105 protein-coding genes, 1 tRNA gene and 1 pseudogene (2 of these 107 cut by a window edge) are annotated in these 112,351 nt (G+C 66.1%); 45 read left to right on the forward strand and 62 right to left on the reverse strand.

Going from position 1 to position 112,351, the window contains the following annotated elements:
* The 5 genes from ABZ720_RS08190 to ABZ720_RS08210 all read left to right on the forward strand — a co-directional run.
* Nucleotides 1–403, forward strand: the 3' portion of a protein-coding gene (locus tag ABZ720_RS08190; protein WP_366555026.1) for a helix-turn-helix domain-containing protein. 32 nt of this gene lie to the left of the window's left edge; only the last 403 of its 435 coding nucleotides appear in the window; its start codon lies beyond the left edge, outside the window; its stop codon occupies nt 401–403.
* A 191-nt stretch (nt 404–594) separates the two neighbouring features.
* Nucleotides 595–1,320, forward strand: coding sequence for a cell division ATP-binding protein FtsE (gene ftsE / locus ABZ720_RS08195; protein WP_366555027.1), 726 nt, complete (start codon nt 595–597; stop codon nt 1,318–1,320).
* A gap of 5 nt (nt 1,321–1,325) precedes the next feature.
* Entirely contained in the window at nt 1,326–2,231 is a 906-nt protein-coding gene (locus ABZ720_RS08200) for a cell division protein FtsX (protein WP_366555028.1), read from the forward strand.
* On the forward strand, nt 2,231–2,866 hold the full coding sequence (locus ABZ720_RS08205) for a YdcF family protein (RefSeq protein WP_366555029.1): 636 nt from the start codon (nt 2,231–2,233) through the stop codon (nt 2,864–2,866). The genes ABZ720_RS08200 and ABZ720_RS08205 overlap by 1 nt, the downstream gene beginning before the upstream one ends.
* Entirely contained in the window at nt 2,863–3,570 is a 708-nt protein-coding gene (locus tag ABZ720_RS08210; RefSeq protein WP_366555030.1) for a lysophospholipid acyltransferase family protein, read from the forward strand. Before ABZ720_RS08205 ends, ABZ720_RS08210 begins: the two co-directional genes overlap by 4 nt.
* A gap of 12 nt (nt 3,571–3,582) precedes the next feature.
* Here ABZ720_RS08210 and ABZ720_RS08215 read toward each other — a convergent pair whose 3' ends face one another.
* The gene (locus tag ABZ720_RS08215; RefSeq protein WP_366555031.1) at nt 3,583–4,050 is read right to left on the reverse strand and encodes a Dps family protein; all 468 of its coding nucleotides are present in this window, start codon (nt 4,048–4,050) and stop codon (nt 3,583–3,585) included.
* Between the two features lie 266 nt (nt 4,051–4,316).
* A complete protein-coding gene (locus ABZ720_RS08220; RefSeq protein WP_366555032.1) occupies nt 4,317–5,240 on the reverse strand; it encodes a methyltransferase domain-containing protein in 924 nt (307 codons plus the stop codon).
* A 53-nt stretch (nt 5,241–5,293) separates the two neighbouring features.
* On the opposite strand from ABZ720_RS08220, the gene ABZ720_RS08225 reads away from it, so the two are divergent.
* The 3 genes from ABZ720_RS08225 to ABZ720_RS08235 all read left to right on the forward strand — a co-directional run bounded on the left by ABZ720_RS08225 (nt 5,294) and on the right by ABZ720_RS08235 (nt 7,250).
* A complete protein-coding gene (locus tag ABZ720_RS08225; protein ID WP_366555033.1) occupies nt 5,294–6,061 on the forward strand; it encodes a ComF family protein in 768 nt (255 codons plus the stop codon).
* A gap of 92 nt (nt 6,062–6,153) precedes the next feature.
* Nucleotides 6,154–6,417, forward strand: a complete 264-nt coding sequence (grxC, locus tag ABZ720_RS08230; RefSeq protein ID WP_366555034.1) for a glutaredoxin 3 — start codon at nt 6,154–6,156, stop codon at nt 6,415–6,417.
* Nucleotides 6,414–7,250 carry a carbon-nitrogen hydrolase family protein gene (locus tag ABZ720_RS08235; protein ID WP_366555035.1) on the forward strand — a complete coding sequence of 279 codons (837 nt, stop codon included), beginning with the start codon at nt 6,414–6,416 and terminating at the stop codon, nt 7,248–7,250. Before grxC ends, ABZ720_RS08235 begins: the two co-directional genes overlap by 4 nt.
* A 28-nt stretch (nt 7,251–7,278) precedes the next feature.
* Here ABZ720_RS08235 and mtgA read toward each other — a convergent pair whose 3' ends face one another.
* A complete protein-coding gene (mtgA, locus tag ABZ720_RS08240; RefSeq protein ID WP_366555036.1) occupies nt 7,279–7,992 on the reverse strand; it encodes a monofunctional biosynthetic peptidoglycan transglycosylase in 714 nt (237 codons plus the stop codon).
* 90 nt (nt 7,993–8,082) lie between these two features.
* On the opposite strand from mtgA, the gene ABZ720_RS08245 reads away from it, so the two are divergent.
* The gene (locus tag ABZ720_RS08245; protein WP_366555037.1) at nt 8,083–9,060 is read left to right on the forward strand and encodes an aspartate carbamoyltransferase catalytic subunit; all 978 of its coding nucleotides are present in this window, start codon (nt 8,083–8,085) and stop codon (nt 9,058–9,060) included.
* Nucleotides 9,060–10,397 (forward strand): dihydroorotase, encoded by a 1,338-nt coding sequence (pyrC, locus tag ABZ720_RS08250; protein WP_438264087.1) that lies wholly within the window; start codon nt 9,060–9,062, stop codon nt 10,395–10,397. The genes ABZ720_RS08245 and pyrC overlap by 1 nt, the downstream gene beginning before the upstream one ends.
* Nucleotides 10,398–10,406: 9 nt before the next feature.
* On the opposite strand, the gene ABZ720_RS08255 is transcribed toward pyrC, so the two are convergent.
* The 5 genes from ABZ720_RS08255 to ABZ720_RS08275 all read right to left on the reverse strand — a co-directional run bounded on the left by ABZ720_RS08255 (nt 10,407) and on the right by ABZ720_RS08275 (nt 15,074).
* On the reverse strand, nt 10,407–11,459 hold the full coding sequence (locus ABZ720_RS08255; protein ID WP_366555039.1) for a tartrate dehydrogenase: 1,053 nt from the start codon (nt 11,457–11,459) through the stop codon (nt 10,407–10,409).
* A gap of 17 nt (nt 11,460–11,476) precedes the next feature.
* Entirely contained in the window at nt 11,477–11,932 is a 456-nt protein-coding gene (locus ABZ720_RS08260) for a tripartite tricarboxylate transporter TctB family protein (protein ID WP_366555040.1), read from the reverse strand.
* On the reverse strand, nt 11,929–13,470 hold the full coding sequence (locus ABZ720_RS08265; RefSeq protein ID WP_366555041.1) for a tripartite tricarboxylate transporter permease: 1,542 nt from the start codon (nt 13,468–13,470) through the stop codon (nt 11,929–11,931). Before ABZ720_RS08265 ends, ABZ720_RS08260 begins: the two co-directional genes overlap by 4 nt.
* 37 nt (nt 13,471–13,507) lie before the next feature.
* Nucleotides 13,508–14,398 (reverse strand): Bug family tripartite tricarboxylate transporter substrate binding protein, encoded by an 891-nt coding sequence (locus ABZ720_RS08270; RefSeq protein WP_366555042.1) that lies wholly within the window; start codon nt 14,396–14,398, stop codon nt 13,508–13,510.
* 292 nt (nt 14,399–14,690) lie between these two features.
* Complete coding sequence (locus ABZ720_RS08275) at nt 14,691–15,074, reverse strand: response regulator (protein ID WP_366555043.1); 384 nt, start codon at nt 15,072–15,074, stop codon at nt 14,691–14,693.
* 347 nt (nt 15,075–15,421) lie between these two features.
* On the opposite strand from ABZ720_RS08275, the gene ABZ720_RS08280 reads away from it, so the two are divergent.
* The 6 genes from ABZ720_RS08280 to glnT all read left to right on the forward strand — a co-directional run bounded on the left by ABZ720_RS08280 (nt 15,422) and on the right by glnT (nt 23,335).
* Nucleotides 15,422–17,881, forward strand: coding sequence for an ATP-binding protein (locus tag ABZ720_RS08280; RefSeq protein WP_366555044.1), 2,460 nt, complete (start codon nt 15,422–15,424; stop codon nt 17,879–17,881).
* A 266-nt stretch (nt 17,882–18,147) separates the two neighbouring features.
* Entirely contained in the window at nt 18,148–18,846 is a 699-nt protein-coding gene (locus tag ABZ720_RS08285; RefSeq protein WP_366555045.1) for a helix-turn-helix domain-containing protein, read from the forward strand.
* A gap of 119 nt (nt 18,847–18,965) precedes the next feature.
* A complete protein-coding gene (locus ABZ720_RS08290; RefSeq protein ID WP_366555046.1) occupies nt 18,966–19,847 on the forward strand; it encodes a class II glutamine amidotransferase in 882 nt (293 codons plus the stop codon).
* Nucleotides 19,848–20,537, forward strand: a complete 690-nt coding sequence (locus tag ABZ720_RS08295; RefSeq protein WP_366555047.1) for a GltB/FmdC/FwdC-like GXGXG domain-containing protein — start codon at nt 19,848–19,850, stop codon at nt 20,535–20,537. It begins immediately after the preceding gene.
* Entirely contained in the window at nt 20,537–21,868 is a 1,332-nt protein-coding gene (locus ABZ720_RS08300; protein ID WP_366555048.1) for an FMN-binding glutamate synthase family protein, read from the forward strand. Before ABZ720_RS08295 ends, ABZ720_RS08300 begins: the two co-directional genes overlap by 1 nt.
* Before the next feature lie 159 nt (nt 21,869–22,027).
* A complete protein-coding gene (gene glnT / locus ABZ720_RS08305) occupies nt 22,028–23,335 on the forward strand; it encodes a type III glutamate--ammonia ligase (RefSeq protein WP_366555049.1) in 1,308 nt (435 codons plus the stop codon).
* 73 nt (nt 23,336–23,408) lie between these two features.
* Here glnT and ABZ720_RS08310 read toward each other — a convergent pair whose 3' ends face one another.
* Nucleotides 23,409–23,762, reverse strand: coding sequence for a DUF488 domain-containing protein (locus ABZ720_RS08310; RefSeq protein ID WP_366555050.1), 354 nt, complete (start codon nt 23,760–23,762; stop codon nt 23,409–23,411).
* Nucleotides 23,731–24,177, reverse strand: coding sequence for an RrF2 family transcriptional regulator (locus ABZ720_RS08315; RefSeq protein WP_366555051.1), 447 nt, complete (start codon nt 24,175–24,177; stop codon nt 23,731–23,733). The genes ABZ720_RS08310 and ABZ720_RS08315 overlap by 32 nt, the downstream gene beginning before the upstream one ends.
* 77 nt (nt 24,178–24,254) lie before the next feature.
* Between ABZ720_RS08315 and ABZ720_RS08320 the strand changes: the two genes are divergently transcribed.
* From ABZ720_RS08320 to mtnA, 3 genes are all read left to right on the forward strand, one after another.
* Nucleotides 24,255–24,758 (forward strand): group III truncated hemoglobin, encoded by a 504-nt coding sequence (locus tag ABZ720_RS08320; RefSeq protein WP_366555052.1) that lies wholly within the window; start codon nt 24,255–24,257, stop codon nt 24,756–24,758.
* A 37-nt stretch (nt 24,759–24,795) separates the two neighbouring features.
* Nucleotides 24,796–25,485 carry a 5-formyltetrahydrofolate cyclo-ligase gene (locus tag ABZ720_RS08325; RefSeq protein WP_366555053.1) on the forward strand — a complete coding sequence of 230 codons (690 nt, stop codon included), beginning with the start codon at nt 24,796–24,798 and terminating at the stop codon, nt 25,483–25,485.
* 61 nt (nt 25,486–25,546) lie between these two features.
* Nucleotides 25,547–26,644, forward strand: a complete 1,098-nt coding sequence (mtnA, locus tag ABZ720_RS08330; RefSeq protein WP_366555054.1) for an S-methyl-5-thioribose-1-phosphate isomerase — start codon at nt 25,547–25,549, stop codon at nt 26,642–26,644.
* A 12-nt stretch (nt 26,645–26,656) separates the two neighbouring features.
* On the opposite strand, the gene ABZ720_RS08335 is transcribed toward mtnA, so the two are convergent.
* The 8 genes from ABZ720_RS08335 to bcsA all read right to left on the reverse strand — a co-directional run bounded on the left by ABZ720_RS08335 (nt 26,657) and on the right by bcsA (nt 38,538).
* Nucleotides 26,657–27,790, reverse strand: a complete 1,134-nt coding sequence (locus ABZ720_RS08335; protein WP_366555055.1) for an NADH:flavin oxidoreductase/NADH oxidase — start codon at nt 27,788–27,790, stop codon at nt 26,657–26,659.
* A gap of 114 nt (nt 27,791–27,904) precedes the next feature.
* Nucleotides 27,905–28,249: an AzlD domain-containing protein gene (locus ABZ720_RS08340; protein ID WP_366555056.1), complete on the reverse strand. Its 345-nt coding sequence runs from the start codon at nt 28,247–28,249 to the stop codon at nt 27,905–27,907.
* Nucleotides 28,246–28,977, reverse strand: a complete 732-nt coding sequence (locus ABZ720_RS08345; RefSeq protein ID WP_366555057.1) for an AzlC family ABC transporter permease — start codon at nt 28,975–28,977, stop codon at nt 28,246–28,248. Before ABZ720_RS08345 ends, ABZ720_RS08340 begins: the two co-directional genes overlap by 4 nt.
* Nucleotides 28,978–29,033: 56 nt before the next feature.
* A complete protein-coding gene (bcsN, locus tag ABZ720_RS08350) occupies nt 29,034–30,545 on the reverse strand; it encodes a cellulose biosynthesis protein BcsN (RefSeq protein ID WP_366555058.1) in 1,512 nt (503 codons plus the stop codon).
* Complete coding sequence (locus ABZ720_RS08355) at nt 30,542–32,560, reverse strand: coiled-coil domain-containing protein (RefSeq protein WP_366555059.1); 2,019 nt, start codon at nt 32,558–32,560, stop codon at nt 30,542–30,544. The genes bcsN and ABZ720_RS08355 overlap by 4 nt, the downstream gene beginning before the upstream one ends.
* Nucleotides 32,554–33,585 carry a family 8 glycosyl hydrolase gene (locus ABZ720_RS08360; RefSeq protein ID WP_366555060.1) on the reverse strand — a complete coding sequence of 344 codons (1,032 nt, stop codon included), beginning with the start codon at nt 33,583–33,585 and terminating at the stop codon, nt 32,554–32,556. The genes ABZ720_RS08355 and ABZ720_RS08360 overlap by 7 nt, the downstream gene beginning before the upstream one ends.
* Nucleotides 33,572–36,280 (reverse strand): cellulose biosynthesis cyclic di-GMP-binding regulatory protein BcsB, encoded by a 2,709-nt coding sequence (locus ABZ720_RS08365; RefSeq protein WP_366555061.1) that lies wholly within the window; start codon nt 36,278–36,280, stop codon nt 33,572–33,574. The genes ABZ720_RS08360 and ABZ720_RS08365 overlap by 14 nt, the downstream gene beginning before the upstream one ends.
* A gap of 20 nt (nt 36,281–36,300) precedes the next feature.
* On the reverse strand, nt 36,301–38,538 hold the full coding sequence (gene bcsA, locus ABZ720_RS08370; protein WP_366555062.1) for a UDP-forming cellulose synthase catalytic subunit: 2,238 nt from the start codon (nt 38,536–38,538) through the stop codon (nt 36,301–36,303).
* A gap of 468 nt (nt 38,539–39,006) precedes the next feature.
* On the opposite strand from bcsA, the gene ABZ720_RS08375 reads away from it, so the two are divergent.
* Nucleotides 39,007–41,106 (forward strand): diguanylate cyclase, encoded by a 2,100-nt coding sequence (locus ABZ720_RS08375; protein ID WP_366555063.1) that lies wholly within the window; start codon nt 39,007–39,009, stop codon nt 41,104–41,106.
* Here the strand turns inward: ABZ720_RS08375 and ABZ720_RS08380 are convergent.
* Nucleotides 41,055–41,345 (reverse strand): heme oxygenase-like domain-containing protein, encoded by a 291-nt coding sequence (locus ABZ720_RS08380; RefSeq protein WP_366555064.1) that lies wholly within the window; start codon nt 41,343–41,345, stop codon nt 41,055–41,057. The two genes, ABZ720_RS08375 and ABZ720_RS08380, sit on opposite strands and share 52 nt — an antisense overlap.
* 193 nt (nt 41,346–41,538) lie before the next feature.
* The gene (locus ABZ720_RS08385) at nt 41,539–42,498 is read right to left on the reverse strand and encodes a cation diffusion facilitator family transporter (protein ID WP_366555065.1); all 960 of its coding nucleotides are present in this window, start codon (nt 42,496–42,498) and stop codon (nt 41,539–41,541) included.
* Between the two features lie 117 nt (nt 42,499–42,615).
* Here ABZ720_RS08385 and ABZ720_RS08390 point away from each other — a divergent pair, with 117 nt between their 5' ends.
* Nucleotides 42,616–44,484, forward strand: a complete 1,869-nt coding sequence (locus ABZ720_RS08390; protein WP_366555066.1) for an ABCB family ABC transporter ATP-binding protein/permease — start codon at nt 42,616–42,618, stop codon at nt 44,482–44,484.
* Nucleotides 44,485–44,489: 5 nt separating this feature from the next.
* On the opposite strand, the gene ABZ720_RS08395 is transcribed toward ABZ720_RS08390, so the two are convergent.
* On the reverse strand, nt 44,490–44,663 hold the full coding sequence (locus tag ABZ720_RS08395) for a hypothetical protein (RefSeq protein WP_366555067.1): 174 nt from the start codon (nt 44,661–44,663) through the stop codon (nt 44,490–44,492).
* 176 nt (nt 44,664–44,839) lie between these two features.
* Between ABZ720_RS08395 and ABZ720_RS08400 the strand changes: the two genes are divergently transcribed.
* On the forward strand, nt 44,840–45,253 hold the full coding sequence (locus tag ABZ720_RS08400) for a CopD family protein (protein WP_366555068.1): 414 nt from the start codon (nt 44,840–44,842) through the stop codon (nt 45,251–45,253).
* A 14-nt stretch (nt 45,254–45,267) separates the two neighbouring features.
* Here ABZ720_RS08400 and ABZ720_RS08405 read toward each other — a convergent pair whose 3' ends face one another.
* On the reverse strand, nt 45,268–45,783 hold the full coding sequence (locus tag ABZ720_RS08405; protein ID WP_366555069.1) for a DUF2231 domain-containing protein: 516 nt from the start codon (nt 45,781–45,783) through the stop codon (nt 45,268–45,270).
* A gap of 48 nt (nt 45,784–45,831) precedes the next feature.
* On the opposite strand from ABZ720_RS08405, the gene coxB reads away from it, so the two are divergent.
* From coxB to ABZ720_RS08420, 3 genes are read left to right on the forward strand one after another with little or no spacing between them, the layout of a single operon-like run.
* A complete protein-coding gene (gene coxB / locus ABZ720_RS08410; RefSeq protein WP_366555070.1) occupies nt 45,832–46,746 on the forward strand; it encodes a cytochrome c oxidase subunit II in 915 nt (304 codons plus the stop codon).
* Nucleotides 46,743–49,250, forward strand: coding sequence for a cytochrome c oxidase subunit I (gene ctaD / locus ABZ720_RS08415; RefSeq protein ID WP_366555071.1), 2,508 nt, complete (start codon nt 46,743–46,745; stop codon nt 49,248–49,250). Before coxB ends, ctaD begins: the two co-directional genes overlap by 4 nt.
* Nucleotides 49,247–49,600 carry a hypothetical protein gene (locus ABZ720_RS08420; protein WP_366555072.1) on the forward strand — a complete coding sequence of 118 codons (354 nt, stop codon included), beginning with the start codon at nt 49,247–49,249 and terminating at the stop codon, nt 49,598–49,600. The genes ctaD and ABZ720_RS08420 overlap by 4 nt, the downstream gene beginning before the upstream one ends.
* Before the next feature lie 14 nt (nt 49,601–49,614).
* On the opposite strand, the gene ABZ720_RS08425 is transcribed toward ABZ720_RS08420, so the two are convergent.
* From ABZ720_RS08425 to ABZ720_RS08475, 11 genes and pseudogenes are all read right to left on the reverse strand, one after another.
* The gene (locus ABZ720_RS08425) at nt 49,615–50,391 is read right to left on the reverse strand and encodes a cytochrome c oxidase assembly protein (RefSeq protein ID WP_366555073.1); all 777 of its coding nucleotides are present in this window, start codon (nt 50,389–50,391) and stop codon (nt 49,615–49,617) included.
* 163 nt (nt 50,392–50,554) lie between these two features.
* Nucleotides 50,555–51,124 (reverse strand): NADPH-dependent FMN reductase, encoded by a 570-nt coding sequence (locus tag ABZ720_RS08430; RefSeq protein ID WP_366555074.1) that lies wholly within the window; start codon nt 51,122–51,124, stop codon nt 50,555–50,557.
* Nucleotides 51,125–51,343: 219 nt separating this feature from the next.
* Nucleotides 51,344–51,673: pseudogene (locus ABZ720_RS08435) on the reverse strand (oligopeptide/dipeptide ABC transporter ATP-binding protein); the annotation flags it as partial.
* A gap of 120 nt (nt 51,674–51,793) precedes the next feature.
* Nucleotides 51,794–52,648, reverse strand: a complete 855-nt coding sequence (locus tag ABZ720_RS08440; RefSeq protein ID WP_366555076.1) for a P1 family peptidase — start codon at nt 52,646–52,648, stop codon at nt 51,794–51,796.
* Between the two features lie 294 nt (nt 52,649–52,942).
* Nucleotides 52,943–53,018 (reverse strand) — tRNA-Lys (locus ABZ720_RS08445).
* A gap of 84 nt (nt 53,019–53,102) precedes the next feature.
* Entirely contained in the window at nt 53,103–54,245 is a 1,143-nt protein-coding gene (gene rodA, locus ABZ720_RS08450) for a rod shape-determining protein RodA (protein WP_366555169.1), read from the reverse strand.
* Between the two features lie 30 nt (nt 54,246–54,275).
* Complete coding sequence (gene mrdA, locus ABZ720_RS08455) at nt 54,276–56,171, reverse strand: penicillin-binding protein 2 (protein ID WP_366555077.1); 1,896 nt, start codon at nt 56,169–56,171, stop codon at nt 54,276–54,278.
* A gap of 26 nt (nt 56,172–56,197) precedes the next feature.
* On the reverse strand, nt 56,198–56,704 hold the full coding sequence (gene mreD, locus ABZ720_RS08460; protein WP_366555078.1) for a rod shape-determining protein MreD: 507 nt from the start codon (nt 56,702–56,704) through the stop codon (nt 56,198–56,200).
* 13 nt (nt 56,705–56,717) lie between these two features.
* On the reverse strand, nt 56,718–57,596 hold the full coding sequence (gene mreC / locus ABZ720_RS08465; RefSeq protein ID WP_366555079.1) for a rod shape-determining protein MreC: 879 nt from the start codon (nt 57,594–57,596) through the stop codon (nt 56,718–56,720).
* Between the two features lie 200 nt (nt 57,597–57,796).
* The gene (locus ABZ720_RS08470; RefSeq protein ID WP_275823720.1) at nt 57,797–58,837 is read right to left on the reverse strand and encodes a rod shape-determining protein; all 1,041 of its coding nucleotides are present in this window, start codon (nt 58,835–58,837) and stop codon (nt 57,797–57,799) included.
* Nucleotides 58,838–59,139: 302 nt separating this feature from the next.
* A complete protein-coding gene (locus ABZ720_RS08475; protein ID WP_366555080.1) occupies nt 59,140–60,090 on the reverse strand; it encodes a 3-hydroxyacyl-CoA dehydrogenase in 951 nt (316 codons plus the stop codon).
* Between the two features lie 176 nt (nt 60,091–60,266).
* On the opposite strand from ABZ720_RS08475, the gene ABZ720_RS08480 reads away from it, so the two are divergent.
* Nucleotides 60,267–63,857 (forward strand): ABC transporter ATP-binding protein, encoded by a 3,591-nt coding sequence (locus tag ABZ720_RS08480; protein WP_366555081.1) that lies wholly within the window; start codon nt 60,267–60,269, stop codon nt 63,855–63,857.
* Nucleotides 63,858–64,043: 186 nt separating this feature from the next.
* Here the strand turns inward: ABZ720_RS08480 and ABZ720_RS08485 are convergent, their stop codons facing one another.
* The 4 genes from ABZ720_RS08485 to ABZ720_RS08500 all read right to left on the reverse strand — a co-directional run bounded on the left by ABZ720_RS08485 (nt 64,044) and on the right by ABZ720_RS08500 (nt 68,066).
* Nucleotides 64,044–65,546 carry a tripartite tricarboxylate transporter permease gene (locus ABZ720_RS08485; protein WP_366555082.1) on the reverse strand — a complete coding sequence of 501 codons (1,503 nt, stop codon included), beginning with the start codon at nt 65,544–65,546 and terminating at the stop codon, nt 64,044–64,046.
* Nucleotides 65,547–65,561: 15 nt separating this feature from the next.
* Nucleotides 65,562–66,041, reverse strand: coding sequence for a tripartite tricarboxylate transporter TctB family protein (locus ABZ720_RS08490; RefSeq protein WP_366555083.1), 480 nt, complete (start codon nt 66,039–66,041; stop codon nt 65,562–65,564).
* A 55-nt stretch (nt 66,042–66,096) separates the two neighbouring features.
* Nucleotides 66,097–67,080 carry a Bug family tripartite tricarboxylate transporter substrate binding protein gene (locus tag ABZ720_RS08495; protein ID WP_366555084.1) on the reverse strand — a complete coding sequence of 328 codons (984 nt, stop codon included), beginning with the start codon at nt 67,078–67,080 and terminating at the stop codon, nt 66,097–66,099.
* A 233-nt stretch (nt 67,081–67,313) separates the two neighbouring features.
* Complete coding sequence (locus ABZ720_RS08500; protein WP_366555085.1) at nt 67,314–68,066, reverse strand: class I SAM-dependent methyltransferase; 753 nt, start codon at nt 68,064–68,066, stop codon at nt 67,314–67,316.
* Nucleotides 68,067–68,131: 65 nt separating this feature from the next.
* Here ABZ720_RS08500 and gloB point away from each other — a divergent pair, with 65 nt between their 5' ends.
* From gloB to ABZ720_RS08525, 5 genes are all read left to right on the forward strand, one after another.
* Complete coding sequence (gloB, locus tag ABZ720_RS08505) at nt 68,132–68,908, forward strand: hydroxyacylglutathione hydrolase (RefSeq protein WP_366555086.1); 777 nt, start codon at nt 68,132–68,134, stop codon at nt 68,906–68,908.
* Nucleotides 68,905–69,378, forward strand: a complete 474-nt coding sequence (locus ABZ720_RS08510) for a cupin domain-containing protein (RefSeq protein WP_366555087.1) — start codon at nt 68,905–68,907, stop codon at nt 69,376–69,378. The genes gloB and ABZ720_RS08510 overlap by 4 nt, the downstream gene beginning before the upstream one ends.
* Before the next feature lie 57 nt (nt 69,379–69,435).
* Complete coding sequence (locus tag ABZ720_RS08515; RefSeq protein ID WP_366555088.1) at nt 69,436–70,029, forward strand: SAM-dependent methyltransferase; 594 nt, start codon at nt 69,436–69,438, stop codon at nt 70,027–70,029.
* Between the two features lie 124 nt (nt 70,030–70,153).
* Nucleotides 70,154–71,140 carry a protein-methionine-sulfoxide reductase catalytic subunit MsrP gene (gene msrP / locus ABZ720_RS08520; RefSeq protein ID WP_366555089.1) on the forward strand — a complete coding sequence of 329 codons (987 nt, stop codon included), beginning with the start codon at nt 70,154–70,156 and terminating at the stop codon, nt 71,138–71,140.
* Between the two features lie 24 nt (nt 71,141–71,164).
* The gene (locus ABZ720_RS08525; protein WP_366555090.1) at nt 71,165–71,485 is read left to right on the forward strand and encodes an HlyU family transcriptional regulator; all 321 of its coding nucleotides are present in this window, start codon (nt 71,165–71,167) and stop codon (nt 71,483–71,485) included.
* Between the two features lie 42 nt (nt 71,486–71,527).
* Here the strand turns inward: ABZ720_RS08525 and ABZ720_RS08530 are convergent, their stop codons facing one another.
* Nucleotides 71,528–71,995: a RidA family protein gene (locus ABZ720_RS08530; protein WP_366555091.1), complete on the reverse strand. Its 468-nt coding sequence runs from the start codon at nt 71,993–71,995 to the stop codon at nt 71,528–71,530.
* A 363-nt stretch (nt 71,996–72,358) separates the two neighbouring features.
* On the opposite strand from ABZ720_RS08530, the gene ABZ720_RS08535 reads away from it, so the two are divergent.
* The gene (locus ABZ720_RS08535) at nt 72,359–72,835 is read left to right on the forward strand and encodes a hypothetical protein (protein ID WP_366555092.1); all 477 of its coding nucleotides are present in this window, start codon (nt 72,359–72,361) and stop codon (nt 72,833–72,835) included.
* A gap of 19 nt (nt 72,836–72,854) precedes the next feature.
* Complete coding sequence (gene mdoH / locus ABZ720_RS08540) at nt 72,855–74,831, forward strand: glucans biosynthesis glucosyltransferase MdoH (RefSeq protein ID WP_366555093.1); 1,977 nt, start codon at nt 72,855–72,857, stop codon at nt 74,829–74,831.
* Here mdoH and ABZ720_RS08545 read toward each other — a convergent pair.
* Nucleotides 74,822–75,514, reverse strand: coding sequence for an HAD family hydrolase (locus tag ABZ720_RS08545; RefSeq protein WP_366555094.1), 693 nt, complete (start codon nt 75,512–75,514; stop codon nt 74,822–74,824). The two genes, mdoH and ABZ720_RS08545, sit on opposite strands and share 10 nt — an antisense overlap.
* 7 nt (nt 75,515–75,521) lie before the next feature.
* Entirely contained in the window at nt 75,522–76,019 is a 498-nt protein-coding gene (locus ABZ720_RS08550; protein WP_366555095.1) for a DUF2244 domain-containing protein, read from the reverse strand.
* A gap of 118 nt (nt 76,020–76,137) precedes the next feature.
* On the opposite strand from ABZ720_RS08550, the gene nth reads away from it, so the two are divergent.
* On the forward strand, nt 76,138–76,773 hold the full coding sequence (gene nth, locus ABZ720_RS08555) for an endonuclease III (RefSeq protein WP_366555096.1): 636 nt from the start codon (nt 76,138–76,140) through the stop codon (nt 76,771–76,773).
* Between the two features lie 7 nt (nt 76,774–76,780).
* Here nth and ABZ720_RS08560 read toward each other — a convergent pair whose 3' ends face one another.
* A complete protein-coding gene (locus ABZ720_RS08560; protein WP_366555097.1) occupies nt 76,781–77,362 on the reverse strand; it encodes an HD domain-containing protein in 582 nt (193 codons plus the stop codon).
* A gap of 149 nt (nt 77,363–77,511) precedes the next feature.
* On the opposite strand from ABZ720_RS08560, the gene ABZ720_RS08565 reads away from it, so the two are divergent.
* Nucleotides 77,512–78,261 carry an MBL fold metallo-hydrolase gene (locus ABZ720_RS08565; RefSeq protein ID WP_366555098.1) on the forward strand — a complete coding sequence of 250 codons (750 nt, stop codon included), beginning with the start codon at nt 77,512–77,514 and terminating at the stop codon, nt 78,259–78,261.
* Here the strand turns inward: ABZ720_RS08565 and ABZ720_RS08570 are convergent.
* The 3 genes from ABZ720_RS08570 to ABZ720_RS08580 form a co-directional block, all read right to left on the reverse strand.
* Complete coding sequence (locus ABZ720_RS08570; protein WP_366555099.1) at nt 78,206–79,126, reverse strand: DMT family transporter; 921 nt, start codon at nt 79,124–79,126, stop codon at nt 78,206–78,208. The two genes, ABZ720_RS08565 and ABZ720_RS08570, sit on opposite strands and share 56 nt — an antisense overlap.
* Nucleotides 79,126–79,575, reverse strand: a complete 450-nt coding sequence (locus ABZ720_RS08575; RefSeq protein ID WP_366555100.1) for a GNAT family N-acetyltransferase — start codon at nt 79,573–79,575, stop codon at nt 79,126–79,128. The genes ABZ720_RS08570 and ABZ720_RS08575 overlap by 1 nt, the downstream gene beginning before the upstream one ends.
* A gap of 382 nt (nt 79,576–79,957) precedes the next feature.
* Entirely contained in the window at nt 79,958–80,584 is a 627-nt protein-coding gene (locus ABZ720_RS08580) for a cupin domain-containing protein (RefSeq protein WP_366555101.1), read from the reverse strand.
* A gap of 676 nt (nt 80,585–81,260) precedes the next feature.
* Between ABZ720_RS08580 and ABZ720_RS08585 the strand changes: the two genes are divergently transcribed.
* The 5 genes from ABZ720_RS08585 to ABZ720_RS08605 all read left to right on the forward strand — a co-directional run bounded on the left by ABZ720_RS08585 (nt 81,261) and on the right by ABZ720_RS08605 (nt 86,281).
* Nucleotides 81,261–82,268, forward strand: coding sequence for an NAD-dependent epimerase/dehydratase family protein (locus ABZ720_RS08585; RefSeq protein WP_366555102.1), 1,008 nt, complete (start codon nt 81,261–81,263; stop codon nt 82,266–82,268).
* An 86-nt stretch (nt 82,269–82,354) separates the two neighbouring features.
* Complete coding sequence (locus ABZ720_RS08590; protein WP_366555170.1) at nt 82,355–82,780, forward strand: TRAP transporter small permease; 426 nt, start codon at nt 82,355–82,357, stop codon at nt 82,778–82,780.
* Between the two features lie 19 nt (nt 82,781–82,799).
* The gene (locus ABZ720_RS08595; protein WP_366555103.1) at nt 82,800–84,110 is read left to right on the forward strand and encodes a TRAP transporter large permease; all 1,311 of its coding nucleotides are present in this window, start codon (nt 82,800–82,802) and stop codon (nt 84,108–84,110) included.
* Nucleotides 84,111–84,137: 27 nt separating this feature from the next.
* Nucleotides 84,138–85,127 carry an isopenicillin N synthase family dioxygenase gene (locus ABZ720_RS08600; protein ID WP_366555104.1) on the forward strand — a complete coding sequence of 330 codons (990 nt, stop codon included), beginning with the start codon at nt 84,138–84,140 and terminating at the stop codon, nt 85,125–85,127.
* A gap of 26 nt (nt 85,128–85,153) precedes the next feature.
* Nucleotides 85,154–86,281, forward strand: a complete 1,128-nt coding sequence (locus ABZ720_RS08605) for a C4-dicarboxylate TRAP transporter substrate-binding protein (RefSeq protein WP_366555105.1) — start codon at nt 85,154–85,156, stop codon at nt 86,279–86,281.
* A gap of 250 nt (nt 86,282–86,531) precedes the next feature.
* On the opposite strand, the gene ABZ720_RS08610 is transcribed toward ABZ720_RS08605, so the two are convergent.
* Nucleotides 86,532–87,539: a succinylglutamate desuccinylase/aspartoacylase family protein gene (locus ABZ720_RS08610; RefSeq protein ID WP_366555106.1), complete on the reverse strand. Its 1,008-nt coding sequence runs from the start codon at nt 87,537–87,539 to the stop codon at nt 86,532–86,534.
* A 13-nt stretch (nt 87,540–87,552) separates the two neighbouring features.
* On the reverse strand, nt 87,553–88,785 hold the full coding sequence (locus ABZ720_RS08615) for a threonine synthase (protein ID WP_366555107.1): 1,233 nt from the start codon (nt 88,783–88,785) through the stop codon (nt 87,553–87,555).
* Between the two features lie 126 nt (nt 88,786–88,911).
* Here ABZ720_RS08615 and ABZ720_RS08620 point away from each other — a divergent pair, with 126 nt between their 5' ends.
* Nucleotides 88,912–90,294, forward strand: coding sequence for an MBL fold metallo-hydrolase (locus tag ABZ720_RS08620; protein ID WP_366555108.1), 1,383 nt, complete (start codon nt 88,912–88,914; stop codon nt 90,292–90,294).
* On the opposite strand, the gene ABZ720_RS08625 is transcribed toward ABZ720_RS08620, so the two are convergent.
* From ABZ720_RS08625 to ABZ720_RS08640, 4 genes are all read right to left on the reverse strand, one after another.
* Nucleotides 90,239–91,189 carry a DMT family transporter gene (locus ABZ720_RS08625; RefSeq protein WP_366555109.1) on the reverse strand — a complete coding sequence of 317 codons (951 nt, stop codon included), beginning with the start codon at nt 91,187–91,189 and terminating at the stop codon, nt 90,239–90,241. The genes ABZ720_RS08620 and ABZ720_RS08625 overlap by 56 nt on opposite strands.
* The gene (gene dusA / locus ABZ720_RS08630; RefSeq protein WP_366555110.1) at nt 91,186–92,175 is read right to left on the reverse strand and encodes a tRNA dihydrouridine(20/20a) synthase DusA; all 990 of its coding nucleotides are present in this window, start codon (nt 92,173–92,175) and stop codon (nt 91,186–91,188) included. Before dusA ends, ABZ720_RS08625 begins: the two co-directional genes overlap by 4 nt.
* 290 nt (nt 92,176–92,465) lie before the next feature.
* Nucleotides 92,466–93,356 (reverse strand): alpha/beta fold hydrolase, encoded by an 891-nt coding sequence (locus ABZ720_RS08635; protein ID WP_366555111.1) that lies wholly within the window; start codon nt 93,354–93,356, stop codon nt 92,466–92,468.
* 81 nt (nt 93,357–93,437) lie between these two features.
* Nucleotides 93,438–94,283 carry a class I SAM-dependent methyltransferase gene (locus ABZ720_RS08640; protein WP_366555112.1) on the reverse strand — a complete coding sequence of 282 codons (846 nt, stop codon included), beginning with the start codon at nt 94,281–94,283 and terminating at the stop codon, nt 93,438–93,440.
* A gap of 139 nt (nt 94,284–94,422) precedes the next feature.
* Between ABZ720_RS08640 and ABZ720_RS08645 the strand changes: the two genes are divergently transcribed.
* Entirely contained in the window at nt 94,423–96,459 is a 2,037-nt protein-coding gene (locus tag ABZ720_RS08645) for a BTAD domain-containing putative transcriptional regulator (RefSeq protein WP_366555113.1), read from the forward strand.
* 77 nt (nt 96,460–96,536) lie between these two features.
* Here the strand turns inward: ABZ720_RS08645 and ABZ720_RS08650 are convergent, their stop codons facing one another.
* The 7 genes from ABZ720_RS08650 to glpD form a co-directional block, all read right to left on the reverse strand.
* A complete protein-coding gene (locus ABZ720_RS08650) occupies nt 96,537–97,328 on the reverse strand; it encodes an ABC transporter ATP-binding protein (RefSeq protein WP_275823752.1) in 792 nt (263 codons plus the stop codon).
* Nucleotides 97,329–97,330: 2 nt separating this feature from the next.
* Nucleotides 97,331–98,578 carry an ABC transporter substrate-binding protein gene (locus ABZ720_RS08655; RefSeq protein WP_366555114.1) on the reverse strand — a complete coding sequence of 416 codons (1,248 nt, stop codon included), beginning with the start codon at nt 98,576–98,578 and terminating at the stop codon, nt 97,331–97,333.
* Nucleotides 98,579–98,638: 60 nt separating this feature from the next.
* Nucleotides 98,639–99,712, reverse strand: a complete 1,074-nt coding sequence (locus tag ABZ720_RS08660; protein WP_366555115.1) for a branched-chain amino acid ABC transporter permease — start codon at nt 99,710–99,712, stop codon at nt 98,639–98,641.
* Nucleotides 99,713–99,715: 3 nt separating this feature from the next.
* Nucleotides 99,716–100,594, reverse strand: a complete 879-nt coding sequence (locus tag ABZ720_RS08665; protein WP_366555116.1) for a branched-chain amino acid ABC transporter permease — start codon at nt 100,592–100,594, stop codon at nt 99,716–99,718.
* A complete protein-coding gene (locus ABZ720_RS08670; RefSeq protein ID WP_366555117.1) occupies nt 100,594–102,549 on the reverse strand; it encodes an AMP-dependent synthetase/ligase in 1,956 nt (651 codons plus the stop codon). The genes ABZ720_RS08665 and ABZ720_RS08670 overlap by 1 nt, the downstream gene beginning before the upstream one ends.
* Nucleotides 102,539–103,327: an ABC transporter ATP-binding protein gene (locus ABZ720_RS08675; RefSeq protein ID WP_366555118.1), complete on the reverse strand. Its 789-nt coding sequence runs from the start codon at nt 103,325–103,327 to the stop codon at nt 102,539–102,541. Before ABZ720_RS08675 ends, ABZ720_RS08670 begins: the two co-directional genes overlap by 11 nt.
* 246 nt (nt 103,328–103,573) lie before the next feature.
* Nucleotides 103,574–105,118: a glycerol-3-phosphate dehydrogenase gene (glpD, locus tag ABZ720_RS08680; protein WP_366555119.1), complete on the reverse strand. Its 1,545-nt coding sequence runs from the start codon at nt 105,116–105,118 to the stop codon at nt 103,574–103,576.
* A 245-nt stretch (nt 105,119–105,363) separates the two neighbouring features.
* On the opposite strand from glpD, the gene glpK reads away from it, so the two are divergent.
* Entirely contained in the window at nt 105,364–106,848 is a 1,485-nt protein-coding gene (gene glpK / locus ABZ720_RS08685) for a glycerol kinase GlpK (RefSeq protein ID WP_366555120.1), read from the forward strand.
* A 38-nt stretch (nt 106,849–106,886) separates the two neighbouring features.
* Here the strand turns inward: glpK and ABZ720_RS08690 are convergent, their stop codons facing one another.
* The 5 genes from ABZ720_RS08690 to tsaE form a co-directional block, all read right to left on the reverse strand.
* Complete coding sequence (locus tag ABZ720_RS08690; protein ID WP_366555121.1) at nt 106,887–107,822, reverse strand: hydroxypyruvate isomerase family protein; 936 nt, start codon at nt 107,820–107,822, stop codon at nt 106,887–106,889.
* Nucleotides 107,770–107,979: a DUF3126 family protein gene (locus ABZ720_RS08695; protein WP_275823760.1), complete on the reverse strand. Its 210-nt coding sequence runs from the start codon at nt 107,977–107,979 to the stop codon at nt 107,770–107,772. The genes ABZ720_RS08690 and ABZ720_RS08695 overlap by 53 nt, the downstream gene beginning before the upstream one ends.
* A 194-nt stretch (nt 107,980–108,173) precedes the next feature.
* Entirely contained in the window at nt 108,174–108,914 is a 741-nt protein-coding gene (locus ABZ720_RS08700) for a nucleotidyltransferase family protein (protein WP_366555122.1), read from the reverse strand.
* Nucleotides 108,911–109,927, reverse strand: a complete 1,017-nt coding sequence (locus ABZ720_RS08705) for an aminoglycoside phosphotransferase family protein (RefSeq protein WP_366555123.1) — start codon at nt 109,925–109,927, stop codon at nt 108,911–108,913. Before ABZ720_RS08705 ends, ABZ720_RS08700 begins: the two co-directional genes overlap by 4 nt.
* Entirely contained in the window at nt 109,924–110,409 is a 486-nt protein-coding gene (gene tsaE / locus ABZ720_RS08710) for a tRNA (adenosine(37)-N6)-threonylcarbamoyltransferase complex ATPase subunit type 1 TsaE (protein ID WP_366555124.1), read from the reverse strand. Before tsaE ends, ABZ720_RS08705 begins: the two co-directional genes overlap by 4 nt.
* 185 nt (nt 110,410–110,594) lie before the next feature.
* Between tsaE and ABZ720_RS08715 the strand changes: the two genes are divergently transcribed.
* Together ABZ720_RS08715 and ABZ720_RS08720 are read left to right on the forward strand one after the other, a co-directional pair.
* Nucleotides 110,595–111,617: an NAD(P)/FAD-dependent oxidoreductase gene (locus ABZ720_RS08715; protein ID WP_366555125.1), complete on the forward strand. Its 1,023-nt coding sequence runs from the start codon at nt 110,595–110,597 to the stop codon at nt 111,615–111,617.
* 229 nt (nt 111,618–111,846) lie between these two features.
* Nucleotides 111,847–112,351: the 5' portion of an acyl-CoA dehydrogenase gene (locus ABZ720_RS08720; RefSeq protein ID WP_366555126.1), read on the forward strand. The gene runs 716 nt beyond the window's last position; only the first 505 of its 1,221 coding nucleotides appear in the window; the start codon lies at nt 111,847–111,849; the stop codon falls past the right edge of the window.

The raw sequence follows: 112,351 nt of genomic DNA on the forward strand, positions 1-112,351 counted from the left end.
CTTCGCAGCCTTGAACACTGCCTTCCAGGAAGAGGCCGAGACGCGCGGCTTGACCAAGGCGGAACTTGCGCGCCGCCTTGATATCAATCGCGCATTGGTCACTCGCCGCCTCGGTGGCCAGGGCAATATGACTTTCGAGACTCTGCATGACATGGCCTGGGCCATGGGGCGGCGCGTGGAGATATCTCTTCCCACGCGAAGCGGGGCCGGGCAAAGCACCACCGAGCAGGAGCCTCTACTTGACCAAGCTCCCGAGCATGCGGCCTGCAGCGACACGGCAGGCGTCGGCAGACTGGAAAACGAGTCCCACCAGAACGTCGGAAATTGGAGCGGGGTTGATGACTTGCCGTCGATGCCGAGCGCTCAACCGGAGCGGCGAAGGAAGCAGAACAAAGGAGGTTGAAGCTGAGACCTTCATTTCTGCTCACGCCCTCGCCAACGACACGCCTCCTGTCTTGATCATTCATCCCTCTCACGCCTCGCGGAGATCGCGCTTGCCAAGAGGGTGACACGCGCCCGCATGGGGCGCCTTTACCTCTTTTCGACCCCGTGCCATCTTGCGGCTTTCCGTCAACCAGCTGAGGATTCCGGCCCTTGGTTCGCTTCGAGGACGTCACCCTGCGCTATGGGCAGGGGCCTGAGATCCTCACGGGCCTGTCCCTGCATCTGGAGCCGGGGTCCTTTCACTGTCTGGTGGGGCCGAGCGGAGCCGGAAAATCCTCACTGCTCAAGCTGCTCTACCTGGGCCAGAAACCCAGCGCCGGGCGCATCTCGCTCTTCGGGCGCGATGTCTCGCGCCTCTCGCGCGATGGGCGGGCGCGGCTGCGGCGGCAGATCGGCGTGGTGTTCCAGGAGTTTCGCCTCATCAACCACCTCTCCGTCTTCGACAATGTGGCCTTGCCGCTGCGCCTGGCGGGTGAGCGGGAATCGAGCCTGCGCACGAAGGTCGAAGAGTTGCTGGCCTGGGTCGGCCTGGCCGATCACCTGAAGGCCGCACCGGAAACGCTCTCTGGCGGTCAGCAGCAGCGGGTGGCCATCGCCCGCGCCCTGGTTGGGCGCCCCAATCTGCTGGTCGCCGACGAGCCCACCGGCAGCGTGGACGACCGCATCGGCCAGCGGCTGATGCACCTCTTTCAGGAGCTCCACCGCAACGGCACCACCATCGTGCTCGCCACCCACAATCTCGCCATGGTGGAGCGGCTGGGCCATCCGGTGCTGCGACTGGAAGAGGGCCGCATTCCCCGCCACCTGCCCCACGACCATCTACCCGAGGAGCGCGATAGCCTTGAGCCGGTTCCCAGGGCGCCGCGGGGCCATTGACCGACATGAGCCGGAACGAACTCACCCAGCTCAGCCGGCGTGATCTGCCGCTTGCCGGGGACGCCTCGGCCCGCTTTCTGCCCTGGCTGATTGCCTTCATGGTCTTCCTTGCCGCCCTGGCCCTCGTGGGCGCCGACGCCTTGCGGCAGACGGCGGCGCGCTGGGACGGCGGGCTCTCGGGACAGATCACCGTACAGCTTCCGCCGCTGGTGCGTGAGGATGCCCCGACGGCAGCGAGCCGGGCCGAGCAGGCAGCGGCGCTCCTGCGTGATCTGCCGGCCGTGCGCAGCGCGGAGACGCTGGACCGTGCGGAAGCGGCCGCGCTGCTGGAACCCTGGCTGGGCGCGGCGGCGAACGATGCCGCCCTGCCGCTGCCGACCCTCATCACCGTGCGGCACAGCGGCGATCCGGCCCCGCTCGCAGCCGAAATGCGCCAACGCTTGCAGAACGAGTTTCCCGACGCCGAGGTGGACGATCATCAGGCCTGGATCGGGGGCCTGCTCAACCTCACGCGCGGGCTCGAGGTCCTGGCGCTTTTTCTGCTGCTGCTGGTGGGTGCGGCGGCCGTGGTGACGGTGGTCTTCGTCACCCGCACCGGCCTGGCGGTCCACCGGCCGGTCATCGAACTGCTGCATTTGATGGGCGCACGCGATGTGCAGATTGCCGGGCGATTCCAGACCCATGCGCTCTGGCTGGGTCTCAAGGGTGGTCTGCTCGGCGTGGCGGTGGCAGCACTCTGCTACGGGGCGCTGCGGTGGGCGGTTGCCCCCACCACGCTGGCGCTGCTGCCGGCCTTCGAGATCGGGCCGGCGCTGCTCGTGCTGCTCGCCTTGCTGCCGCTGCTGGCCGCCGGCATCGCCTGGCTGACCGCGCGCATCACCGTCTTGCGCACCCTCGGCCGGATGCCCTGATGCCGGCACGCCGCATCACGCGCCTGCTCATCGTCCTGGCCTGGCTTGTGCCCTTGCTGGTGCTGATTGGCTTGCTGTTCGGCCTGTTCCATTTCGCCGCACAGTTGCCCAGAGCCGCCCAGGCGCCCGAGCGCGCCACCGACGCCATCGTGGTGCTCACCGGTGGGGCGGGGCGGATCGACCGCGGCTTTGAGCTGCTGGCCGATGATCGGGCGGAGCGCTTGCTGATTTCCGGGGTCTATCGCGGCGTGGAGGTGGAGGAGTTGCTGGCGCTGGCCCAGCGCTCGCCGGAGGAGATGCGCTGCTGCATCGAACTCGGCTACGAGGCCGACAACACAATAGGCAATGCTCAGGAAACGGCGGTCTGGGTGGCCACGCACCAGATCCGCAGCCTGCGCCTGGTCACGGCGGCCTATCACATGCCGCGCGCGCGGCTCGAGCTGGCGCGCTACCTGCCGGGGGTCGAGATTCTGGAGGAGCCGGTGATGGCCGAAACCACGCGGCTGGATCACTGGTGGCGGCACAGGCCGACGGCCACCTTGATCACCATGGAGTATCTCAAGTATCTGGCGGCGAGCCTGCGCAGGTTGCCGGAAGACTTCAGCCACAGGCTCAGAGGAGAGGCGCCTGCGTGACCGCTCTGCGATCCCTATTGTTCAACCTATACTTTATGTTGCTCAGCGTGGCCCTGGGGATCGCCTACCTGCCGCTGCTCGCCCTGCCACCGCGTTACCTCTGGGCCGGAGGGCGGCTCTGGGTGCGGCTGCTCTATGGCGGCCTGCGAGTCATCTGCGGCCTCGATTATCGCATCGAGGGGCACCACCGACTGCCGCAGGGCGCGGCCGTCATCGCCTCAAAGCACCAGTCGGCCTGGGACACGCTGATCTTCATGCTGCTGCTGCCCGCACCGGCCATGGTGCTGAAGCGCGAACTGCTGCGCATCCCGCTTTTCGGCTGGTATCTGCGCCACCTGGACATGATCGCCGTTGACCGCACGCGCGGTGCCTCGGCGCTGCAGGGGCTGCTCCGACAGGCCAGGAAGAGCCTGGACGCCGGCAGGCAAGTCGTGATCTTTCCGGAGGGCACCCGCACCGCCCCCGGCCAGCGCCGCCGCTATCAACCGGGGATCGCGGCGCTCTATCGGGCGCTGGGCGAGCCGGTGATTCCGGTCGCGCTCAACTCCGGACACTACTGGGGCCGACGCGCCTTCAACAAGCGCGCCGGCACCATTCGTCTGAAGGTTCTGCCGGCGATCCCGCCCGGACAGGACCGGGCGGTCTTCATGCGGCAGCTGCAGGACGCGATCGATGGCGAAAGCGACGCCCTCGATCGCGATTGAGGAGTGGCCCGATTAGCCCAGGTGGGCGCGGAGCATCCAGGCCGCCTTCTCATGCACGCTCAGGCGTTGGGTGAGAAGGTCGAGCGAGGCCTCGTCATTGGCCGTTTCCGCCACCGGGAAGATCGAGCGGATGCTGCGGGCCGTGGTCTCGTTGTCGGCCAGCAGGGCCTCCACCATTTCCTTCCAGCTCGGCACGCCTTCAGCTTCCTGCAGGGAGGTCAGTTCGGCGAAGGCCTTGTAGCTGCCCGGCGCCGGCTGACCCAGGGTGCGGATGCGCTCGGCGATCTCGTCCACGGCCGCGGCCAGCTCGCCGTACTGCGTCTCGAAAAGATTGTGCAGCGACTGGAAGTTGGGGCCGGTCACGTTCCAGTGGAAGTTATGGGTCTTGAGGTAGAGCGTGTAACTGTCGGCCAGCACGCGGGAAAGCCCCGCTGCCACGGCCTTGCGATCTTCCTCAGACATTCCGGTGTTCAAAGCCATGATTAACCTCCTTCGCTTCGGTGAAGCACCAGCGAAACAGGAACCTCGCCGGCGCGCCTTGTTCTGAACCAGATATGGGGTTTGACGAAGGCAACACAAGCTCTTTTTAGAGTAATTCTAAATTAAGGTCGAACGCATCCCGATGCCACGGCAGTGGCTTGTTCGAGCGAAACTTGCACACAGCAAGCCACCCGTTATAGTAATATGGAAGGGTGTTTCTGCTGTTTTGGTTTGCGAAAATGCCAAGGGCACCAAGCCTCCAACGCTCAACGCTTCTCCGGCGGCACAACGGGCACGCCGCTGCCCTGCTCCGCACTGCCCAGGGCTTCGGCCAGGCGGGCGGCGGCGCTGCCGGGCCGCAGGGGCTTAGGCTGTTCAGCGTGCGGCGCCCAGCCCACGGCCCAGAGAAACTCGAAGGTGACCGGCAGCCGCCCGTCGCTCGTGCCGAAACGCTCCGCATAGATCTCGAAGGTCCGCGCCAGCACATCCCGCCGCAGGCCGCGGCGCGGCCGCTCGATCAGGGCATTGGCCGCCGCCATGCCCCGCAGCTCGCGCAGCAGCCTGATGGGATCGGCATAAGTGACGGTGAGGCTTTCCCGGTCCGCCACCGGCAGGGCAAAGCCGGCACGCTGCAACAGCCCCGCCAGGTCGCGCAGTTCGGCAAAGGCGGAGACACGCGGCGCCGCCCCGCCGCGCAGTTCGCTCTCCGCCAGGATCAGCGAGGCGCGCAGTTCATGGAGGCTGTCTCCACCCAGCATCACGCCCAGGAAAAGACCGTCGGGCTTCAAGACGCGGCGCAGCTGCAGCAGGGCGCCGGGCAGGTCGTTCACCCAGTGGAGGGACAGCAGGCTGATCGCCAGGTCGAAGCTCTCCGGCGCGAAGGGCAGGAACTCCTCGTCCGCTGCCAGGGCCGGCTGGCCATTGGCCGAGGCTTGCCGCGCCATGGCCGGCGAGAGGTCGCACTGCACCACCCGCTCGACACCCGTCTGTCCCAGCAGGCGCGGCGCCAGTGTGCCGCCGTGGCATCCCAGGTCGAGCGCCAGGGGAAAGCTGCGGCGCACCTCCTCCAGCCGCTCGAGCAGGCGCTCGGCCGCCTCGGCCACCAGGAAGTCATGGCCCTGCCAGCCGGGGGCGGCCCGGTCCCGGTTGCGGCGGACGGCCGCGCGATCAAAAACCAGCATCTCGCTCATACCCCCAGATATGAAGCAGCACCCGGCCGGGGAAAAGCCCGGATGTGCCCGGCATGAGCACGGCCACGACCCAGGGGGCCCTGCGGCTGTTGCGCCGTGCCGGACGCGGCCTCCTCGATGCCGTGCTGCCGCCGCGCTGTCTGAGTTGCGGCCTCGTGGTCACCGAGGTGCGCACGCTCTGCCCCGAGTGCTGGCAGGGGCTGACGCTGCTCGGCGACCCGCAGTGCGATGCCTGCGGCCTGCCCTTCCCGCACAGCCAGCCCGAAGGCAGCCTCTGCGGCGCCTGCCTGCGCCGGCCGTCGCCCTGGGAGAAGGCCCGGGCCGCCTTGGCCTATGACGATGCCAGCAAGGGCATGATCCTGCGCTTCAAGCATGCGGACTACACCGAGGCGGCCGAGACACTGGCCGGCTGGATGGCCCGAGCCGGAGACCCGTTGCTGCGCCGCGCCGAGCTGTTGGCGCCAGTGCCACTGCACCCGCGCCGCCTCTTCGACCGGCGCTACAACCAGTCGGCACTGCTGGCGCAAGCGCTGGGCCGGCGCAGCAACCGCGAGGTGGTGCCCGACCTGCTGCTGCGCCGGCGCAACACGCCCTCCCAGGGGCATCTCTCCCTGGCGCAGCGCCGGCGCAACGTGGCCGGCGCCTTTGCCGTGCATCCCCGCCATCGGGCACAGCTCGACGGCCGCCATGTGCTGTTGATCGATGATGTCTACACCACCGGGGCCACCCTGGGCGCCTGTACCCGGGCGCTCTATCGCGCCGATGCCCGGGCGGTCGACGTGCTCACGCTGGCCCGCGTGGTGCGCCCGGCGCGGGACTGAACTGCTCGGCACACACACCGCCGCCGGTTTCGCTGCGGCGCGGGCTTCCTATATGGTGACGGGACCTTTCTGAACGGAAACGACAGGACACCATGCCCAAGATCGAGATCTACACCACCTTCCTCTGCCCCTTCTGCAGCCGCGCCAAGAAGCTGCTCGACCGCAAGGGCGTCGCCTATGAAGAGATCGACGCCGGCAGCGCCAAGGTGCGCGCGGCCATGCGCGAGCGCGCCGGCGGTCGCAACTCCGTGCCGCAGATCTTCATCGGCGACCACCACGTCGGCGGCTGCGACGAGCTCTATTCTCTGGAGCAGATGGGTGATCTCGATCCGCTGTTGCAGGGAAGCGCGGCATGAGCGAGGCCTACACCGTCGGTCTGGTTCAGACCAACAGCAGCGACGTCCTCGCGGACAACATCGCCGCCGCTTCGCAGATGATCCGCGAGGCTGCCGGACAGGGCGCGGACTTCGTCCTCACTCCGGAGAACACCACGCTGATCACCCCCAGCCGCGAGGCCACCCTGGCCGCCGCGCTGCCGGAGGAGAGCCACCCTGCGGTCCCGGCATTCTCCGAACTGGCCAAGGATCTGGGGATCTGGCTGCTGATTGGTTCGCTGTCGGTCCGCCTCGGCCCCGACAAGGCGGCCAACCGCAGCATGCTCTTCGACCCCCAGGGGCAGGTCGCCGCGCGCTACGACAAGATCCACATGTTCGACGTCAACATCCCCGACGGTCAGAGCTACCGGGAGTCCGACACCTTCAGGCCGGGCGAGCAGGCGGTAGTCGCCGACCTGCCCTGGGGCCGCCTGGGTCTCACGATCTGCTACGACGTGCGCTTCGCCGCGCTTTACCGCAATCTCGCCAAGGCCGGGGCCTCTTTCATCTCGGTGCCGGCAGCCTTCACCGCCTTCACCGGCCAGGCGCACTGGCATGTGCTGCAGCGCGCCCGGGCGATCGAGACCGGTTGCTTCGTCTTCGCGCCGGCGCAGTGCGGCACCCATGTCGCCGACCGCCAGACCTACGGCCATTCCCTGGTCGTGGCTCCCTGGGGCGAGGTGCTGGCTGATGCCGGAGCGGAGCCTGGTGTGGTGACGGCACGCATCGACCCGGCTCTGGTGGCCGAGGCGCGGCGCATGGTGCCGGCCCTAACCCACGACCGCGCCTTCGAAGCGGTACCGGAGAGCGCCTGAAGGCACAGCCCAGCAACCAGCCGCCGCCTCAGCGCGCGCAATCCAGCAGCGGCCCCAGCTGCTGCACCCGGGTCTGCAGCGTGCCGGCGCGGCGAGAGATGTAGTCGCTCGGCCGCCCGGCCTCCCAGCGACGCGGATTGGGCAGCACGGCGGCCATCAGGGCGCCCTCCCGGCTTGAGAGGTCGGCCGCTGCCTTGCCGAAGTGGGCCTGCGCGCCGGCCTGAGCGCCGTATACCCCCGGGCCCCACTCGGCGACGTTGAGATAGAGTTCCAGGATCCGCTGCTTCGAGAGCAGGGTTTCCAGGTAGAGGGTGAAATAGGCCTCGACGCCTTTGCGCAGGAAGCCGCCGCCGGGCCAGAGGAAGAGATTCTTCGCCAGTTGCTGCGACAAGGTGCTGGCGCCGCGCGAGCGGCCGCCCGACTGACGCTCGGCCCAGGCCTCGCGCAGCGACGCGAAGTCGAACCCGCCGTGGCTGCAGAAGTGATTGTCCTCGCCGGCGATCACGGCAAAGCGCAGGTTGGGAGAGATCTCCTCCAGCGAGCGCCAGCGTTTTGTCAGCCCCTCCCCCTCGAAGAGCCTAAGGATCATCAAGGGCGTGCCCGGCGGCGGGACGAGGGAATAGGTCAGCGTCAGCAGCAACGGCAGGCCCAGCACCAGCACGGCCAGAATGAGCGCGGCCTTGCGGATGCGCCGGCCCTGCCGCTGATAGAAGCGGCGCAGTCGCCCCCTAATGCCCTTCACCCGTCCTGCCTCACGCCCACGCCGCCCCTTTTCACGCTTGCACCCTGGCGCCTTGCGCCCTTCGCGCCGCGGTGCCATAACCGCCCCTCGATGACAGCGGCACAGACCTCAGTCGGAAGCTCCGGCTTTCCGCACCGCCACCTGCTCGGCATCGAAGGCCTGAGCCGGAGCGAAATCGCCTTTCTTCTCGACCTCGCCGATCACTATGCCGCAGAGGACCCGCGCGCGCATCGGCCTTCCGCCTTACTGGCGGGACACACGGTCATCAACCTTTTCTTCGAGAATTCGACGCGTACCCGCACCTCCTTCGAGTTGGCGGCAAAACGCCTGGGCGCCGAGGTGATCAACATGTCGGTGGCCTCCTCCTCGATCAAGAAGGGGGAGACGCTGATCGACACCGCCATGACCCTGACCGCGATGCGGCCCGACCTGCTGGTGGTGCGCCATCCCGATTCCGGTGCGGTGTCACTGCTCAGCGAAAAGGTGGACTGCGCCGTCATCAATGCCGGTGACGGCAGCCACGAGCATCCGACCCAGGCGCTGCTGGATGCACTTTCCATCCGCCAGCGCCGGGGGCGTCTCGCCGGCCTGACCGTGGCGATCTGCGGCGACCTGCTGCACAGCCGGGTGGCGCGTTCCAACATCCACCTGCTCACCACAATGGGCGCGCGCGTAAGGGTGATCGGGCCGCCGACACTGCTGCCCTCGGGCATCGAGCGCTTCGGCGTCACCGCCTATCACGACATGCGCGCCGGGCTCGCCGATGTGGACATCGTCATGATGCTGCGGCTGCAAAACGAGCGCATGCAGGGCTCCTACGTGCCCTCCGTACGAGAGTATTTCCGCTTCTACGGCCTGGACCGGGAAAAGCTGGCCCTGGCCAAGCCCGATGCGCTGATTATGCACCCGGGGCCCATGAACCGCGGCGTGGAGATCGACAGCGAACTGGCCGACGACATCGACCGCTCGCTGATCCGCACCCAGGTGGCCATGGGCGTGGCGGTGCGCATGGCCTGCCTGCACGCGCTGCTGCGCGGCACGACGCCGCCGGAAGAAGGACGCGCCTGATGGTCCGGGAGACAGCGACTGCACCGGCGCGAAGCGCCCGAGTGGACCCAGCGCGAAGCGCGCGCGTGGCTTACGTGAACGCCCGCCTGCTCTGCCCGGAGAGCGGCCTCGATGCCTCGGGCGCGCTGCTGACCGAAGGCGGCCGCATCGCCGACCTGGGCCCGCAGCTCTTCAACGGTGGGATGCCCGAGGGCATTGCCACTGTCGAGTGCGGCGGCGCCTGCCTGGCACCGGGTCTTGTCGACATGCGCACGCAGCTGCGCGAGCCCGGCCAGGAGCACAAGGAGACCATCGCCAGCGCCAGCCGCGCGGCGGCGGCCGGCGGCATCACCTCAATGGTGGCCCTGCCCAACACCGACCCGCCGGTGGACGACGTGGCCGGCGTGGAGTTCGTGGCCCGCCGGGCGCGCGAGGAAAAACTGGTCAAGGTCTATACCTACGCCGCGCTCACCCGCCGTCTGGAGGGGCAGGAGATCACCGAGATCGGCCTGCTGCACGAATATGGCGCCCGCGGCTTCACCGACGGCGTGAAGCCCCTGGCCGACGCGCAGGTGCTGCGCCGCGCGCTCTCCTATGCCACTGCCTTCGACACGGTGATCCTGCAACTGCCGCAGGAGCCGGCGCTGAGCGGCGGGATGATGAACGGCGGCGAGCTGGCGACCCGGCTCGGGCTTTCCGGCATTCCGCCGCTGGCCGAAGTCATGCTGCTGGAGCGCGACTTGCGCCTGGTGGAGATGACCGGCGGTCGCTACCACGCATCCCTGATCTCCACGGCCGAAGCCGTCGAGGCCGTCCGCCGCGCCAAGGCCAAGGGCCTGGCCGTCACCTGCGATACGGCGCCGCACTACTTCACACTGAACGAGAATGCGGTGGGCGACTACCGCAGCTTTGCCAAGGTCATGCCGCCGCTGCGCAGCGAATCCGACCGGGAAGCGGTTGCCGCCGCGGTGGCCGACGGCACCATCGACGCCATCTGCTCCGACCACGCGCCCCAGGACCAGGACGCCAAGCGCCTGCCCTTCGCCCATGCGGAGTGGGGCATGGCCGGGCTGGAGACACTGCTGCCGCTGTCCCTGGCGCTGGTGCATCAGGGGCGGCTGTCGCTGCTCGAACTGCTGCGCCGCCTGACTGCCACGCCGGCGCGTATCCTTCAGGGCCGCGCGGCACTGACTCCCGGGGCACCGGCGGACCTGGTGCTCTTCGACCCGGAGCGCCCATGGGTGATCGACCCCGACCGCTTCCTGTCGAAATCGAAGAACGCGCCCTACGACCGCCATCCGGTGCAGGGGCAGGTACTGCGCAGCGTGGTCGACGGGCGCAGCATCTTTACGGCCTGAGGTCCGCCCCTACAGCTTGGCGAGCACCGCGTCGGTCACCACCGACATGGATGCCGTGCCGCCGAGATCGCGGGTCAGCGTCTTGCCCTCGGCGCAAACCGCCTCGATGGCGCCCATCAGCGCGGCGGCCGCCTTCGCCTCTCCCAGGAAGTCGAGCATCATCTGCGCGGTCCAGAGCGTGGCGATGGGGTTGGCAATGCCCTGGCCAGCGATGTCGGGGGCGGAGCCGTGCACCGGCTCGAACATCGAGGGGAATCGCTTTTCCGGGTTGAGGTTGGCCGAGGGCGCGATGCCGATGCCGCCGGCACAGGCCGGCCCCAGGTCCGAGAGGATATCGCCGAAGAGGTTGGAGCCCACCACCACGTCGAACCAGTCGGGATGCTGCACGAAGTGGGCGGTCAGGATGTCGATGTGGAACTGGCTGACCTCGACTTGCGGATAGTCCTTCGCCATGGCCGCCACCCGCTCGTCCCAGTAGGGCATGGTGTGGATGATGCCGTTGGACTTGGTGGCGGAGGCCAGCTTGCCGCGCCGCGCCTTGGCCGCCTCGAAAGCATAGCGCAGGATGCGGTCGACGCCGTGGCGGGTGAAGACGGACTGCTGCAGCACGGCCTCGCGCTCCGTGCCCTCGAAAACCCGCCCGCCGATGGTGGAGTACTCGCCCTCGGTGTTCTCGCGCACCACCAGGAAGTCGATCTCCTCCGGCTTGCGGTCGGCCAGCGGCGAGCGCACGCCGGGCAGCAGCTTGACCGGGCGCAGGTTGACGTACTGGTCGAACTCGCGGCGGATCGGCACCAGCAGACCCCAGAGCGAGACATGATCGGCCACGCCCGGCGCGCCTACGGCGCCCAGGAAGATGGCGTCGAAGCGGCTGAGCTGCTCGATGCCGTCTGGCGGCATCATCGCGCCGTGGTCCAGGTAGTGCTGGCAGGAATAGGGAAACTCGGCGAATTCCAGCGCGAAGCCGAAATCGCCGGCCAGCGCCTGCAGCACGCGCACGCCCTCGGGGATCACCTCCTGGCCGATCCCGTCACCGGGGATCAGCGCGATGCAATAACTCATCTTAGTCTCCGCCTGGATCAGAACAGCAGCCCGCGCGGGGGCCGAACATAGAGCAGCTTGTTGAACACGATATAGAAGAAGGCGACCTCCGCCACCACCACGCAGGCCCAGATGCCAGCGAGCTTCCAGGTTACCGGGCGCTGCACCGCTGCCAGGTAGCAGACCAGAAGGAAGAAGGCGATCGCGCTGGAGACGGCGAAGCCGAGAATGCCGATGCCCCACCACCAGGCGAAGAGGATCACGGTGGTGACGACCAGGCGCAGGCGGTTGCCCTCCTCGAAGAGCACCCGCATGTCCGGCTTCAGGGCCCCCTTGACCAGCAGCGCCACCGAGATCACGGCGGTCAGCAGCAGGATGGTTTCCGGAAAGACGGCGCTCAAGGTCGACAGGCGGCCCATGGAGAACCAGAAGCCTGCCGCGAAGACGAGGCCAAGGAAACCGGCCCAGAGATCGCTGTTGACCCTCAGGTTCATGCCTTGCCCTCGGCCTCCTGCTCTGCCCGGGCGCGGCGCCGCCGGCGCCAGGCCCCGAGCAGCGGTGCGCCAACGGCCAGCACCACGAGCAGCACGAGGATCTGCGACAGGGTGTTTTCCACCAGACGGAGCTGCGGCACGCTATAGGCCATGCCTCCCAGAACCGACTGCACGTAGCCCATCTCGGCGATGCCGCCCAGGATGAGGCCGAGGACGATGGGGGCCGAGCCGATGCCGATGTTGCGCAGCAGATAGCCGATTCCGCCCAGGCCGAGCATGATCAGCACGTCGACCATGGAGTTGCGCAGGGCATAGGTGCCGAGAATCGTCACCAGGGCGATGCTGGGCACCAGGAAGTAGTAGGGCGTGCCCACCACGATGCGATAGATCACTCGCCCGCCCAGCAGGCCGACCGGTAGCATCAGCAGCGCAGCCACCCCCATGGAGAGGATGAAGCCGTTGGTCAGCACGCCGCTGGTGCTGAAGAGCTCGAAGCCGGGGCGCAGGCCGTGCAGCATCATCACGCCGAGGATGATCGCATCCGGCGGGGCACCGGGAATGCCCAGGGTCAGCAGCGGCACCATGCTGCCCGCGACCATGACGTTGTTGCTGGTCTCCGAGGCGACCAGCCCCTCCACATTGCCGCGCCCGAAGGTTTCCGGCTGCTTCGAACTGCGCCGCGCGGCATCGTAGGACACCAGAGAGGCGATGGATCCGCCGGCGCCGGGAATGATGGCGATCACCTGCCCGATCACGGCCGAGCGGATGAGATTGACGGGCTTAGCGAGCACGGTACGGGCCGTGCGCAGGAAGATCGCCATGCCTTCGCGCGCACCGGTCTTCATGCCGGCGGCATCGATGGCGGCGCGGCCGCGGGTTGCCATCAACAGCAGTTCCGGCACCACGAAGAGCCCGATCAGCGCCACGATCAGTTCCACGCCGCCCTGCATGGCCGGGATGCCGAAGGTGAAGCGGCTTTCCCCGCCCACGGGCGAAACGCCGATGGTGCCGAGGATCATGCCGATGCAGCCGCCCAGCAGGCCCTTGAGCAACGAACCTTCGGAGAGGGCCGCGATCAGGGTGAGGCCCAGGATGGCCACCCAGAACATTTCGGCCGGGCCGAAGTAAAGCGCCATACGCGCCAGCGGCGGGGCCAGGAACAGTAAAGCTGTGACGCCCAGCAGGCCGCCGATCACCGAGGCAACCGTGGCCGCGCAGATTGCCTCATAGGCGCGGCCCTGCTTGGCCATGGGATAGCCGTCGAAGGTGGTGGCGATGGACGAGGGCGTTCCCGGCGTGTTGACCAGGATGGCGGCGAAGGACCCGCCATAGATCGTTCCCATGTAGACGGCGCCCAGGGCGACTAGGCCCTGCAGCGCGTCCATGGTGAAGGTGAAGGGAAGCAGGACCGCCAGCGCCATGGTGGCGGTCAGGCCGGGCATCGCGCCGACGAAGAGCCCCGCGGTCACGCCGATAAAGATGACCAGCAGCATATGCGGCTGCAGGATCGAAACCAGCGCCTCGAGAAACAGCTCCATCGTGCCTGCCCGGCCCCGTGTCTGGTCGTGATCCGGGCTAGTTGCCCATCTCCGCCTCGATCACGTCACCGTAGGCCTGGCGCATGGTTTCCACCAGATCGACGGCGTCTTCCCCGGTTTCGTGGGTCATGACGAAGCCAAGCGGCTCCTGCCTTTCGCGAATCGCCTCGTTGGCCTCGCCGAAGGCCTCCGCAAGTGTCTCGATGATCTCCGGCGGCGTGCCCTTGGGCGCTGCGACTCCGCGATAGGCACCGCCGACGATGTCGTAGCCCAGTTCACGGAAGGTTGGCACATCCGGCAGGGTCGAAACCCGCTCCTCGGCCGCGACGGCCAGCACGCGCACCTCATCGGGCATCTGCAGGCCAAGCACCGTATAGCTCATCAAGGCGGAGACATGGTTGCCCAGCAGTGCCGAGGGCAGCGGGCCGGTGCCGGTGAAGGGGATATAGGTCAGGTCGACCTCGGCTTCGTTCTCCAGCCGCAGGGTTTCCAGGTGATTGGCGCTGAAGGTGCCGCTGCCGCCCAAGGTCACCACCTGGGGGTTCTCCTGCGCGTAGCTCACCAGATCCTCCAGCGTCTCGAATGGGCTGTCCTTGGAGACGAGCAGGGCGCTGGGCGTGAAGTGGAACCAGGTCACGATGTCCCAGTCGAAGGTGTCATAGCCGGCATCGTCGCGCAGGATCGGCTGGGCCACGATGTGCGGCAGGTTGACACCGATGAGCGTATAGCCGTCCGGCTCGGCACTGCGCTGAAAGTCGCTCCAGGCCACCGCCCCGCCCCCGCCTGGACGATGGGTGACGACCACATCGACCCCGAGGCTCTCTTCGAGATGCGGTTCCTGGAAACGGGCGGTAACATCGGATTCGCCGCCGGGGTTGAAGGAAATCACATAGGTGATGGGCTCTTCCGGATACTCTGCCTGGGCCATCGCACTGCTCGTCGCCAGTGCAAGAGCGAACGCACAGCTACCCACAGCCAAAGCCGTCGCGGTGGTCTTCATCTTTTGTTCCTCCCGGTTGAGTGCAGCCGCTTGCTGCGGCCTTGTGCGATTTGTTCTTCGGCGCGCGGGCGCGTTCGCCGGTTGTGCGCCGGAGCCTGAAACCCTTGTACAGGAGCTTGCACGCTGTCAACGGGATTATGGTGCGGCGCCGCCATGCCTTGGCCGACACGCCTCGCTCGACCATCACCAGTGGCATTCGACCGCTGCGGCGTCAGTTTCCTCACGCTTCCAGCGCCGCATCCACCAGAGTAAGGAGTTGGCTCTGGGTGAATGGCTTTCTCAGGACGAAGGCGGCGCCGAATTTCTGCGCCATTGCCAGGTAGTCAACTTCAACCGATCGTCCGCCGAAGCTGGCCGACCCGCCGGTGATCGCGATTACCGGCGTGCTGTCGCCGGCGCGACGCTGAGCGATGAGGAACTCCAACCCTTCGAACTCCGGCATCACGATGTCACAGATGACGAGGGCAAAGGGCTGTCGCGCCAGCAGTTCCAGGCCCAGACGGCCGTGCGGCGCCAATGTCACCTTGTGCATAGCGCGCTCGAGCTGGCGCGCCAGAGTGATACGCACCTGCTCTTCGTCGTCGATCACGAGGATATCAGCCACGATCCCTCCCCGCCAAACCGGCCCGTTCGGCACCGGCTCCCGCTCATCCAGGCGCAGCCTCCAATAGACGGCTGTTCTATGGAAAGACTGGCACAGTGCGCCAAAGACGCACAAGTTTGCCGACAGAGTTCATGCCGACAGGCCGAAAGTTCTCGATGCACTGCGCCAGCGTCATGCGCTTTCCGCCGGAAAGGCTCGGCCGTTCCTGCCTCTCTCGCAAACGCAATGGTTCAGATTGAACGCGATCGGGTCTACCTTACTGCGACAGGAAGAAGGTGGGATCCCGGCGCGCCGCAAAGCAGCGCAGACATACAGAGGGACTCACCGCGACAGCGGGGGCGCTCGGAATGTACGATGAGAATGGCGCGTTGTTCGAGTCCTTTCCCTGGACCGACACGTCGCTGGGACGCCCCGAAAGCTGGCCACCGGAGATGCTGGGCATCGTGCGCATGGCACTGCACTCCGCGTTTCCGATCTGCACCGGCTGGGGCCCCGACTTCCTGCAGATCTACAACAGAGCCTACAATCCGATTTACGGGGACAAGCACCCCGCTGCCTTTGGTGCACCGGCGCGGGAGAGCTGGACGGAGATCTGGGAGTTCCTGGGCAGCGCCCTGAACGAGGTCTATCGAAGCGGCGAGCCCCTCTGGTTTCAGAACACCCTGCTGCCACTGGCAAAGCACGGCCGGCCGGAGGAGTGCTATTTCGACTTTTCCTATAGCGCGATCCACGGTGCGGCGGGGGACATCCTGGGCGTCACCTCCGTGGCGGTCCAGAAGACCGATGAGGTGATCTTCCGGCGCCATCAGTCGATTCAGGACCTGTCGCCGGCCGAGGGCGCCGGGCCTGACGAACTGTCGCAGTGCCTGCGCACGATTCTCGAGGGCAACGAGATGGATGCCGCGGGGGCCGTGCTCTATTCTGCCGATGCCTACACCGGCGCGCCGGACGGGGAACTCTGGACCCTGCGGATCGAGGGGGAACGGGCGCAGGCGCTGCGCCCCGCCGTCGCCGCCGCCGGCGGTAGCGACCTGTCGACACTCAGCCTGTATGGCTTTTCAACTGCAGCTTCCGCCGAATGGGGCCGGCAGGCCTGCGTCGTGCCCTTGCGCGGCCAGGGCCAGAGACTGTTCGGCCTGCTCCTGCTGATACCGCACCGGCTCGTATCCCTGGAGCGCAGCCACAAGCGCTTCGCGCAGGGCCTGGCCAACCGCTTCCACAGCCTGCTGGAGCGGATGGAGCTGCATCGCGAGGAACTGCGCCACGCCCATCGTGCGAAGGCCGAGCGCGACACGCTCTACCGCTTTCTCTTCGAGCACATGCACGACGCGGCCTTCTACTGCGCCACCAGCGGCGAGCCGCAGGATGACGAGATCATCCTTGAGGTGAACACCCGAGCTTGCGACCTGCTGGGATACAGTCGCGACGAACTGATCGGCATGAGCCGGGGCCAGCTCCACTTTCCCGACGATCCGGTCCTAACCGGTGCTCTGGAGCAGCGGGCAGCGGCGCGCAGCTTTCTCGGCCGACTGACCCTCCGGCGCAAGGATGGGCAGGCCGTGCCGGTCGAGGTCACCTCCGATCTGATCCCCCTGCCCGACGGCTCGCTGCGCTCGCTGTCGCTCCTGCGCGATAACTCCCTGCGCATCGCCGCCGAGGAGGAACGCTCAGAGCGACTGCGCCTGGAAGGCATCGCCACGCTCACCGGCGGGATCGCGCACGACTTCAACAACCTGCTCACCGTCATCCTGGGCAACAGCGACCTCCTGGTGTCCGACCTGCGCGACCACGGCAGCCGCAATCTGGCAGAGGGCATCGTCATGGCGGCGCAGCGGGCCGGTGACTTGACCAACCAGCTGCTTGCATACTCGCGCCGCCAGACGCTGGCGCTCCACCCCCTCGACCTGGCCGCCTTCGTCAACGAGGTTCTGCCGCTGCTGCGCTCGTCCCTGGGCGAGATCAACAGCCTGGAGTTGGAGCTGGCGACGGGGTTGCCGCCCTGCCTGGCCGACCCGACGCAGCTCACCACCGCGCTCTTGAACCTGGTGATCAACGCGCGCGACGCCATGCCCGAGGGCGGGCGCGTGACCGTGCAGACGGCGCTGAGGCCCAGCGAAAGTCTGCCGCCGCACATCGACCACCACCGTCTGCCACGAGGTCAGTATGTTGTGCTCAGCGTCACCGACACCGGCAGCGGCATCGCGCCGGAAATCCGCAATCGGCTGTTCGAACCCTACTTCACCACCAAGGGCGTAGGCGAAGGCTCCGGCCTCGGACTTCCGATGGTGCAGGGCTTCATGCGCCAACTGGGCGGCGACATCCGCGTCGGCGAAGCTTCCGGAGGCGGTACCCGCATCGATCTGGCCTTTCCACTCTTCCAGGGGGAGGGCACGGAAGCGACGGTCGCCATGCAGACCGGGGCCGCTATGGGCCAGACCGTGCTCTATGCCGAGGACAACAGCCTCGTGCGTGAGCAGACCGCCGCCATGCTGCAACGTCTCGGCTTCGACCCGGTGATCGCAAGCAATGGCCGCGAAGCGCTGGCGCTCTACCAGGAGGCCAGCGAGGTCGATCTGCTGCTCACCGATCTGGTGATGCCGGGCAAGATGAGCGGTCTGCAACTGGCCCAGGCACTGCGGCGCCTGCAGCCGGCCCTGCCTGTGGTGATCACCACAGGCCACGACCTCAGCCGCAGCCTGAACAGCGCGCCGATGCACGACATCAACCTGCTGCGCAAGCCCTACACCCTGGAGGCCCTGAGTACGACCCTGCTCTCGGCGCTCTCGCCAACGGCGCCGACAGACTGAAGTGCGCACTGGATCACCTTTTCTGCTAGGCTCCCAATTGGTTCGAGCCGGTTAGTAAATCCGGCCGGATCGCCTTAGACCGGATCGCCTCGCGAATCCGTTCTGAGACGGTCGGCTCTGAACGGGACAGGGAGCAGCATGCCCCCGTGCCTGACACACAATTGAACGCCTCTGGACTTGGGAGTGATTTGCGCTCCCCTTGCGCTGTGCGCCACACTATGACGGGAAGAGACAACAGGGGGTTCGCGTTGATTAAGGAGACAGGGATGCGGACACGAAAGGAAACTCACCGGGCCGCCAAACCGCCGCCAAGCAAGACGACACCGGACAAACCGGCGCCGCGCAACGGCGAGGAGCCGGATCTGACCACAGGCTCCAATGCGCCCCGCGCGCGCGAAGGCGGCCTGCAGGAAGCCATCGGCGTGCAGGTCCGCAGCCTGCGCAAGCAGCAGGAAATGACGGTCGTGGAACTGGCCGGCCAGGCGGGCCTGTCGGCCGGGATGCTGTCCAAGATCGAGAACGGCGGCATCTGCCCCTCCCTCAACACCCTGCAGGCCCTGGCGCACGCCTTGAACGTGCCCATCACCGCCTTCTTCGAGAAGTTCGAGGAGCGTCGAGACGCCTCCTATGTGCCGGCCGGCGCGGGCGTCACCATCGAGCGGCGCGGCAGCAAGGCCGGCCACCGCTATCAACTCCTCGGCCACTCCCTGGGCGGCGACATTGCGGTGGAGCCCTATCTGGTGACCCTGAGCGAGGGCGCCCAGCCGTACGGCAGCTTCCGGCACGAAGGTGTAGAGTTCATCCATCTGCTCGAAGGCCGCGTGCGCTATCGCCACGGCGACCGCCTGATCGAGATGGGCCCCGGCGACTCCCTCTTTTTCGATGCGGCCGCACCGCACGGGCCGGAAACCCTCGAGGAATTGCCGCTGCGCCTGCTGTCGATCATCATCTATCCGCGAAGTTGATCCCCCGGACATATCCGGCCGCTCTGCTCCGCGTTTCCTGACAGGAAAACAACTTTCTTATTATTGACAGGGCGGCCGGAGCCGCTAGGCTCGCAGGCCTCATCCTGGAGGACTGCGCCATGTGCGGTATTGTTGGACTTTATCTTAAAGATCAGCGCCTGGCGCCAGAGCTGGGTGCACATCTGGAAACCATGCTCATCAAGATGACGGACCGCGGCCCGGACAGCGCCGGTTTTGCGGTCTATGGCGACCCCATCGAGGGCATGGTCCGGCTCACGATTCGCAGCGATGCTGCCGAACCGGATTTCGAAAGCCTCAGCGCGCGCCTGGGCAGCGATGTGCGCATCACCGCCCACGGCAACCATGCCCTGGCCCTGGTGCCGGCGACCTCCCTGGAGCAGGTGCAGACCGTCATCGCCGCCGAACCGGATCTGGTGATCTCCAGCCGCGGCGAGCGTGTGGAGATGTACCGCGATGTCGGCCTGCCGGCCAGCGTAGCCAAGCGCTTCGGGCTCAGCCGGATGCAGGGGACGCACGGGATCGGCCACACCCGCATGGCCACGGAGTCCGCAGTCACCGTCGACGGCGCCCATCCCTTCTCCACCGGCAACGATCAATGTCTGGTGCACAACGGCTCGCTCTCAAACCACAACGACCTGCGCCGCCGCCTGCGCCGCGAGGGCATGGAGTTCCGCACGGAGAACGACTCGGAAGTGGCTGCGGCCTATCTGTCCTGGCGCATGAACCAGGGAGACAGCTTCGGTGACGCCCTGACGCACGCGCTGGACGACCTGGACGGCTTCTACACCTTCGTCGTTGGGACCGGCCGCGGCTTCGGCGTGCTGCGCGACCCGATTTCCTGCAAGCCCGCCGTGCTGGCGGAAACCGATGCCTGGGTGGCTTTCGGCTCGGAGTATCAGGTGCTGACCGACCTGCCGGGCATTGATAAGGCCCGTGTGTGGGAGCCCAAGCCCGCCACCCCCTACTTCTGGGAGCGCTGAATGCCAACCGTGGACCTCTCCGTTACCTCCCTGCGGGAATTGAACCAGGCGCTGCATGAGCAAGGCGACCCGGGCAACGACCGCCACTGGATCGTCAAGAATCCCAAGGGCCAGCACGCCCTGGCGGCGGGCGTCGATGCCGCCCTGGACATCGATATCGAGGGGCATGTCGGCTATTACTGCGCCGGCATGAACAAGCTGGCCAACATCACCGTCCACGGCAATGCCGGCTTCGGCGTGGCCGAGAACATGATGTCCGGCGTGGTGCACGTGAAGGGGGACGCCAGCCAGTCTGCCGGCGCGACGGGGCGTGGCGGTCTGCTGATCATCGACGGCAATGCCAGCGCGCGCTGCGGCATCTCCATGAAAGGCATCGATATCGTCGTGAAAGGCGACATCGGCCACATGAGCGCCTTCATGGGCCAGGCCGGCCGACTGGTCGTTTTCGGCGATGCGGGCGAGGCGCTGGGCGACTCCCTCTACGAGGCCCGCCTCTATGTCCGCGGCGCGGTCACCAGCCTGGGCGCCGACTGCATCGAGAAGCCCATGGAGGACAAGCACCGCGAGGAACTGGCCGCCCTGATCGACGCGGCCGGCGCGACCGGAGAGGTCGATATCGGCGAGTTCCGCCGCTATGGCTCGGCACGCAGCCTCTACAACTTCAAGGTCGACAATGTGAGCGCCTACTGATGACCACGGCCAAGACCCCGACGACCATCCCGCGCAAGTCGGCGACCTTCGACGACTACACGCTTTCCGAAATCCGCCGCGCAGCCGCCACCGGCCTCTACGACATCCGCGGCGCCGGCAGCAAGCGCAAGCTGCCCCACTTCGACGACCTGCTCTTCCTGGGCGCGAGCATTTCGCGCTATCCCCTGGAAGGCTACCGCGAGAAGTGTGGCACCGACGTGGTGCTGGGCACGCGCTTCGCCAAGAAACCGATCGAACTCAAGACGCCGGTAACCATCGCCGGCATGAGCTTCGGATCGCTCTCCGCCCAGGCGAAGGAAGCGCTCGGTCGCGGCGCCTCGGCAATGGGCACCAGCACCACCACCGGCGACGGCGGCATGACGCCTGAGGAACGCGGTCATTCCGATAAGCTGGTCTACCAGCTCCTGCCCTCGCGCTATGGCATGAACCCCGATGACTTGCGCAAGGCAGACGCCATCGAGGTGGTGGTGGGCCAGGGCGCCAAGCCGGGCGGCGGCGGCATGCTGCTGGGCCAGAAAATCTCCGAGCGCGTGGCGGAAATGCGCACCCTGCCCCAGGGCATCGATCAGCGCTCCGCCTGCCGCCATCCTGACTGGACCGGCCCGGACGACCTCGAGGTCAAGATCCTCGAACTGCGCGAGATAACCGATTGGGAAAAGCCGATCTACATCAAGATCGGCGCCACCCGGCCCTACTACGACACCTCCCTGGCGGTAAAGGCGGGAGCTGACGTGGTGGTGCTGGACGGCATGCAGGGCGGCACCGCCGCGACCCAGGAGGTCTTCATCGAGCATGTGGGAATCCCCCTGCTCGCAGCCATCCGCCCCGCGGTCCAGGCGTTGCAGGATCTGGGCATGCACCGTAAGGTCCAGCTCATCGTTTCTGGCGGCATCCGCAACGGTGCAGATGTTGCCAAGGCGCTGGCGCTGGGTGCCGATGCGGTTGCCATTGGCACGGCCGCTCTGGTGGCTCTGGGCGACAACGACCCGCAATGGGCCGAAGAGTATGCCGCTCTGGGCAGCGAGGCCGGGGCTTATGACGACTGGCACGAGGGCCGCGATCCCGCCGGTATCACCACCCAGGATCCGGAACTGGCTAAGCGTCTTGACCCGGTGGCGGCAGGCCGTCGCCTGCGCAACTATCTCGCGGTCCTGACGCTGGAAGCGCAGACCATCGCGCGGGCCTGCGGCAAGTCGCACCTGCACAACCTGGAGCCGGAGGACCTGGTGGCCACCACCATCGAGTCCGCCGCCATGGCCCGGGTGCCTCTGGCCGGGACCGGTTGGATCCCGGGCCAAGGCAACTTCTAAGGCTTCGGCTGCCTATGGGCGTGCTGCACCAGCCAGCCCGTGGCGCCGACGGCTATTGCCGGGTTCATGCCCGGCCTTTTACCGCCCTCTCCGGTTCTCATCGAGCCGGAGAGGGCGTTTCGGAATCGGAAGAACGTCGTTCAGAACAGGGACACGACAATGGCGAGTAAACTGGAACAGGCTGCAAAAGACCGAGGTATCAAGTACTTTCTCGTATCCTTCGCGGACCTCAAGGGTTCGATGCGGGCCAAGTTGGTTCCAGCGGCCGCGATCGCTGGAATGGAAGAGGATGGCGCCGGCTTCGCCGGCTTTGCGACATGGCTTGATATGTCGCCGGCCGACGGCGACATCCTGGCCGTGCCCGACCCCGACAGCCTGATCCAACTGCCCTGGCAACCGGAAGTCGGATGGGTTGCCGGCGACCTCTGGATGAATGGCGAACCGGTGGAGCAGGCGCCGCGTAACGTGCTCAAGCGCGTCATCGAAGCCGGAGGCAAGCGCAACGCCTATATGCGCAGCGGCGTGGAACTGGAGTTCTCGCTGATCACCCCCGACGGCTCGGCCCTGGCGGATACGGCGGATTGCGCCGCCAAGCCCTGCTACGATCCCCAGGCCCTGATGCGGCGCTTCGACCTCATCCGCGAGATGTGCGACGCCATGCAGGAACTGGGCTGGGAGCCCTACCAGAACGACCATGAGGACGCGAACGGCCAGTTCGAGATGAACTGGAGCTACGCCGACGTGCTGATCACCGCCGACCGCACCATGTTCTTCAAGTACATGGCAAAGACTCTGGCCGAGAAGTATGGTCTGCGCGCCACCTTCATGCCCAAGCCCTTCATCGACCTGACGGGCAACGGCTGCCACGCCCACATGTCGCTATGGGACCAGCGCGAAGGCGGCAACAACCTCTTCATGGGCGATGGTGAACTGGGCCTGTCACAGACCGCCTACCACTTCCTCGGCGGCCTGCTGCATTCGGCCCCGGCGCTCTGCGCGCTGACCAACCCGACGGTCAACTCCTACAAGCGCATCAACGCCCCGGTCACCGCCTCGGGCGCCACCTGGGCCCCCAATGCCGTGACCTATACCGGCAACAACCGCACCCACATGGTGCGCATCCCGGACTCGAACCGTCTGGAACTGCGCCTGCCCGACGGCGCCGCAAACCCCTACCTGATGCAGGCGGGCATGCTTGCATCCGGCCTTGACGGCCTGGAGAACAAGCGCGATCCGGGCAAGCGCCTGGACGTGAACATGTACACCGACGGCCACCTCTACAACGACGTGCCGAAACTGCCGCTCAACCTGCTCGACGCCCTGCGCGAACTGGAGGCCAACGAGGTCTTCCGCAAGCACATGGGCAACGACGTGATCGACGGCTTCCTCAAGCTGAAGATGGCCGAGTGGAACGACTACGCCCGTCACCTCACCGAGTGGGAGCGGCGCACGACCCTCGACTGCTGATCGCAGCCTTCATCGCGACCTGCCGAACGGCCTCTTCCCTCGCGGAAGGGGCCGTTCTGCGTTTTGCAGGCGTTCAGTCGAGGCATTCCAGCAGGTCGCACAGGACCCGGGCATGGTTGCGTTCGCGATCACGCGCAGCATAGAGCAGCGTGATCGGCCTCTGGCCGGCGCGGCGGTTCAGGGCGCGCAGGTCGTCGTCGCGCCCGCTCAGTTCACCGCGATAGGCCGCGACAAAGGCGTCCCATGCCTCGGGATTGCGGTGGAACCAGCGCCGCAGCTCGCTCGACGGCGCCAGGTCCTTGGCCCAGTGGTCCACCGCCGCCCGCTCCTTGCTCAGACCGCGCGGCCAGAGGCGATCCACGAGCACGCGCAAGCCGTCGTCATCGGCCGCTGGATCATAGACGCGCTTGATGTGAATCCGCGACATTCCCGCCTCCGCCCGGCGGCCAGGCACAATCGATCAAGGGCGTCTTGTCCAGTTCGCGCAGGAAGACCTCGCGCGCCTCGCTCAAGCGCCCGCGCAACAAGCATCCGGGGGTCAGAGTGCAGCCACCGCCGTCGTCCCGGAAGCACTCCACCAGCGGCGCATCGCCCTCCAGGCGCCGGATGACCGCCCCCAGGCTCACCCTATTTGCCCCCTCGGCCAGCCGGATGCCACCGCCCGCTCCCTTGCGGCTTTCCACCAGCCCGGCCTGGACCAGTTCTCCCACCACCTTGACCAGATGGTTGCGTGAGACGGCAAACTCGCGGGCCAGGGCCTCGGTGGTGAAGCGCGTTCCCGGCGCGCCGGCCAGGCGCATCAGCACCCGCAGGCCGTAGTCGGTGAAAGAAGTCAAGCGCATGGCTGCATCCGTAATCTCTTGGCACCCGTCAGCATGGCATGATAAATAGGTATTTGAAATACCGATTTGAGGATGCCATGACCGCCAGTCCCAGAACCACCAGTCCCGGCACACCCAGTCAGCGCCGAATCCAACTGACGGAAGAGATCATCGAGCGTACCGGCATCGACGATGCGATGATCGAGAGGCTCGTGCGCCGCTTCTATGAGCAGGTGCGCGGCGACCCGTTGCTCGGCCCCGTGTTCGAAGCGCGCATCGCGGACTGGGAGCATCATCTGCAACGGATGTTTGCCTTCTGGTCGTCGGTGGCCCTGATGACCGGGCGCTATCACGGACAGCCGATGCAGAAGCACGCCCCCCTGCCGGTTGACAGCCGACACTTCAATCGCTGGCTCGCCCTGTTCGAGCAGACGGCGGAGGAGGTCTGCCCTCCGGTGGCGGCAGCCCATTTCGTCGAGCGCGCACACCGCATCGCCGACAGCCTGGAACTGGGCGTTGCGGTGCAGAGCGGCCACTTTCTGAGCAAGGGCGAGCGCCTTCATCGCCCGGACCATGAGGTCGAACTCCCGCCCGCGGCCTAGCGCGACGCCACTTTCACCCGCATTTGGGAGCAGCAGCATGAGCGACCCGAACGATGAGACTCCGGCCGGCTATGCCTCGCCACCCTGCCTGATGCACGAAGTGGACCCGGCCTACAGCGGCCTCGCGAGCGCCGCCGACCCGCGCCAGAAGGCCGACGTGCAGCGCTGGCGCAAGGCGGAGCGCGACCGGCTGGTGAAGGCCCGGCTGGCTGCGCCCCTGGAACAGCGCAAGGCCTGGGGTGCGGCGATCGCCGAGCGGCTGGCCGACGCCATCGGCGATCCGTCCGGTCTGACGGTCAGCGCCTACTGGCCCTTCCGCGGCGAACCGGACCTGCGCGGCCTGCTGAAGCAGGTGATCGCCGGCGGCGGGCGCGCCGCGCTGCCGGTGGTCGTGGCCAAGGCGACGCCCCTGATCTTCCGCGCCTGGGAGCCTCGGGCCCCGCTGGAACGCGGCGTCTGGAGCATTCCCATCCCGGCCGAAGGCGCCGAGGAGGTCACGCCTGACGTCGTGATCTCGCCGGTGATCGGCTTCGACCCCGACTGCTATCGCCTGGGCTACGGCGGGGGCTTCTTCGACCGCACCCTTGCCGCCCTGCCCCAGCGCCCGCGCGTCTTCGGCGTCGGCTTCACCCTGGCGGCCATTCCCACCATCTACCCGCAGGGCCACGACATCCCGATGGACTGCGTGGTGACGGAAGAGGCCGTGGTGCACCCCCGAGAGACTTGAACGCAGCCTTCCTCGCGCCCACAACAGGTCCCTGAAGCAAGACAAGCGTGGGACTGAAGCGATGAAGGTGGACGGACGCCCCTACCGCACGATCTGGAGCGAGCGCGACGGCCGGGTGCAGGTCATCGACCAGACCCGCCTGCCGCATGCCTTCGAGGTACTCACGCTCGAGGATCTGGAGGCCGCCGCCCAGGCCATCGAACGCATGGTGGTGCGCGGTGCGCCCCTGATTGGCGCCACCGCCGCCTACGGGCTGGCACTGGGCCTGCGCCGGGACGCCAGCGATCAGGGCTTGGAGGCCGCCCATGCCCGGCTGCTGCGCACCCGCCCCACGGCCGTCAATCTCCGCTGGGCGCTGGACGCGCTGCGCAGCACGGTCGCGCCGCTGCCGGTGGAAGCGCGTGCGGAGGCCGCCTGGCAACAGGCTGCCGATCTGTGTGACGAAGACGTGGAACTCTGCCGGCGCATCGGCGAAGCCGGCCTGCCGCTGTTCCGTGCCGCCGCCGAAGCCAAGTCCAGCGGCGAGCCCTTGCGGGTACTGACCCACTGCAACGCCGGCTGGCTGGCGACGGTGGACTGGGGCACGGCCCTGGCGCCCATTTACATGGCCCATGACGCCGGCATTCCAGTGGAGGTCTGGGTGGACGAGACCCGGCCACGCAATCAGGGCGCCGCGCTGACCGCCTGGGAACTGGGCCGCCACGGTGTGCCGCACAAGGTGATCGCCGACAATGCGGGCGGCCACCTGATGCAGCAGGGGCTGGTGGATCTCTGCATCGTCGGCACCGACCGGACCACCGCCAATGGCGATGTCTGCAACAAGATCGGCACCTACCTGAAGGCGCTGGCCGCCAAGGCCAACGGTGTGCCCTTCTATGTCGCCCTGCCCTACCCCACCATCGACTGGCAGGTGGAGCGTGGCCGCGACATCCCCATCGAGGAGCGCAACGCCCGCGAGGTCACCCACATCTGGGGCCGCGACGAGGCGGGACGGATCTGCGAGGTGCAGGTCACACCCGACGGCAGCGCCGCCGCCAATCCCGCCTTCGACGTGACGCCGGCAGAGCTGGTCACCGCCTTCGTTACCGACCGGGGCGCCTGCCCCGCCAGCCGCGCCGGCCTCGCCGGGCTCTATCAGCGGGGCGAAGCGGCACAATAGTCGGGCTACTACTCAGCCCTTTATCAGCGCCCGCTGACGCCGCTCCAGCCACCAGCCGGCCTGCTGCGGCCAGCGCTGGAAGCCTTCGGGCGTATCGCCTTCCAGCTCTCCGATAGCCGAAAGCGCCCAGTTCGGGTGCGCCAGCGCCTGGCGGCCGATGGCGATGATATCCGCCTTGCCCTCGGCCAGGGCCGCCTCGGCCTGCTTGGCGTCCAGGATCAGGCCGACGGCCATGGTGGCGATATCCGCCTCACGCCGCACCGTTTCGGCAAAGGGAACCTGGAAACCGGGACCGCGCTTGACTCGCGCCGCAGTGGCGGAGCCGGCCAGACCACCGGAGGAGCAGTCGATCACATCGACGCCGATCTCCTTGAGGCGGCCGGCGAGCCAGACCGTGTCCTCCAACTGCCAGCCCCCCTCGATTCCATCGACGGAAGAAAGACGCACGAAGAGCGGCTTGCCCGCCGGCCAGGCCTTGCGCACCGCCTCGGCCACCTCGAGCGGAAAGCGCGCGCGGCCTTCGCGGTCGCCGCCATAGGCGTCCTCGCGCCGGTTGCTGATGGGTGAGAGGAAGGAGTGCAGCAGGTAGCCGTGCGCAGCGTGCAGTTCGATGACCTCGAAACCCGCCTCCTCGGCGCGCCCCACCGCGGCGATCCAGGCGGCGATCAGGCGCTCCATATCGGCGCGCTCCATCTCGCGCGGCACCAGCCAGCCCTCGTCCATGGGCAAGGCCGACGGCGCCATAGTCTCCCAAGTGCGCTCGCCTTGGGCGAAGTTGGACTCGTCCAGGGGGCCGTTGCCTTCCCAGGGCCGCTGCATGCTGGCCTTGCGGCCGGCATGACCGAGCTGGATCCCCGGCACCGTGCCATGGGCCTTCAGGAACTCGGTAATCCGGCGCAAACCGGGGATCTGCTCGTCCTGCCACAAGCCGAGACAGCCGTGGGTGATCCTCCCTTCCGGCACCACGGCCGTCGCTTCGGTAAAGACCAGACCGGCACCGCCAAGGCCGAAGCGCCCGAGATGAACGAAGTGATACTCACCGGCAAAGCCATCTCGCGCGGAATACTGGCACATGGGTGAAACAGCGACGCGGTTGGACAGCGTGACATCGCGCAGGCGAAGCGGCGAACCGAGCAGACAGGACATAGAACCTCCGGACCGTGAAAAACGGGCATTGCGGCCAGCAGCCGCGCGGCGAGTTTAGCCTTGTGGCCGGACCCTTTACCAGTGCAGGCCCGGCGGACACGCCAGCGCCACTGCTCAGAGCGACAGCGTATCGCTGATCACCTTGATCAGCATCAGACCGGCACCCCCGGCAATGACGCCCAGAAAGAGGTTCTTGCGCGTGAGCAGGAAGACGAGCAGCGCCAGCGCACTAGCCAGCAGGCGCTGCCAGAGCGCCGTTTCCTCCAGGAGGCCTGCGGGCAGGAAGACGATCCGTGCAATCAGCGCCGCCAGCGTCGCGTAGGCCACACAGGCAAGCCAGCGGAACACCGGCTGATCGGTGTCGAGCCGGCCCGAGACGAACACGCCGGCTCCGCGCCAGAAATAGGTTGCCAGGCCACAGGCCAGCACCAGACCCCAGAGCGACCAGTCGCCACTCACGAGCGGCGCTGCCGGGCTTCAAGCAGGACGAAGGCCAGTGTCCCACCCAGTACCCCGGCGAGGATCAGGCTCCACTGCGGCACCAGCAGGTGCAGCAAGGGCCCGGCCAGCGCGCCGCACAACAAGGCCGTCACGCCCAGGCGGCTGCGGGTCTCGCCGCTCAAGACCAGGAAGAAGTACATGGGGTTGAGGAAGACCAGCCCCAGGGTCACCAGTTCGGTGAAGAGGTAGGAGAGTTGATAGCCGACGACGGTCCCGACTGCACAGGCCAGCCAGAGCAGGACGGTGAATCCGAGGAAGTAGGGAAGACGCTCCACGCGGCGCATCTGCGGACAGCGCCGGATGGCCACGGCCCAGCCGGTCATGGCGACGAGGTGCCCGGCCAGGTAATAGTGCGGCTGGCGCCAGCGAGGATGACGCAGGCTGGGCAGCAGCGAGGCGGTCATGGGAAAGAAGCGCGCGGCGGTGAGCATCACCGCCAGGACCAACGCCGGCGCTGCGGTGCCGAGGTTGTAGAGTTCGATCATGGCGATCTGGCCGGGAAGGGCCCAGATCGCGAAGGTGGAAACAAGGCTGAGCAGCAGCGAGAAGTCGGCATCGCGGGCCAAGGCGCCGAAACCGACGTAACCTGCACCGAGCACCGCCGCAGGCGTGCCGCCGGCTTCGCGCATCCCCTGCAGCCAGGCGCGGCGCAGTGCCGAAGCCGTTCCCTCTCCTGAGTCGCTCATAAGCTTGCTGTGGCACAGTCGGGCCGATTGGTCCAGTCGACCAACCAGCCGTACGGTCACGCTCCCGGGCGCACCACCATGCAGTCGCCGCCCCGCCCCTTGAGGCTGCTGCAGGCCTGCCGTGCCTGCGGTTCCGCCAGGTCGGCAAGGCGGGCGCGGTAGAGGGTCTGGCCGTTTATCTGGACCTGCGGCACCGAGACATGTGCACCGGGCAAGGACAGCGCAGATGCAGCGGATGTGGCCGCGTCGCGGGCCATGGTTTCGCGGCTGTAGGCGCCGACCTGCACCGACCAGCTTCCGCCGCCGGATGTGGGCGCCGAACCGGATGTGGACGACCTTTCGGGAGCTTTCTGGGTCCGGGCCGCCGGCGCTGCCCCGCTCGCGCCGGACCCCGGCAAGGGAAAAGCCCCGGCATCCGTCTGGGACACCGAGGCCGTGGCTTGTGGGCGAGGTTGAGGCTCAGGCGCCCGGCTGCTGCTTTGTTGCGGCAGCGGGAAGGCGCCGCTCCGGGTCGCTGGCGCCCTGTCCTGGGGCAGGCTCTGCTCCTGGGCCCACGGGTAGAGCTGCCGTGGCTCCGCGGCCCGTGTCGGAACAACGCTCCTGCTTGGCGCGGATGGCGACGAGGCCGCGGCCGGTGACGGTGGTTCGCGCGGCGCCGCCGAACGGGGCAAGGGCATCACACCCTGACGCGGGGCGGACTGCTGGATACTGGGTTCAGGTGCCGAGCTAACCGGGGATGTGCTGACCCTGGGTGCCGACTGCGCCGGCGCCCGCCAGGCGGGTGTCGCGGCCGGCGCTGCGACACGAGGTGCCGTCCGGGGCGCAACCTGCGGCGCCTCGACACTGGGGGCCGGGACCGGGGCATAGGATGTACCCAGGTCGTTGTAGAAGGAGGACATTCCCGAATTGGGCACCGATCCGCCCCACAAGGGCAGAACGCCGGTGTCCATGCGCACGGCACCGTTCTCGAAGCCATAGAGCAGCGCCTCCGGGGGAACGTCGGAGCCGCCACAGCGCCGATACTCCATTTCCAGCGCTCTCATATAGGTCGGCAGGGTCCGGGTTGGATGCTCGAGTGTCTGCCAGGCGAAGACGCAGCTCTGGTCGCCATGGCGCGCAGTGGCATAGACATAACTGCCGTAGCGGTTGTTGCGCGGTGCTGCCTGGATCTCCGCCCGAATACCAGGAAACTCTTCCTGCAGCCGACGCTGGATCCGCGCCTGGGAATAGCGTGTTCGCGAGAGGCTGTGCCGCTTCATGGTGAACCAGTCCGCCGCATCTGTGGCCTTGGTGAAGAAGCGCAACGACAGGTAGTTGTCACCGGGCAGGTAGCTGTCGCTGGCCAGGCCCAGGCGCTGCTCCATCCCGTTGTCCCAGAGGCGCTGCGACACGCCGATCAGGGATCCTGCTTCCTCCGGCGGCAAGAGGAAGAGCGACTCCGTAATCTCTTCGCCGCTCCACTGATAGGGCGACAGGCGCTGCTCCAGCGTTTGCGGCGGCCCGGACTGGCAGGCTGCAAGCAGCAGCGCCAACAGAGCCAAGGCTAGGAGGGAAAAAGAACGGATCATTTCAGCTCACGTTCCTTGAGGAGCCGCAAGCCCAACTGCGTATCACGGGTGCTCATCTGCTGGTCCAGGCGCTTGAAGGTTGTGCGCGCCCTCTCGAACTGATTGGAATTCAGATAGGCCCAGCCCTGCAACTCCGCGAGATAGCGCGGCAGCGGCGCAACACGCTGATGCGCCTCCATCAGTCGCAAGGACTGCTGATAGTCGCCATTGTCGAAGGCCGCGGATGCCATGTTGGCCATGGCCTGGGAGAAGACCTCCTGCTTCTGCTCTGCGGTCATAGGCAAGGCGTGCATCTGCTGCATGGCCTCGTCCACCTGGCCACGCTGAAGCAGAGTGAGGAGATAGCCGTAGCTAGCCTGGGCATAGGCCTCCTCGTTGCGCGCCTCGGCCATCACCTGTTGGAAGGTGGCCATGGCTTCGGCGGTTCGATCCGCTTCCAGGAGACACCAGGCCCGGATGCCACGATCGCCGGCAGAGAGCGACTGCCCGCTGGTCTGCTGCAGGCAGCTTGCGATCTGGCCGCGCTGCAGGGCGGTGGCTGCGGGACTTGGCGCGCCCCCACCACCATCGCCCAGCATCTCGGCAATGCGCGAGGATCGGCCAGCCCACTCCGCCGCCAGCGCCTCGAACCCGGCCTGGTCGCCCAGTTGCTGCAGGCTCACCGCGAGACCGACGGCCGCATCCTCGCTTTCGCGCCAGTTGAGGGACTGCCGGAACCAGGCCTCCGCCGCATGGGGTTCCTCCAGTTCCATGGCAGCCCACCCCAGGGCCAGGGCCGTCGAGGCGTCGCGATTGCGCTCCGCATACTCGGCAAGCTTCGTGGCCACCTCCAGGTTGACCGGCTTGCCGTCTCCTCCGAGCCTTCCGGTCAGCAGGCCGATGTAGTTGCGGTAGATCGCCGGCGAGGAACTGGCATGGCGGGAGGCCAGCGCCTCGGCATCGCCGGTCCGCCCCAGGCGCATCAGGGCCAGCACCCGCCCTTCCACGGCATCGGTGCCGGCGCCCCAATCCTGGGCGGCCTGGAACCAGGTGTTCGCATCTGCCCACGAACGGCGTTCGGCATAGTACCAGCCGAGAGTCAGGGCGAGCTCCGCATCCTCCCCCTCGCGCGCTTCCCGGTGCAGACTCTGCAGCAGCTCCGGCGCCAGTTCCTCGCCGCCGGACAGCCGCTCGGCAAGACGGCCGCGGCGCAAATCCTCGCGCACACGCTCGGCTTCCTCGGTCTGGCCGAGACGGCTCTCCACCAGGGCGTCGAGCGCGACCAGACGCTCATCGTCCAGCAGTTTGTTGGCCTTCTGCAAGGTGGCCAGCAGCACGCTCTCGTCGTTGCAGGTGGAAAGGATGCCGCGATAGACCTCCGCACTCTGATTCGGGCGCTCAAGACGCACGAAGGCCTCAGCCACCGTCCAGGCGTTGTCGACGCGCTCGCAGCTGATCAATGCCGGCTCTTCGCGCGACAGTTCGATCACCCGGCCCCACTGCTCCGCCTGGGCGGCCGCACGCAGACGCTCCTGCGCTTCAGCCAGATCGAGCTGATCGAGCAGTTCTTCCGAGGGGGAATAGCCCGGGGAGGTCTGCTGCAACTCCGCGATACTCTCGCGCACCTCGGCGTAGCGGCCCTCGGCAAAAAGGTCCCACAGGGGAGACTCGTCGAAGCCGCCACCGGCATCGGGGTCGAAGAGGTCGTCAGGCGGCTGCCAGGTGGGATCGATTGAGCGCAGGCGGCGAATCTCCGCTTCCAGGCGCTCGAGATCGCGCATCCGCGCATAGTAACGCAGCGCCGTTTCGTCCAGCGCGTCGTCCTCTTCCGCCTGTGCCGCGTCACCCTCGCCCGAGCCGTCCGGTGGCTCGGCATCCTCTTCCGGCTCCGCTTCCTCCTGGACTTGCGGCGCCACTGTTTCCTCAGCCGGTCCCGGCTCTTCGCTCTGGGCAAGCAGCTGGCTCGGCTGCCCCAACATGAGAGGCAGCGCCAGAACGCCCATCGCGATCAACCATCGGCACCAGCGTCTCAGCATCCCGGGAACCCGCGGTCTCTGTACAGATTCGACAACAACAGGAGAGTCGCGGGGTAGTAAAAGCTTTCAGGTGAAAGACTCCGCTGCCCCACTCCCTGCTCTTGCCTTGCGCAGGCAAGCAACTGCCGCAATGCATCGTAGGCGGGATCGTCGTTGAATTCTACCTCAGACTCGCCAACCAAGGGCTGGACCACCGGGAAGGGGGCACCCGTGTCGCCCCAGGAAACCGCGTAAGCTTCCAGGACTTCGGCTTCATTCACGCCCGCCGCTAGCAGATAGAGTGGAACACGCAATGCGTTGTAGCCGGATTCCCAAGGCAATTCGTCGGGGGGAGAAAAGCTGCCGTCGGCCTCCACGGTGACCCAGTCCGGTATCAAGGGATAGGTGGCGATGAGGTCGCGCAGCAGCTGGCGGCCGCTGTCGATCAAAGTCTGCCAGACCGGATCAGGGTCGAGTTCCTGCATCTCCTCCAGGCTGGCGAAGAGCCAATAGGAGGGATTCACAACCAGGCCGTCTTCCTGCGCGAATCCTTCGCGCCCGGGTATCAGGAGCGTGTAGGGGCCCACCTCGCGCACCAGTTCGCTGCGGATCGCCAGCGCGAGTTGCTCCGCCTCCTCGCGATAGTCCTGCCGCTGCCAGCGCCGCGCCGCCAGCGAGAGGGCATGCGCGATCAGCAGGTCGCCATCGGAGGCATTGTTCACATCGGTAATCGGCGGCTCCGACTCAGGGTCATAGCGCCAGGCCACCAGTCCGTCATCGCGGATCAGGAGGTTGTTGCGCGTCCAGGTCCAGACCCGGGCAAAGACTCCAGGGCTGTCCAGCTCCGCCGCGAGCAGGAGGGTGTAGCCCTGGCTTTCGGAGTGGGAGATGCCGCCATTGCCGTCATCGACCACGCGCCCGTCCGCCGCCACATGACGCTCCTGGAACACCTCCCAGGAGCGTTGCAGCGAGTCGGTCGCATGGCTCGTAGCGGACAGACCCACCACCAGCACCACGGCACCCAGGAAAGCCTTAACCCAGATCACGACGGCGGCGATCCATCCGCAGCAGCATGTAGGTCACCGCGCTGAGCAGGAATACAATCATGCCCGTGCTCACCAGCAGGGCCAGCACGTTGCGCGACAGCCAGTTGCTGAGAATGAGGCGCAGATTGCCAAGCGACGTGGTCGGCGGCATCACCGTATAAGGCTGTCCCACTGCGCCCGTGCCTAGCGTTTGCGGCTGCGGTCCCCATACCGCCAAGTCTCCCTTCAAGCTCACCCAGTAGTCAGGCTGCACCAGTCGCTTGACGCCAGCAAGCAGAAGCCGGCTGTCGAGCGCGGTGATCAGTGTCACCGTCCGGCCGGGAGTGCTGTGGGCTTCGTACTGCATCATGACCGCGGTCACATCGCCGCTGCTTCCACTCAGGAACCGCTGGGCGGCCTGCTCGGCCTGCATGCCCTGGGCCAGTGCGGGAAGCAGGCTGACCAGGCGATGATACCAGCTCCGCTCCGACCCCTCCTGCTCGTGCGAGCCACGACGCCAGCTCTCGCGCGGCACGCTTTCCTCCGCTTCGTGGTCTTCTTCAAAACTCTGGGCGACAAAACGTTCCTGCGGCACGCCGCTGCGCATCGCCTCGATCCGCTGCAGAAGCGACTCGGTGGCGGTGGTGGCTGCGATCTCACGTTCGTCCGAAACCATTGGATCGATCGGACGATGGTAGCTCCAGGCTGTCACGATGTCCTGCTGGCGCAGGGGCGCATTGGCGAAAACCGTTGGCCGCAGGTTATTGGTCGGCCCCACGGCCAGGAGGTTGCGCGAGGACATGTCCGGGTAGCTGAAGGTGGGCCGCAAGCGCAGCCGGTCGTCCGCCTGTCGAGCCACGGCCGCCGCAACCACCAAGGCCGAGTTGATCGTCTGCAGGTCGCGCACCGCGATGTAGAGATCGCTCAGCACCGGCTGCCCATTGTTCACGTATGGAAAGCCCCGCTTCACGAAGAGGTCCAGGTCCGGCAGATGGCCGAGCCGGGCATAGCTGGGGAAGGTCAGCTCCGTATCCGGATGCAAGACAAAGCGCGGCGGTTGATCGATGTTGATGGTGCCGGGCGGACAGAAGCCCAGGTTGTCGGCATTGAGCGCCGGAAGGCTCACCTCGAACTCGATCTCGTTCACACCCGGCTTGAAGTTACGCAGCGGCAGATTGATGAGCCTGTCGTCCATCACCTCGCCCTGGGGATCGTTCAGGCCGATAAGGGCAGAGCCGGTTCCGTTCACGAAGATGTTGAGCGCGCTGTTCCGGTGCAGCCCCGGTGCGTAGGACGCGTTGAGTTTCAAGGTGACCGCGTCGTCATTGGCCGCGAAGAAGTCATCCGGGAGCAGAAGTTCCGCTTTGATCGAGCGGCGCAGTCCGCCCACCTCGGTCTCCGGGGTCCCGAGTTGGCCCAGAGTCACGGCCTCGCCACCCTGGATGGGTTCTCGCGGTGGCCCGGGGCGTTCCAGGGCCGGTGAGAGATCGGAGATCACGGCGTTCGAGCGCGCCGGCAACTCGAGTTCCTGCGAAACCCAGGCGGCAATCGCATCACTCACCTCTTCCCGATTCTGTCCGGAAAAGATGAGCACCGCGCTGCCGTCGCCGCGTCCCAGATTGTGCACGCCCACATAAGGCCCCGAGACAAAACTCATGATCTCGTGCGGGACCATTCCGCTCAATTCGTTGGCGGTGCCGAAAAGCGCCAGCATGCCACCCGGCAACGCATCGCGATCAAAGACCGGCAGCGCCGTCGCCGGGAGACCAGCACGCTCCAGACTCTCAAGCGACACAAGCTGAAAGTCCGGCAGGTCTCCCGGCACGCGCCGGGCTGCCCCCTGGACCAACTCGAGGGCGTCAGCAACCCATTCCTCGTCCGGGCTGTTGGAGGGTGCCAGCAGAGTGAGGCGGCGCGGCCCGTTGATACCCGAGGCCAGCGCGTAGTCGAAGCTCGCCAGGGAGGGGGGAGCCAGAGGCTGCGCCAGGCGCACCTCGATCCCGCTGGCCAGAGCGTCCACCGCGCTCCAGAGCTCGTAGATACCATTGATCGAACAGAGCACGCGGTGGTTCTGGCGCGCCCGAATGACGACCTCGTTGGGTCCGGGCCGGAACAGCCCCTCAGGCAGATCTGCCCGTATGTCCTGCGCTCCGGAAACGGCACGCGGCGCGAAACTGGCGACCAGGCGACCGTTGACGGCAACATCGAGGCGCGAGGCGGCGGGCAGAACCTCAATCGAGTTCAGATAGCGAATGAAAATGCGAGAGTCGGCGACCACTGCTTCCGCCGGCAGGGTGACCGTGAAGCGACGCTCGGCCTCCTGCTGCTCCAGCAACACCTCGCGATTGTCGTCGGGCAGGTTGCCCTCAAGTGGCAGGAAGCGCCAGGCGGCCCCGCGTTCCGCCTCCATGCGAGGATCGCCCCGCAGGACATAGGGGTCGCGCACGCTCGGTGCTTCACGCTCCGCGTTTGTCTGCACCTCCGGCTCCTGGTCGGCACCGCCCTGCCGCTGCTGTTGCGGCAAGACGCGAAGGTCCGCACCGGGGTCGCCGAGCGCACCAGAGGAGCCAGTTTGCCCGTCATCCATCTCGTTCGCATCGAGTGGCGGCAAGGGAATGAGGGTCTGCGCCTGCGCGTTCAACCCGGCGGCAGAAAACGCCAATGCGCAGAGACCTGCCAGCGCAACACCCAGAAAGGCCGAACGAAGCCGGATCATGCCCCGTTCCCCAAATCCGATCATCCCGCAGCCTCCATTGGATGGTGGGAGAAGCGGCTGTGACCGACATCCTTCTTGCTGACCTCGAGCACCGGATCGAAACCGCGCGGTGAAGGCGCGTCCTGCAGCTTCAGGAGGAAGCGAGCGACGTAGTAGATGGAGAGTGCAGAGCCCAGAAGGAAGCGCAGAACGCCAACCACCACACCCGGGGAACGCGCCCGGCGGCCTTCCAGAAACGCGACCCAGCGGTTGCTGCTGATGAAGATCAGTTCGGCGATCATCCGGAATTCCGAGCCGGTGGGCTCGACAAATTCGGCCCCGATGGCAATGCCTTCTTCCTCTACTCGGATGTTGCGGAGTTGTATGCGCAAGCGGTCTTTGGTCTCCTGGCCCGGTTTGACGAAGGACACCGTGAGCGGATGCGATTCCAGGTCCTCCTTGGAGGCAGCCCCGCGCGGCAGCAGTACCTTCACCCCCATGATGGAGGCGTCGACGATATAGGCCGGCAGGCGACGTTCTTCGCCGATCATCAGGGCAACCGGCTCCTCGATCTGGACCCGCGGCGCCCGCCTGACCTGCTTGCGCTCGCAGACGACGCGCAAGCCCTGGACGGCCAGGAGGAAGCCGAAGAGATTCCAGCCGCCGACCACGAGCACGATGTCTTGCGTGTCGGGATAAGCGAAGTAGCGCCACACCGTTGCAATCAGCCCAAGCGTGAGAAGGCCCGTGATGATGAAGAGCGGTTTGGCCTGCTGGGAAAGCTTGTTCTTGTCGACGGTCTCACCCTTCGCCGTCACGTTGAAGGAGGGCGCGGTCGGCTTGAGCATGACCGAGATCAGCGCCCGGGCCATGAACGTTGCCTGAATGAACTCGTAAAGCTCTGACAAGAGCGGCCAGCGCGTTCGGCCGAAGAGGTAGCTCGACGTCAGCAGCGTCACGCCGATGTAGAAGGTGGTGTAGGCCAGGAACTCCGCCGCGGTGGCGCGGTAAATCGCCAAGCCGAAGAAGAGATAGAACAACGGCATCAGGAAGAAAGTCAGCCGCGCGAAGCCGAAGAACCAGAAGAGATTGCTGGAGAGGTAGCCAAGACGCTGACCAATATCGAGACCGCGCCGGAACAGCGGGTTCTTGAGCAGGAAGATCTGGACCATCCCCTGACCCCAGCGAATGCGCTGGCTCATGAAGGAGCTGAAGGTCTCCGGCTGCAACCCCGCGATCATGGGCTTGTCGATGTAGATCGATTCCCAGCCCAGCGAGTGCAGGTCAATCGAGGTCTCACAGTCCTCCACGATGGTGCGGCCGGAGAAGCCGCCCACCTGCTCCAGGGCCTGGCGCCGCAAGACGGCTGCCGAGCCGCAGAAGAAACTGGCGCCCCAGCGATCGAGGCCGCGCTGAATCACGCCGTAGAACATTTCGTTCTCACCCGGCATGTAATCAAAGGTGTTGAGATTGCGCTCCAGCGGATCCGGGTTGATGAAGAAGTGCGGCGTCTGAACCAGGAACAGCTTCGGATTGGTTGCGAAGTGACCGACCGTGTTCTCCAGGAAGTCCTCTGTCGGCGCGTGGTCGGCATCGAGCACCGCGATAAACTCGCCGCGGGTCTTGGGCAGCGCGGCGTTCAGGTTGCCGGCCTTGGCATGCTCGTTGCGCTCGCGCGTCAGATAACGGACGCCCAGTTCCCTGCACATCTCCTCGAGCAACTGGCCACGCTTGACAGCGTCGGCCGAGGCGCGCCGCTTCTGGTCCGTGCCGCCATCATCGAGAAGGTAGATCGTCAGCAAATGCTTGGGGAAGCGCATCCGCGACGCAGCCGAGAGTGTGGCGGCGAGAATGTGCGGGTCTTCGTCATAGGTGGGGACAAAGACGTCCACAGTGGGCAGCTTGGAAGGGTCGTCGTCCAGGGTGGCCGTCGGCCGTCGCATCGGGTCTATGACGATGAAAAGGCTGATGAAGAACATCAGCATGGCGTAGACTTCGGCCCCGTAAAGCATAATACCGGGCACAAAAGCGTAGATGTCTTCCACCGGCGGAATCGTGTTCTGGCTGCGCCAGATCAGGTAGCGCAACACCATGAAACTGGAGACACCGCAGAAAAGCACGCGGAAGAAGCTGGTGCGTGGGAGCCGCCCAATCACGATCAGGGCGACGAACATGGTCATGCTAAGCGCGATCTGGGCATCGGCGCTCAGGGGCTGGCCAGCGAGGACCAGATGTACAAGGAGGATCAGGACCCAAAGGCCCAGAATGACGAGCATCATTTGCGCTTTCGAAGCTGCCCCACTTCTTGCATCCGCCATAAGCGGATGTTCGTTGTGACACTGTAAGGCAATGTAATGAGAAAAATAAAGATCAAATTGTACCTATCTGTGTCTGAAACGTTTTCTGTCTCTCGGAGCCTTGTGCGACCGACCGACGCAGGGCCGCGACCCCACCTAGCGGCACATTCAGAATGCAAGATTCGCGACCACATGGGTTACAGTAACATGCGATAGCTCACCACTATCTAACCACTCGCTGACGGGATCAAAACAAATTGCGTTGCAATGCGCTCCCGTCGACGCCGTATTCTCGCCAAATTTTTCTACCTGTACATACACTTCGACTAAAAGATGTGGCGTATCGACGATCAAGGTTTACAATGTCTAAGAAAGAAGGCTGTCGGCTTGTAATGCCTCCCCATGAGCCACCTGCGCGTGCAGTCCAAACTATGACACAAGGAACATCCAGTGGCTGACCCGCTTTCAGATAGGTTGGATGAGGCCTGTTCGCGAGAACCAATTCACCGGCCGGACGCAATACAGCCATACGGTTTACTCACGCTGGTCGATCGAAAAAGCGATCGGATCGAGCTGGTTGCAGGCGATTTCAAAGGTTTGCTTGGACAAGCACTATCGGGCGCGGGAGTCACGCTGGCCGACCTTGCCGGTGAGACCCTGGAAAGCCTGATCGAGAGCAGCGGCGAGCCCCTCTCCCATATACCGGTTTTCTTGACCACGCTGGACGACGGCCCGCGGGGCCCCCTGGTCCTGCTGGCGCACAGCCTGGATGCCGGTGCACGCGTCGTCGTCGAATTCATTCCCGACAAGCACCGAGGCGATGATCCCGACGGCCGCGAGCACAGCACCCCGCGCATGTTGTCCCGTCTGCGCAGTACCATTGAGCGCATCGCTTCTGCGGAAAGTCTCGAACAGGCTTTCGAATCGACCACCCAGGCGATCAGTCGAATCACCGGCTATGACCGCATTCTGCTCTATCGCTTCCTCGAGGATGGTACGGGAACGGTGGTGGCGGAATCGAAGGCGGCCGAACTGAGCACCTATCTGAACCATCGCTACCCGGCTTCCGAGATACCCAGACAGGCGCGCGAACTGTATAGAACCAGCAGTTTCCGCCTCATTCCCGACGTCAACTACAGGCCTGCCCCGCTGCGCGCCCTGAGCGGGGATGACAGGCCATCACTCGACATGAGCCATTCCCTGCTGCGCAGCGTTGCACCGGTCCACTTGCAGTATCTGCGCAATATGGGCGTCGGTGCCTCCATGTCGCTGTCGCTATTGGTGGACGGCGAACTCTGGGGCTTGATCGCCTGCCACAACAGCACGGCGCGGGTCATCCCCTACGAGACCCAGGAGGAATGCCGCCACATCGCGGAACTGCTCAGCCGGCAAATCGAGTCTCGGCAACGCGAAGCGGAGTTCGCCAGGAAGGCGCAGATGGATGCCGCCAGCAACGACCTGCTCCGCAGCATCGTGGCCATGGATCAGGATGAGTATGCATTGCTGGGCCGCGGCGCCGAACTCCTGGACGTCGTCCCCGCCCACGGCGTGGCCGTGACTTATCAGGACAAGGTTGCAGCCTACGGAACCAGTCCTGGTGAAGCCGCCGTGCTGCATCTGCGCGACGCCCTTGCCGCCAAACTGGGAGATGAGGGCTTCTATGCCACCGACTGCCTGACAAGCGATCTACCTGCGGCACGCGCCTATGCGCCCCGGGCCGGCGGCGTGCTGGCCATTCGCCTCTCGGTCAACACACGGTCGCAGATCTTCTGGTTTCTGGCGGAGCAGATCGAGGAGATCAGCTGGGCCGGCAATCCGCATGAGACCGACTTTCTCGACGAGAAAACTGGCAAACTGAATCTGCGCGCCTCCTTTGCCGTCTGGCGGGAGACGGTGCGCGACCGTTCTCGCCCATGGCTGGCCGCCGAACTCGCCGCCGCCCGCTCCTTTCAGGAGAGCGCCGCCTTCGTTTTCCAGTCGCGGTACGTTGCCGACCTGAATGAATCCCTGCGCCTGGCCAATCAGGAGCTTGCTGACCTGGCCTCGACGGACGGCCTGACTGGCCTCGCCAACCGGCGGATCTTCCAGGAGCGCCTGCGTTCGGAATGGGCGCGGGCCCTGCGGGAAGAAGCACCGCTCTCCCTGGTCATGCTCGATATCGACTACTTCAAGCGCTACAACGATCACTATGGCCACCCGGCCGGTGACCAGTGCCTGGCGACCGTCGCCCAGGCGATCGACGGCATCGCCAAGCGACCGGCTGATCTGGCTGCACGCACCGGCGGCGAGGAGTTCGCAGTGATCCTGCCCGCCACCGACCTCCAAGGGGCCGAGGCGATAGCAGAGCAACTGCGTCAGCGGATCACTGGCCTGCAACTGCCCCACAGCCTGAACCCGGAAGGCGTCGTAACCGTCAGCCTGGGTGTTGCCACGACTCGGCCGCACAGCAGCGATGCAGAAACCCGGCATCGCCTGGTGCTGGCAGCGGACGTCGCGCTCTATGACGCGAAGAACTCGGGCCGCAACCGCGTCTGCGTCAACGAACTGTAGCACGGTGTCCCCGGCTCCGGCAGCCGGGGGTACCATCCTACTGCCAGCAGAAGCCCCACCAGCACCCGACCGCTGAGGCGCGAGCCTTCCAAAACATAGAGCAGGCCCCAGCAGCCGGCCTCGTCCAGCCGCCGCCGCCGACGTTGCACGGCGGCCGGCCAAACCACGGGAAGGTCGGCGGCAAGATCGGCCAGGTCGCGCCGCAACAAGCCCGCGCGCGGGCGCCAGGAAAAGGTCACGGCTGGCTGCTGCAGCAGCGTCGCCTCCAGGGATGGAACGGCCTGGGCATGGGAGCGCAGGAACGCTACGTAACCCTGCCGCTGCGACAGGTCGAAGGCGGAAAAGGCCGCCTCGGCATCGGCGTGTGCATCCGCCTACGCGCCCTGAGTGCGGCATGCACACTCAAGCCGCTTGGCATCACCGGCTCCAACTCTATCTCACCTCTCCACTCGGAGCTGCACGCAGCACGATCACGGGATCGACGCCGGGGATCTCTTCCATCATCTGCTGACTCATGCGCTCCGCCAATGCGGAGGCTTCGGCCAGTGGGCGCTTGCCATCAAGAAAGAGTTCCATTTCCACATGCAGAGTTTCACCGGCCCGTCGTGTCCGAATGCGCCCGAGCTGCTCGAAACCCTCGATGTTGCGAGCCAGAACCCGGTTGATGGCATGCTGGGCTACCTCCGGCAGGGATCGATCGAGCAGATCCGGCAGGGCATCGCGCAACATGGCCACAGCCGTTCCCACCATGATGACGATCACGCAGAGCGTCCCAATCTGCTCGGCCAAGCGTGCCACGTGCGGATCGGATGTGATCATCGCCACTGCCACGGCGATCACCACGAAGATCGAGGCCGCGGTCTTCACCCAGCGGGCATGGTATTGCGCGCGCACGATGATCGAGCCGCCATCGCGACTGGCTCGATACAGGGAATAGAGTTGCACCCCATTCAGCAGCACATTGAGGAAAACCAGCACCACAGCCGACGTCGCCAGAAAGGGGCTCGGCCGGTGCTGGGGCGCAAGGCCGGAAATGCGCCAGAGCAGCAGTCCCGCCGCCAACAGCAGCAGGCAGGCGATCAGGATGGTGATGGCCTGTTCGAGCTTGCCGGAACCGTATTCGTACCGCCCAAGCTTTCCACGGTGGATCCGGCGCAGGGTGATCAGCGAGACGATGCCCACGATCGTCAAGAGGCTGCCACGCAGGCTTTCGGCGATGATCGGCCAGGACATGGCCATGAAGCCGACGATGAAATAGGGAATGAGAATGAGGAAATCGAGGCCGACGGCCAAAGCCACAGCCCACTCCCGTCGCCGCTCCACCCGCCCTGTCATGGCGCCATCGCCTTCTTGCTGGCTTGCTCTTCTCTCAGCCGGGAAGTTGCGCCCCATTCGAGAACTGCCCCCCAGATCATCTACACCCTATTGGCTTGTTCAACCAGACGCTTGATGTAATTTCGATACCACTGGAATTATTGAATTTCGCCGCACAAACCTCATCTCCTAGGCATGCCCAGCCAGCACCCTGACCCCCCTCCCCCGGCCGATCGCAGTCACTGGCAGACCCTGAAGGACCTGCTTCCGGAGCTCTGGCCCGACGACGAGCGCGCCTTGCGCGGCCGCGTGGTCGCGGCCATCGTCTGCCTCGTCCTGGCCAAGGTCGCGATCGTGCTGGTGCCGCTGCTGTACAAGCAGGCGGTCGATGGGCTCACTGCCTACACCGAGGCGGATGTCGATCTGCGCTCCGAACTGCTGCTGCCGCTGTGGGTCATCCTGGCCTATGGCGCAGGACGCGTCCTCTCCCTCACCTTCCAGGAACTGCGCGACTTCTTCTTCGCCCGCGTCGGCCAGCGGGCTGTGCGTCGCGCGGGCCTGCGCACCTTCCAGCACTTGCACGCCCTGTCGCTGCGCTTCCATCTCGAGCGCCAGACCGGCGGCCTGTCGCGGGTGATCGAGCGCGGCACCAAGGCCATCGAGACGCTGCTGAACTTCGCGCTCTTCTCGATCCTGCCGACCTTCGTCGAGCTGGGCCTGACCAGCGCCATTCTCTGGTGGCTCTATGGCTGGGAGGTGGCCGCGATCACCTTCGTCACCGTGGGCATCTATATCGTCTACACCTATCGGGTGACCGAGTGGCGGCTGCGGCTGCGCCGGGCCATGAACGAGAGCGACCAGCGGGCCAACACGCGCGCCATCGACGCCCTGCTGAACTACGAGACAGTAAAGTACTTCACCGCCGAGAGCCGCGAGTCCGCCCGGCTGGAAGAGGGCTTGCGCGCCTATGAGCGGGCCGCCACCGCCTCCAAGACCAGTCTCTCGCTGCTGAATATCGGCCAGGCGATCATCATCGGCTTCGGCGTCACCGGCCTGATGCTGGTGGCCGCGGTGCGGGTACAGGCCGGCACCATGACGGTGGGCGACTTCGTCGCGGTCAACGCCTACATGATGCAGTTGGCGCAGCCGCTCAACTTCATCGGCTTCGTCTATCGCGAGATCAAGCAGGCGCTGGTGGACATGGAAACCATGTACACCCTGCTGCGTGTGGAGCAGGAGATCACCGATCCGCCCGGCGCCCCGGCCCTCAAGGTAAGCGGTGGCCGGGTTGCCTTCGAGTCCGTGGGCTTCAGCTACAGCCCCGACCGACCGATCCTGAAGGGAGTGTCCTTCGCCATCGAGCCGGGACAGACCGTGGCGGTGGTGGGCTCAAGCGGCGCGGGCAAGTCGACCCTCTCGCGCCTGCTCTTCCGCTTCTATGATGTGGACGAAGGCGCGGTGCGCATCGACGGGCAGGACATCCGCGATGTCTCCCAGACCTCGCTCAGGGCCGCCATCGGCATCGTTCCCCAGGACACCGTGCTCTTTAACGACACCCTGGCTTACAACATCGCCTATGGCCGCCCCGAGGCCACCCGGGCGGAGATCGAGGAGGCGGCGCGCATCGCCAGCCTGGACGCCTTCGTCGACAGCCTGCCCGAGGGTTACGAGACGACGGTGGGCGAGCGGGGGCTCAAGCTGTCCGGCGGCGAGAAGCAGCGGGTCGCCATCGCACGCATGGTGCTGAAACGCCCGGCGATCATTGTCTTCGATGAGGCCACCTCGGCCCTCGACAGCAAGACGGAACAGGAGATCCTGGCCGCCCTGCGCGCGGTGAGCCAGGGGCGCACGACGCTGGTCATCGCCCATCGCCTGTCCACGGTCGTGGATGCCGACGAGATCGTGGTGCTCGACGCTGGTCGCATCGCCGAGCGTGGCACCCACAACGAACTCCTGGCCCGCGACCGCCTCTACGCCGCCATGTGGCGCCGCCAGGCCGAGGGGGCGGAGCTAAACGGGCAAGGGGTGGTGGCGGAGGAGGCATCGGCCACCCCGGAGCGTTGAGCGCGCTACAGCAGCAGCCATGCCGCGATCAGGCCGATGGCGGCAAGAACCATGCTGATGCGCAGAACCCAGCGCATGTGGCCGAGTGTGGCCCCCTGACGCGCCTCCGCAGGGGGAGGATGCTCGGGATCCTCTTCGCGATGGGCTTGGTCGCGGTATTCGGGCGGAGTGCCCTTCATCTGCTCCTCCTTGCTCGTCGCTTGAGACGATACAGCTAACTGATCAACAGGCTCGGCCCGGGCCTTGTTCCAAATCTCCGACCCGTCTTCAGCCGAAACGGGAACCGCGAGCGCTCTTAAACCATTGGGGATGATGGCGGCAGGATCGCGGCCGTCGTTGGCATGGGGAGCGCGTCTTGGCCTGGCTCAAGGGCTTGCACATGGTCACGCTGCTGATCTGGTGTGCCGGGCTGTTCTACCTGCCCGCGCTCTTCGCCGCGCATGCCGACACGGCGGACGGACGGCCCTTCCGCCGCCTGCGGGTCATGACCCGCGTCACCTTCGTCGCCGTGACCTCGCCGGCCGCGGTGCTGGCCATCCTGTCCGGCAGCGCGCTGGTCTATGCGACGGGTGTTTCCGGGGCCTGGATGGCCCTGAAGCTGGTCGCGGTCAGCCTGATGGTTCTCTTCCACCTCTACTGCGGCCGGATGTTGGCGGTGCTTGGCGAAACGCCCGGCTTGCGCTCCAGCGCGGCGCATTTCTCGCTGCTGCTGGCGCCGACGCTGCTGATTCCGACGGTGCTCTGGCTGGTTCTGGGCAAGCCGCTGTGATGCGCTCCGACCCCCTAATCCCCCTCCTGGTCGATGACGGCAACCTGGTGTTCGAAGACCAGCTTGCCGCCCAGCCAGCCGGCGATGGAGACCAGCAGTGCGCCCAGCGCCGAGAGCCCGATGCCCAGCGGCAGCACGGCCGCGCCCGGATCCTCGACGCGCCAGACCCAGTTGGTGAAGCCGACCGACAGCAGCATCACGGCGGCGACGAAATGGTTCCAGGCCGCCGCGCGGCGCCGGATGCCGGATACGGCCAGCAGTTCCACCGTGCCGCTGAGGCCGGCCAGCGCGCCCATGGCCGTGCCGACGCCCAGCAGCCAGAGCGACATGCGTGCCCAGAAGGGATCGCCCGTCCACCAGAAGGCCAGGTCGCTGCCCAAGGCCGAGAGCAGCAGCGCGATGGGAAAGGTGATCAGCATGGGATGCAACGGATGGCCGGCGACCGCCACCTTCGTGACGGTTCCCTCATCCGGCGGCGGCGTGCCCAGCCGCTCCAGCCCGTGCTCGGATGTTTCGCCCGTTTCCGCCATGCCGTTGCGCTCCCCTTCATTCTGCTCGCCGGCTGCACCGACGGTCCAATGTCGGCCCTCGATCCCGCCGGGCCTGCAGCCGAATCCATCGCCAGGGTCTGGTGGGTAATGCTGGGCGGCAGCTTTTTGATCCTCGGCGCGGTGGTCGCGCTCGCACTCTACGCCATCTATGGCCGCGGCGAGCGGCGCAGCGGGATCACCCCGCGACTGCTGATCGTCGGCGGCGGCCTGGTCTTCACCCCTGCGGTGCTCGCCGCACTGCTCATCTGGGGCATCGGTGCCGGTCACGCGCTCCTGCCCCTGCCGGGCGAGCGCGAGGTCTTCCGCGTCGAGGTGCGCGCGCATCAGTGGTGGTGGGAGGTAACCTATCCCGACACCGAGGGCGGAGCGCTGCACGCCGCCAACGAGATCCACATTCCCGCCGGCAGGCCGGTGGACATCACCATCAGGGCCGAAGACGTGATCCACAGCTTCTGGGTGCCACGGCTCGGCGGCAAGATCGACGCCCTGCCCGGCCGCAGCAACGTCATCCGCCTGGAAGCGCCGGAAGCCGGCGTCTATCGAGGGCAGTGCGCGGAGTTCTGCGGCGCCCAGCACAGCCGCATGGCGCTGCTGATCGAGGCACACGAGGCAGAGGCCCTGGAGGAGCGGCTGGCCCTGCTGTCCCGGACCCGGGAGACGGACAGCGCCGATGCGCCCGGGGCGGCCGCCTTCCAGGAGCACTGCGCGGTCTGCCACAGTCTTGACCCGCGGGCGCGCGCCGCAACGCCGGCCCCCAATCTGGCCGACCTGCCGCACAGAGCCACGCTCGGCGCCGGCACCCTGCCCAACGAGGAGGGGGCACTGCTGCGCTGGCTCGGCAATCATCAGAACCTGAAGCCGGGCAACCGCATGCCGCGCCACGACCACCTGGACCCGGAGACGCTCGAGGCCATCGCCGACCACCTGGAGGGGCCAGGGTGAACACGCCGCACATCAGCCCCGTCGAGCGCCACCGCCGCCTCGACGCCGATTTCCGCACGCCCGGCGGGCTCGGTCGCCTGACCTCGGTGAACCACTCGATCGTCGGCCTGCGCTTCATTTATACCGGCCTCTTCTTCTTCCTGGTGGGCGGCCTGCTGGCGATGCTGATTCGCGCGCAACTCGCCACTGCCGACAGCGCCTTCCTGGGGCACGCGGCCTACAACCAGATCTTCACCATGCACGGCACGGTGATGATGTTCCTCTTCGCCATCCCCGTGCTGGAGGGCTTCGCCCTCTACCTGCTGCCGAAGATGCTGGGCGGGCGGGACCTCGCCTTCCCGGCGCTGAGTGCGTTTGGCTACTGGTGCTATTTCTTCGGCGGCATGATCCTGTTGGCGGCACTGGTTCTGGGTGTGGCGCCGGACAGCGGCTGGTTCATGTACACGCCGCTGTCCGGCAGCACCTACACGCCCGGCATCAATTCGGACGTCTGGCTGATCGGTGTCACCTTCGTCGAGGTCTCCGCGCTCGCTGCCGGGGTCGAGATCACCGTGACGGTGCTGCGCATCCGCACCGCCGGCATGAGCCTGGACCGCATGCCGCTGTTTGCCTGGTACATCCTGGTGACAGCGATGATGATCGTCGTCGGCTTCCCGCCACTCATCCTGGGCAGCATCCTGCTGGAGCTGGAGCGGGCCTTCGACTGGCCCTTCTTCGAGGTCGCGCGCGGCGGCGACCCGCTGCTGTGGCAGCACCTCTTCTGGCTCTTCGGCCACCCCGAAGTATACATCATCTTCCTGCCCGCCGCCGGCATCGTCTCGACCCTGATTCCGGTCTTCGCCCGTCATCCCATGATCGGCTACGGCTGGATCGTGGCCAGCATCGTCGCCACCGGCTTCATCAGCTTCGGGCTCTGGGTGCACCACATGTTCGCGGTCGGCATCCCGCACCTGGCGCTCGTCTTCTTCTCTGCCGCCTCCATGCTGGTGGCGATCCCCACCGGCATTCAATTTTTCGCCTGGATCGCCACGCTGATGGCCGGGCGGCCGTTCGTGCGCCTGCCGATGCTCTACCTCTTCGGCTTCCTGGTGGTCTTCGTCATGGGCGGCCTGACCGGCGTGATGCTGGCGCTGGTGCCCTTCAACTGGCAGGTCCACGACACCCATTTCGTCGTCGCCCACATGCACTACGTCCTGGTCGGCGGCATGGTTTTCCCGCTGCTCGCCGGGCTCACCTACTGGCTGCCGCTGGCCTCGGGGCGCATGCCCTCGCAACGGCTGGGGGTGGCGGCCTTCTGGCTGATCTTTATCGGCTTCAACCTGACCTTCTTCATGATGCACCTGACCGGCCTCAAGGGCATGCCGCGGCGGGTCTACACCTATGACGGCGGGCTGGGCTGGGAGACGCTCAACCTGCTGTCGTCGGTGGGTGGTTTCATCATGTCGATCGGCGTGGCGCTGGTCCTGCTGGACCTCTTCCTGCACTTTCGCATCGGGCAGCGCGCGCCGCGCAACCCTTGGGGCGCGAGCACGCTGGAGTGGACGCTGCCCAAGCCGCCGCCCAGCTACAACTTCGGCTCCCTGCCCCGGGTCGAAAGCCGCGAGCCCCTGCACGACACCCCGGACCTGCCGCGCGCCCTGGCGGCCGGCGAAGGCCTGCTGGCCACGCCGCGGCCGGGCGCGCGCGAGACCCTGGCCGTCGAGGTGGTCAGTGGCCGCCCGGCGCACATCGTCAACCTGCCGGCGCCCAACTGGATGCCCTTCCTCGCCGCCGCGTTCACCGGGGTCTTCTTCCTCTCCTTCCTGCTCAAGCTCTACCTGCTCTCGGGCGTCGGGGCGCTGCTCGCGCTCGGCACCTTCCTGCGCTGGGCCTGGACACACGGGCGTCGACAGGACCCGGAGCCGCTGCCGGCCGGCGAAGGCCTGATGCTGCTGCCCCAGGCCGCCGTTTCCTCGGCACCGGGCTGGTGGGGCCTGCTCTTCACCCTGGTCGCCGACGGCACCGTCCTGGCCGCATTGCTGTTCGGCTACCTCTTTCTCTGGACCGTGGCGCCGGCCTGGCCGCCGCCGGCCTTCATCGAGTTGCAGCCGCTGATCCCGCTGCTCGGCGCGCTTGCCCTGCTGGTCGCACTCCTTGCGGCGCGGGGCGCCCAGGCCGCGAACAGGCGGGCGGCAGTGGGGATGCGCGGCGTCTGGCTGCTGGTGGTGCTGTTGGCCGGCCTGCTGGCCGCCGGCGCGCTGCTGGCGATCCCGCTGACCGCGCCGGCGCCGCAAACCCACGCCTACTACGCCGTGACCGCGGTGCTGGCCGGCTATGGCGCCTTCCACTGCCTGCTGGGTGTGGTGATCGCCGGCTTCGTGCTGCTGCGCTGTCGCGCCGGCTTCGTCTCGGCCCTGCGCCAACTCGATCTCAGGCTTCTGAGCCTCTGGTGGGACTACACGGGCGGCACGGGGCTGCTGATCCTGGCGGCAATCACCCTGCTGCCGCAGGTGCTGGCGCCATGAGCCCCGCTACTTTCCTACGCCCGCGCGCCCTGCTGGGGCTGATCGCCGGCTACCTGATCTGGGCCAGCTGCTTCGTCAGCCTCTACACGGTGCTGTCGCTGGGCTGTGCCCTGGCGCCCAATCTGCCGGCCGGGCCCTTCGGGCTGAACGTCATCACGCTGGTTCTGGCCCTGGTCTGGTTGCTGCACCTGGCAGGCTTCGCACTGCTGATCCAGCGCACCCACAGCGGACACCCCGAAGATGAGCATGCCGGCTTCATGCGGCGGGTGAGCCTGATCCTGCATTTCTCCGCCCTGGCCGCGACACTGTGGGTCGGCTTGCCCGTGCTGTTCTTACCGCCCTGCGCCTGAGCGCATGCGAATTCTCAGTGGAGGGTTTGGTGACCCAGGCCCCTGGCGGCGATCCAGAAGCCGGCGAGCAGCAGCAGCAGCGCCATGGGCACCCACATGATCAGCCCGGCGAGTTGCTGGTCCGCCAGCGGCGTAAGGCCCCAGGCCAGCGGTCCGCTGCCGAAGACGGGATACCAGAGCCGCGGCGAGAAGGTGAGCAGCGCCGCCAGCAGGCCGCTGTGCAGCATGGTGACAAAGACCATGCCCATCCCCCTGAGCGGCTCGACGGCCAGCGCCGCGCACCAGAAGAGCAGCGCCACGCCGAAGCTGGCGACCAGCAGCAGCAGATGGAGCGTCGGGGAGAGCAGCGCCGCCTCATAGACCGGCGGCGCATGCGCCAGCCAGATCAGGCCGCCAAAGAGCAGCGTGGCCAGAGTCGGCGTGGCCAGAGTGGGCGTGGTCAGCGCCGGCGCGGACAGCGGCAGGCGCACGCGCAGCAGCAGCGGCGCCATGGCCGCGGGGGCCAGCAGGATCACCAACAGATGCTGCACCATGTGCATCGAGGCCAGCGTCGCCGCCAGGCGGCAGAGCGGCGAGACCAGCGCGATGGCGAGCAGCAGGCACCCCAGAAGCCAGGACCAGCGCTCGCCGTTGCCCACGCGCGCACGCAGACCGGGCAGCCAGGGCAGAGCGAGCAGGCCCAGCAGCGGCACCAGCGTCTCCGGCGCCAGCACCCAGGCACGCCAAAGCGTCCCCGGCACCACCGGCGGCAGGCTGGCAAGACAGAGTTCGAAGAGCTCGGACGGACCCAAGCCGAACGCTCCCGTCCGCACGCGGCGGACTGCGGGTGAGAGGGCTTCCTCACAAGGCAACGCGAGCGACGGCGCCCCGGTTCCCGCGCAGAGCCGACCGAGGCACTGGTGCCCTACCTTCAGCCGGTTGAATGTTCAACCGGCTGCCCGGGGAATGGGGAGGTCAGGCCGCTTTCGCGGGCACCTCGGCGAGCCGTCCCGCAAGCCCGATCAGTCTCTCCATGTAGGCGCCGAGGAAGGCGCGGGTGCTTTCGTTCCCAAAGCGCCCCTCGGCGTCGAGCAGGTCCGGCTTGAAGGAGATGTAGGCTTCGCCGCCAATGACCAGGCTGCCGAGGATGCCCAGAATCTGGCGCAGGTGCTGCTGACCGACGGCGGTGCCGATGGCGCCCGGAGAGGTGCCGGTGATGGCGGCGACCTTGTCTTTCCAGACGTTGTTCTCGGCCGGCTTGGAACCCCAGTCGATGGCGTTCTTGAGCACGGCGGGGATGGAGCGGTTGTGCTCCGGGGTCACGACTAGGATCGCATCGGCCGCGGCAACTTCCCGCGTAAAGCGCTGCACCGCCTCGGGGCGCGCGCCTTCAAGGTCGGGGTTGTACATCGGCAGGTCGTCGATCTGGATGAGCCGCGCATCCACGCGATCCTCGACCAGCCCGATCAGGGCGTTTGCGAGCTTGGCGTTGATCGACTCGCTGCGATTGCTGCCCACGATGACGGCCAGATTCAGTTTATCCATTGGCTGAGCTTTCCCTTGCGGTTCAACAGGAGGCCCTGGCCAGACCGCAGCACGGACAGGCTCAAGGCACTTGGCCTTGAAGGTGGGATAGGCGCGGCGGAAGAGAACTGCACGAAACGCAGGGCAGGTCGGAACAACCCGCGCCCGACCATTGGAAAGTCTTCGCGCCTCCGCTGGCAGCGGCGATGCAGGGCCGGAAATCGGCTCCGGCAGACGCGCTCAGGCGCTGGCCGTCGACTCCGGCGCCGGGATCTCGGGGGTCTGGCCGGCGTCTCCCGGCTGCTCATCGGGCCAGGGCGGCAGGACCGCGCTCCGATGGCAGCGCACGAGGCGCTGATCCGGTGCAGCCGTAAGCGACTGCGGCTCTTCGCATCCCGCGGCGGCGTAGCGACAGCGATCCCGGAAGAAGCAGGAGGAAGGAAGGCGCGTGTTGTTCGGGAGCTCTCCGTGCAGATCGGCAGGCGCCAGTTCGCGTCGGCGCGACAGCTCCGGAACCGACCGCAAGAGGGTGCGCGTATAGGGGTGCTGCGGAGCCTCGATCACTTTCTGCGCAGGCCCAGTTCAACCACCTGCCCCAGGTACATCACCGCCACGCGATCGGCCACGTGACGGACGACCGAAACATCATGGGTGATGAAGAGGGAGGTCAGGCCGAACTCCTGCTTCAGCCTAAGGAGAAGATTCAGGATCAGTACGATCCGGACCGTGATCAGCAGTGGTCGCGGGCGGAAAAGCACGGAAGACAGGCCTCGCAGGCGCGCCTGACCGTTTCGCAGTGAGTGAGAACGCCGCATGCGGGCATTGCCGAATTGGCCCCGGTGGCGGATTCAAGTCGCGCCACCCGTCCTTGGCCATGTCTTTTTGAAGCGCTTCAGCGAGGCTCCATCTCGCAACACCGCCTCTACCGACCATCGGTTCGGCGGCCAGCAGCGAATTGAGCACGGCTTCCTGCGTGGCCTCCCCGAACGCCAGTCGCCGGGAAGCACTGCCGATCCCGCCCTTGTAGCCGAAGCAGGTCATGCCGGTTCCGGCGCCCACGGAACCTTGGACGACCGGGCTTGCTGCCGCACTCTCAATGGCCTGCAGCGCGTGTTCTTCGCTGATCGCCAGCGCCTGGATGTCGTTGAGCGGCCCGTCGTTGCACTCCGCAACCACGGGGTTCACGGTCGACGTCGTGCGGCCGATATCGGGGTTCGATGAGAGGGCGTGGCGCACGAGAGCGGTGGCGCAGCTGCCGACCGACAGCGTGTTGGTCAGGAGAATCGGCGTCTCGAGCGTGCCAAGTTCATCGATCTGGATGAGGCCGATGCTCTTGCCGAAGCCGTTGATCACGTGGCTCGCGGCTACAACCTTCTCGCGGAAGAGATTGCGCCCGTGCGGCAGTACCGCCGTGACGCCGGTGTTGATGTCCCCGTCCTTCAAGGTGCAGTGCCCGATCCTGACCCCGGGCACGTCGCAGATGTCGTTGCTGGGGCCGGCAGGCAGACGCCCACAGGCAAGTCCGAACTCGCGACAGGTCGACATGCGCTCCCCCTCTCTTGAATGCCTCCTCCTAGCGGCTGCCGGCCGGAAGCGCAAAGGCGTGGACAATGGCACGTAGTGGCTTTGCGCGGCACCGATAGTGCCGTGAAGAGGGGCCTGTTAATGAGGGGGCGGATTTCGGAGGTGGTGAAGCTATCGGCCGCCTGGGAACGCAAGCGGCAACGTTGATCAGCGGAAAGCTAAGAAAGCACCGGCCGACGTGACGAGTCCGACATGCCAACGCCAGCCATGTCAGGACTCCAAATCACCGATATGTATTGATTTTGCAGAAGAAAATGGTGGGCGCACAAGGACTCGAACCTTGGACCCGCTGATTAAGAGTCAGCTGCTCTACCAACTGAGCTATGCGCCCACGGGTCGTCTTGGCTGCGGCGCGGTAGATAGCAACTGGTCGGCGGCTTGTCGAGGGCTTTTGTGCCGGAAATGTGCCCAAAACTCAGGGCGCGTTGCGCAGGCCGCGGCGGGGGATGTGGTAGTCGCGGTGGATACGCACGTTCAGGATCAGGCCCAGGCTGAGCATGGTGGTGAGGATCACCGTGCCGCCGTAGGAGACCAGGGGCAGCGGCACGCCCACCACCGGCAGCAGACCCATCACCATGGCGATGTTGATGAAGACATAGAAGAAGAGGTTGGCGGTGAGCCCCATGGCCAGCAGCCGGCCGAACTGGCTGCCGGACGAAAGCGCGATGGCGACGCCGTAGACGAAGACCAGCAGATAGAGCCCGAGCAACCCCAGGGCGCCCACGAGGCCGAATTCCTCGGCCAGCATGGTGAAGATGAAGTCGGTCTGGCGCTCCGGCAGGAAGTTGAGGTGGCCCTGCGTGCCCTCGAGAAAGCCCTTGCCGAAGAGTCCGCCGGAGCCAAGCGCGATCTTCGACTGGGTGATGTGATAGCCGGCGCCCAGCGGGTCGGTGGAGGGATCGAGAAAGACCAGGACTCGTCGCTGCTGATAGTCGTGCAACAGGTTCCAGGCGATGGGAACCAGGGCGCCGACACCGGCCAGCACCAGCACGAACTTCCACAGTCTGACGCCCGCCAGGAAGAAAAGCGTGCCGGCCCCTAGCAGCAGCATGGCGGCGGTGCCCAGATCCGGCTGGCGCAGCACCAGCGCGGCCGGCAGCAGCGCCATGGCCAGGGGCACCAGCAGGTAGAGCGGATGACGCAGATCCCGGTGCGCAATGCCATGGAAATAGCGCGCCAGGGCCAGCAGCAGCGCCACCTTCATCACCTCCGAGGGCTGCAACTGCATGAAGCCGAGGTCGATCCAGCGCTGCGCCCCCATGCCGACCATGCCCTTTACTTCGACGATGATGAGAAGCAGCAGGCACAGTGCATAGAAGGGATAGGCGGCGCGGAACCAGAGGCGGATGTCGGTCAAGGCTACGGCCAGCAGCAGCAGCAGCCCGCCGGCAACGCGCGCCATGTGCGCCCAGGCCCAGGGCTCGAAGCTGCCGTTGGCGGCGGAATAGAGCATCGCCGTGCCCACTGCGGCCAGCGCCAGGATCAGCAGCACCAGGCCCCAGTTCAGATAGAGCAGCTTGCGGGCCAGCGGGGTTTCCGGGTTGCGCCGCAGGCGCATGTCGTCGAGGGCGGACACCGAGACTGCCTCCTAGCCCTGGCCGCCGAGCGCCGCGATCGGGCCGGAGGGGCCCTCTCGGCTCGCCGGGTCGCGGCGCTGGGTCTCGATCAGCAGATCGCGGGCAATGGGCGCGGCCACCGCCGAGCCGCCGCCGCCGTGCGCCACCACCACGGCGCAGGCGTAGCGCGGTCGGCCAACCGGGGCGAAGCCGACGAAGAGCGCATGATCGCGGCGGTGCCAGGGCAGGTCCTCGTTGCGGAACACGCCGGCAGCCCGCTCCGCTGCACTGATGCGCCGCACCTGGCTGGTGCCGGTCTTGCCGCCCATCTCCAGGCCCGGCAGCTCGATGCGCGCGCCGCGCGCGGTGCCGCGACGGCCCAGCACGACCTCCTCCATGGCTTCGACCACGATATCCAGGTGGCGCTCGGAAATCCCCAGACTCGGCGGCGGCGCTTTGACCGTGGGCTCGATGCCGCCCGGGCGATGAATGGCGCGGGTGACATGCGGGACCACGGCCTTGCCGCCATTGACCAGGCGTGCCGTCATCACCGCCAACTGCAAGGGCGTCGACAGCATGAAACCCTGGCCGATGGCGGAGATGAGCGTCTCGCCGCCCTGCCAGCGCTCACCGATAGTGGCCAGCTTCCAGTCTTCGGTGGGCACCAGACCGTCGCGCTCGCCCGGAAGATCGATGCCCACCGGCACGCCCAGTCCCAGGCGCCGGGCCATGGCCGCGATCCGCTCGATCCCGAGACGCCGCGCGACGTCGTAGTAATAGACGTCGCAAGACTGGATCAGGGAATTCTGCAGGTTCATGTGGCCGTGTCCGCCGCGGCTCCAGCAGTGGAAGCGGTGGTTGCCCAATTCGTAGTAGCCGGGACAGAAAACGCGCTCGCCCGGATCGATGCCCTGCTCCATGGCTGCCAGCGCGACCACCATTTTGAAGGTGGAGCCGGGTGCGTAGGCGCCGGCGATGCACTTGTTGCTCAGCGGGTTGAGCGGATCCTCAGTCAAGGCGCGCCACTGGGCCGCGGTGAGTCCGCGCCCAAAGGGTTCGGGGTCGTAGCTGGGCACCGAGGCCATGGCCAGGACATCGCCGTTGGTCACGTCCAGCACCACGGCCGAGGCACTGCGCTCGCCCATCAGGCGCTGCTGGGCGTAGTTCTGCAGCATGGTGTCGACGGTCAGTTCCACCATGTGCCCCGGCTGGCCCTCTTCGCGCGCCAGTTCCTGCATCACCCGGCCGACGGCATTGACCTCGACCTGGCTGGTGCCGGCCGCGCCGCGCAGGGTCTCGTCGTGGGTTCGCTCGATCCCGCTCTTGCCGATGCGCAGGCCGGGGAGCTGCAGCAGCGGATCGTTCTGCTCGATCAGGTCCCGCTCGGAGACCGCTGCCACATAGCCCAGGATGTGGGAGAGCACGGCGCCGAAGGGATAGTGGCGGGTCTCACCCACCTCAATGCTGATACCCGGTAACTCCGGCGCATTGACCGCGATGCGGCTGACCTGGTCCCAGCTGAGATTGTCCCGTACGCGTACGGGCACGAAGGAGCGGACGCGACTGACGTCACGGTCGATACGCTCGCGATCGGCTTCGGTGATCTCCACAATGCGGCCCAGCCGGTCCAGCACCCGGCGATAGTTGCGCGCCTGCTCCGCCACCAGGAGGACCTGGTAGTTCTGCCGGTTGATGGCGACGGGGATACCCTGGCGGTCGATGATCTCGCCGCGCGGCGGCGCCAGCAGCCGCATGGAGATGCGGTTGTTCTCGGCCAGCAGACGGTAGCGCTCGGCCTCCACGACCTGGAGCTGATACAAGCGGCCCACCAGCGTGCCCAGACCCAGCAGCATGCCACCGCCCAGCAGCAGGCTGCGGCGGCTGAAACTGCTGTAGCGGGTCTGTTCCTCGTTCCGGGACCTCTCCACGGCCGCTTCGTCCTCCTATGTCTGGGTCACAGCAGCAGCTGCTGCGTCCTGCCGAACAGCCATGCCAGACAGGGGTAGACACCCACCGTCAAGGCATACTGCAGCAGCAGCAAGCGCGCATCCCCCCAGCTCCCCACGAGCAGCGACCCGGCCAGCCAGGCCAGGGTCAGCGCCAGGGCTGCAAAGAGGGCGAAAACCACCCAGAGCAGCAGGAAGCTGGCGTTGACGAAGATCCGCCGCTGGCTCGCCACCAGGAAATAGATCGCCACCAGCGCCAGCAAGCCCGTTCCAAGCGGGGCAGCCGTCAGCAGGTCCTGAAACAGGCCGAGCAGAAAGATCAGCCAGGCCGGCATCAGATCGGGCCGGAAGACCGACCAGTAATAAACCGCGACCACGCCCAGGGCCGGCATTAGCGGCGCCACCTCCGGCGCACGCAGCGGCACCACCACGAGCACCACCAGAAAGGCGGTCAGCAGCGCCGGGATCAGCGTCTTGGCCAGAGTGTTGAGCCGCTGCACCAGATCCGGTGCCATGGCAGTGCCCACCCTATTCGTCTGCTTCTGCCCGGCCGTCCGTCAAGGGAGCGATCAGGCCCGGCAGGTCGTAGTCCACCAGTCGCAGGTAATCCAGGCGCGTCCAGTCCACATAGGGTCGCAGCCGGACGGCTTGTTCGCTCACCGCCGCAACCACGCCCACCGGTATGTCCGGCGGGAAGACCCCGCCATGGCCCGAGGTCACCACCCGGTCGCCCGGAGCGACCTGATGCCCCGGCGGCAGGTAGAGCACTTGCGGCTGGGCGCTGTTGTCTCCGGCCATGACCGCCCGTTCTCCGACCAGCCCGACGCTGACGGGAATGCGGCTGCTGATGTCGGTGATCAACATCACGCGCGCGGCCCGCTCGCCAGCCTCGACCACACGCCCGGCCAGTCCCTCGCCGGAGAGGGCCACGTGCCCCTCCGCCGTGCCATCGTCGGTGCCGGCGGCCACCAGAACCGAACGGGCAAACGCGCCGCTGTTGTCACCGATCACGCGGGCGGAAACATAGCGCGCACCGGGGTCCGGCGGCAGGTTGAGCAGCTGGCGCAACCGCGCATTCTCCGCTTCGAGCTGGCGGGCCTTGTGGTGCCATGCCATGAGGCGTTCGTTCTCGCCCCGAAGGCTTTCGTTGATCTGGCGCACCTCGGCGAGTTCGCGCAGTCCGCTCATGGCCCGCTCGACGCCCTGCACCGGCTCCGAGAGGAGCGCCACCACCGGGGCCATGCTGTCCACCACCACGATGCGGGCGCGTTCCACGAGCACCGTGTCGGCCTTACCCAGGGCCAGGGTGGCGAAGGTGGCGGCGATCAAGAGCAGAAACCCGAAGCGCTGGACCAGAGCCCGGACGGGCGAGGTCAGGCGTGCTACGGTGCCACTGCGCTTGGGCAAAACGTCCTCCGGAAACTAGATCTTCCGATCAAGGCGGTTGAGGACCCGAATCGGTGTAGAAGGCTAAGCAATCACTGCGCCGAGGGGAAGCCCCTGGACTGATCGCTTTTGTCGAGCCGCCACCCTGCGCCGGCGCAATGCCCGGGCCGACCCGCCCGGTAGACGCCCAATCAGAAAACGCCCGTTCAGTAAACGCCCGTTCAGTAAACGGTGGTCAGGACGTTCTTCAGCGCCACCGATTCTTCCAGGCAACGTCCGGTTCCAATAGCGACACAGGACAGGGGATCGTCGGCGATGGAGACCGGCAGGCCGGTCGCCGCACGCAGCACGAAATCCAGATTGCCCAGCATGGAGCCGCCGCCGGTGAGCACGATTCCCTTGTCGACGATGTCCGCCGCCAGTTCCGGCGCGGTATGCTCCAGGGCCACCTTCACCGCCTCGATGATGGCGCTGACCGGTTCGGCCAGGGCTTCCGCAACCTGGCGCTCGGAGATCACCAGTTCCTTGGGCACGCCGTTCATCAGGTCGCGACCCTTGATTTCCAGGGTGCCGCCCTCGCCGTCTTCCGGCGGACAGGCGGAGCCGATCTGCTTCTTGATACGCTCGGCCGAGCTTTCACCGACCAGCAGATTATGATTGCGCCGGATGTAGGCGATGATGGATTCGTCCATCTTGTCGCCGCCCACGCGCACCGAGCGCGAATAGACGATCCCGCCAAGCGACAGCACGGCAACTTCGGTGGTGCCGCCGCCGATGTCGACCACCATGGAGCCGGTCGGCTCGGTAACCGGCAGGCCGGCGCCGATGGCCGCGGCCATGGGTTCCTCGATCAGGAAGACCCGGCGCGCACCGGCGGCCTCGGCCGATTCCTGGATGGCGCGGCGCTCCACCGCCGTGGAGCCCGAGGGCACGCAGATGATGATCTGCGGGCTGGTGAAGGTTCGGCGGTTGTGCACCTTGCGGATGAAATGCTTGATCATCTCCTCCGCCACCTCGAAGTCGGCGATGACGCCGTCACGCAGCGGCCGGATGGCCTGGATGTTGCCGGGGGTGCGGCCAAGCATAAGCTTGGCCTCGTCACCGACGGCCAGCACCTGCTTCTTGCCCCGCACGTCGGCGATGGCAACCACGGAGGGTTCGTTCAGAACGATGCCGCGCCCCTTCACGTAGACCAGCGTGTTGGCCGTGCCGAGGTCGATCGCCATGTCGGCGGAGAGGAAGCCGAGGATGCGGGAGAGCATAAGAAGTCAGGAAGTCCCTACGCGCGGGGAATGAAAACCATGGCCGTAGCGAATAGCGCCCCGACCGCCCGAATGCAAGGGAGGCTTTGTCCGGCAAGCCCTTGCAAGACAAAAGCTCACCCCGTTGCATTCCGGGAAAATACCGTTCAAATTCAGTGCGCTAGTCTTGCAGGTGCAAGACAGGCCCGCTCTGGTCGGCCGGCGCGGACGCTGTGGCCATTCCTGGGCAAGGCGGGGACGCCCTGGTTCCAGGCACACCGGCCCGATTCGACATAACGCAGGGGCCGTTCCCTATCCTCGCGTCACTCGCCAATCTCGTCACGCGCCCGGGCCTTGTGGCGGAGCAACGCCATGAGGTGGCGGTCGCGCCAGCGCTGGCGCTCCTGCAGTTCCGTCTCCGAGAGACGGGCGCGGCGCTCGCCTTCGATGGTTCCCATCACCGGCCCGGCCCAGTCGACGCGGCGCAGCATCGAGGGAAATATACCTTCGTAGAGGCCCTGATAGCGCTCGGCATAGTCGCGCACGCCGCCCGGTGCGTTGAGGTCGATGGTCTCGAAGGGCCCCATGAAAGCCCAGCGCAGGGCCAGGCCCTCGCGGATGCCCACGTCCACATCCTCCGCACCGCAGATCCCGTCGGCGACCAGCCGAAAGGCCTCCTCCAGCAGCGCGCCCTGCATGCGGTTCATGACGAAGCCGTCGATCTCCTTGCGCATGACGATGGGGGCCTGGCCGATGGCCCGCATCACGGTCTCGGCCTTCTGCATGGTCTCGGCACTGGTCCAAGGCGCGGGCACCAGCTCGGTCGCCGGCACCAGATAGGGCGGGTTGATGGGGTGCGCCGTGAGGCAGCGGTGGCGGCCGGCCAGCCCTTCGGTGAAGAGCGACGGAACGATGGCCGAGGTGGAACTGGCCAGAATGGTCTCGGCCCCGGCCAAGGGCTCCATCTCGGCCCAGAGCACCCGCTTGACCTCCAACTTCTCCGGCGCATTCTCCTGCACCCAGTCGGCGCCCTCCAGCGCGGCGGCGATGCTGGGCGCCGGCGTGATGCGGGCGAGCACCGTCCCGGTGTCCTGGCCGCGCAGCATGTCGTTGGCCCCGAGATCGGACAGCAGGCCGGCGATGGTGTCGACGGCCTGGGCCGGCGCCGTTTCCACCGGATCCCAGAGCCGGACCCACCAGCCAGCCCGTGCGAAGGCGATGGCCCAGGCCCGGCCGATCAGGCCGCTGCCGACGATTGCCGTGGTTCCGCTCATGACGTTGCTGCTCCCTGCTTCTCGAATGCCGCCCCTGTCTAGCACAGCTGCGGTGGCGCCGGGGAGCCTGCTCGGCAGATTGGGCACGCCAAGCGGGCGGAAAAGGCGGGTGCCCCCTTGGGTGCGGGACGCTATGGTTGCCGGTCAGAGGGAAAACACAGCAGGCGGAGCGACAGATGCATTTCGAGCCACGGCTTTGGGCCTTCACCAAGGGCTTGCGACTGCGCCTGCTCTGGGCGGTGCTGATCGGCCTGCTGGCCGTGGGTTTCGGCGTGGCGCGGCTCGGCCTGCTGGGCTGGCTGATCGGTGAGGTCTTCGCCGGCAGCGAGTTGGCCGCCCTGGCGTTGCCCATTGCCCTCATCGCCCTTGTCATGCTGCTCCGCGGCGCCTTCGAGCACTGGCGGGTCATGTTGGCGCATGAAACTGCCGCTCGGGTGCAGAAGCGCCTGCGCCGGGCGATCTACGACCGCATCGCTGCTTTGGGGCCGGGCGCAGTCGGCCGGCAGCGCTCGGGCGCGCTAACCGCCTCGCTCATCGACGGCGTGGAGCAGCTGGAAACCTACTTCGGCCAGTACCTGCCGCAGTTCCTGATCGCCCTGCTCACGCCACTGCTCATTTTCGTCGGCATCGCCTTCATCGACCTGGCGGTGGCCAGTGTCATGCTGCTCTTCGCCCTGATCGCACTCTTCGCCCCGGCGCTCTGGCACAAGCGCGACGCCGAAAGCTCGCGCGAGCTGCAGAAGGCCTATTCCGCCTTTGCCGCCGAGTTCCTCGACTCCATACAGGGCCTGGCGACGCTGAAGGCCTTCGGGAAGAGCAGCGCCCGCGCGCAGCACCTGGCGGTCCAGGCCCGGGAGCTGTTTCAACGCACCATGTGGGTGCTGGGCGGCAATGTGTTGGGGCGAGGCATCACCGACACGGCCATTGCCTGCGGCGCGGCCGCCGCCCTGGCCCTGGGGGCCTGGCGCGTGCAGACCGGGGCTTTGGAGCTGACCGGCCTGCTGATCATCCTGATGCTGGGGGTGGAGATCTTCCGGCCCATGCGCGAGGTGCGCTCGGTGCTGCACCAAGGCATGGTGGGCATGGCGGCGGCCCAGGGCATCTACCGCATCTTCGACGAACAGCCGGAGGTGGAGGATGCCCCGGCAGGCCGGCCTGCGCCGCTCGAGCCCTCGATCACCTTCGAGGCAGTACGCTTTCGCTATCCCGGCACCCGCCGCATCGTCCACGAGGGCCTGGACTTCGCCGTGCGGCCAGGCGAGCGGGTGGGCCTGGTCGGCCCCTCGGGCGGCGGCAAGTCCTCCATCGTCCGCCTGCTGCTGCGCTTCTACGACCCCGAGGCCGGACGGGTGCTGCTTGGCGGGCAGGATTTGAAGGAGCTGCCCTTCCACGAGATCCGCTCACTCATCTCCGTCGTCAGCCAGGATGCCTTCCTCTTCCACGGCACGGTGGAGGAGAACCTGCGCATGGGCGCCCCGGAGGCGAGTCAGGACGAACTGGAGGCCGCGGCGCGCGCAGCCAACATCCACGACTTCATCGCCGGGCTGCCCCAGGGCTACCAGACCCTGGTGGGAGAAAAGGGCATCAAGCTCTCGGGCGGGCAACGCCAGCGGCTCGCCATTGCCCGGGCGCTGCTACGCGACACGCCGATCCTGGTGCTGGACGAGGCGCTTTCCGCCGTGGACGCCGAGAACGAGGCGGTGATCCAGGAGGCGCTCGACCGCCTGATGCGCGGGCGCACCACGCTGATCCTCGCCCACCGCCTTTCCAGCGTGATCGACTGCGACCGCATCCTGGTGCTGGACGGCGGCCGGGTGGCGGAAAGCGGCCCGCACGACAGCCTGATGCAGGCTGGTGGCGTCTATGCCCGCCTGATGGCCGAACAGGCCCGGGAGGCGGAGAGCAGCCTGACCTTCGAGACCGGCGAAGGTGCATCCGAGCCTGCACCCGCGGCCGGTGAAGCCCTGGCGCAGGGCGGCGGGCCATCGAGCGCGCCCACCGAAGGAATCATCAAGGCCGAGGGCCTGACCTGGTATCAGCTGGTGGGGCGGTTGATGCAGCTCATCCTGCCCTGGAAGGGTCGCCTGGCGGCCACCTTCTTCTTCGGCGTCACCCGGGTCTTCGCCTTCATCGGCGTGGGCGTGCTGAGCGCGCTGGTCGTCCTCAACCTCAAGAACGGCGAGCCCTTCGGGCACCTGCTGTTGGCGCTGGCACTGGTGGCGCCGCTGGCGGGGATACTGCACTGGCTGGAGTCCTGGATCGCCCACGACATGGCCTTCCGCCTGCTGGCGGAGATGCGCGTGGCGGTGTTCCGGAAGCTGGACGCCCTGGCACCGGCCTATCTGGTGCGCCGGCGCACGGGCGACCTCACTGCGCTGGCCACCCACGACATCGAACTGGTGGAGTATTTCTTCGCCCACACCGTGGCGCCGGCCTTCGTCGCCATACTCGTGCCGGCCCTGGTACTGGTGATCCTGGCCAGCGCCAGTCCCTGGGTGGCGCTTGCGCTGCTCCCCTTCCTGCTGGCGGCCGCCCTCAGTCCCTTCCTGCTGCGCAAGCGGGTGGACCGGCTCGGCTCCCAGGCCCGCGAAGCAGCCGGCGAACTGGGCGCCTTTGCCGTCGATTCCGTCCAGGGGCTGGGCGAAATCGTCACCTTTCAGCAGGAGCGGGCCCGGGGTGATGCCCTGGACCGGCTTTCGGAAGACTATATCCGCCTGCGCCTGCCCTTCTTCGGGGAGCTGACGCTGCAGCAGTCGCTGCTCGAGGTCTTCACCGGCCTGGGCGGCCTTGCGGTGGTGGTGACCGGTGCGGCACTGGCCACGCAGGGGAGCCTGGATCCCGGCCTCCTGCCGCTCCTGGCCATCCTGGCCATGGCCGCCTTCCTGCCCGTATCGGAGATCGCGCAGATTGGCCGGCAGCTTGCGGACACCCTGGGAGCCACCAGGCGCCTCCATGCCCTGATGGAAGAGCCGGTGCCGGTCACCGACGGGCCGGGGGTATCGGCACAGCCCGGGCCGGCATCCCTCAGCCTGGACGCGGTCACCTTCGCCTATCCCGGCAGCCACACGCCGGCCCTTTCAGCCGTGGACATCGACATTCCGGCGGGAGCGACCGTGGCCCTGGTCGGGCCCTCCGGTGCCGGCAAGACCACCACCGCGCAACTGCTCATGCGCTTCTGGGACCCGGACAGCGGCAGCATCCGGCTTAACGGCCATGCCCTGCCGGAATACCGCCTGGACGAGCTGCGCCGCAACATCGCCCTGGTGGCTCAGGACACCTACCTCTTCAATGACAGCCTGCGAAACAACATCCTGATCGCCCGGCCGGAAGCCGACGAGCAGGCGCTGTCGCAGGTGGTCGAGCAGGCGGCTCTGCAGGACCTGCTGGACTCCCTGCCCGAGGGACTCGACTCCTCGGTTGGAGAGCGCGGCACCAGCCTTTCCGGCGGACAGCGCCAGCGGGTCGCCATTGCCCGTGCCTTCCTGAAGGATGCGCCGGTTCTGATTCTCGACGAGGCGACCTCCCACCTGGATGCCGTAAATGAGCAGGCAATCCGCCGGGCCCTGACCCGCCTGCAGGCCACACGCACCACCATCGTCATCGCCCACCGCCTGTCGACTGTCCGCGATGCCGACCGCATCCTGGTGCTGGACCAGGGCCGGGTCGTGGAAAGCGGCGCGCATGAGGCGCTGCTCAACCGCGGCGGCCTCTACGCACGCCTGGTCTCGCGCCAACTCGCGGGCGCCCAGGGTGTGGCCGCGCAGTAGGGAAGACGTTACCCAGAAGGTCGAATGGAAACAAAAAAGGGGCGGGCCGGGTTTGCCAAGTACCCGTGGACTCGAACCTCCCGAGCCACGGGCCCTCTCCCTGAACTCGGCGAGGCCGGAACAACCCGGCCTCGCCGCCTTTCGTAGATCGCCCAACCGTGACGAACTCGGAGCGGAATTCCCGGTTTATCCGGCTGCGACTTGTGCCTGTTTGTGACGGCGGCGCAGCCAGCCGATGATCGACAAGGCCCAGATGCCGAGCACCACCACACCCAGTCCGGCGGCGATGGGGCGCTCGAAGAAGAAGAGCAGCGAGCCGTCACCACGGATCATGGCGGAGATGAAGCGATCCTCCAGGAGCGGGCCCAGCACGATGCCCAGGATGCAGGGCGCGATGGGGATGTCGTTCTCCTCCATGAAGAAGCCAAGCACCCCGAAGACCAGCATCACCACAATGCCGTAGACCGAATTGTTGGAGGCGTAGGCGCCCACCATGCAGAACGCCAAGATCAGCGGCATGAGAATGCGCCGCGGCGCCTGCATCAATCGCTTGGTCAGCTTGATCACGAACCAGCCGAGCGGGACCATGATCAGGTTGGCCATGATGAAAATGAGGAAGACGGCGTAGATCGTCTGAGGATTGAACAGGAAAAGAGTCGGCCCCGGGTTCAGGCCTTTCACGTAAAGCACGCCGATCACGATGGCGGTGATGGTGTCGCCGGGAATGCCGAAGACGAAAGCCGGAATCCACGCACTGGAAACAGCGGCATTGTTGGCCGACGTCGCTTCGACGATGCCTTCCACATGGCCGGTGCCGTACTTCTCGGGCGTGCGGGAAAAGCGGCGGCTGATCGCGTAGGCGACCCATGCGGCAATGTCGGCCCCGGCACCGGGCAGGGCGCCGATGGTGGTGCCCAGGACATTACCTCGGATCTGCTGCCGCCAATAGGTGCGCAGCAGCGTCCCCCAGGAACGGAAGATGTTGCCCATGCTCTTCTGCGCCACTTCCCAGGCCGGCGCCCCGGCGGCCACGGTGCGCAGCACGGTGGAGACGGCGAAGAGCCCGATCATTGCCGGAATGAAGTCGATGCCGGCGAGCAGGTCGGACGAACCGAAAGTGAAGCGCGGCACGCCAGCCGGATTGTTGAGCCCGATGGTGGCGACGAACAGGCCGATGAACAGGCTGATCAGCCCTTTGAGCGGTGAGGAGGCGCCGATGAATACCGCACAGGTGAGGCCGAGCAGCGCCATCCAGAAGTATTCAACCGACGAGAAATTGAGCGCGATTTCAGCGAGTGTCGGCGCGGCAAAGATCAGGACCGCTGTGCCGAACAGCCCGCCCAGCGCCGAATAGAGCAGGTTGGCGCCCAAAGCCAGTTCGGCCTGGCCGCGCAGGGTCATGGCGTAGCCTTCGCCGGCATAGGCCGCCGAGGCCGGCGTTCCGGGGATGCGCAGCAGTGTGCCCGGGATGTCGCCGGCAAAGATCGCCATGGCCGCGCAGGTCACCATCATGCCCACGGCCGGGACCGGATCCATAAAGAAGGCAAAGGGGACCAGCAGCGCCGTGGCCATGGTCGCCGTGAGACCGGGAATGGCCCCGACCAGAAGGCCGAACGTTGCCGCGGCAAGAACAGCACCAATGACCTGCCACTGCAGGACGAGGTCGAAAGCTTGGCTGATGGGGTCCATCGTGTCTCCGGACGGCTACCAGGGCAGATAGGGGACGATGCCGTAAGGCAGGGGAACCATCAGCAGGCTGCGGAATATGAGGTCCAGCAGGAAAGTGCCGCCGATGGCGAAAACCAGGGTCTGCCACCAGGGAACCTGGAGCAGACGCAAGAGTATCAAGATCATGACCGCCATGGTCGGCAGGAAGCCGAGCGGTCGCGACAGAAGGATGTAGCCGATCATCAGGCCGATGGTGACCAGCACCGCCATGATCGCGCCCGGCTTCTGCGTCCAGTCCGTGCGCGCCACCAGGGGTTCGCGGCCCGCGTGCGGACTGCGCAGGTGCTGGAGCACCAGTGCGATGCCACAGCCGGCAAAGCCCAGCGCGATCAGCAGCGGAAAGAGTCCCGCCCCAAAGCGCTGCCCGGGAATGGCAGGAAAGGTCGTAGCAAACCCGGCGAGGACTACGGCAAACGCCAGCAGCACCGCACCGAGCATCATATCGTTAAAGCGCATGCGCGGGTATCCGATCAGGCCACCGCCGCCGAAGCGGCGGTGGTCCTTGTCTCGATCAGTCCTTGCGGAGGCCGACGGCGCCCATGATATCGCCCATGCTCTGGTTGCTTTGATCCATGAACTCGGCGAAATCGTCGCCCGCGGCCCAGCGGATGCCGTAACCCTGCGAGGCCATGAACTCCTGGTAGTCGTCGCTGTTATAGACGGCTTCCAGAGCGGGGATCAGGGTATCGACCACCTCTTGCGGCAGGCCCGCCGGGCCGACGATGCCGCGCCAGGCACCCATGGTCCAGTCGCTGTCGGTCTCTTCCTTCAGCGTCGGGAGGTCCGGATAGAGGTCCGCACGCTCATTCGACATCAGGGCGAGCGACTTCACGCGCTCGGCGTCGATCAGGGAGCGGGCTTCCGGCAGGGAGCAGGGAACCAGGTCCACGCCGCCCGCGACCATGTCCTGCAGACCGGAAGCTGCGCCGTCGCTCGGAACCCAGCCCACGGCGTTGGGCTCGTAGCCCAGATCATACAGCATACCGGCGAGCGCCAGATGCCAGATGCCGCCCTGGCCGGTGCCGGAGGCCTGGAAGCCGCCCGGGTTCTCTTCGATGGCATCCAGGAGGTCCTGGAGGGTCTCATAAGGAGAATCAACCGGAACGTTCACGGAGGCCGGATCCTCGTTCATCAGCGTGAGGGGGGTGTAGCCCTCCCAGGTCAGGTCGGTCAGGCCCTGCCAGTGCATCATGTTGATCTCGACCGTGGCGAGACCGAGGGTGTAGCCGTCCGGGTCCGCTTCGGCGATGGCAGTATGGCCCACCACGCCGGAACCACCGGTGCGGTTCACCACGTTGACCGAGGTGTCGAGTTCACCCTCGAGCACCGAGGCGATGATGCGGGCCGTGGCGTCGGTGCCGCCGCCGGCGCCCCAGGGCACGATGATGGTGATCGGACGATCGGGGTAAGCCTCGGCGGGCTGCGCCATCGTCACCGTGGCGGCGACACCGAGCGCCAGCGTACCTGCAAAACCGAGCATTGTTCTCCGGAGCATTCCATACCTCCCGTGTGTTGGTCTTTCGAAGGCGCGCATGCTTCCACGAAAAACCAGTGGCATGCAAGAAACTCTGGTACCAGCCGGTAAGAATGACGCTAGAGCCAATCATCCCGGATCGGATTTTCGAAGCGATCCGAACATGGATATGAATCGGCTCTATCCCATTGATGTAGGCCGGATTCACACATCTAAGCTGAACCCGGGGTGGTTCAGCTTAGATACGATCCGGTCTACCGCGTGCTCCGCCGCGCCGGGCTGGGGGCAGCACCGACGGGCATGGGCAGGACAAACGCCCGCTTGCTCCGCTGCCGTGCCGCCAGCGGCCGCACGGCATAGAGTTGCTTCTTCGCTTCCAGCAGATTGACCCCGGCGACCTGGGGGAACCAGCGCTGGCCGAGCCGCTCCCACGCCGGCGCCGTACGCAAGAGCCAGCGCCAAGAGGTGGGGGGCACATAGAGAGCCTCGCGCGCCTCGAGGGGCGTGAAGAGGTGCTCGCGCAACAGACGCGAGAGTTGGGAAGGACTGTAGGGCCGGCCATGACCGAAGGGCGTGCGATCGAAGCGCGCCCAGAGCCCCCGCCGGTTGGGGGCAACCACCAGCAACCGCCCTTCGCCATCGAGCACCCGCCAGGCCTCGCGCAACAGCGCATCGAGCGCCTCACTATGCTCCACCGCGTGAACCAGCAAAAGCCGATCCACCGAGCAGTCGGCCAGGGGCAGCATGCCTTCCTCCACCAGAGTGCTGGAGAAAGGGCCTTCGACCGGCCAATGCATCACACCCTGACGCGTCGGCATGAAGGCGAGAACCCGATCGGCCTCGTCGCGGAACTGCCGCATGTAGGGCGTCGCAAAACCGAGGCCAAGCACCACGCAGCCGGAGACATCGGGCCAGCGTTGGCGCACCTGACGGCGAATCAGATGCCGCGCCACCTGCCCGGTGTGCGTCCGGTAGAACTCAGAAAGGGCAAGGACATCGCTGGACATGGAACAAGGCTAGCACGAGCACGGCGCGGGTTGGAGCGGCGCGGTGGCTTTGCTATCTATGAATCATGACACAGCTTCAGATCCACCAAATCCCCGTCCTCAACGACAACTACATCTACCTCGCGCACTGCCCGGCCAGCGGCGCCACCGCCGTGGTCGACCCTGCCGTTGCCGAGCCGGTGCTGGCGGAAGCCGAGCGCCTCGGCTGGCAGATCACGCATATCCTCAACACCCACCATCACGGCGACCACGTGGGTGGCAACCTGGAGATCAAGGACGCCACGGGCTGCACCATCATCGGCCCGGCCTACGATGCAGAGCGGATTCCCGGCATCGACATCGAGGTCCGCGAAGGCGACCAGGTCACAGTGGGCGAAGCGGAAGCAGAGGTGTACTTCGTTCCCGGCCACACCCGCGGGCACATTGCCTTCTGGTTCGCCGACTCCGATGCGCTCTTCTGCGGCGATACGCTTTTTGCCCTTGGCTGCGGACGCCTCTTCGAGGGCACACCGCCGCAGATGTGGCAATCCCTGAAGAAGCTGCGGGCCCTGCCCCGCACGGCAAAGGTCTACTGCGCCCACGAATACACTCAGGCCAACGCGCGCTTTGCCCTGTCGGTGGAAGGCAACAACAGCGCCCTCAAGGCGCGGGCGGCAGAGATCGACGCGGCGCGCGCCCGCGGCGAACCCACCGTGCCCTCGACACTGGGCGAGGAACTGGCCACCAACCCCTTCCTGCGGGCCGATGACCCGGCCCTGGCGCAGGCACTGGCGATTGCCGACGGCGATCCGGTGCAGGTCTTCACCGAGGTACGGGCGCGCAAGGACGTCTTCCGCGGATGACCGAAAACACAATTCCCGACGCCAATCTGCCGGAAGCGGCGCGCGAGCTGGCGCGCGAACTCGACATGCAGCCCCATCCCGAAGGCGGTTGGTTCTGCGAAACCTGGCGCGACCAGCCGGCCAAGGGCGGGCGCGGGGCCGGTACCGCGATCTACTACCTGCTCGCAGCAGGCGAGGTCAGCCACTGGCACCGCGTCGATGCCACCGAGATCTGGCACCATTACTCCGGCGCACCGCTGGAACTCGGCCTGTCCGATGACGGGATCACCAGCCAGCGGCTGGTTCTGGGGAAGGATCTCGCCGGCGGCCAGCGGCCGCAGATCGTCATCCCCAAGGACGCCTGGCAGAGCGCGCGCAGCCTGGGCGACTGGACGCTGATCGGCTGCACCGTCTCCCCGGCCTTCGAGTTTTCCGGCTTCGAGCTGGCCCCGCCGGGCTGGGCGCCGCAGGATTGGGCACAGCAAGGCTGAGCCCGCGCCGGCCGAAGCTTTCCGTTATTCCGCCGCAAGGCGCGACAGGAGACCGCCATGTGGGATGAGCGCTACGCCGGCGAGGAATTCCTCTTCGGCACCGAACCCGCCGCCTTTCTGCAGGCGCAGGCCCATCTGCTGGTGCCAAGCCAGAAGGCGCTGGCGGTGGCCGACGGCGAAGGACGCAACTCGGTCTTCCTGGCCCAGAAGGGCCTGTCGGTGACGGCGATGGACAACTCCGAGGTCGGCGTCGCCAAGGCGCGGCGCCTGGCGCTGGAGCGCGGTGTCTCGGTGGACTTCAAGGTGGCAGATATCCTGACCTGGGACTGGACACCGGAAGCCTACGACCTGGTGGTCGCCATCTTCATCCAGTTCCTTGCGCCGGGCGACCGGGAGAGCGTGTTCGCCAGCATGAAACGCAGCCTGCGCTCCGGCGGGCGCCTGCTTCTGCATGGCTATCGCCCGGAGCAGGTGGACTATGGCACCGGCGGACCGCCGCACCGCGAGAACATGTATACCGAAGCGCTGCTGCGCGCCCAGTTCGGCGACTGGGAGATCGAACGGCTGGCGAGCTACGAAGCCGATATCCAGGAAGGCCGCGGTCACGCCGGCCGCTCGGCCCTGATCGACCTGGTGGCACGCAAACCCTGATCGCGTGATCCGCCGGGGCCCCCAGCAGCGTATAGCCTTCATTCGGCACGTTGCGCGCTGACCACAGCTCCATGCTGCCCGCCGCGCCGATCTGTGCTATACTCCAGCCAATGGGAGGTCCGTCATGTGGATCAAGCGCCGTCCCGACTGGGACATTCCGGAATCTCAGGTCACCCCCGAATCGATCTATCGCCAGCGCCGCCGCTTTCTCACGCAGGCAGGGGCGGGAACGGCCCTGGCCCTGACGGCCGGCCTGATGGGCCCCGGCGCCCGGGCACTGGCGCAGGAAGGCAGCCAGGATCCCTCGGCCGGCCTCTATCCCGTGCGCCGCAACGAAGTCTATGCGGTGGAACGCGAACTGACTGAGGAACGGCTGGCCACCACTTACAACAACTTTTATGAGTTCGGCTCCTCGAAGAACATCTGGCGCCAGGCCCAGAAAATGCAGCTGCGCCCCTGGACCGTCACCGTCAGTGGACTGGTCGAGCAGGAGCGCAGCTTCGACATCGACGAACTGCTCGCGCACATGCCGCTGGAGGAACGGGTCTATCGCTTCCGCTGCGTGGAAGCCTGGGCCATGGTGGTGCCCTGGTCGGGCTTCGAGCTGTCACATCTGGTGGCACTCGCCCGGCCCAAGGCGGAAGCGCGCTATCTGCGCTTCACCACGGCCGAGCAGCCCGAGGCCATGCGCGGTCTGCGCGCGAGCTGGTATCCCTGGCCCTATCAGGAAGGGCTGACCCTGGCCGAGGCGCGCCATCCGCTCGCCTTCATGGCAAGCGGCATCTACGGCAAGCCGATGCCGGCGCAAAATGGCGCGCCGCTGCGGCTCGTGCTGCCCTGGAAGTACGGCTTCAAATCGATCAAGTCGATCGTGGCCATGGAGTTCCTGGCCGAGCGGCCGACCACCTTCTGGGAGACAATCGCAGCGAACGAGTACGGCTTCTGGGCCAACGTCAACCCCGAGGTGCCGCACCCACGCTGGTCACAGGCCGAGGAAGAAGTGCTGGGCACCGACGAGAAGGTGCCCACCCGGCTCTACAACGGCTACGAGGAGCAGGTGGCCGGGCTCTACGCCGACATGGATGCCGAGGCCGAGAAACTGTTCATGTAGGCCGCGCCGTGCTTTACTGCAGCCATGGTTGGATTTCTGTCACGACTGTTCGGCGGCGGCCCGGCGCGCGAGCCCGCTGCTGCCGCCTCGGAAGAGGCTGAGCCTCTTGACTACAAGGGCTTGACCATCGAGCCGGCCCCGGTGCAGCAGGACGGGCAGTGGCGCGTCGCCGGCACGATCCGCAAGGACGCCGGCACCGACGGCGAGATGGAGCGAGTCTTTCAGCGCGCCGACTGCTTCCCCTCGCGGGAGGACGCGGTATCCTTCACCGTGATCAAGGGCAAGCAGATCATCGACCAGCGCGCCGATCTCTTCGCCGACGGGGAGCCGAAGGGTCGGGCCTGACCCCCGGCGCCCTCGCGATAGGCGCCGAGGGTCGATCCGGGCCTACTCGATCTCGGCGACCGCATCCACTTCGACGGTCACGTCCAGCGGCAGGCAGGGCGCCGCCACCGCTGTGCGGCAGTGCCGGCCGGCATCACCGAACACCTCGACCATCAGGTCACTGGCACCGTTGACCACCTTCGGCTGGTCCACGAAGTCCGGTGTGGAGGCAACGAAGCCGCCCAGCCGCACAACGCGCTTCACCCGATCGAGGTCGCCGTCACAGGCGGCCTTGAGCTGGGCGATGATGTTGATGGCGCAGTTGCGCGCCGCTGCCTGAGCCTCCTCAGCGCTCTGTTCCGCCCCGGCCTTACCGGTGTGGCTGGGCTTGCCACCGACCAGCGGCAGCTGTCCGGAGAGGAAGACGAGGTTCCCGCTCTTCACATAGGCAACGTAGTTCGCCACCGGGGCCGCCGGCGTCGGTAGTTCGATTCCCAGTTCGGCGAGGCGTGCGTCGATCTTTCCGGCCATGGGCTCTTGTCTCCTCCTGAAGAAGCCGTTTGTGAACAAGGCCCTGCTATAGCGGCCCTGCGCTTGCGAGACCAGCGCCGCCACCGACGCCCGCTTGTCCGAGCGCGACTTTCCGGAGGTGGAGGATCGCAACCACATGCGCCCTCAGCCGCCGCAGAAGAGCCAATCAAGGGGCGCCGCACGCGTGACAACCAGCTTGTCCCAACAAGGTCATAGAAATGCACACCGGCGCCACGCCATCTTCGAGTAGCGGGCGGAGTGGCCGTTTCGTCCAGATCGGGGACGGAGCCGGACCGCCCGCTTCTGTGTTCCATCACCTGAACATTTTACGCAGCAACAACCCATGGGATTCAACGCAACTGCATGAAACCACCCATTCCCTATTCACGAGCCCACGCGCCCTTACGCGAGCGACTGACCCTTCTTGGCGTGGAGGCTGCCGTTGATCAGGCAGCACTCCAGGAGCGGATCGAGCGGCAACGCTTGGCCGGCGAGAGCTTGAAGGCTGCCTATGAGCGCCAACTCCTGGAGTGGTTCGACGCCCAGGCCGTGCGCTTCGATGCGCCGACCACGGCCGGGACCGCGCGCAGCGTGGCCGCCGCCGAAGCCGCCGTTGCCTTGAGCGGTGTTGCCGCACGCTGGCCGGAACGCTTCCTGGCGCCACGGCCGCTGCCGGTCGAGGACCTGCGCCGGCTCTATGCCGCCCTGCCCGATCCGGCGCCGCCGATCCGCCCCCGCGCCATGCCGGAACAGCCGCTCCAGGCTTGGAGCCTGCGCGACCTGCTGCCGGCACCCGCCATCCCGCGCCTGCCGCAACGCGCCCGGGCACGGTTGAGCTGAAGCCATGGAAACGCGCGGCTTGGCAATCACAGCCGCCCTGCGTCGTCTGGCGGTGCTGGGCGGCAGCCTAGCGACCACGGCACTGGCGGCCGCCGCTTTCCAGGAGGCGCTGGGCTTCGCCGAGCCGGGACCAGCCGAGTGGCTCTACACCGCGCTTTTCGCCTTTCTCACCTTCTGGCTCGCGCTCTCCTTCTGGAACGCGCTGGTGGGCTTCTTCGCCGCGCTCACACGCTGGCCGCAGCCGGGTCTGGACCCGGGCGCGCCGGACGGTCCGCTGCCGGCACGGGTGGCGGTGCTGATGCCGGTCTACAACGAGGATCCCAACCAGGTCTTCGCCAACATCGCGGCGATGTACGAGGGGCTGGCCCGCCAGCCGGAGGGCCGGCGCTTCGACTTCTTCATCCTCAGCGACACCACCGACCCGCGGATCTGGGTGGCGGAAGAGGCCGCCTGGTTCGCGGTGCGCCGGCTGCTCAAGGGTGCCGGCACGCTGCACTATCGCCGCCGCAGCCAGAACCTGGGCAAGAAGGCCGGCAACATCGCCGACTTCTGCCGCCGCTGGGGCGCGCACTACGAGGCCATGGTGGTGCTGGATGCCGACTCCCTCATGGCGCCCGACACGCTCGTCGCCATGGCACGCCGGTTGGAAGCCAACCCAAGGCTTGGTCTGCTGCAGGTGCCGCCAACCCTGATCAACCGCTCCAGCCTCTTTGCCCGCCTGCAGCAGTGGGCGAGTCTGGTCGCCACCCCGGTGCTGGCCCAGGGTCTGGCCTTCTGGGGCCTGGGACAGGGCAACTTCTGGGGCCACAACGCCATCATCCGCACCCGCGCCTTCACCGAAAGCTGCGGCCTGCCCGAACTGCCGGGGCGCAAGCCCTTCGGCGGCCACGTGATGAGTCACGACTTCGTCGAGGCCGCCTTGCTGGTGCGGGCCGGCTGGGAGGTGCGCATGGCGCCCGACCTCGGCGGCAGCTGGGAGGAGCCACCGCCCACGGCGCTGGACCATGCCATGCGCGACCGGCGCTGGTGCCAGGGCAATCTGCAGCATGCCAAGGTGCTGCCGGCCCGCGGGCTGCATTGGGTGAGCCGCCTGCATCTGGCGCAAGGGATCATGGCCTATCTGGCCTCGCCGCTCTGGCTGGCGTTCCTGCTGCTGGGCCTGGGCATCGCCGCCGGCCTGTCGCTGAGCGGTGGCGCCGCAGCGAGCGCCGATGCCGCGCCGACGCTGTCGAGCGCCCTGCCCCTGGTCAGCGTGATTGCGGTGCTGCTCTTCGCGCCGCGGGTCCTGGGTCTCCTGCTGCTCCTGCTTTCGCCGCAGTGGCGCCTTGTGGGCGGGCCCCTGCGCGCGCTGCTCTCCACCCTGCTGGAGATGCTGTCCTCGATCCTGCTGGCGCCGGTGATGCTGGTCTGGCATGTGCGTTTCGTCTTCGAAGTGCTGAGCGGACGCGACGGCGGCTGGAGCAGCCAGCACCGCGAGGACGGTGCCATGCTGCCCTTCGGCCTGGCCTTCGCCGCCACCCGGGCGCAGTTCCTGGCCGGCCTGGCTGCCACGGTGGTGTTGGTGTTGCTGCCCCTCGGCCTGGCGCTCTGGTTCTCGCCCATCGTGCTCGGCCTGCTTCTGGCGCCCGTGACTCTCTGGGTGGGTTCGAGCCCGGGCCTGGGGCGGGCGGCGCGCGCGCTGGGTCTCTTTCTCATTCCCGAGGAAAGCGCCCCACCGCGGGTGCTCCAGCGGGCGCGGGAACTGGACGCCCATCCACTGGTGGATCTGCCGGACGGCGGGTTGCAGGCCCTGCTGCACGACCGGCGCCTGTTGCTGTTGCACCGCGCCCTGGTTGCCGCAGCCGACGACCCGCCCGCCCCCGACCTGCTGCGCCGCGCGCTGGCCAAGCAGGCGACGGGCCAGGCCCTGGAGCGGCAGGAAGAGGCGGCTTTGTTGGCCGATCCCGTGTCGCTAAGCCGACTGCTCCGGCGGCCCGAGCACTCGCCTCAGGGCTGAGAGACCGGCGCCTGGCGCTCGCCTTTGCGGACAAGCAGGCGTGCCAGCTCCTCCGCATCTTCGGCGATCCAGCCGGCGCCCGCAGCGCGCAGGCGTTCGCCCTGGCCCGGCAGGCTGTGACTGGCACCCAGGAAGCCGATCACCGCAATGCCGGCCGCCCGCGCCGCCTGCACCCCGGTCACGCTGTCCTCGATCACCAGAGACTCCGCCGGCGCGAATCCCATGCGCTGGGCGGCGTGGGCGTGCAGATCAGGAGCCGGCTTGGGCCGGGGCACATCCTCGGCGCTGAAAACGGCCTCTGCCGCAAAGCTGTCTGACAAGCCCGCCAACCGCAGAGTTTCGCGCAGGCGTGCCCGGCTGGAGTTGGAGGCGACACAGCGCGCCCCCGCCAGATCGCCCAGCAATTCGGTGATGCCGGCAATGGGCTGCAGCTCGCGCGCGAAAAGGCCGAGGCTGTGGTCCAGCACGCGCGTGAGGATATCTTCGGGCAGCGTGACACCACGTTCCCGCGCCACGGCCTCGGCCAGCATGGCATCGGTGTAGCCGGTGTAGCGCGCCGCCATCTCGGTCTCGTCGTAGGCCACACCACAGGCGCCCAGCACCTCGCACCAGGCACGGGCCGACAGCGCCTCGCTGTCGATCAGCACGCCGTCGCAGTCGAAGATCAGCAGGGAAGTGGTCATGCAGGCGTCACACCGTCGCCCGCGTGCGCAGGACGGCATGCTGAAGCGCTTCCGCAAGGGATATGCGCTCCGCCGGTGCCAGGAAGCGCCCGATGATCAGGCGACGGCCGTGGCTGGTCAGCGCAAGCTGCGGGTCCGGGCCGTGCGGCGGTAGCAGCTCGACGCGCAGCCAGTAAGGCTGAAAGCTCCAGGACTGCGCCCGACCGCGGTGATCGATCCGGCGCACCTCGAGGCGGTCGCGCGTCAGCGCCAGGGTCTCGCAGCTGCTGCCGCGGCGATAGTTGACCCGGAAGGCCAGGAAGAGCAGCAGGAACTCCAGCCCCATGAAGCCCACCACGGGCCAGGCTCCGATGAGGAAGAAGCCCAGTCCCAGGCTGAAGCCGAGCAGGGCCACGGCGGCCATGAGAAGATAGAACCCCCGCGGCGAGAGGGAGCGGTGCGGTGTCAGCACGGCGTCGAAGATCAGCTCTTCTGCAGCCGCGCCGTCTGGCGAATGCTGGCTCATGTCGCCTAACATAGGCCCGGCTCGCCCAAACGGCAAAGCCGCGTTATCGTGCGCAGCCGCGCGTTTCATCTCGCTTCGATTCACCTCGCAAAGTTCGTCAGCAACACCGGAAGCCCCCATGCGCAAGGCCGATATCGTCGCCTTCTTCGACCGCCTCGCCGCCGCCCTGCCCGAACCCAAGGGCGAGCTGGAGTACAGCAATCCCTACACCCTCCTGGTGGCCGTGGTGCTTTCGGCCCAGGCGACCGACGTGGGGGTCAACAAGGCGACGCGCGGCCTCTTCGCCGTGGCGGACACGCCGGAGAAGATGCTGGCCCTGGGCGAGGAAGGGGTAAGGCAGCACATCCGCACCATCGGCCTCTTCAACACCAAGGCCAAGAACGTCATCAAGCTCTCGCGCATCCTGGTGGAGGAGCACGGCAGCGTGGTGCCGCAGGAGCGCGCGGTGCTGGAGAAGCTGCCGGGCGTGGGGCGCAAGACCGCCAATGTCGTGCTCAACATCGCCTTCGGCCAGCCGACGATCGCCGTGGACACCCACATCTTCCGCGTCGGCAACCGCACTGGCCTGGCGCCGGGCAAGACGCCGCTGGAGGTCGAGCGCAAGCTGGAGAAGGTGGTGCCGCCCGACCGTCGCCTGCACGCCCACCACTGGCTGATCCTGCACGGTCGCTACGTCTGCAAGGCCCGCAAACCCGACTGCCCCACCTGCATCGTGAACGACCTCTGCGCCTACAAGGCGAAGACGGTGGCGTAGACCCCGCTCAGGCAGCCGTCACGTTTTGCCCGGCGAAGGGGCTGCGGGCGAAAACGCGGCGCACCATCGGCTCGAAATGCTCCAGCGGCAGGTGGTCGTAGGCCGGATCGAAGCAGTTCTGGTCATAGAGCGCGCAGAACTCCACCGTGCGCTCGTAGCAGGGGTGATCGCGGTAGCGCTCGCGCTCATTGCGGTCGCCGCCCAGGTGGTGGAAATAGTAGTAGCCCTGGAAGATGCCGTGGTGCTTCACCATCCACCAGTTCTCCTCGGAGACGTAGGGGCGCAGCACGGAAGCGGCGAAGTCGCTGTGGTTCCAGGGCGCCAGCATGTCGCCGATGTCGTGCAGCAGGGCACAGACCACATATTCCTCGTCCCGGCCGTCGCGCGCGGCCCGGGTGGCGCTTTGTAGCGAGTGGGTCAGGCGGTCCACGGGATAGCCGTCGAAGGAGCCGGCGAGACCGCGCAGCGACTCGAGCACCCGGTCCGGCAGGGCCGCCGTCTGTTCCTCGGCCTGGCGGTCGAGCAGTTCGTAGTCCTCCCGCGTTCCGTCTTCCATGCGGGTGAAGCTGACTGTGCGCGCGGATGTCATGGGCGGCTCTCCGATGGCGGTGTCTCAGGTGTCCGACTTGTAGCAGCCCCGGCGCCCGCGGTCATGACCGGGAGGGGCAGCGCCTTGTCGACGACAGCCATGCGCCACATCGGACCCGCACGCTGCCTCCGCGCTGCTATACTGCGCCCATGCGTATCGCCACCGCCGAAAGCTGGTACGAGACCCGCAGGCTGCCCGACGGCCTGACCTGGATCTACGAGCCCCACATCAAGCCCTTCTACCGCTGCAACATCTGGCATCTGCGCGGGCGCGAGCGCGACCTGCTGATCGACAGCGGCAGCGGCCTGGTGTCCTTGCGCCGGCAGGTGGCGCTGCTGGCCGAACGGCCGCTCCTGGCGGTCGCCACCCACACCCACTTCGACCACATCGGCAGCCATCACGAGTTCGCCGAGCGCGCCGTCCATCCGGCGGAAGCCGCGCTGCTGGCCCGGCCGGAGCGCAAGGCCACCCTGGCCGACCCCTATGCCACAAAGGAGATGTTCGACGCGCTGCCGCCCGGCGGCTGGGACGAGGCGGCCTACCGGATTACCCCGGCACCGGCGACGCGTTTGCTGGAGGAAGGCAGCGTGATCGACCTGGGCGACCGGCGCTTCGAGGTGCTGCACCTGCCCGGCCACTCCCCCGGTTCCATCGCGCTCTGGGAAGCGGCCAGCGGCATCCTCTTCTCCGGCGACACCATCTACGACGGACCGCTGGTGGACGACTGCCGCGGCGCCGAGCTTGCGGCCTACCGCCGGTCCCTGGAGCGCCTGCTGGCGCTGCCGGTGCGTGTGGTTCACGGCGGTCACTTCCCGAGCTTCGGCCGGGAGCGGCTGCGCGCGCTCACCCGCGCCTGGCTAGAGGGGCGGCCACCGCCCGAGGCGGCAGCAGGATCGTAGCCGCTGCGGCCAGCACCAGCGCCAGGCCCAGCCAATCGCCCAGCCCCGGGCGCTCGCCCAGGAAGATCATCGAACCCAGCACACCCACCGCCGGCACCATCAACGTCCCCATGGAGGCCGCCCCCGCCGGCAAGCGGGGCAGGACGCCGAACCAGATAAAGTAGGCCAGCGCCTGGGCCAGGATCACGTGATAGCCGAAGGCGAGCAGCGTCGCGCTCTGCAGCGGCGCGGGACGCGGCACGCCCTCGAAGATCAGCATGCCGACGCTGCCGCAGAGCCCGCCCAGCAGGAGCTGCCAGGCGGCCACGGTTATGGCCGGCGCCGAGACGGGAAAGCGCTTCAAGAGCACCGTGCCCGCGCCCCATCCGATACCGGCGATCAGCGCATAGAGCAGGCCGAGCGAGAGCCCGCCGCCGGTGATCAGCGGCCAGCCCAACGCGGTCAAGCCCGCCAGCCCCAGGCCCAGGCCCAAGAGGCGCCGCCGGTCCAGCGCCTCGCCCAGCACCAGCGCGGCCAGCAGCGCCGCCCAGATCGGCATGGTGAAGGTGACGATGACGATGCGCGAGGTGGGCGCCACGAGCTGCGCAAAGGCGAGCAGGATGTTGAAGGCGGCGATCGAGAGCAGGCCGGTGACGATGAGCTGCGGCCACTGGCAGCGCGGCACCCGCAGCGAACGGCCCGTGAGAAGCGCCAGGACGACCAGAAAGGCACCGGCGCAGAGCATGCCGGCCGCCCGCAGGGTCCAGGGCGCGATCTCGTCCAGCGCGATGCGCACCGCCGGCCAGTTGAAGCCCCAGAGCAGCCCCAGCAGCGGCACCAGCGCCAGGGTGGCGCCCGAGGGGCAGCTTTCGCTCTCGCCCGCCATCAGGGCGTCAGGTCGTAGGTCACCCAGTCGGTGCGCCGGGCCAGACGGTCATAGACGGCCCGGGCGCGGTAGTTGTCCTCCTTGGTGATCCAGCGCACCAGGTTCCAGCCGCGCTGACGCGCAATCTCCGCCACCGCCTCGATGAGCGCCTGGGCCGCGCCGGAGCCGCGCGCCGCCGGGTCGACGAAGAGATCGTCCAGGAAGCAGCCGGTCGAGGCCATCAGCGGCCGGCTGTAGGGCCGAAAGTGGGTGAGGCCGATGGGCTCCCCCGCCGCATCCAGCGCCAGCCGCCCCTCCACCGGGTGGTCCGGATCCTGGATCCAGCCCCAGACCCGCGCGCGCATCTCGGCGCTCTGCTCCACCTGATAGAAGGCGGCATAGCCGGCATAAAGCCGTTCCCAGGCCGGACGGTGCGCCGCTTCCGGCGGCACAATGGTGATCTCGCTCATGCCTCGCTCCCGCTGTTGCAGGACCCTGGTTAGCCCGGAAGCGGTCCGGCCGAAAGGACCGCCGGAGCCCTTTCCCTGGTGCCAATTTCGCCCTGGATTACGCCGCCTCCGGCGGCGTCTCCCGACCGAGGTGGAAGAGGCAGTCGCCGCGCTCGGCCCGGCCGGGGATGCGCCGGATGAGCGTAGGGGAGCAGATCACCCTGGCATCCCGCTCGTTCAAACCAGTGACGGAGGACGCAGATGCAGCGTGCGGAAAAGCGGGGTCACGCCGCCCACCGGTACCGCTTTCAATTGGACTTGGTCGTGGTGGCGACGGCGACATCAAGCCAATGCCGTTGAATGCCATCGGCGAACGCGACAGAGAACGCAATTGTAGACTTAGTCAATAAATCGGCGGGCTGATTGTAAAAATAGCCTGCGTCATGGTTCTTCCGGTGTTCTCGTAGCGATGTGGTGTCGTACTCTGGAACGAAAAGCTGTCCCCTGGTTCGAGATGGTACCTTACTCCGTCCAGCCAGAGGTCCAATGACCCAGCTAGAATGACGGCACTTTCGCTCCCCTCGTGAACGTCATGCTCGGGTCCAGAACCTGAGCCCGGAGCGATGTATGAGTAGAAGGTCTGTATACCAGGGAACCCTGTCGGCGTCAGAAGCTCCATGGAGGTGCCTGAATCATCAAGATAAAACACGCGTCGACCCGCCTGTCGTATGACGACGTTCGAAGCAGAGCTTTCGTCCGGGCCACCATCGGAGAAGAAAGCTTCCACGCCCACTCCCAGACCTGCGGCTAGTTGCCGAAGGGCGCGCAGAGAAGGGGCATTTACCCCACGTTCTACGTGACTGATTTGAGATACAGACAACCCAGACAGCTCAGAGAGATCTTTAAGAGAAAGTTTTTTGCTCTTCCTAATTAAGCGAATTTTCTTGCCCGACCCATCTGTCAGGAGCGATTGCTTGACGCTGGTTGCGTGTTCTTCCCTGTTTCTGCCGTTCACAGTGTTTGTTGACATTCGAGTAAGGCCCTTTGTGTAGATGTCACTGTGTTTTCGTAGCCTGTTTGGGAAATATAATTAATTCATGTTCCTGCGCGAGCACTTGGTGTGAAAGGTGCCAAATGGTGCCCTGTTATTTACAGTGTTTCCGTTTTTCTGGCCCAAACCGACATGGCTTGTTCGTCACATTATGCAAGCATATCGGTCGGAGCCACGTATGCCAACGATTGGTGCTATAGTGGCGATGTCAATCGGAGCGAGCGAATGCTCCGCAGTTGCATGGTCTATTGGCTTGCAGGCAATTCCCGACAGGCCGGCATGCTCATCCAAGAACCACTCTGCCCTTGGTTTGAGGTGGTCACCAAGTCGCGAGCGTTCGCTGAACGCGGGCGTCCAGCGAAGCGCGCAACGGACCGTTCTATCGCTACCACTCTTCAGTAACACAGTAATTTGGTTGAACTCCTTTGTCGACGTGTGTGCCGTTGAGCGCGCCGTCCATGAGCGTGGGTAGACCGTCTCGACATCCCATTTCCCCCATTTCTCCGTGCGTTCTATCCTGCCTTGAACTGCTGGATGCCTCTGGAGTGGGGTGGCTGCGCAACCCCTGCAGTGACCCTCGCAGTATCCTATTGCAGTCTCACTGAAACACTACTAGCGTGCCCTCAACGCATAAAGATGGTCGGGAGTTTCATCCATGGGGGCGGCTGGGACGCTAGTGACGGGGGGCGCGGGCTTCATAGGGCTCGCGGTGGTCGAGCAGCTTCTGCTCGCTGGGGAGCGGGTGGTCATCCTGGATGTCCTTTCCCCGCCTGCTGAGTTCATTTCCTATGCAGATCGCCTTCCTGGCACCCTGCGCTTTGAGCGCGGTGACGTCACCGAACCCGTTTTCCTGACGGAACAGTTCGCACGGCACAATCCCGCCGCCATCGTTCACGCTGCGGCGATAACTTCCAATGCGGCACGCGAGCGCGACGACCCTTTTGGCATCATGGAAGTGAACAGCACGGGCACCATAAATGTGCTTGAGGCGATTCGAAATGGGCCAAGCCGACGCCTGGTACAGCTCAGCACAAGTGGCGTCTATGGAGACATAGCAAATCGACCAGGATTTGATGAAGCCACGGTCACCGAAAGCGTCCTAGGCCATCCCACCAGTTTGTACGCCATCTCAAAAGCGGCCGCTGAGAGGGCGGTGCTGCGGTATGGCGAACTCTTCGAGATGAACGTTGTCTGCGCCCGGATTGGAATTGCTTGGGGACCGTGGGAGTACGATACCTCCGTCAGGGATCCTCTCAGCGTTCCGCTCCAGCTCCTACGCGCGGCCAGTTCTGGCCGCCATGCAGCGATGCCACGAGATCCATTCAAGGATTGGGCATACAGCAGGGATATCGGAAGAGCAGTCGTAACGTTGCTGCAGCGCCCAGACATCCGGGGCCAAGTTTTCAATATCGGGTCGGACTGGAGTTGGCACGCAAGCGACTGGGCCGAACACCTTGCCCAAAACTTTGAAAACTTTGCCTACAGCGTGGGTGATTCGGGAGGCGAAGGTGCAGTGTTTATAGATCCATATATGGATAAAGACCGCCAACCCTTAGACGTTTCAGCCTTAAAAAAGGAGGCAGGGTTCGCGTTTTCCTTCAACAAGAACAAAGCGTTCGCCGACTATCTGTCTTGGGCAGCAGAGTTTTCGATCTGGAGATAGTGGTCGTTCTTATGATGGGTTTGGATAAGTCATTCGATTTTATATCCAGGGCTCTGTCGTTAATAGCAGGTGCGGCATTGTTCCTTATGCTGGTCCATGCCGTTGCAGACATAGCGACAAAGTATTTTCTCGGATATCCTATACCCGCAACCATTGAAATCACGGCGTACTACTACATGGTGGCCGCCGTGTTCTTGCCGCTTCTAAGATTGGAGCTTCTTGGACAGCATGTGGTCGCAGAGGTCGGCTATAATCTAGCAGGCCCGCGCCTAAAGAAAGCAATGCGTCTGTTTGCGCACGCTTGCGTACTGATCTTCTTGTCCCTTCTCGCTTACCGCACCGGGCATGACGCAGTTCGCTCATATTCCATTTCTGAAATTTCAATGGGCACACCGCCTATACCGCTTTGGCCTGCCAAATGCTTGCTGCCACTCGGCTTCGGCGTGGCCGCGGTAGGTACGCTGTTTCGCATCTGCACTGAGATTATCTCAGCGCAACCCTCCGATGATTAAAGACGCTATGGGCACGTAAATGGATAGAACGACGATTGGTATAATAGGCGTCGCCGTTGTTCTGCTGATGATCCTTCTCCGCGTGCCCGTTGGTATCGCGCTAGGATTGGTTTCGATTGCAGGGATTTTCGCCATACTTGGGCTAACTCCAGCCCTCGGAGCAATCACTGCCATCCCGTTTAATTTTATTGGCGACTGGTCATTAAGCGCCATTCCGATGTTCCTCTTAATGGGTGCCATTGCATCCAAGAGCGAAATCACAGCAGATCTGTTCCAGTTCATGCGGATGTTGCTCAACCGCGTGCCCGGTGGGTTGGCGTCGGCGAGCGTAGGAGCTTGCGCCCTTTTCTCCGCCGCCTCGGGATCCAGCCTCGCTACGGCAGGGGCTATGACAAGAGTGGCGATCCCTGAAATGTTGCGGGCCAACTACAGTCCTGCGCTCGCAACTGGCACCGTCGCAGCAGCGGGAACTTTGGGGTCTTTGATTCCGCCAAGCATCTTGATGATCATCTATGGCATATTTGCCGAACAATCGATCAGTATGCTGTTTGCAGCAAGTTTTCTACCGGGTGTCGTGTCCGCGCTTCTGTTTGTGGCGATGATCACGACTCGCTCATACTTAAACCCCAGTATCGCGCCACCGGACAAAACAGTTTACACCTCACGGCAAAAGCTCCAGGCCCTCAGAGGGGTGTGGCCGTTCCCGCTTATTATCATTGCAATACTTGGGGGAATTTTCTCTGGAATATTCTCCCCGACTGAAGCAGGAGCTGCAGGCGCTTTCTTTGCGCTCCTTTTGGCGATGTGGAGAAGGACGTTTTCAATAAGAGATTTCTATAATTCCCTCATTGATACGGCCAACACAACGGCAAGCATTTTCATAATCGGAATTGGCGCCATATTATTTACTAGATTTATGGCAATTGCGGGAATCCCCAGCTATCTCAGTCAGGCGTTGGAACCACTGATTCAAGAGCCTACTCTTCTTATTATTATGATCGGGATTATGTTCATAATTCTGGGAATGTTTGTTGATTCAATTGGACTTCTTCTTCTGACATTGCCCATCCTTCTTCCAATAGTAAAACAGGCCGACATCAATCTGATATGGTTTGGTGTGGTGGCCGTAAAGCTACTGGAAATAGGGATGATTACACCACCCTTGGGATTGAATGTTTACGTTATTAAGGGCGCAATAGGAAAAGCGATATCGTTAGGGACGATATTTAAAGGTTGCTACTGGTTCATTGTAATGGACCTTCTCTTGTTCGCGGCTTTCATAGCGTTTCCGTCTTTGGTGATGTTTGTACCAAATTTGTTGATGCGCTAGCCACTCAGACAAATGGAGGAAGGCGTCATGACACGTCCACCGGAAATTCCAATCATCGACGTCAGCGACATGCTGGCAAATAACGATGCATCAGCCCGGAGCAGGGTGGCTGCTCAGATTGAGAATGCGTGCACGGGGACGGGATTCTTCTATGTCTCAGGGCATGGCGTTCCGGGCGGCCTCATCAAGGAAGCCTTTGAAGCGAATGTCCGGTTTCATGAGAAGCCGATGGAAGAGAAGCTTCGCATTAAACAGAACAAGTGGCACCGAGGCTATCAGGCCTTCGCCTCTTCAACGCTAAAGTCATCGGCTCGCTTCCCTGCAGCGCGCCATCCCAACCAACTGGAATCGTTCTTTCTGCGGCATGAGGTGGCTGAGGACCATCCGGACTTCATGAACAAGCCGCTCCAGGGGCCAAACCAATGGCCAGATGATCCTTGGTTCGTGGATGTGGTTAAGCGATATGATGAGGCCGTGCGGCGGCTCGGCCATCAGCTGCTGCCCGCTTTCTCGTTGGCGGTTGGAGAAGACGAGGGCTTCTTTGGCAAGCTCTTTGACCCGCCGTCCACGACTCTTCGACTCATTCACTATCCGCCCGCACCGGAAACGCGCGAGGAGGACCTCTATGGCATCTATCCGCATACCGACTACGGATTCCTGACGATCCTATCCCAGGACGATGTGGGGGGGCTGCAGATCCAGAGAGTGGACGGAACGTGGATCGATGCGCCGTATATTCCAGATACCTTCATCTTGAACATTGGCGACATTCTGGCGCGTTGGACCAATGACAAGTTCAACTCAACGCCACATCGCGTGATCAACAAGTCGTCAAACCGAGACAGATACTCGGTGGCTATGTTCTTTGACCCGAATCTGGAGTCAACAGTGAGCACGCTGCCGCGATTCGCGGATGCGCAAACCAACAAGTATGAAGACATTCGCTACGCGGACTACTTCACTCTCAGATTGGACGCGAACTACCCAGACCGCGCTGGTCTAGAGAAAACAGCTTAACAAACTTTAACGAGCAGGAGGCAATAGTGAAAAAAGCATCATTCCTTGCGAGCGCGGGCGCGCTTGCCATGGTTCTCGCATCTGGTCAGGCGGTGGCGGACACCTATTCCCTGATCAACTTCTTGGGGCCGAACCATGCTACCACGCGCGGTCAGCAGGTTTTTGCCGACAAAGTAGAAGCGGCTACTGATGGCCGCATTACCTTCGAGGTGTTCCCTGGTGGATCCTTGGTCCCAGCGGCAGCTTCGCTGAGCGGCATACGTGACGGCATGGCCACTGGTGGCTATGTGGCAGGCACCTATACGCCCTCGGATTTGCCACTCACCAACACCATCGCCGATCTCGGATGGCTGAACCCCGATCCCCTGCTGATGGCCATCGCATCCACGGACTATAACATCAACAACCCTGACCTTCAGGATGAGTGGGCTCGCCACAACGTCGTGTTCTTGGCTGGATACGCGAGCAACCCCTACCGCCTGATGTGCAGGGAAGAGGTTGTCACCCTCGATGACATCTCGGGCAAAAAGATTCGCATGCCTGGAGGTGCCTGGGACCGTGTGGCCACAGCGCTCGGCGCCACTTCGGTGAACGTGCCTTCCTCGGAGATGTACACTGGACTGGAGCGTGGCTCCATCGATTGCGCCGTTAACGGTGCCGATGCCCTGTCTTCGTTCAGCTTGTGGGATGTCACCGACACGCTGAACATGATCGCGTTTGGCACCTATTTCTCGGGTGTCAATGTGAGCGTGAACTCGTCCTTCTGGAACGACCTGAGTGAAGAGGACCGCCAGATTCTGATCGATGAGTCAGCCCGCGCTCTCGTGATGACCCAGCACTTCTACGATGAGGACGAGCACAGCACGCTTGCGGAAGCGGAAGAGAAGCCGACCAAGATCGTAGAGCCGAGCGAGGATCTGTCGGAAGCAGTGCACGAGTTCGCGCAAGCGGACATCAACACGATCCGCACCAACGCTCAGGAGCGCCTGGGTGTTGACGATCCGGATACGTACATCGATGGATTCAATGAGGTGGTCGCTAAGTGGGAGAGCCTCCTCGCAGACGTGGATCGAACGGATACTGATGCCGTCCTGGCGTTGGTGAAAGAAGAAATCTACAGCAAAATATCGCCCGAAACCTACGGTACGCGGTAAATACCTCCGCCGAATTGTCTGATACGTGGCTTATAAATCAAGTGTGCGGGCACGTTTGTTGCGTTGGGGGCAGCAATTTTTCGCTCCATAGATGCCGGAACGGCCATCTTGTTCGGGGTTACCTTGAGCAGGATGGCCACCCGCCCGGATTGAGCCATCTCCTCTAGTCTCCATGCTCAGCTAGTGGGCTCTCGGCTTTGCGAGCATGTTCCACTCGTATGGCGGATCAATTGAGCCCTGACCCCAGTGCTCACCCGGCCTCCGGCGGCGTCTCGCGGCCGAGGTGGAAGAGGCAGTCGCCGCGCTCGGCCCGGCCGGGGATGCGCTTGCAGAGCACGTAGCCATCCGTGTCGAAATAGACCGGCACTGCCTCGCGCCAGGGGGTTTCCACTGGGTGGAGCCAACCGGCCAGCGCCCCGGCTTCGACCCGGCTGCCGAGTTCCCAGAGCGGCTCGAAAAGCCCCGGTTCGGGCGCCCAGACGAAGACAGCCGGATCGTTGGCCCAGACCACGCGGGTTTCCTGCGCCGGCGTCTCCACCGGCTGCCCGGCCATCACGCCAAGCTGCGCCAGCACGTTGCGCACGCCGCGCCGGCAGATGGCGAGCGCCTCGGGCGAGACGCGTCCGGCCCCGCCCATCTCCGTGGTGAGGTTGCGCACGCCCTGGCGCGCAGAGGCGGCGGCACAGCTGCTGCCGCCGTGGCCGCCGCCGAACCAGCAGGCGAAGGGGGCGCCGAAGCTGCGTGCCAATTCCTCGTCGCGCGCCCGCGCCGCCGGCGCCTGGTCCCAGTCCAGCAGCACCGTCGGCACATACTCCAGCGAGCCGCCGCCACTGTGCAGATCGAGCACAAGATCGGCGCGCGGGATCAAATGATGCTCGATGTAGTCGGCGATCTGCCGGGTGGGCGTGCCCTCGGCCGCGCCGGGAAAGGCGCGGTTCAGGTTGACCTCGTCCAGCGGCGAGACCCGTCGCCCTGCCTTGGCCGCCGGGAAGTTGGCCATGGGCAGGATGATGAGGCGCCCCTGCACCTCCTCCGGCTGGAGCAAGCGGATCAGTTCGCTCAGCACCACCTGCCCCTCGAACTCGTCGCCGTGCACGCCGGCGAGCAGAAGGACCGTGGGCCTCTCCCCCTGCCCCACCACGGCGATGGGGATGGGCAGCCAGCCATAGGCCGAGCGGTCCACCGAATAGGGCAGCCGCAGAAAGCCGACCTGCCGGCCCGGGCGTTCCAGATCAACCTCGCAGTGGATCGTGGTCATGGCCCGCCTCGCCCTACAGCGTCGCGTAGTCGATGGGCGCGTGGCGGTCGAGGCTGCGGGTCACCTCCGGCAGCGGGTATTTGAGCCCGGTGGCGCAGTTGAAGAGCACGGCGCGTTCGCCCGGCTGCACCCGCCCGTCGGCCCGGGCCTGCTTCCAGGCAGCATAGGTCGCAGCCCCCTCGGGGCAGAGCAGCAGGCCCTCGGCCTCGGCGACCTCGGCGCGCGCCGCCATGATGTCGGAGTCGTCGAGGGCGATGGCGAAACCGCCGCTCTCGCGCACGGCGCGGAGGATCAGGAAGTCGCCCACGGCCACGGGCACGCGGATGCCGGCGGCAACCGTGTGGGCATTCTCCCACAGCGGCGCCGTCTCCTCGCCGGCCTCCCAGGCGCGCACGATGGGCGCGCAGCCGCTGGCCTGCACCGCCACCATGCGCGGGCGCTTGCTGCCGATCCAGCCCATGGCTTCCAGCTCGTCGAAGGCCTTCCACATGCCGATCAGGCCGGTGCCGCCCCCGGTGGGATAGAAGATCACGTCCGGGACCTTCCAGCCGAGCTGCTCGGCCAGTTCCAGTCCCATGGTCTTCTTGCCCTCGATGCGATAGGGCTCCTTCAGGGTGGAGACATCGAACCAGCCGGCTTCGGCCTTGCCCTCGCCGACGATCTTGCCGCAATCGTTGATCAGGCCGTTGACCCGCCAGACCCGGGCGCCCTGGGCCGCGATCTCGCGCACATTGATCTCCGGCGTGTCCTCCGGACAGAAGACCGTGGCGCGCTGGCCGGCGCGTCGGGCATAGGCGGCCAGTGCCGCGCCGGCATTGCCGTTCGTGGGCATCGCCAGGTGCTCGAGACCGAACTCCTTCGCCATGGAGACCGCCAGCGCCAGGCCGCGGGCCTTGAAGCTGCCGGTGGGCAGGTGCCCCTCGTCCTTGACCAGGAGCGTGCCGGCCTCGCCGCCGAGCGTCGGCAGGTCGATCAGCGGCGTCACCACTTCGCCCAGGCTGATGCGGTTTTCGGCCTTCTCTACCGGCAGGAACTCGCGGTAGCGCCAGAAGCCCTCGAAGGGCCGCGCCGCCAGGTCCTCCTTGCGCACCGCCCCCTTCAAGCGCTCCAGGTCATAGCGCACCAGCAGGGGCTTGCCCGCTTCGGAGAGGTTGTGCGGGCGCCCGGCCTCGTAGCGCTTGCCGGTCCAGGAGCACTCCAGGTGGCTGACGAAGGTCGGCGTTTCGGGCGCGGTGGGGCTGGTCATGGCGTTTCCTCGTGCATTCTTCTCCGCTCTTGGTAAGGGCTGCTTGCGTCGGCGGCAAGTGGGGCTTCTTATCCCCCGGCAGCGGCAGTAGGATGCGCCCGGCGTCGCTGGTGAAGGAGTCTGTGGGTGCGGCTTGAGACCATAGGACATGCAACCCTGCTGCTGCAGGATGCGGCCGGCGCGCCGCTGCTGGCCACCGACCCCTGGCTGACTGGCTCCACCTACTGGCGCAGCTGGTGGATCGAGAACTACCCCGGCCCGGCCGAGATCGCGCGGCTGGCCGCCTGCCCCTGGCTCTACATCAGCCACGAGCACCCGGACCACTATCACCCGCCCAGCCTGCGCCTGCTGCGCGATCAGGGAGCCGACCCGCAGGTCCTGCTGCCGCCCTTCCTCTCGATGGGCATGGAGGGGCACCTGCAGGAGTTGGGCTATCGCACCCGGCGCCTGCCGGAAGAAGGCTGGCTGCGCCTCGCCCCCGACCTGCAGGTCCTGTCGATCGCGCTGTGGAACAACGATTCCATCCTGCTGCTGGACACGCCCGAAGCGCTTATCGTCAATCTGAACGATGCCAAGCCCGATGACCGCAGCCTGCGGCGCCTGGGAGCCCTGCGCGCGGCTCTCGGCAAGCGCTGCGTGCTGCTGCGCAGCTACTCCCCGGCCAGCCCGATGAACTCCTACTGGCAGGACGGCAAGCGGGTCGAGCGCGGCGGCAAGTGCGGCTATGTGCGCGCCGCCGCCAAGGCCTGCCGCCTGATCGGCGCCGACGATTTCGTCCCCTTTGCCAGCCAGGTGATCTTCCGCCGCGCCGACACCGACTGGGCCAATGATTTCAAGGTGCGCTATGCCGATCTGCGGCGCTTCTGGGAGGCGCCGGCCCGGCTGCACCAGCCCTACAGTTGCTTGGAGCTGGCCGAAACGGCGGTCACGCGCCAGGATCCGGCGACCTTCGACCCCCACGTGACTGCCCGCACCCGGACCCTGGTGGCCGAGCAGGAAGAGGCCAACCGGCAGGCCCGCTTCACGCCCAAGGATCATGCCAGGCTGGAGCAGAGCCTGCGCCAACTGCGCAGCCTGCTGCGAGTCTGGCTGCCCAAGGGCTTCTCGATCGAGGCCGATGGGGTGCGGCTCTTCTGGAACAGCCTGCGCGGGCGGTTGGAGCAGCGGGAAAAGCACGCCGAAGCGGGGCATTTCACTCTGAGCCTGCCGCTGCTGCCGCTGAAGGAGGCGGCCGCATTCGGGCACCTGGGCGACCTCTCCATTCCCATGTTCACCCGCATCGAGCTGCACGGCCGCACCCGGCCGCGCCGCGTCGATGTCTTCTTCATGCTGCTGATCCTGCGCGACTACGGCTATCTCGGCTCGCCCGGGCGCACGCTGCGCTGGCTGCGCTGGGCGGCAAAGCTCGCCCTGCAGGCCCGGCGACCGCTGCTGCGGCCCGATGCGGCGCCGACTACTTCCGCAGCCGCGCCGCAGGCAGGCGGCCTCGCACCCGCTCGCGGAAGGTGATGTAGAGCCCGCTGGCGACGATGACGACAATGCCCAGCCAGGTGATACGGTCCGGGAAGTCGCCGAAGATGAAAAACCCCAGCGCCGTCGCCGCCACGATCTCGGAATAGCCGAAGGGCGCCAAGAGCGTTGCCGTGCCCTGCTCGAAGGCCTTGATCAGCAGGAAGTGGCCCAGCGCGGCACAGAATCCCATGGCGGCAAAGTAGAGCCAGTGATGCGGCTCCGGCATGGTCCAGACGAAGGGCTGCAGGAAGACCAGCACCAGGGCGCCCACCAGCGTGGTCACCGTGAGCGTGGCCAGGGGCGGCCCTGAGCGTGAGAGACGCCGCGTCACCAGCAGGAAGAACCCGTGCGACACGCCCGCACCGGCGGCCAGCAGCATCGCCAGGTCGATCGATCCCAAGCCCGGCCGGATGATGATCAGCGCGCCGGCAAAGCCGACCCAGACCGCCGCCCAGCGGTGAATCCCGACGCGCTCCTGCAGCACGAAGGGCGAGAGCGCGGTCACCACCAGCGGCGCGATGAAGATCAGGGCCAGCGCATCAGCGATGGGCGCCATGGAAATGGCGCTGAAAAAGAACAGCGACGAGGCGGCGGTGAGCAGGCCGCGCAAGAACTGCAGCGCCGGCTGCTTGGGACGAAAGGTGACGCGCGGCCCGTAGCGATAGAGCGCGATGGGCAGGATGAAGAGCAGGCCAAAAACAAAGCGCGCCCAGGCCACCTGCTCCACCGGCAGGTCCCGGCTCAGCAGCTTGGCAAAAGCGTCCATGAAGGGCACGACGGACATGGCGACGACCATCAGCAGGATGGCCACCGCCGGCCGCTCCTCGGGCCGCTCTTCGCCGCCTGCGTCCCGTCCCCCCGGCTGCTCCGCGCCCCCGTCCGCCTCGCTCATGCGGCCCGCCGCAGCGCCGCTGCCTGAATGGCCTCATAGGCCTGGTCCAACACCTCCGGGCCGGCGCCTGCCGCCGCCCCCTCGCTGAGGCACCGCCGCCAGGCCCGCGCTCCGGCCACGCCGTTGAAGAGGCCGAGAATGTGCCGCGTGACCGCCTTGACCGGCACGCCCTGGCCATGCAGCGCCTGCAGCCAGGGCCGCAGGGCGGCGACCACCTCTTCCCGGTCGGGACAGGGGTCGGGCGCGCCGAAAAAGCGGGAGTCCACCCAGGCCAGGATCCAGGGATCCTGATAGGCGGCCCGGCCCAGCATAACCCCGTCCAGGCCCTGCAGATGCGCAGAGGCACTGTCCAGGTCCTGCAGGCCGCCGTTGAGAATGAACTGGAGCTGGGGAAAATCCTGCTTCAGCCGCGCCACCACCTCATAGCGCAGCGGCGGAATCTCCCGGTTCTCCTTGGGGCTGAGGCCCTGCAGCCAGGCCTTGCGGGCGTGCACGATGAAGCGTTCGCAGCCCGCCGCGGCCACCAGATCGACGAAGCGGTGAAGGGCTTCGTAGCTGTCCTGTTCATCGATGCCGATGCGATGCTTCACCGTCACCGGCAGCCGCGTCGCCGCCTGCATGGCCGCGACGCAGCGCGCCACCAGCTCAGGCTCGGCCATGAGGCAGGCCCCGAAGCGCGCATTCTGCACCCGGTCGCTGGGGCAGCCGACGTTGAGATTGACCTCGTTATAACCCCAGTCCTCGGCGATGGCGGCGCATTCCGCCAGCGCACCCGGATCGGACCCACCCAGTTGTATCGCCAAAGGCCTCTCGGCGGGGTCGAAAGCCAGAAAACGCTCCCGCTGCCCGCGCAGGATCGCGCCCGTCGGCACCATCTCCGTATAGAGCAGCGCCCGACGCGTCAGCAGCCGATGAAATCCCCGGCAATAGCGGTCGGTCCAGTCCATCATGGGGGCGATGGAGAGGCGGGGATCCAGTTTTTCCATGGTGTTCAAAGTTCTATCAACGCCTGCCCTTGCCGATTGACTGGTAAACTGGATCAGCTTTGCTCATCCGGCAAGAACATCAGTACCATGGCATGACTGACATCCATGAATCGCATCAGCTACTGCAGCCTTCATCGCTGCCGGAGTCACGGTGTCCCGCTCCCGAATTCCGGAGGAAGCGCCGAAGCACCCACCTTGGCTTGCGCAAGCAGCGGCGCGCGAGCGCATGGAACGCGAGCGCTCGATCCCGGCGCGCAGCCAGGATCAGGGGCGCTGCCGAGCCATAAGGATCAAAATAGTTCACGGATCGTGTTCCGTTGTCGGGCCGGCGGGACAAGCGTCGGCGAAGGCGTATCAATTCGACTGCGCGGAACATGAGTTGCGGCGACTTCCACATGACGCCCTATCAATCGCGCCACCTCGTCCGGGTGGGTTCCGAGCATGAAATGCGACGCCTTCGCAATGACGACACCGGTCGCTCCGTCGACACTCTCGCGAATCAGCGCGTTGGCGCGCTGCATGGCCGGATGGCTTCCTCCGCCCCAGATGACAAGCAGAGGGAGGTCGAGAGTCCCGAGCGCCCCCATCGACAGCGCTTCACCGTCGGCACTTGCCCAATCGAGGATGTTGACCGGGGTGGTTGCAACCACATAGTCGCGGACCCTCCGTGGCCAGGCCGCGAAAGTGCCCTGGCCGCCGTAGAAATCGATCATCACCTTGATCGCTTCCGCTTCACCTGCCCTGTGCGCCGTGAAGTAGGCTGCCTTCATTGCACAGAAGGCCGCATAGTGGCGCGCTTCGCCTGCGTTTCGCAGAAGATCCCCGGCTGGCGCTTCCAGGACTGTGATGCTGGCCAGGGGAGCCTGGCCGCGCAACGCGACGGCAAGCGCGACCAGGCCGCCGAAGGAGTGACCGACCAAGTGGACGCGGCCGCCAGCGCGCGCAATGACCGCCTCCACCATCTCGCTTTCATGGCTCATGGCGGTGTCGTTGGCGCTTCGGCGCTCAGCCGTTCCGCCATAGCCAAGCAGGCTGGTGGTCACGCAGCGGAAACGATTCTTCCATGCAGCGATAACGGGGCGCCATACGCCGCCGGTGCTGCACGAGCCGGGCAGCAGCACCACCGTGGGGCCGCCTCCCTTCGCCTCATAGTCAATGCGGCCCTTGGGGTCGTCGATCATAGCGATGGCTCCTCAATGCACGCCTCCCACGAGGAGAGGCGTGCATGTCCTGAGTGCGATGGTGCGGATAGCGACCGCGCGTCACTGCCGAGCGATCACGACTTCCAGGTACTGGCTCGGCACAACCATCGTCCCGTCCTCCGCTCGGTTGAAACGTCCGATCAGGTCGAGCAGGTCCTGCTGGAGTGCCGACTGCGCCTGAGGTTCGAGCGCACCAAAGGTCTTGTGGAGCGGGCCATAGAAGGTCCTGAAAACCTCCAGCCAATGGTCGGGCGAGCGATAGCGGAACACGAAGTCACGTTCCACGGACTGGATCGAGACGGCGCCACCAGCGAACAACTCCTCAAGTCGGTGCCGCGTGCCCCACAGCGCCGGCGACTTGACCCCGGCCGGCGGAGGCATGTGCCTGCCGATGGTCTTGAAGAGGTGGCCGATGAAGCCCTCGGGCGTCCAGTTGGCCAGGCCGATCTTGCCTCCCGGCTTGCAGACCCGAAGCATCTCGGCTGCCGCACGCTCCTGGTCCGGCGTGAACATGACGCCGAAGGTCGAAACGACGGCATCGAAAACGCCGTCCGGGAAGGGCAGTTCTTCGGCATCGGCTTCGCGGAATTCGATATCGAGCCGTTCAGCTTCAGCCCGCTCCCGACCACGCACCAGCAAGGCCGGCACATAGTCGGTGGACACCACCTGGCACCAACGCCGCGCGGCGGCCAGTGACACATTGCCGTTGCCGGCTGCCACATCGAGAACCTTGTGGCCCGCGCGGAGATCAAGCGCCTCGCAGAGCTCCTCACCCACGATCTGGAGGGTGGTGCCGACGATGGCATAGTCGCCGGAGGACCAGGCACCCTGCTGACGACTCTTCACTACGGTGAGGTCGACCGGAGTGCGAGGGCTCAGCGTTTCAACTGTAGATGCGATTGACATCACTTCATTCCTTTGGAGCGGTTGATGCTGTATACTGTCGGCCGTGCCCATCCGGCGGCAGCCGGCCCCGACGCCCTGTTGCGCCGCAGCCTCAAGTACAAAGCTAGCGAACGCGCGTGGTGCGACCGTGGGAAGCGGCATGGGAACGATCATGGAATCGGAAACGGCGCTTCCGAATGGCGCCCACTCCTTACGGGTCCGCCTTCTCGGTTCGCTGGCCATCAGCCGCGACGAACTTGCTTTACGGCTGCCGGGATCGCGCAAGGTGCGCGCACTCTTTGCCTATCTTGCCCTTGCCGAGCGCGCCGTCACACGCAGCCACCTGTGTGAGCTGCTATGGGATGTTCCGAACGATCCGCGAAGCGAGCTTCGCTGGTGCCTCAGCAAGATCAGGGGCGTGATCGAAGAACCCGGCCGGCGGAGGATAGAAGCCTGTAACGACACGATCCGGGTCGACCTGTCGGATTGCGCTGTCGATGCAGTGGAGGTCATCCGTGCAGCGCACGAAAACCCTGCAGCCCTCCCGCCAGAGCGGCTGCGCAAGCTGATCGGTTTGTTCGCCGGCGATTTCGGCGAAGGCCTGGAGATCGACCGCAGTCCCGCCTTCAACGGCTGGCTGGTGGGACAGCGGCGACGCTTTCGCGCCATTCACGCGTCGCTTCTGGAAAGCCTCATCGCAAAGACCTCCGACGGAGAGGCCTTCGCCTACTTCGATGAGTGGCTCAAGATCGCACCCTACGACGAGCACGCTCACGAACTGCTTCTCCGTGCCCTCGCGAGACAGGGCCGGATCAGAGAAGGCGAGGAGCATCTGGCGGCGACCAGCCAGTTGTTTGACGCCGAGGGCCTGGACAGCAAAGCCCTGCGCACTGTCTGGCGAGCTGCGAAGGCAGGCCCGCAATCCACCACCGCAATTACATCGCGCCTGGTGACACTTCCGCCCGCGCCGGAGAGCTCCACGCTGGACGGCGCAGCGGTGCTGCCCTCCCGTCGCGCTTCCATCGCAGTGATGCCCTTCTTCGATCTCGGCATTGACGATGGATTTCAAGTCAGTCCTGCCGACGGCCTTGTCCACGACATCATCACCAGACTGGCCAAGCTGCGAAGCCTCTTTGTCATCGCGCAGGGCACCGTTTTCGCCCTGCGGGACAAGCGGATCGGTCCGGAAGAGGCGGGTCGCGTGCTGAATGTGCACTATGTGGTCAGCGGGTCGCTGAAGCAGGACAGCAACCGGCTGTCGGTATCGGTCGAACTCACGGAAACCCGCAGTGCGCGTGTGGTGTGGGCTGAGGTCTTCATCAACAAGCGGGACGAGACCTTCCTGGTGCTCGACGAGATCGGCAACCGGATCGTTGCCTGCATCGCGAGCGAGATCGAGACTGTCGAGCGCAACCGGGCCATTCTGTTGCCGCCCAGTTCACTGGATGCCTGGGAAGCCCATCACCGGGGGCTTTGGCACATGTACCGGCTCAACAAATCGGACAATGAGCACGCCCGACATTTCTTCCAGACTGCGGTACGCCTCGATCCCACCTTCTCAAGAGCTTACGCCGGCCTTTCCTTCACGCACTGGCAAAGCGCCTTCCAAGGCTGGGCAAAGCGCGGACCTGAGATCGATCGAGCTTTCGAAGCGGCCGGTCAAAGCCTCATGGCCGACGATCGAGACCCGGCGGCCCATTGGGCCATGGGTCGCGCACTCTGGCTGCGGGGGAGCCAGAAGCAGTCTCTCATGGAGTTCGAGCGATCCGTCGAGCTGAGCCCGAACTTCGCCGTCGCCCACTACAACGTCGCTTTCGTGAACGCGACGGCGGGAAGCTCAATGACCGCAATAGAATCCTCCGATCACGCGCAAAGCCTGAGCCCCTTCGACCCGATGCTTTTCGGCATGCTCGGCGCCACCGCCATGGCGCTTGTGCGTCTCGGCCGCTTCGAGGAAGCAGCCGAATGGGCCATAAAGGCGGCCGCACGCCCCAACGCCTTTGCCCATATCCTGGCGATCGCCGCCTTCTCGTTGGCTCTGGCAGGGCGCGTGGACGAAGGCCGCGCCTACCTGGACACCATTCACAGGCTGCTGCCCCACTACCGCGTCGGCGATCTGATCACCGCCATGCAGTTCGACCAGCAAGGGGTCGTACTTTTCCAGGAGGGCGCACGGCGCCTCATGCAGGCCGGTTAGACCGGATCCGGTCTACATAAAAGCGGCAGGGCCGATTCACGGCTCTAATCCGAACCGTAAGGGGCTTATAAAGGTCCTCAGGCCAGCCAGCGCTTGCGACGGCGGTAGTGCTTCACCGCGTGGTAATCCACCTTGCCACCGCCACCGAGGTAGAATTCCTGCACGTCCGGATTCTGCTTCAGAACCTCGGCAGAGCCGTCCATCACGATCTGGCCGTTCTCGACCAGATAGGCATGGCGCACGATCTCCAGGGCAGCGTTGGCATTCTGCTCCACCAGCAGAACGCTGACGCCCTCCCGTTCGTTGATCTCGCGGATGATGGCAAAGATTTCCTGCACCAGCAGCGGCGACAGGCCCAGGGAGGGTTCGTCCAGCATGATCAAGCGCGGCTCGGTCATCAGCGCACGGCCGATCGCCAGCATCTGCTGTTCGCCGCCGGAGAGGTAACCGGCCTTGGCGCGTCCGCGCTCCTTGAGGCGGGGAAAGTAAGTGTAGACCCGCTCGCGCAGTTCAGTGAAGCGCGCCGAGCTTCTGCCGCTCGGAAAGGCGGCAAGAAGGTTCTCCTCCGGTGTGAGGTGGCCGAAGATGCGCCGCCCCTCGAGCACATGGACCAGCCCGGCCTCGACACGCTTGGGCGGGCCGAGCGAGAGCAGGTCGAGGTCACCGAATGCGATCTCGCCTCGAGTGACCGCGCCCCGCTCCGGCCCCAGCAGACCGCTGATCGCTTTCAGAGTGGTGCTCTTGCCTGCGCCGTTGGCGCCCAGGAGGGCGACAATGTCGCCCTCCTCGACCTCCAACGACACGCCCTTGATCGCCAGGAAGACCTTGTCGTAGACGACCTCCACATTGGACAGGGCGAGCCGGGGCATGATCAGTTGCCTTGCCGGAAGGCCTCGGCGCCCTCTTCGATCTCGGCTTGCACGACGTCCTGGTAGGCTGCCGTCCAATCGGAGATCGGCTCCCAGCGTTCGCCGTTCCACTGGGACACACGACCGGCACCACCGCCCTGATGATCGCTCGACGTGATGGTGATGGGCGGCATCAGCCCCTCCGCATCGAAGTCGGAAATCATCTCGAATCCCGCCTTCAGTTTCGGACCGGTCAGAGGCGCGCCCTCGGCTTCCAGTGCCAGCCGCGCGGCTTCCACGGCCACCGCCATGGATGCGACACCCACGTTGTAGTAGCTGGTGCCCACGTTGTCGGCATCACCCGCGCCGAGGTCGGCGTCGATCACCTTTTCCTGAATGCGCTGCAGGATCGGGGTGTCGGTGCCGCTGGCCGTGGCCTCGAAACGCTTGACGCCGCTCATGGTGTCGGCGCCGACGTTCTCGGCGTCGGTTTCAGCCAGCCAGACGACGGAATAGATGTTTTCCGGCGAGATGCCGTTGCGGATGGCCTCACGCACCGAGACCGGCTGGCCTCCGCCGGCCCCCCAGATAAAGACATGGTCCGGGCGGAAGTGGCGCACCTCGGTCCATGTGGCGGACTGTTCGTTTCCGGGGCTCGGATAGGGGAAGTTGCGCAGTTCGAAGTCCTCCTCCTCCGCCAGCGCCTCCAGGACCGGAAGCGGCTCCCGGCCGAAGGGGGAGTCGATGTGGACCAGTGCGATCTTCTTGCCTTCGAGTCCGCCCTCGTTCTCTTCGATATGGTGGGCCAGCACCGTGGCCTGCGACCAGTAGGTGGCCATCATGGGGAAGACATAGGGGAAGGTTTCCCCGTCGCTGGCATCGCCGCGACCGTGCAAGGCGGTGATCAGCACGACCTCGTCTTCCAGCACGCTGTCCACCAGCGCCCGGGATACCGGCGTGGAGAAGAAATCGAAAAGGACGGCCCCTTCCTCCTTCGCCCGGTTGTAGGCCTCGATGCCACGCTGCGGCTCGTTGCCGTGATCGCGTACGATGGCCTCGATCATTGTTCCGTCGAGGCCGCCTTCCTCATTGACCAGAGTCAGGTAATCGCGCTGTCCCTGGTTGTACTCACCCGAAACGAAGGTGTAGACGGCCGTGAAGTCCTGCAGGAGGCCGAACTTGATCGCGTCCTCCTGTGCGGCGGCACTGCCGGCCGTCGCCATCGCTGCAGCCAAAGTCGCTGCCATGAGTCCGTTCTTGTATCTGTTCATCGGCTTTTCCTCCTCTTGCTCATCCCCATTTTCTTTCGTGGGCTCCGGATCATGGGGTCTTCAACTCCTGGAATGGCGGAAGGGCCAGACCAGGAAGTATTTGCGGATATTGTCATAGATCTTGGCGAGGCCCAGAGGCTCGAACAGCAGAAAACCGATGATCAGGGCCCCGTAGATCATCAGGGGCACGTGGGCGATCAGATTGGCCGAGATCGCTATCCAGCCCGCGCCGGCAAGCCATGCCACCAGATTGGTCAGGAAAATGGGGATCAACAGCACGAAGCCGGCCCCCAGGAAACCGCCCACCGCGCTCCCCAGGCCGCCGACGAGAACCATGGCGACCAGTTGGATCGAGACGTTGAAGGAGAACTGCTCCGGCGTGACGGCACGGTAGTAGGCAAAGGCAAGGATCGCCCCTGAGACCCCGCCCATGAAGGACGAGGTGAAGAAGGCCACAAGCTTGGTGCGGAAGGGATCGACCCCGATCACCGCTGCGGCGAAATCCTTGTCCCGAATGGCGACCAGCGCCCGGCCGAAGGAGGTGCGCTTCACATTGAGAAAGAAAAGCGTCACCAGCACGACCCAGAGCAGCGCCAGATAGTAGCGGGAAACCAGCGAGTCGACCGGCACGAATAGGAAAGAGACGGAGGGCGTGCGCAAGGTGGCCTGGGCGCCGCCGGAAATTGCCGGCACATTGATGATGACCCAGTCCACCAGATACTGCATGGCCAGGGTGGCCATGACGAGATAGAGCCCCTTGACCCGCAGGGCCGCCATGCCGAACAGCGAGCCGATGACGGCAGCCGTCAGTCCGGCGCCGACAAGGGCAATTTCGAAGGGCACGCCAAAGCGCACCAGGTGGATCGAGCTGTAGGCGCCGATGGCCATGACGGCGGCAAAGCCGAAGTGGAGCTGGCCAGCGGTGCCCATCAGGAGGGTCAGCGAGAGCGCCGCGGCGCTCCAGATCAGCCAAGGCAACATATAGCTGCCCAGATAGAGGTTCGAGAGGAAGAAGGGCGCCGCGACAGCCAGCGCCAGCAGAAAGAGCACCTGCCAACGGTCGGCCGGGATCGGCCAGAGCCGCCGGGCGCTCTGGTAACGTGTGTGATGGACGCCGGCCAGCCGATAGAACAAGGCTCAGATCCTCTCGATGTCTTCGCGACCGAAGATGCCGTAGGGGCGCACCATGATCGTGATCAGGATGATCAGCGAGGTGACCACGTCGCGGGTCCCGCCGCCCACGATCTGGTCCACGTAGCCCGGGATGATGCTGCCCAGCATGCCGACGATGAGGCCGCCCACCAGCACCCCCAGGATCGAGTCGATCCCGCCGAGGATGACCACGGCGACCGCCGGGAAGAGCAGCATCGAGAGGGTCCAGTCCACGCCCTGAACGGAGCCCCAGAGCACGCCCGCGGCAACGGCGGCGATGCCGGCAAGCCCCCAGGAAACGCCGATTGCCCGCTCCACCGAGATGCCCACCGCCCAGCTCGATACGTGATCATCGGAAACCGCGCGCAGTTTGGTCCCGAGGCGCGTGCGGAAGAAGAGCAGCGCAGCACCGATCATCAAAAGCGCCAGCGCGCCGCCGACCAGGTAGGAGCGGTTGATGAAGATGTCGCCCACGATGATCGGAGCGAGCCCGATACCCAGATCGAGGGGCTTGGGGGCGGCCCCCAGGAGTCCCGGACCCAGACCGCGCAGCAGGATCTCCAGCCCCAGGGTCAGCATCACCACCATGATGATCGGCTGGCCCACCATGCGGCGAAGCAGCAGGCGTTCGATCAGCAGGCCGAGCCCGAACATGATCGCCAAGCCGACAGGGATGCTGACAAACAGCGGCAGCCCATAGCTGGACAACAGCCAGACCATGTAGGCCCCGATCATGACCAGCGCGCCTGCGGCGAGATTGGGAACGCCGGAGGATTTGTAGATGAGCACGAAGCCCAGGGCGACCAGGCTGTACATGAGGCCGGTCAGCGCCCCGTTGATCACGAGCTCGGCGAAGTAGTACATCACCCGCCCCCCTCTGTCGTCCGGATGGCCAGCCTGCGGGCGATGACGCCGGTCTGGCCGGTCTCGTAGGTGATGCGCGCCTCGTAATCGACTTCATCCCGCCCGTCGTAGATGGCGGCGATGATGTCCGCGTAGCGCTCGTCGATCAGCTCCCGGCGCAGCTTGCGGGTGCGTGTCACCTCCCCGTCGTCGGGATCGAACTCCTTGTGGAGATTGACGAAGCGGGCGACGTGAAGGCCTTCGGGCATCTTCCCATTCACATCCTGCGCAACGCCTTGGATCAGGTCATAGACGCTGGGCTTCTGGGAGAGGTCCGCGTAGGAGGTGTAGGAAATGCCATTCTCCTGTGCCCACTGCCCCACGGCTTCGAAATCGATGCAGACGATGGCCGAGATGAAGGGGCGAGCGGCACCGATCACGCAGGCATCCTTGATGAACTGGCTGAACTTCAGTCGGTTCTCAATGTAGGTAGGGATGTATCGGCGGCCGTTTGCGGTATGCACGATCTCCGATACGCGCCCCAGAACGACCAGGGCGCCGTCCTCCTCGAACTGTCCGGCATCTCCGGTGTGCAGCCAGCCATCGCGCAGCGCCTCGGCGGTCGCGGCCTCGTCCCTGAAATAGCCATCGAACACATTGTCGGCGCGGATCAGGATCTCGCCTTTATCGTCGATCTTGACCTCGATACCCGGGAAGGGGCGCCCCACCGAGGTCAGGCTTATGTCTTCGGGCGACTGGGCAACGGCCAGGGCGCAGGTCTCGGTCTGTCCGTAGAACTGCCTCAGATCCAGGCCGAGAGCTCGAAAGAAGAGAAAGACATCTTCACCGATTGCCTCGCCGGCCGTGTAGGGCCGTTCGACACGGGACAATCCGAGTTGATCCCGGATGGGACGATAGATCAGAAATTCACCCAGGCCGCGCCTGAGGCGTGCCATGACCCCCGGCTTTCGCCCCTTGAGACGCGCGCGCTCCAGCTCGACGGCGAAGGGCATGAAGACATGATAGAGCCAGCGCTTGAAGGGGGTCGATTCCGCAATCCCGACCTGGACCCGTGTCAGCATCGACGACCAGGCGCGCGGGCTGGAGAAATAGAGTGTCGGCGCGATTTCGCGCAGATCATGCAGCGCGGTTTCCTGGGACTCGGGAATGTTGACGATGAAGCGCAGCTCCAGCCCCGCCACCACCGAGAAGGCGAAATCCCCGACCCAGGCAGTGGGCAGATAAGCCATATGCACCTCGCCCTGCCGGAAGTAGCCGGCCGCCGCCGCATTGCGTACGCCCGCGAGCAGATGTCCATGCTTCAGCGGCACCCCCTTGGGCGTGGCGGTCGTGCCGGAGGAGTGCAGAAGAATCGCGACGTCATGGACGTTCGGCCGTGCGAGAAGGGCATCCCGCAAAGCCGGTTCCTTCTCGAGGCGCTCCCGTCCCGCAGCCGCGATATCATCGAAGGCTGCCGTTCCGGGTGGTGGCGACGTCGTCAGGCCGCGCGGGTCGTCGTAAACGATCAGGCGCAGCGCGGGATGCTTCTCACGCGCAAGAAGCAGCTTGTCGACCTGCTCCTGGTCCTCCCCCATGGCCAGCTCAATGTCCTCACGAGCAAGCTGGTCTGCGATCTCACCGGGTGGCGTATCGGGATAGGCCGGCGATGGGATGGCCCGCAGGACGATGGCGCCCAGCATGGCGAAGTAGAGGTTCGGCCGGTTGTCGCCGATCACCATCATGATGTCGCCGGGTGAGACACCCTCTGCTTCCAGGCCCGCGGCAAAGGCCAGCACGATGTCGAGATAGTCGGCCCAGGTGTATTCCTGCCAGATTCCCTGATCGCGTTCCCGCAAGGCCACTTCGTCCGGATACTCGCGTGCGTTGTGTGCGAGCACGGCGATCAGGTGGTCATCCGCCTTCCAGTTCGGATGCAGGTTCACCGCCGACCGGGTTTGTTCCGCATCAAGCAACATCTCGCGCCTTGCCGATGTAGGCTTCCACCACCTGCGGATCCGCGATCGCCTCCCGGGCCGGCCCTTCGGCAATCGCCGCGCCATTGTTCAGCACGAGGATGCGCCCGCAGATCGCTGTCACGACATCCATGTGATGCTCGATGATGAGGACCGTCAGCCCGAGCGCCTCCTGCGCATCGAGGATGAAACGGACCATGTATTCCTTTTCTTCCTGATTCATGCCGGCCATGGGCTCGTCGAGCACCAGAAGCCGTGGCTCGGCACAGAGCGCGCGCGCCAGTTCCACGCGCTTCTGCAATCCCAGGGGAATGACGTCGACATGCTCGTCGCGCACGCTTTCCAACTGCAGAAGGTCAATGACCTCCTCCACTTTCCGCCGATGCGCGATCTCCTCGCGCTGCGCCCACCACCAATAGAACAGGGACGCGAGCGGATTGGGATTCATGAAAATGTGGCGGCCCATCAGGATGTTGTCGAGCACACTCATCCCGCGGAAAAGCGCAACATTCTGGAAGGTGCGAGCGATCCCGCAGCGGGCGATGCGATGGGGCTTCAGATCGTTGAGCCTGCGCCCTTCGAAGGTGATGGACCCTTCTTGCGGGGGATAGAAGCCGGTGATGGCGTTGACCAGGGTGGTCTTGCCAGACCCATTGGGTCCGACGAGACCGAAGATATCCCCTTTGCCGATTGTCACCGACACGTCCTTCAGGGCATGAAGACCCCCGAACCAGCGGCTGACATTGCTGCAGACGAGAATCGGCTCCTGCCCGGACGCCATCGTCAACCGTCACGCCCGCAGATGCGGCTGCCACCCGAAGCGGTGACAGGAAGTGCAGTCGGCGAGTGCGTCACGCGTGCCCCTCCCACAGCTTGCATGAAAATCGGCTGGCCGACGCATCTTGCTGTGCGTTCCTTCGGACAGCCCGCTTCATCATAATACGGAAGAAAGTCTACAGCCGCTTCGCGAATCTTGTAAACGGGGCAGTTGCAACGCTTGCCCAAAACGCAACAAACGCCCACGGCGTCAGGACGGCAGCGACGTCCCCTGCACCAACTCCTTCGCAGAGACGTCAGGCGTGCCCTGGAACCAGCGCTGCACCTTCTCCGCCGTTCCCTCGGGCAGGTGCAAACCCAGCTTAGAGCGGCGCCAGAGCACGTCCTCTGCGGTGGTCGCCCATTCCTGCGTCGCCAGGTAATTCAACTCCGCTTCATAGAGACCGCCGCCGAAGTCCTCGCCCAGATCGGCGGGCGTGTCGGCGCCCTGCAGCAGGCTTTCGCTGCGCGTGCCGTAGGCCCGGGCCCAGCGGCGCAGCAGGTCCGGCGGGAAGGCCGGATGGCGGCTCTGCAGCTCACGGAGATAGGCGTCGAAGTCCGCGCCGGGCATGTCGCCGCCGGGCAGCGGTGCCTGCGCGGTCCAGGCGGCTGCCTCGACGCCCAGCATCGGCTGAAGGCGCTCGAGTGCGTGTTCGGCCAGCTTGCGGTAGGTGGTGATCTTGCCGCCGAAGATCGAGAGCAGCGGCGCCCGCTCCTTGCTGTCGCCATCCAGGTCGAAGACATAGTCCCGGGTCACCGCCGAGGCGTTGGCGTTCCGGTCGTCGTAGAGCGGCCGCACGCCGGAATAGGTCCAGACCACGTCGGCGGGGCTTACGCTGCTGCGCAGGTAGCGGTTCACCGCCTCGCAGAGATAGCGCGTCTCGCCCTCGTCGATCGCGACAGCCGCCGGATCGCCCTCGTAGGGAATGTCCGTGGTGCCGATCAGGGTGAAGTGACGCTCGTAGGGAATGGCAAAAACGATGCGCTTGTCGGGATTCTGGAAAATGTAGGCGCGGTCGTGATTCTGGATGCGCCGCACGACTATGTGGCTGCCCTTGATCAGGCGCATGCCGCCCGGCCGTTCCAGGCCGATGGTCTCGCCGAGCACGCTGTTGACCCAGGGGCCGGCCGCGTTGACCAGCGCGCGGGCGAAGACCTGCTGGCGCCCGGCGGGCCCCTCCAGGATCGCCTCCCAGCCGCCCTCGACGCGGCGGGCATGGATGCAGCGCGTGCGCACCCGGATCTCGGCGCCGCGCTCGGCAGCGTCGCGGGCGTTCAGCACCACCAGGCGCGCATCCTCCACCCAGCAGTCCGAATATTCGAAGGCCTTGCCGAACGCGGGCTTGAGCGCCTCGCCGGCCACATCGCGCCGGAGGTCGAGGCCGCGCGAAGCAGGCAGGCGCTCGCGCCCGCCCAGGTGGTCATAGAGGAAGAGGCCCAGGCGGATCATCCAGGCCGGCCGCTGCCCCGCATCGTGCGGCAGGACGAAGCGCAGCGGCCAGACGATGTGCGGCGCCGCGCGCAGCAGCACCTCCCGCTCGCGCAGGGCCTCGCGCACCAGCTTGAACTCATAGTATTCGAGATAACGCAGACCACCGTGAATCAGCTTGGTGCTGGCCGAGGAGGTGGCGCCGGCCAGATCCCCCTGCTCGCACAGCAACACACGCAGGCCACGGCCGGCCGCATCGCGCGCAATGCCCGCGCCGTTGATGCCGCCACCGATCACCAGAAGATCGAAGGTCAGGGCCTCTGCCACTTGTTTCACACCCAGCAAGGTTCGCCACCACGCGCCAATTGCGCGTCTTGCGGAAAACGAAATCTAAGCGAACACAAGTCTGTTCGAAAGTGAAAACACTATGACAGCCGAGGGCCCGGCCAGGGCAGGAGTGCAGGCGGGAGCGAGGCGGGAGATGGAATGGTTGACGCCCGCCTTTCGCTATCGAAGATAACGGCAGGCAAAGACCGCGCGGGATGCGCCGGCAAGCAAGGGACGAGGGTGGCATGGCGGAAGACTGCATTCTGGCAATCGACCAGGGAACGACCAGCACACGGGCGATCGTGTTCGACCGTGACGGCCGGCCGCGGGCCAGCGCCCAGCGCGAGTTCCGGCAGATCTATCCCGCCGACGGCTGGGTCGAGCACGATCCCGAAGAGATCTGGGCCAGCACCCTGACGGTCAGCCGCGCCGCCCTGCGCGATGCCGAGGCCAAGGGCCTGACCGTCAGGGCCATCGGCATCACCAATCAGCGGGAAACCAGCGTGGTCTGGGAACGCGACAGCGGCCGCGCGATCCACGACGCCATCGTCTGGCAAGACCGCCGCACCGCCGCCGTCTGCGACAAGCTGCGCAGCCCGGAGGTGGAGCAGATGGTGGCCGAGCGCTCGGGCCTGCGCATCGACCCCTACTTTTCCGCCACCAAGATCGCCTGGATCCTGGACAATGTGGACGGCGCCCGGCTCAAGGCCGAGGGCGGCGACCTGGCATTCGGCACAATCGACAGCTTCCTGCTCTGGCGCCTGACCGGCGGCCGGGTGCACGCCACCGACGCCACCAACGCCTGCCGCACCGGCCTCTACAACATCCACGACATGGCCTGGGACCCCGAGCTGCTGCGCCTTTACCGGGTGCCGGAAGCGCTGCTGCCGCGGGTCGAGGACTGCACCGCCGACTTCGGCACGACCGACCCGGAGCTCTTCGGTCGGCCCATCCCCATCCTGGGCATGGCGGGCGACCAGCAGGCCGCTGCCATCGGGCAGACCTGCTTCAGCGAAGGCTCTATCAAGTCGACCTACGGCACCGGCTGCTTCGTCATTCTCAACACCGGGGAAACGCCGGTGCTGTCGCGCAACCGGCTGCTGACCACCATCTGCTATCGCATCGGCGGCAAGACCACCTACGCCATCGAGGGCTCGATCTTCATCTCGGGCGCGACGGTGCAGTGGCTGCGCGATGGCCTCGGCATCATCAAGCGCGCCTCGGACACCGAGGCCCTGGCCCGCAGCACGCAATCGAACGCCGGGGTCTATCTCGTCCCGGCCTTCACCGGCCTGGGCGCGCCCTACTGGGATTCAGCTGCGCGCGGCGGGCTCTTCGGGCTGACGCGCGACACGGGGCCGGCCCAGATCGCCCGCGCGGCACTGGAATCGGTCTGCTACCAGACCCGCGACCTCTTCGAGGCTATGGCCGAGGACGGGGTGCGCCCCAAGGCGCTGCGGGTCGACGGCGGCATGGTGGCCAATGACTGGATGCTGCAGTTCCTGGCCGACATCCTGGCCATCCCGGTGGACCGGCCGGAGGTGCCGGAAACCACGGCCCTGGGCGCGGCCTACCTGGCCGGCCTGCAGGCCGGGCTCTACGGCTCGCTGGAAGAGATCGCCGGGCAGTGGCGCCACCAGGCCCGCTTCGAGCCGCGCCTGGCCGAACAGGACCGCAAGCAACTCCTGCAGGGCTGGGACGCCGCCGTGGCACGGGTGCGCACCGGCTAACGGGTCATCACTGCACCAGTGACTCCCAATCCAGCGCCTCAGCTGATGGCGCGGGTGAAGTCCGCCATCCAGCCCAGGCCGTCTTCCGTGCGCCCGGCAGGCCGGTACTCCGCCGCCAGGGCATCGTCGTAGCCCGTGGCCCGCAGGGCGGCGATGGCCGAGAGCAGGTCCAGCGTGCCCGTCCCTGGCTCATGCCGGCCCGGATTGTCGGCAAACTGCACATGACCGATGTGGGGCCCGGCACGGGTGATCGCCTCGTTCAGCGACGGCTCGGTGATGGCCATGTGGTAGAAGTCGAACTGCAGTTGCAGATTCTCACGCTCCGCGCGGGCCAGCGCCTCCAGCCCGGCATCGAGAGAATTCAGGAAGAAGCCCGGCACGTCCACTGGGTTGATTGCCTCCACCTGCACGGCCAGGCCCGCTTCGCCCAGGCGGTCGGCGGCCAGGCGCAGATTGCCGGTCAGGGTCTTCCAGATCTCCTCGCGCGGCGCATCGGCCGGCGGCTTTCCGGCCAGGACATTGATCTTGCGCGCGCCCAGGCCGCGCGCGTAGTCGAGGCAGGTGTCGACCGCCGCTCGGAAGTCGGTCTCGCGGCCGGGCAGGCTGGCCATACCGGCTTCGCCCGCTTCGGGATCGCCGGCCGGCACGTTGATCAGGACGATGTCCACCCCCGCCGCATCGCGCGCACGCTGCAGTTCCTCCAGCGGATGGAAGTGCGGGAACTGGATCTCGACGGTGGAAAAGCCGGCCGCGGCCGCGGCGCCGAAGCGCTCGCTCATGGGCCGGTCATCGAACAGCATCGACAGGTTGGCTGCCAGGTACACGGAAACGCCCTCCTCCCTCTTGTTCACGGCCGGCACCACGGCCGCCCATTGCGTATCGGCCAGGCGCTGCGCCCGGCCGTTCATCCCCGCCGGCGCGTCACTCCAGGTCTTCAGCCAGGATTGAGATGTGCAGGTCGTAGGAGACCTCACCGTCCTCTTCATCGCGGTGCAGGACGCCGACAAACTCCTCCCCGGAATAAACTTCGATGGGCGCGCCAGCCTTGGCGGGCGCCTGAATGGAGATGCTGTCGCTCTCGAAGGTGCGGCGCAGATAGCTCTGCACCTTGGCGATCTCATTCGGGGTCATGAACACACTCTCCTGATACTTCCACTCTGATACTTTTGTACGGGAGGTCGGCGAAGCCACCTCTCCCCACGTTTCGCCTACATCCCGTCTACGATGCTTCACGAGCGCAGTGTCTGCATCCCGCGCCGGAGTCGGGGCCCCTGTTGTGGGACCGCAGACTGCCGGACGCAAGGCCTGGGCCAGCCCTGCGGCCGTCAATCGGCGCGCTCAGGGCGCGGCGCGCCCAGCTCATAGGTCAGTTCCTGCTCCGCCAGGGACAGCGCCTCGGGCGTGCCCACATGATACCAGGGGCCCTCATGGCGCAGGCCCCAAAGGCGCTCGCTCTCCAGCGCGCGGTCCCAAAGCAGATTGAAGGAAAAGGCGCCCGACGGCGCGTCCCGGAGCAGGCGCGGATGCACCAGTTGCACTCCGGCATAGGCGAAGGGCGCCACCTCGCGTTCGATCCGGCGCCGCACCCGGCCATCCGGCGTGAGGAAGAAATCCCCCAGCCCCTCGAAACCAAGCGCGGAGACCGTCGGCTGCAGCAGCAAAAGCGCGTCCATCTGCGCTTCGTCCCAGGCCGCACAGAGACGCTCCAGCGCCGGCTCCGCCCCGTCGAGCCAGAGCGCATCGCCGTTGACCACGAAGAAGGCTGTATCGCCCAGCAGGGGAAGCGCCTTGGCCACGCCGCCGCCAGTATCAAGCAGGTCCAGCTCCTCAGAGAAGATCACCTGAGGCCGATTGCGCTCCGCAAGGCAGCGGCGCAGCTCTTCACCCAGGTGATGCAGATTGACCACCGCCTGCTCCACCCCGGCCTCGGCCAGTCGGTCTAGCGCCCGTTCGGCCAGGGAGCGTCCTTGTACGGGCAGCAGAGGTTTGGGGGTCTTGTCCGTGAGCGGACGCATGCGCTCGCCGCGGCCGGCGGCCAGCAGCATGGCGCGGGTGGGTCGGATCATGCGGCGGCTCCCCTGTCCGGTACCCGGCGCAGCTCACCGGGCAGATAGCGCGCAAACCAGTCGTTGAGCGGCGCCAGCTCCGGCCGCTCCAGGGCTCGATCCAGCAGGCGCCAGAGGCGCGGGACGTGCCTGAGATAACTCGGCTTGCCGTCCCGGCGGTCGAGCCGCACGAAGACCCCTAGGATGCGCACGGTGCGCTGGGCGCCGAGCACCCAATAGGCGGCTTCCAGGGTCTGCGGGTCGATCTCGCCGGCGAAGGCCACGCAGTAGCGCTCGAACATGGCGCGCTCGACCTCCGCCGGCACGTCGCGCCGGGCATCCTGCAGCAGGGAGACCAGATCATAGGCCGGCGACCCCAGGACCGCGTCCTGGAAATCCAGCAGCCCGCAGGCCGTTACCCCGGGCCGCTCGGACAGGACCATCAGATTGTCCACGTGGTAGTCGCGCAGCACCAGGGTGGGCGGCAGGGCGAAGGCCGGCGGCAGCACCGCCTCCCAGGCTTCGCGGAAACGCTCGCGCATCAGGTCGTCGGCGTCGCGGCCGGTCAAGGCCGGCACCATCCAGTCCAGCAGCAGCTCCGCCTCCAACGGCAGGGAGCGCGCGTCGAAGGCCGACAGACCGGCGCCCAACGCCGGATCCCAGCGGCGGTGCAGCACGATGAGGGTGTCGGTGGCCAGTTGATAGAGCGCGCTTTCATCCGCTCCCTCGGCCAGGGCCCGGGTGAAGGTACGATCGCCCAGATCCTCCAGCAGCAGGAACCCCTGCTCCAGGTCGGCCGCCAGTACGCGTGGGGCTGAAAGCTCCAGGGCGGCCAGTATCTCCGCCACTTGCCGGAATGCCTCGGGCTTTTCCCGATCCGGGGGCGCATCCATCAAGACGGCTTGTCGCGTTCCCGACGTCACCCGATGATAGCTGCGAAAAGAGGCATCGGCGGCGAGCAGCCGGATGTCGGCGCCGGTCCAACCAGCCGCACCGAGGAAGTCCCCGGCCGCGGCTCTGCGCGAGGGTGTCACGCCGGCCCCTCCTGCCAATCGCGCAACCGCGCCTGCCATGCCCCACTGCCGCAGAGACTGGCCCGTCGGCCCTCCTCCGCGTGCTGGAGGTGCACCTCCAGGCGCTCAGCGGGCAGGGCTGCGCCCAGCCGCTCCGGCCATTCGATCAGGCTCACGCCCTCGGCCAAGGCTTCCTCCAGTCCCAGTTCCCAGGCTTCATCGGCCGCTTCCAGTCGATAGAGATCGAAATGCCATAGCTCCAGTTCCCCGCGGTGATAGGTCTGCACCAGGGTGAAGGTGGGGCTTGGCACCTCCTCCACCGGCCCGGGCAAAGCATTCACCAGGGCGCGCACGAAGGCCGTCTTACCGGCACCCAGGTCACCGAACAGCGCGATCACGTCACCGGTCCGCAAAAGCGGCGCCAGCCGCTGCGCGAGCGCGGCCGTGGCTGCCTCGTCGGGCAGATCGAAGGTGAGCGCGTCCGGTGCTGACGACTGCGGCATGGAGCGGTTCTACACGGGGCTTCAGCGTCATCGCAACGCCCAAGAACGACTTGCGCGTCGGCCCGCACCACGAGCATGCGCGCCGGCGGAGTTGCATCCCCGGCTCCGCCCGGCCATCTTCCGATCCTGCGCGGGCACCCCCCGCGCCAAACCCTTTCCCAGTGCGACCCCGCTTCGGAGTGCTCATGCCCGCGCAGCCCTTGAACAGCGATGTTGCTATCGTCGGTGCCGGACCGGTCGGTCTTTTCGCCGTCTTCGAATGCGGCATGCTGCGCATGCGCTGCCAGGTGATCGATTCCCTCGATGTCATCGGCGGACAGTGTGCCGCGCTCTATCCCGAGAAGCCGATCTACGACATTCCCGGCTATCCGCGGATCGGCGCCGGCGAACTCATCGAGCGCCTGCGCGAACAGGCCGCGCCCTTCGAGCCGGGCTATCATCTTGGGCAGAGCGTGGTCGGCCTGGAACGGCGGGACGAAGGCTGGCGGCTCACCACCTCCAAGGGCCAGGTCATCCAGGCCAAGGCGGTGATCATCGCCGCCGGCGCCGGGGCCTTCGGGCCCAACCGACCGCCGCTGGCCGATCTGGAGCACTATGAGGACCGGTCGGTCTTCTATGCCGTGACCCAGCCCGAGAACCTGCGCGGCAAGCGGGTGGTCATTGCCGGCGGAGGCGATTCGGCGCTCGACTGGTCCATCCTGCTCGCCGACATCGCCGAGAAGGTCTACGTGATCCACCGCCGCGCCAAATTCCGCGGTGCGCCGGAGTCGGTCGCCCGGCTGCATGCCCTGGCCGAGGCGGGCAAGGTCGAGCTGGTGGTGCCCTGCCAGCTCCACCGTCTGGAAGGCGATACCGAGGCGGGACAGCTCTCGGCCGTGGTGGCGCGGGACCTGGACGGACAGGAGCGGCGGCTGGATGCGGACACCCTGCTGCCCTTCTTCGGGCTGTCGATGAACCTGGGGCCCATCGCCGAGTGGGGGCTTGCGCTGCACAAGGGGCAGGTCGCGGTGGATCCAGCCACCTGCGAGACCTCCCTGCCCGGCGTCTTCGCCATCGGCGACATCGCGGACTATCCGCGCAAGCTGAAGCTGATCCTCACCGGCTTTGCCGAGGCCGCGAGCGCCGCCCACGCCATTCATCCCCTGGTCCATCCTGACGAGGAGCTGCACTGGGAGTACTCGACCACCAAGGGCGTGCCAGGGTTCTGACCCTCGGCGATTGGACCAGGCCTCTCAGCCGTTCCAACGATGGTCCCGGCGCCCGGCGCTTGCTTGCCGGTTCGCGGGCGCTATGCCATTGTGCAGTGCCGTTACTGCGGACAAGGTCCGGCGCCGGCAAGCCGAGTGATCGCGAGCCCTGTCTTGCCGATCCGGGCTGTGCTGCGAGCGCCAGGCAAGAAGACCCATTCAAGGCCAATCATCGACGGAGACCCGCGTTATGAGCCCAGCCGCCCAGCCGGCCCAGGACAAGATCAAGAGCGACACCGCCACGCCTTTCGTCTGGGAAGATCCCCTCCTGCTCGACGAGCAGCTTACGGAAGACGAGCGCATGGTGCGCGACGCAGCCCGCGACTACTGCCGCGACAAGCTGATGCCGCGGGTCCTGGAAGCCAATCGCCATGAGCGCTTCGATCGCGAGATCATGAACGAGATGGGCGAACTGGGCTTCCTGGGCGCGACGCTGCCGGAGAAGTACGGCTGCGCCGGCGTCAACTACGTCTGCTACGGCCTGATCGCGCGCGAGGTGGAGCGGGTGGACAGCGGTTATCGCTCGGCCATGAGCGTGCAGTCTTCCCTCGTCATGCACCCGATCCACACCTATGGCACCGACGCGCAGCGCGACAAGTACCTGCCGAAGCTGGCCAGCGGCGAGTGGGTGGGCTGTTTCGGGCTGACCGAGCCCGACGCCGGTTCCGACCCCGGCTCCATGCGCACCACCGCGA

Source organism: Aquibaculum sediminis (assembly GCF_040712085.1).
Taxonomy (GTDB): domain Bacteria; phylum Pseudomonadota; class Alphaproteobacteria; order Kiloniellales; family DSM-21159; genus Aquibaculum; species Aquibaculum sediminis.

Excerpts from the sequence above, each read along its gene's own strand:
- ABZ720_RS08200 (WP_366555028.1), top strand. The coding sequence starts at position 1,326 with ATGAGCCGGAACGAACTCACCCAGCTCAGCCGGCGTGATCTGCCGCTT.
- ABZ720_RS08205 (WP_366555029.1), top strand. The coding sequence starts at position 2,231 with ATGCCGGCACGCCGCATCACGCGCCTGCTCATCGTCCTGGCCTGGCTT.
- ABZ720_RS08215 (WP_366555031.1), bottom strand. The coding sequence starts at position 4,050 with ATGGCTTTGAACACCGGAATGTCTGAGGAAGATCGCAAGGCCGTGGCA.
- ABZ720_RS08220 (WP_366555032.1), bottom strand. The coding sequence starts at position 5,240 with ATGAGCGAGATGCTGGTTTTTGATCGCGCGGCCGTCCGCCGCAACCGG.
- ABZ720_RS08225 (WP_366555033.1), top strand. The coding sequence starts at position 5,294 with ATGAGCACGGCCACGACCCAGGGGGCCCTGCGGCTGTTGCGCCGTGCC.
- grxC (WP_366555034.1), top strand. The coding sequence starts at position 6,154 with ATGCCCAAGATCGAGATCTACACCACCTTCCTCTGCCCCTTCTGCAGC.
- ABZ720_RS08235 (WP_366555035.1), top strand. The coding sequence starts at position 6,414 with ATGAGCGAGGCCTACACCGTCGGTCTGGTTCAGACCAACAGCAGCGAC.
- ABZ720_RS08245 (WP_366555037.1), top strand. The coding sequence starts at position 8,083 with ATGACAGCGGCACAGACCTCAGTCGGAAGCTCCGGCTTTCCGCACCGC.
- pyrC (WP_438264087.1), top strand. The coding sequence starts at position 9,060 with ATGGTCCGGGAGACAGCGACTGCACCGGCGCGAAGCGCCCGAGTGGAC.
- ABZ720_RS08255 (WP_366555039.1), bottom strand. The coding sequence starts at position 11,459 with ATGAGTTATTGCATCGCGCTGATCCCCGGTGACGGGATCGGCCAGGAG.
- ABZ720_RS08260 (WP_366555040.1), bottom strand. The coding sequence starts at position 11,932 with ATGAACCTGAGGGTCAACAGCGATCTCTGGGCCGGTTTCCTTGGCCTC.
- ABZ720_RS08265 (WP_366555041.1), bottom strand. The coding sequence starts at position 13,470 with ATGGAGCTGTTTCTCGAGGCGCTGGTTTCGATCCTGCAGCCGCATATG.
- ABZ720_RS08270 (WP_366555042.1), bottom strand. The coding sequence starts at position 14,398 with ATGGCCCAGGCAGAGTATCCGGAAGAGCCCATCACCTATGTGATTTCC.
- ABZ720_RS08280 (WP_366555044.1), top strand. The coding sequence starts at position 15,422 with ATGTACGATGAGAATGGCGCGTTGTTCGAGTCCTTTCCCTGGACCGAC.
- ABZ720_RS08285 (WP_366555045.1), top strand. The coding sequence starts at position 18,148 with ATGCGGACACGAAAGGAAACTCACCGGGCCGCCAAACCGCCGCCAAGC.
- ABZ720_RS08290 (WP_366555046.1), top strand. The coding sequence starts at position 18,966 with ATGTGCGGTATTGTTGGACTTTATCTTAAAGATCAGCGCCTGGCGCCA.
- ABZ720_RS08295 (WP_366555047.1), top strand. The coding sequence starts at position 19,848 with ATGCCAACCGTGGACCTCTCCGTTACCTCCCTGCGGGAATTGAACCAG.
- ABZ720_RS08300 (WP_366555048.1), top strand. The coding sequence starts at position 20,537 with ATGACCACGGCCAAGACCCCGACGACCATCCCGCGCAAGTCGGCGACC.
- glnT (WP_366555049.1), top strand. The coding sequence starts at position 22,028 with ATGGCGAGTAAACTGGAACAGGCTGCAAAAGACCGAGGTATCAAGTAC.
- ABZ720_RS08310 (WP_366555050.1), bottom strand. The coding sequence starts at position 23,762 with ATGTCGCGGATTCACATCAAGCGCGTCTATGATCCAGCGGCCGATGAC.
- ABZ720_RS08315 (WP_366555051.1), bottom strand. The coding sequence starts at position 24,177 with ATGCGCTTGACTTCTTTCACCGACTACGGCCTGCGGGTGCTGATGCGC.
- ABZ720_RS08320 (WP_366555052.1), top strand. The coding sequence starts at position 24,255 with ATGACCGCCAGTCCCAGAACCACCAGTCCCGGCACACCCAGTCAGCGC.
- ABZ720_RS08325 (WP_366555053.1), top strand. The coding sequence starts at position 24,796 with ATGAGCGACCCGAACGATGAGACTCCGGCCGGCTATGCCTCGCCACCC.
- mtnA (WP_366555054.1), top strand. The coding sequence starts at position 25,547 with ATGAAGGTGGACGGACGCCCCTACCGCACGATCTGGAGCGAGCGCGAC.
- ABZ720_RS08335 (WP_366555055.1), bottom strand. The coding sequence starts at position 27,790 with ATGTCCTGTCTGCTCGGTTCGCCGCTTCGCCTGCGCGATGTCACGCTG.
- ABZ720_RS08345 (WP_366555057.1), bottom strand. The coding sequence starts at position 28,977 with ATGAGCGACTCAGGAGAGGGAACGGCTTCGGCACTGCGCCGCGCCTGG.
- bcsN (WP_366555058.1), bottom strand. The coding sequence starts at position 30,545 with ATGATCCGTTCTTTTTCCCTCCTAGCCTTGGCTCTGTTGGCGCTGCTG.
- ABZ720_RS08355 (WP_366555059.1), bottom strand. The coding sequence starts at position 32,560 with ATGCTGAGACGCTGGTGCCGATGGTTGATCGCGATGGGCGTTCTGGCG.
- ABZ720_RS08365 (WP_366555061.1), bottom strand. The coding sequence starts at position 36,280 with ATGATCCGGCTTCGTTCGGCCTTTCTGGGTGTTGCGCTGGCAGGTCTC.
- bcsA (WP_366555062.1), bottom strand. The coding sequence starts at position 38,538 with ATGATGCTCGTCATTCTGGGCCTTTGGGTCCTGATCCTCCTTGTACAT.
- ABZ720_RS08385 (WP_366555065.1), bottom strand. The coding sequence starts at position 42,498 with ATGGGGCGCAACTTCCCGGCTGAGAGAAGAGCAAGCCAGCAAGAAGGC.
- ABZ720_RS08390 (WP_366555066.1), top strand. The coding sequence starts at position 42,616 with ATGCCCAGCCAGCACCCTGACCCCCCTCCCCCGGCCGATCGCAGTCAC.
- ABZ720_RS08395 (WP_366555067.1), bottom strand. The coding sequence starts at position 44,663 with ATGAAGGGCACTCCGCCCGAATACCGCGACCAAGCCCATCGCGAAGAG.
- ABZ720_RS08405 (WP_366555069.1), bottom strand. The coding sequence starts at position 45,783 with ATGGCGGAAACGGGCGAAACATCCGAGCACGGGCTGGAGCGGCTGGGC.
- coxB (WP_366555070.1), top strand. The coding sequence starts at position 45,832 with ATGTCGGCCCTCGATCCCGCCGGGCCTGCAGCCGAATCCATCGCCAGG.
- ABZ720_RS08420 (WP_366555072.1), top strand. The coding sequence starts at position 49,247 with ATGAGCCCCGCTACTTTCCTACGCCCGCGCGCCCTGCTGGGGCTGATC.
- ABZ720_RS08430 (WP_366555074.1), bottom strand. The coding sequence starts at position 51,124 with ATGGATAAACTGAATCTGGCCGTCATCGTGGGCAGCAATCGCAGCGAG.
- ABZ720_RS08440 (WP_366555076.1), bottom strand. The coding sequence starts at position 52,648 with ATGTCGACCTGTCGCGAGTTCGGACTTGCCTGTGGGCGTCTGCCTGCC.
- rodA (WP_366555169.1), bottom strand. The coding sequence starts at position 54,245 with ATGCGCCTGCGGCGCAACCCGGAAACCCCGCTGGCCCGCAAGCTGCTC.
- mreD (WP_366555078.1), bottom strand. The coding sequence starts at position 56,704 with ATGGCACCGGATCTGGTGCAGCGGCTCAACACTCTGGCCAAGACGCTG.
- ABZ720_RS08470 (WP_275823720.1), bottom strand. The coding sequence starts at position 58,837 with ATGCTCTCCCGCATCCTCGGCTTCCTCTCCGCCGACATGGCGATCGAC.
- ABZ720_RS08475 (WP_366555080.1), bottom strand. The coding sequence starts at position 60,090 with ATGAGCGGAACCACGGCAATCGTCGGCAGCGGCCTGATCGGCCGGGCC.
- ABZ720_RS08480 (WP_366555081.1), top strand. The coding sequence starts at position 60,267 with ATGCATTTCGAGCCACGGCTTTGGGCCTTCACCAAGGGCTTGCGACTG.
- ABZ720_RS08485 (WP_366555082.1), bottom strand. The coding sequence starts at position 65,546 with ATGGACCCCATCAGCCAAGCTTTCGACCTCGTCCTGCAGTGGCAGGTC.
- ABZ720_RS08490 (WP_366555083.1), bottom strand. The coding sequence starts at position 66,041 with ATGCGCTTTAACGATATGATGCTCGGTGCGGTGCTGCTGGCGTTTGCC.
- ABZ720_RS08495 (WP_366555084.1), bottom strand. The coding sequence starts at position 67,080 with ATGCTCCGGAGAACAATGCTCGGTTTTGCAGGTACGCTGGCGCTCGGT.
- ABZ720_RS08500 (WP_366555085.1), bottom strand. The coding sequence starts at position 68,066 with ATGTCCAGCGATGTCCTTGCCCTTTCTGAGTTCTACCGGACGCACACC.
- gloB (WP_366555086.1), top strand. The coding sequence starts at position 68,132 with ATGACACAGCTTCAGATCCACCAAATCCCCGTCCTCAACGACAACTAC.
- ABZ720_RS08510 (WP_366555087.1), top strand. The coding sequence starts at position 68,905 with ATGACCGAAAACACAATTCCCGACGCCAATCTGCCGGAAGCGGCGCGC.
- ABZ720_RS08515 (WP_366555088.1), top strand. The coding sequence starts at position 69,436 with ATGTGGGATGAGCGCTACGCCGGCGAGGAATTCCTCTTCGGCACCGAA.
- msrP (WP_366555089.1), top strand. The coding sequence starts at position 70,154 with ATGTGGATCAAGCGCCGTCCCGACTGGGACATTCCGGAATCTCAGGTC.
- ABZ720_RS08525 (WP_366555090.1), top strand. The coding sequence starts at position 71,165 with ATGGTTGGATTTCTGTCACGACTGTTCGGCGGCGGCCCGGCGCGCGAG.
- ABZ720_RS08530 (WP_366555091.1), bottom strand. The coding sequence starts at position 71,995 with ATGGCCGGAAAGATCGACGCACGCCTCGCCGAACTGGGAATCGAACTA.
- ABZ720_RS08535 (WP_366555092.1), top strand. The coding sequence starts at position 72,359 with ATGAAACCACCCATTCCCTATTCACGAGCCCACGCGCCCTTACGCGAG.
- ABZ720_RS08545 (WP_366555094.1), bottom strand. The coding sequence starts at position 75,514 with ATGACCACTTCCCTGCTGATCTTCGACTGCGACGGCGTGCTGATCGAC.
- ABZ720_RS08550 (WP_366555095.1), bottom strand. The coding sequence starts at position 76,019 with ATGAGCCAGCATTCGCCAGACGGCGCGGCTGCAGAAGAGCTGATCTTC.
- nth (WP_366555096.1), top strand. The coding sequence starts at position 76,138 with ATGCGCAAGGCCGATATCGTCGCCTTCTTCGACCGCCTCGCCGCCGCC.
- ABZ720_RS08560 (WP_366555097.1), bottom strand. The coding sequence starts at position 77,362 with ATGACATCCGCGCGCACAGTCAGCTTCACCCGCATGGAAGACGGAACG.
- ABZ720_RS08565 (WP_366555098.1), top strand. The coding sequence starts at position 77,512 with ATGCGTATCGCCACCGCCGAAAGCTGGTACGAGACCCGCAGGCTGCCC.
- ABZ720_RS08570 (WP_366555099.1), bottom strand. The coding sequence starts at position 79,126 with ATGGCGGGCGAGAGCGAAAGCTGCCCCTCGGGCGCCACCCTGGCGCTG.
- ABZ720_RS08575 (WP_366555100.1), bottom strand. The coding sequence starts at position 79,575 with ATGAGCGAGATCACCATTGTGCCGCCGGAAGCGGCGCACCGTCCGGCC.
- ABZ720_RS08580 (WP_366555101.1), bottom strand. The coding sequence starts at position 80,584 with ATGTCAACAAACACTGTGAACGGCAGAAACAGGGAAGAACACGCAACC.
- ABZ720_RS08585 (WP_366555102.1), top strand. The coding sequence starts at position 81,261 with ATGGGGGCGGCTGGGACGCTAGTGACGGGGGGCGCGGGCTTCATAGGG.
- ABZ720_RS08590 (WP_366555170.1), top strand. The coding sequence starts at position 82,355 with ATGCTGGTCCATGCCGTTGCAGACATAGCGACAAAGTATTTTCTCGGA.
- ABZ720_RS08595 (WP_366555103.1), top strand. The coding sequence starts at position 82,800 with ATGGATAGAACGACGATTGGTATAATAGGCGTCGCCGTTGTTCTGCTG.
- ABZ720_RS08600 (WP_366555104.1), top strand. The coding sequence starts at position 84,138 with ATGACACGTCCACCGGAAATTCCAATCATCGACGTCAGCGACATGCTG.
- ABZ720_RS08610 (WP_366555106.1), bottom strand. The coding sequence starts at position 87,539 with ATGACCACGATCCACTGCGAGGTTGATCTGGAACGCCCGGGCCGGCAG.
- ABZ720_RS08615 (WP_366555107.1), bottom strand. The coding sequence starts at position 88,785 with ATGACCAGCCCCACCGCGCCCGAAACGCCGACCTTCGTCAGCCACCTG.
- ABZ720_RS08625 (WP_366555109.1), bottom strand. The coding sequence starts at position 91,189 with ATGAGCGAGGCGGACGGGGGCGCGGAGCAGCCGGGGGGACGGGACGCA.
- dusA (WP_366555110.1), bottom strand. The coding sequence starts at position 92,175 with ATGGAAAAACTGGATCCCCGCCTCTCCATCGCCCCCATGATGGACTGG.
- ABZ720_RS08635 (WP_366555111.1), bottom strand. The coding sequence starts at position 93,356 with ATGATCGACGACCCCAAGGGCCGCATTGACTATGAGGCGAAGGGAGGC.
- ABZ720_RS08640 (WP_366555112.1), bottom strand. The coding sequence starts at position 94,283 with ATGTCAATCGCATCTACAGTTGAAACGCTGAGCCCTCGCACTCCGGTC.
- ABZ720_RS08645 (WP_366555113.1), top strand. The coding sequence starts at position 94,423 with ATGGGAACGATCATGGAATCGGAAACGGCGCTTCCGAATGGCGCCCAC.
- ABZ720_RS08650 (WP_275823752.1), bottom strand. The coding sequence starts at position 97,328 with ATGCCCCGGCTCGCCCTGTCCAATGTGGAGGTCGTCTACGACAAGGTC.
- ABZ720_RS08655 (WP_366555114.1), bottom strand. The coding sequence starts at position 98,578 with ATGAACAGATACAAGAACGGACTCATGGCAGCGACTTTGGCTGCAGCG.
- ABZ720_RS08665 (WP_366555116.1), bottom strand. The coding sequence starts at position 100,594 with ATGTACTACTTCGCCGAGCTCGTGATCAACGGGGCGCTGACCGGCCTC.
- ABZ720_RS08670 (WP_366555117.1), bottom strand. The coding sequence starts at position 102,549 with ATGTTGCTTGATGCGGAACAAACCCGGTCGGCGGTGAACCTGCATCCG.
- ABZ720_RS08675 (WP_366555118.1), bottom strand. The coding sequence starts at position 103,327 with ATGGCGTCCGGGCAGGAGCCGATTCTCGTCTGCAGCAATGTCAGCCGC.
- glpK (WP_366555120.1), top strand. The coding sequence starts at position 105,364 with ATGGCGGAAGACTGCATTCTGGCAATCGACCAGGGAACGACCAGCACA.
- ABZ720_RS08695 (WP_275823760.1), bottom strand. The coding sequence starts at position 107,979 with ATGACCCCGAATGAGATCGCCAAGGTGCAGAGCTATCTGCGCCGCACC.
- ABZ720_RS08700 (WP_366555122.1), bottom strand. The coding sequence starts at position 108,914 with ATGATCCGACCCACCCGCGCCATGCTGCTGGCCGCCGGCCGCGGCGAG.
- tsaE (WP_366555124.1), bottom strand. The coding sequence starts at position 110,409 with ATGCCGCAGTCGTCAGCACCGGACGCGCTCACCTTCGATCTGCCCGAC.
- ABZ720_RS08715 (WP_366555125.1), top strand. The coding sequence starts at position 110,595 with ATGCCCGCGCAGCCCTTGAACAGCGATGTTGCTATCGTCGGTGCCGGA.